At 65.4% G+C, this 115,343-nt stretch carries 89 protein-coding genes and 4 pseudogenes (2 of these 93 cut by a window edge); 25 read left to right on the top strand and 68 right to left on the bottom strand.

Going from position 1 to position 115,343, the window contains the following annotated elements; all coding sequences use genetic code 11:
* Positions 1-186, top strand: the final stretch of a protein-coding gene (locus ACDH77_RS00950; RefSeq protein WP_039417480.1) for a hypothetical protein. It extends 699 nt beyond the left edge of the window; 186 of the gene's 885 nt are visible here — the last part of the coding sequence; its start codon lies off the left edge, out of view; its stop codon occupies positions 184-186.
* A complete protein-coding gene (locus ACDH77_RS00945) occupies positions 183-620 on the top strand; it encodes a VOC family protein (protein WP_372353677.1) in 438 nt (145 codons plus the stop codon). Before ACDH77_RS00950 ends, ACDH77_RS00945 begins: the two co-directional genes overlap by 4 nt.
* Positions 621-1,152: 532 nt before the next feature.
* Here ACDH77_RS00945 and ACDH77_RS00940 read toward each other — a convergent pair.
* The 7 genes from ACDH77_RS00940 to glnA form a co-directional block, all read right to left on the bottom strand.
* On the bottom strand, positions 1,153-1,800 hold the full coding sequence (locus ACDH77_RS00940; protein ID WP_014088999.1) for a superoxide dismutase family protein: 648 nt from the start codon (positions 1,798-1,800) through the stop codon (positions 1,153-1,155).
* 48 nt (positions 1,801-1,848) lie between these two features.
* Complete coding sequence (locus ACDH77_RS00935) at positions 1,849-2,451, bottom strand: superoxide dismutase family protein (protein ID WP_011345922.1); 603 nt, start codon at positions 2,449-2,451, stop codon at positions 1,849-1,851.
* 369 nt (positions 2,452-2,820) lie between these two features.
* The gene (ntrC, locus tag ACDH77_RS00930) at positions 2,821-4,248 is read right to left on the bottom strand and encodes a nitrogen regulation protein NR(I) (protein ID WP_008571547.1); all 1,428 of its coding nucleotides are present in this window, start codon (positions 4,246-4,248) and stop codon (positions 2,821-2,823) included.
* A complete protein-coding gene (locus ACDH77_RS00925; RefSeq protein ID WP_008571546.1) occupies positions 4,241-5,296 on the bottom strand; it encodes a two-component system sensor histidine kinase NtrB in 1,056 nt (351 codons plus the stop codon). The genes ntrC and ACDH77_RS00925 overlap by 8 nt, the downstream gene beginning before the upstream one ends.
* 264 nt (positions 5,297-5,560) lie before the next feature.
* Complete coding sequence (locus tag ACDH77_RS00920; protein ID WP_031420647.1) at positions 5,561-7,003, bottom strand: ammonium transporter; 1,443 nt, start codon at positions 7,001-7,003, stop codon at positions 5,561-5,563.
* A gap of 22 nt (positions 7,004-7,025) precedes the next feature.
* Positions 7,026-7,364 (bottom strand): P-II family nitrogen regulator, encoded by a 339-nt coding sequence (locus ACDH77_RS00915; RefSeq protein ID WP_002808480.1) that lies wholly within the window; start codon positions 7,362-7,364, stop codon positions 7,026-7,028.
* A 273-nt stretch (positions 7,365-7,637) separates the two neighbouring features.
* Positions 7,638-9,047, bottom strand: coding sequence for a type I glutamate--ammonia ligase (glnA, locus tag ACDH77_RS00910; RefSeq protein ID WP_003488480.1), 1,410 nt, complete (start codon positions 9,045-9,047; stop codon positions 7,638-7,640).
* A 221-nt stretch (positions 9,048-9,268) separates the two neighbouring features.
* Between glnA and ACDH77_RS00905 the strand changes: the two genes are divergently transcribed.
* Together ACDH77_RS00905 and ACDH77_RS00900 are read left to right on the top strand one after the other, a co-directional pair.
* Positions 9,269-10,066: an undecaprenyl-diphosphate phosphatase gene (locus ACDH77_RS00905; protein WP_109290530.1), complete on the top strand. Its 798-nt coding sequence runs from the start codon at positions 9,269-9,271 to the stop codon at positions 10,064-10,066.
* Between the two features lie 240 nt (positions 10,067-10,306).
* Positions 10,307-11,122 (top strand): META domain-containing protein, encoded by an 816-nt coding sequence (locus ACDH77_RS00900; protein WP_031420643.1) that lies wholly within the window; start codon positions 10,307-10,309, stop codon positions 11,120-11,122.
* A 55-nt stretch (positions 11,123-11,177) separates the two neighbouring features.
* Here ACDH77_RS00900 and ACDH77_RS00895 read toward each other — a convergent pair whose 3' ends face one another.
* The 13 genes and pseudogenes from ACDH77_RS00895 to ACDH77_RS00835 form a co-directional block, all read right to left on the bottom strand.
* Entirely contained in the window at positions 11,178-12,188 is a 1,011-nt protein-coding gene (locus ACDH77_RS00895) for an NAD(P)-dependent alcohol dehydrogenase (RefSeq protein WP_031420641.1), read from the bottom strand.
* Between the two features lie 79 nt (positions 12,189-12,267).
* Positions 12,268-12,879: a YbhB/YbcL family Raf kinase inhibitor-like protein gene (locus ACDH77_RS00890; RefSeq protein ID WP_372353676.1), complete on the bottom strand. Its 612-nt coding sequence runs from the start codon at positions 12,877-12,879 to the stop codon at positions 12,268-12,270.
* 190 nt (positions 12,880-13,069) lie between these two features.
* A complete protein-coding gene (locus tag ACDH77_RS00885; protein ID WP_031420638.1) occupies positions 13,070-15,142 on the bottom strand; it encodes a tetratricopeptide repeat protein in 2,073 nt (690 codons plus the stop codon).
* A gap of 161 nt (positions 15,143-15,303) precedes the next feature.
* Positions 15,304-15,538, bottom strand: a pseudogene (locus ACDH77_RS00880) (hypothetical protein).
* Entirely contained in the window at positions 15,535-16,524 is a 990-nt protein-coding gene (locus ACDH77_RS00875; protein ID WP_011345914.1) for a YheT family hydrolase, read from the bottom strand. The pseudogene ACDH77_RS00880 and the gene ACDH77_RS00875 overlap by 4 nt, the downstream one beginning before the upstream one ends.
* Before the next feature lie 59 nt (positions 16,525-16,583).
* On the bottom strand, positions 16,584-17,483 hold the full coding sequence (locus tag ACDH77_RS00870; protein WP_007968095.1) for a lysophospholipid acyltransferase family protein: 900 nt from the start codon (positions 17,481-17,483) through the stop codon (positions 16,584-16,586).
* Between the two features lie 21 nt (positions 17,484-17,504).
* The gene (locus tag ACDH77_RS00865) at positions 17,505-17,933 is read right to left on the bottom strand and encodes a hotdog fold thioesterase (protein WP_011345912.1); all 429 of its coding nucleotides are present in this window, start codon (positions 17,931-17,933) and stop codon (positions 17,505-17,507) included.
* Between the two features lie 318 nt (positions 17,934-18,251).
* Complete coding sequence (locus ACDH77_RS00860; protein ID WP_031420634.1) at positions 18,252-20,270, bottom strand: phospholipase D family protein; 2,019 nt, start codon at positions 20,268-20,270, stop codon at positions 18,252-18,254.
* Positions 20,267-20,839 carry a YceI family protein gene (locus ACDH77_RS00855; RefSeq protein WP_008571534.1) on the bottom strand — a complete coding sequence of 191 codons (573 nt, stop codon included), beginning with the start codon at positions 20,837-20,839 and terminating at the stop codon, positions 20,267-20,269. Before ACDH77_RS00855 ends, ACDH77_RS00860 begins: the two co-directional genes overlap by 4 nt.
* Before the next feature lie 3 nt (positions 20,840-20,842).
* On the bottom strand, positions 20,843-21,319 hold the full coding sequence (locus tag ACDH77_RS00850; protein WP_003488452.1) for a SixA phosphatase family protein: 477 nt from the start codon (positions 21,317-21,319) through the stop codon (positions 20,843-20,845).
* A gap of 15 nt (positions 21,320-21,334) precedes the next feature.
* The gene (locus ACDH77_RS00845) at positions 21,335-21,967 is read right to left on the bottom strand and encodes a ParA family protein (protein WP_011345909.1); all 633 of its coding nucleotides are present in this window, start codon (positions 21,965-21,967) and stop codon (positions 21,335-21,337) included.
* Positions 21,968-22,290: 323 nt separating this feature from the next.
* Positions 22,291-23,208 (bottom strand): AEC family transporter, encoded by a 918-nt coding sequence (locus tag ACDH77_RS00840; protein WP_008571532.1) that lies wholly within the window; start codon positions 23,206-23,208, stop codon positions 22,291-22,293.
* Between the two features lie 833 nt (positions 23,209-24,041).
* Entirely contained in the window at positions 24,042-24,677 is a 636-nt protein-coding gene (locus ACDH77_RS00835) for a hypothetical protein (RefSeq protein ID WP_008571529.1), read from the bottom strand.
* A 159-nt stretch (positions 24,678-24,836) separates the two neighbouring features.
* Between ACDH77_RS00835 and ACDH77_RS00830 the strand changes: the two genes are divergently transcribed.
* Positions 24,837-28,580: an indolepyruvate ferredoxin oxidoreductase family protein gene (locus ACDH77_RS00830; protein ID WP_209261135.1), complete on the top strand. Its 3,744-nt coding sequence runs from the start codon at positions 24,837-24,839 to the stop codon at positions 28,578-28,580.
* 97 nt (positions 28,581-28,677) lie between these two features.
* Here ACDH77_RS00830 and ACDH77_RS00825 read toward each other — a convergent pair whose 3' ends face one another.
* From ACDH77_RS00825 to egtB, 3 genes are read right to left on the bottom strand one after another with little or no spacing between them, the layout of a single operon-like run.
* Positions 28,678-28,947 carry a DUF3253 domain-containing protein gene (locus ACDH77_RS00825; RefSeq protein ID WP_031420622.1) on the bottom strand — a complete coding sequence of 90 codons (270 nt, stop codon included), beginning with the start codon at positions 28,945-28,947 and terminating at the stop codon, positions 28,678-28,680.
* Positions 28,948-28,962: 15 nt separating this feature from the next.
* Positions 28,963-29,949 carry an L-histidine N(alpha)-methyltransferase gene (gene egtD / locus ACDH77_RS00820; protein WP_014088986.1) on the bottom strand — a complete coding sequence of 329 codons (987 nt, stop codon included), beginning with the start codon at positions 29,947-29,949 and terminating at the stop codon, positions 28,963-28,965.
* On the bottom strand, positions 29,946-31,229 hold the full coding sequence (gene egtB, locus ACDH77_RS00815; protein ID WP_109290536.1) for an ergothioneine biosynthesis protein EgtB: 1,284 nt from the start codon (positions 31,227-31,229) through the stop codon (positions 29,946-29,948). The genes egtD and egtB overlap by 4 nt, the downstream gene beginning before the upstream one ends.
* Positions 31,230-31,300: 71 nt before the next feature.
* Here egtB and ACDH77_RS00810 point away from each other — a divergent pair, with 71 nt between their 5' ends.
* Positions 31,301-32,482: an aminotransferase class V-fold PLP-dependent enzyme gene (locus tag ACDH77_RS00810; RefSeq protein WP_109290537.1), complete on the top strand. Its 1,182-nt coding sequence runs from the start codon at positions 31,301-31,303 to the stop codon at positions 32,480-32,482.
* Positions 32,483-32,673: 191 nt separating this feature from the next.
* Here the strand turns inward: ACDH77_RS00810 and ACDH77_RS00805 are convergent, their stop codons facing one another.
* From ACDH77_RS00805 to ACDH77_RS00790, 4 genes are read right to left on the bottom strand one after another with little or no spacing between them, the layout of a single operon-like run.
* Positions 32,674-34,146, bottom strand: coding sequence for a glycine betaine ABC transporter substrate-binding protein (locus tag ACDH77_RS00805; protein ID WP_014088983.1), 1,473 nt, complete (start codon positions 34,144-34,146; stop codon positions 32,674-32,676).
* Complete coding sequence (locus ACDH77_RS00800) at positions 34,143-34,880, bottom strand: ATP-binding cassette domain-containing protein (protein ID WP_042774052.1); 738 nt, start codon at positions 34,878-34,880, stop codon at positions 34,143-34,145. The genes ACDH77_RS00805 and ACDH77_RS00800 overlap by 4 nt, the downstream gene beginning before the upstream one ends.
* Positions 34,881-34,928: 48 nt before the next feature.
* Positions 34,929-35,324, bottom strand: a complete 396-nt coding sequence (locus ACDH77_RS00795; protein ID WP_011345899.1) for an EF-hand domain-containing protein — start codon at positions 35,322-35,324, stop codon at positions 34,929-34,931.
* The gene (locus ACDH77_RS00790; protein WP_031420614.1) at positions 35,314-36,546 is read right to left on the bottom strand and encodes an acyl-CoA desaturase; all 1,233 of its coding nucleotides are present in this window, start codon (positions 36,544-36,546) and stop codon (positions 35,314-35,316) included. Before ACDH77_RS00790 ends, ACDH77_RS00795 begins: the two co-directional genes overlap by 11 nt.
* Positions 36,547-36,666: 120 nt before the next feature.
* On the opposite strand from ACDH77_RS00790, the gene ACDH77_RS00785 reads away from it, so the two are divergent.
* Positions 36,667-37,512 carry an ABC transporter ATP-binding protein gene (locus ACDH77_RS00785; protein WP_031420612.1) on the top strand — a complete coding sequence of 282 codons (846 nt, stop codon included), beginning with the start codon at positions 36,667-36,669 and terminating at the stop codon, positions 37,510-37,512.
* A 197-nt stretch (positions 37,513-37,709) separates the two neighbouring features.
* A complete protein-coding gene (locus ACDH77_RS00780; RefSeq protein ID WP_031420610.1) occupies positions 37,710-38,717 on the top strand; it encodes a TIGR00266 family protein in 1,008 nt (335 codons plus the stop codon).
* A 28-nt stretch (positions 38,718-38,745) separates the two neighbouring features.
* Here the strand turns inward: ACDH77_RS00780 and ACDH77_RS00775 are convergent, their stop codons facing one another.
* Positions 38,746-40,119 carry an amidohydrolase gene (locus ACDH77_RS00775; protein WP_014088979.1) on the bottom strand — a complete coding sequence of 458 codons (1,374 nt, stop codon included), beginning with the start codon at positions 40,117-40,119 and terminating at the stop codon, positions 38,746-38,748.
* A gap of 174 nt (positions 40,120-40,293) precedes the next feature.
* On the opposite strand from ACDH77_RS00775, the gene ACDH77_RS00770 reads away from it, so the two are divergent.
* Positions 40,294-41,337 (top strand): patatin-like phospholipase family protein, encoded by a 1,044-nt coding sequence (locus tag ACDH77_RS00770; protein ID WP_071117648.1) that lies wholly within the window; start codon positions 40,294-40,296, stop codon positions 41,335-41,337.
* Between the two features lie 405 nt (positions 41,338-41,742).
* Here the strand turns inward: ACDH77_RS00770 and ACDH77_RS00765 are convergent, their stop codons facing one another.
* Both ACDH77_RS00765 and ACDH77_RS00760 read right to left on the bottom strand, forming a co-directional pair.
* Complete coding sequence (locus tag ACDH77_RS00765) at positions 41,743-43,941, bottom strand: TonB-dependent siderophore receptor (protein ID WP_008575025.1); 2,199 nt, start codon at positions 43,939-43,941, stop codon at positions 41,743-41,745.
* A gap of 292 nt (positions 43,942-44,233) precedes the next feature.
* A complete protein-coding gene (locus tag ACDH77_RS00760) occupies positions 44,234-44,716 on the bottom strand; it encodes an Lrp/AsnC family transcriptional regulator (RefSeq protein WP_003490476.1) in 483 nt (160 codons plus the stop codon).
* A gap of 127 nt (positions 44,717-44,843) precedes the next feature.
* On the opposite strand from ACDH77_RS00760, the gene phhA reads away from it, so the two are divergent.
* Both phhA and ACDH77_RS00750 read left to right on the top strand, forming a co-directional pair.
* Positions 44,844-45,734, top strand: a complete 891-nt coding sequence (gene phhA, locus ACDH77_RS00755; RefSeq protein WP_008575026.1) for a phenylalanine 4-monooxygenase — start codon at positions 44,844-44,846, stop codon at positions 45,732-45,734.
* Positions 45,735-45,871: 137 nt separating this feature from the next.
* On the top strand, positions 45,872-46,516 hold the full coding sequence (locus ACDH77_RS00750) for a DUF4375 domain-containing protein (RefSeq protein ID WP_031420600.1): 645 nt from the start codon (positions 45,872-45,874) through the stop codon (positions 46,514-46,516).
* Between the two features lie 226 nt (positions 46,517-46,742).
* Here the strand turns inward: ACDH77_RS00750 and ACDH77_RS00745 are convergent, their stop codons facing one another.
* From ACDH77_RS00745 to ACDH77_RS00700, 10 genes are all read right to left on the bottom strand, one after another.
* The gene (locus ACDH77_RS00745) at positions 46,743-47,855 is read right to left on the bottom strand and encodes a GDSL-type esterase/lipase family protein (protein WP_372353675.1); all 1,113 of its coding nucleotides are present in this window, start codon (positions 47,853-47,855) and stop codon (positions 46,743-46,745) included.
* Positions 47,856-48,075: 220 nt separating this feature from the next.
* Entirely contained in the window at positions 48,076-48,738 is a 663-nt protein-coding gene (locus tag ACDH77_RS00740; RefSeq protein ID WP_008575029.1) for an RpiB/LacA/LacB family sugar-phosphate isomerase, read from the bottom strand.
* A gap of 233 nt (positions 48,739-48,971) precedes the next feature.
* Positions 48,972-49,727: a 2-dehydro-3-deoxy-D-gluconate 5-dehydrogenase KduD gene (gene kduD / locus ACDH77_RS00735; protein ID WP_008575030.1), complete on the bottom strand. Its 756-nt coding sequence runs from the start codon at positions 49,725-49,727 to the stop codon at positions 48,972-48,974.
* A 182-nt stretch (positions 49,728-49,909) separates the two neighbouring features.
* Positions 49,910-50,764 (bottom strand): 5-dehydro-4-deoxy-D-glucuronate isomerase, encoded by an 855-nt coding sequence (kduI, locus tag ACDH77_RS00730; protein ID WP_372166645.1) that lies wholly within the window; start codon positions 50,762-50,764, stop codon positions 49,910-49,912.
* A 421-nt stretch (positions 50,765-51,185) separates the two neighbouring features.
* The gene (locus ACDH77_RS00725; RefSeq protein ID WP_011345890.1) at positions 51,186-52,244 is read right to left on the bottom strand and encodes a LacI family DNA-binding transcriptional regulator; all 1,059 of its coding nucleotides are present in this window, start codon (positions 52,242-52,244) and stop codon (positions 51,186-51,188) included.
* A gap of 141 nt (positions 52,245-52,385) precedes the next feature.
* The gene (locus tag ACDH77_RS00720) at positions 52,386-53,969 is read right to left on the bottom strand and encodes a family 43 glycosylhydrolase (RefSeq protein ID WP_041469209.1); all 1,584 of its coding nucleotides are present in this window, start codon (positions 53,967-53,969) and stop codon (positions 52,386-52,388) included.
* A 193-nt stretch (positions 53,970-54,162) separates the two neighbouring features.
* Positions 54,163-55,446, bottom strand: coding sequence for a TRAP transporter large permease (locus tag ACDH77_RS00715; RefSeq protein WP_008574485.1), 1,284 nt, complete (start codon positions 55,444-55,446; stop codon positions 54,163-54,165).
* Positions 55,446-55,967 (bottom strand): TRAP transporter small permease, encoded by a 522-nt coding sequence (locus ACDH77_RS00710; protein WP_008574483.1) that lies wholly within the window; start codon positions 55,965-55,967, stop codon positions 55,446-55,448. Before ACDH77_RS00710 ends, ACDH77_RS00715 begins: the two co-directional genes overlap by 1 nt.
* Positions 55,968-55,977: 10 nt before the next feature.
* Positions 55,978-56,976, bottom strand: a complete 999-nt coding sequence (locus ACDH77_RS00705) for a TRAP transporter substrate-binding protein (protein WP_008574481.1) — start codon at positions 56,974-56,976, stop codon at positions 55,978-55,980.
* Between the two features lie 37 nt (positions 56,977-57,013).
* Positions 57,014-57,835 carry a 2-keto-4-pentenoate hydratase gene (locus tag ACDH77_RS00700; protein ID WP_008574478.1) on the bottom strand — a complete coding sequence of 274 codons (822 nt, stop codon included), beginning with the start codon at positions 57,833-57,835 and terminating at the stop codon, positions 57,014-57,016.
* Between the two features lie 138 nt (positions 57,836-57,973).
* Between ACDH77_RS00700 and ACDH77_RS00695 the strand changes: the two genes are divergently transcribed.
* Together ACDH77_RS00695 and ACDH77_RS00690 are read left to right on the top strand one after the other, a co-directional pair.
* Complete coding sequence (locus ACDH77_RS00695) at positions 57,974-59,050, top strand: alpha/beta hydrolase (protein ID WP_031420588.1); 1,077 nt, start codon at positions 57,974-57,976, stop codon at positions 59,048-59,050.
* Entirely contained in the window at positions 59,047-60,669 is a 1,623-nt protein-coding gene (locus tag ACDH77_RS00690) for a carboxylesterase/lipase family protein (RefSeq protein WP_372353674.1), read from the top strand. The genes ACDH77_RS00695 and ACDH77_RS00690 overlap by 4 nt, the downstream gene beginning before the upstream one ends.
* Positions 60,670-60,714: 45 nt before the next feature.
* Here the strand turns inward: ACDH77_RS00690 and ACDH77_RS00685 are convergent, their stop codons facing one another.
* From ACDH77_RS00685 to ACDH77_RS00665, 5 genes are all read right to left on the bottom strand, one after another.
* Positions 60,715-61,863 (bottom strand): aldo/keto reductase, encoded by a 1,149-nt coding sequence (locus ACDH77_RS00685; RefSeq protein WP_031420584.1) that lies wholly within the window; start codon positions 61,861-61,863, stop codon positions 60,715-60,717.
* Between the two features lie 68 nt (positions 61,864-61,931).
* Positions 61,932-62,426, bottom strand: a complete 495-nt coding sequence (locus ACDH77_RS00680) for a metallophosphoesterase family protein (protein WP_031420582.1) — start codon at positions 62,424-62,426, stop codon at positions 61,932-61,934.
* Between the two features lie 192 nt (positions 62,427-62,618).
* Entirely contained in the window at positions 62,619-64,802 is a 2,184-nt protein-coding gene (glgB, locus tag ACDH77_RS00675) for a 1,4-alpha-glucan branching protein GlgB (RefSeq protein WP_046932016.1), read from the bottom strand.
* A gap of 11 nt (positions 64,803-64,813) precedes the next feature.
* Positions 64,814-68,164: a maltose alpha-D-glucosyltransferase gene (gene treS, locus ACDH77_RS00670; protein ID WP_008574468.1), complete on the bottom strand. Its 3,351-nt coding sequence runs from the start codon at positions 68,162-68,164 to the stop codon at positions 64,814-64,816.
* A complete protein-coding gene (locus tag ACDH77_RS00665; protein ID WP_372173214.1) occupies positions 68,161-71,277 on the bottom strand; it encodes a maltotransferase domain-containing protein in 3,117 nt (1,038 codons plus the stop codon). The genes treS and ACDH77_RS00665 overlap by 4 nt, the downstream gene beginning before the upstream one ends.
* An 865-nt stretch (positions 71,278-72,142) precedes the next feature.
* Between ACDH77_RS00665 and ACDH77_RS00660 the strand changes: the two genes are divergently transcribed.
* Together ACDH77_RS00660 and ACDH77_RS00655 are read left to right on the top strand one after the other, a co-directional pair.
* Positions 72,143-72,631: a MarR family winged helix-turn-helix transcriptional regulator gene (locus ACDH77_RS00660; RefSeq protein ID WP_372353673.1), complete on the top strand. Its 489-nt coding sequence runs from the start codon at positions 72,143-72,145 to the stop codon at positions 72,629-72,631.
* A gap of 7 nt (positions 72,632-72,638) precedes the next feature.
* On the top strand, positions 72,639-73,496 hold the full coding sequence (locus tag ACDH77_RS00655; RefSeq protein ID WP_372353877.1) for an SDR family oxidoreductase: 858 nt from the start codon (positions 72,639-72,641) through the stop codon (positions 73,494-73,496).
* Positions 73,497-73,622: 126 nt separating this feature from the next.
* Here ACDH77_RS00655 and ACDH77_RS00650 read toward each other — a convergent pair.
* A protein-coding gene (locus ACDH77_RS00650; protein ID WP_087944180.1) for an IS3-like element ISXca2 family transposase occupies positions 73,623-74,731 on the bottom strand; the annotation gives its coding sequence in 2 pieces (ribosomal slippage) (positions 73,623-74,479 and positions 74,479-74,731; 1,110 coding nt in all).
* Positions 74,732-74,851: 120 nt separating this feature from the next.
* Here ACDH77_RS00650 and ACDH77_RS00645 point away from each other — a divergent pair.
* Both ACDH77_RS00645 and ACDH77_RS00640 read left to right on the top strand, forming a co-directional pair.
* On the top strand, positions 74,852-75,592 hold the full coding sequence (locus tag ACDH77_RS00645; protein WP_372353672.1) for an IS3 family transposase: 741 nt from the start codon (positions 74,852-74,854) through the stop codon (positions 75,590-75,592).
* A 145-nt stretch (positions 75,593-75,737) separates the two neighbouring features.
* On the top strand, positions 75,738-76,268 hold the full coding sequence (locus tag ACDH77_RS00640; RefSeq protein ID WP_372353671.1) for an IS3 family transposase: 531 nt from the start codon (positions 75,738-75,740) through the stop codon (positions 76,266-76,268).
* Positions 76,269-76,387: 119 nt separating this feature from the next.
* Here ACDH77_RS00640 and ACDH77_RS00635 read toward each other — a convergent pair whose 3' ends face one another.
* The 4 genes from ACDH77_RS00635 to ACDH77_RS00620 all read right to left on the bottom strand — a co-directional run bounded on the left by ACDH77_RS00635 (position 76,388) and on the right by ACDH77_RS00620 (position 85,012).
* Positions 76,388-76,963: a Swt1 family HEPN domain-containing protein gene (locus ACDH77_RS00635; RefSeq protein ID WP_031420563.1), complete on the bottom strand. Its 576-nt coding sequence runs from the start codon at positions 76,961-76,963 to the stop codon at positions 76,388-76,390.
* Positions 76,960-77,604, bottom strand: coding sequence for a DUF5343 domain-containing protein (locus ACDH77_RS00630; RefSeq protein ID WP_005921208.1), 645 nt, complete (start codon positions 77,602-77,604; stop codon positions 76,960-76,962). Before ACDH77_RS00630 ends, ACDH77_RS00635 begins: the two co-directional genes overlap by 4 nt.
* 397 nt (positions 77,605-78,001) lie before the next feature.
* The gene (locus ACDH77_RS00625) at positions 78,002-81,868 is read right to left on the bottom strand and encodes a LamG-like jellyroll fold domain-containing protein (protein WP_372353670.1); all 3,867 of its coding nucleotides are present in this window, start codon (positions 81,866-81,868) and stop codon (positions 78,002-78,004) included.
* A 363-nt stretch (positions 81,869-82,231) separates the two neighbouring features.
* Positions 82,232-85,012, bottom strand: coding sequence for a TonB-dependent receptor (locus ACDH77_RS00620; RefSeq protein WP_014088948.1), 2,781 nt, complete (start codon positions 85,010-85,012; stop codon positions 82,232-82,234).
* Between the two features lie 285 nt (positions 85,013-85,297).
* On the opposite strand from ACDH77_RS00620, the gene ACDH77_RS00615 reads away from it, so the two are divergent.
* Positions 85,298-86,320 (top strand): PfkB family carbohydrate kinase, encoded by a 1,023-nt coding sequence (locus ACDH77_RS00615; protein WP_372353669.1) that lies wholly within the window; start codon positions 85,298-85,300, stop codon positions 86,318-86,320.
* 150 nt (positions 86,321-86,470) lie between these two features.
* Here the strand turns inward: ACDH77_RS00615 and ACDH77_RS00610 are convergent, their stop codons facing one another.
* From ACDH77_RS00610 to fabV, 7 genes and pseudogenes are all read right to left on the bottom strand, one after another.
* The gene (locus ACDH77_RS00610) at positions 86,471-87,121 is read right to left on the bottom strand and encodes a hypothetical protein (RefSeq protein ID WP_372353668.1); all 651 of its coding nucleotides are present in this window, start codon (positions 87,119-87,121) and stop codon (positions 86,471-86,473) included.
* Between the two features lie 40 nt (positions 87,122-87,161).
* Positions 87,162-91,178 (bottom strand): hypothetical protein, encoded by a 4,017-nt coding sequence (locus tag ACDH77_RS00605; protein WP_372353667.1) that lies wholly within the window; start codon positions 91,176-91,178, stop codon positions 87,162-87,164.
* A 30-nt stretch (positions 91,179-91,208) separates the two neighbouring features.
* A complete protein-coding gene (locus tag ACDH77_RS00600) occupies positions 91,209-91,850 on the bottom strand; it encodes a DUF1629 domain-containing protein (RefSeq protein ID WP_372353666.1) in 642 nt (213 codons plus the stop codon).
* 117 nt (positions 91,851-91,967) lie between these two features.
* Positions 91,968-93,338 (bottom strand): annotated as a pseudogene (locus ACDH77_RS00595) (hypothetical protein); the annotation flags it as partial.
* A gap of 36 nt (positions 93,339-93,374) precedes the next feature.
* Complete coding sequence (locus ACDH77_RS00590) at positions 93,375-94,013, bottom strand: DUF1629 domain-containing protein (protein ID WP_218553956.1); 639 nt, start codon at positions 94,011-94,013, stop codon at positions 93,375-93,377.
* Positions 94,014-94,123: 110 nt separating this feature from the next.
* Positions 94,124-94,609 (bottom strand): annotated as a pseudogene (locus tag ACDH77_RS00585) (hypothetical protein); the annotation flags it as partial.
* 31 nt (positions 94,610-94,640) lie between these two features.
* On the bottom strand, positions 94,641-95,849 hold the full coding sequence (gene fabV, locus ACDH77_RS00580; RefSeq protein WP_277574183.1) for an enoyl-ACP reductase FabV: 1,209 nt from the start codon (positions 95,847-95,849) through the stop codon (positions 94,641-94,643).
* A 279-nt stretch (positions 95,850-96,128) separates the two neighbouring features.
* On the opposite strand from fabV, the gene ACDH77_RS00575 reads away from it, so the two are divergent.
* Entirely contained in the window at positions 96,129-99,476 is a 3,348-nt protein-coding gene (locus tag ACDH77_RS00575; RefSeq protein ID WP_372353665.1) for a winged helix-turn-helix domain-containing protein, read from the top strand.
* Positions 99,473-99,871 (top strand): hypothetical protein, encoded by a 399-nt coding sequence (locus ACDH77_RS00570; RefSeq protein WP_031420549.1) that lies wholly within the window; start codon positions 99,473-99,475, stop codon positions 99,869-99,871. The genes ACDH77_RS00575 and ACDH77_RS00570 overlap by 4 nt, the downstream gene beginning before the upstream one ends.
* A gap of 121 nt (positions 99,872-99,992) precedes the next feature.
* On the opposite strand, the gene ACDH77_RS00565 is transcribed toward ACDH77_RS00570, so the two are convergent.
* The 4 genes and pseudogenes from ACDH77_RS00565 to ACDH77_RS00550 form a co-directional block, all read right to left on the bottom strand.
* Positions 99,993-100,541, bottom strand: a complete 549-nt coding sequence (locus ACDH77_RS00565; RefSeq protein WP_031420548.1) for a hypothetical protein — start codon at positions 100,539-100,541, stop codon at positions 99,993-99,995.
* A gap of 291 nt (positions 100,542-100,832) precedes the next feature.
* A pseudogene (locus ACDH77_RS00560) lies at positions 100,833-101,228 on the bottom strand (hypothetical protein); the annotation flags it as partial.
* A gap of 586 nt (positions 101,229-101,814) precedes the next feature.
* Positions 101,815-102,447, bottom strand: a complete 633-nt coding sequence (locus tag ACDH77_RS00555; RefSeq protein WP_011345860.1) for a response regulator transcription factor — start codon at positions 102,445-102,447, stop codon at positions 101,815-101,817.
* Positions 102,444-103,643: a sensor histidine kinase gene (locus ACDH77_RS00550; protein ID WP_033478795.1), complete on the bottom strand. Its 1,200-nt coding sequence runs from the start codon at positions 103,641-103,643 to the stop codon at positions 102,444-102,446. The genes ACDH77_RS00555 and ACDH77_RS00550 overlap by 4 nt, the downstream gene beginning before the upstream one ends.
* 60 nt (positions 103,644-103,703) lie before the next feature.
* On the opposite strand from ACDH77_RS00550, the gene ACDH77_RS00545 reads away from it, so the two are divergent.
* From ACDH77_RS00545 to lldD, 4 genes are all read left to right on the top strand, one after another.
* Entirely contained in the window at positions 103,704-104,270 is a 567-nt protein-coding gene (locus ACDH77_RS00545; RefSeq protein WP_218489512.1) for a methyltransferase family protein, read from the top strand.
* Positions 104,271-104,485: 215 nt separating this feature from the next.
* Positions 104,486-104,908 carry a DUF2141 domain-containing protein gene (locus ACDH77_RS00540; protein WP_218497304.1) on the top strand — a complete coding sequence of 141 codons (423 nt, stop codon included), beginning with the start codon at positions 104,486-104,488 and terminating at the stop codon, positions 104,906-104,908.
* Positions 104,909-104,934: 26 nt separating this feature from the next.
* A complete protein-coding gene (locus ACDH77_RS00535; protein ID WP_372171836.1) occupies positions 104,935-106,449 on the top strand; it encodes a carotenoid oxygenase family protein in 1,515 nt (504 codons plus the stop codon).
* Between the two features lie 139 nt (positions 106,450-106,588).
* Positions 106,589-107,755 carry an FMN-dependent L-lactate dehydrogenase LldD gene (gene lldD, locus ACDH77_RS00530; RefSeq protein WP_031420537.1) on the top strand — a complete coding sequence of 389 codons (1,167 nt, stop codon included), beginning with the start codon at positions 106,589-106,591 and terminating at the stop codon, positions 107,753-107,755.
* Between the two features lie 137 nt (positions 107,756-107,892).
* Here the strand turns inward: lldD and ACDH77_RS00525 are convergent, their stop codons facing one another.
* Entirely contained in the window at positions 107,893-108,852 is a 960-nt protein-coding gene (locus ACDH77_RS00525) for a Ku protein (protein WP_031420536.1), read from the bottom strand.
* Complete coding sequence (locus tag ACDH77_RS00520; RefSeq protein WP_042773766.1) at positions 108,852-109,250, bottom strand: hypothetical protein; 399 nt, start codon at positions 109,248-109,250, stop codon at positions 108,852-108,854. The genes ACDH77_RS00525 and ACDH77_RS00520 overlap by 1 nt, the downstream gene beginning before the upstream one ends.
* Positions 109,251-109,400: 150 nt before the next feature.
* On the opposite strand from ACDH77_RS00520, the gene ACDH77_RS00515 reads away from it, so the two are divergent.
* Entirely contained in the window at positions 109,401-109,580 is a 180-nt protein-coding gene (locus ACDH77_RS00515) for a hypothetical protein (RefSeq protein WP_008573948.1), read from the top strand.
* 102 nt (positions 109,581-109,682) lie between these two features.
* Here the strand turns inward: ACDH77_RS00515 and ACDH77_RS00510 are convergent, their stop codons facing one another.
* The 5 genes from ACDH77_RS00510 to ACDH77_RS00490 all read right to left on the bottom strand — a co-directional run.
* Positions 109,683-110,078 carry a DUF779 domain-containing protein gene (locus tag ACDH77_RS00510; protein ID WP_011345853.1) on the bottom strand — a complete coding sequence of 132 codons (396 nt, stop codon included), beginning with the start codon at positions 110,076-110,078 and terminating at the stop codon, positions 109,683-109,685.
* Between the two features lie 176 nt (positions 110,079-110,254).
* A complete protein-coding gene (gene adh, locus ACDH77_RS00505; protein WP_372353664.1) occupies positions 110,255-111,784 on the bottom strand; it encodes an aldehyde dehydrogenase in 1,530 nt (509 codons plus the stop codon).
* Between the two features lie 386 nt (positions 111,785-112,170).
* Positions 112,171-112,689, bottom strand: coding sequence for a hypothetical protein (locus ACDH77_RS00500; protein WP_372353663.1), 519 nt, complete (start codon positions 112,687-112,689; stop codon positions 112,171-112,173).
* A 194-nt stretch (positions 112,690-112,883) separates the two neighbouring features.
* Positions 112,884-113,180 carry a hypothetical protein gene (locus tag ACDH77_RS00495; protein WP_031420532.1) on the bottom strand — a complete coding sequence of 99 codons (297 nt, stop codon included), beginning with the start codon at positions 113,178-113,180 and terminating at the stop codon, positions 112,884-112,886.
* A gap of 110 nt (positions 113,181-113,290) precedes the next feature.
* Positions 113,291-115,343, bottom strand: partial view of a TonB-dependent receptor family protein gene (locus ACDH77_RS00490; protein ID WP_372353662.1) — the 3' portion only. 86 nt of this gene lie beyond the right edge of the window; 2,053 of the gene's 2,139 nt are visible here — the last part of the coding sequence; the start codon falls outside the window, past its right edge — the gene reads right to left on this strand; it ends in the stop codon at positions 113,291-113,293.

Here is a 115,343-nt window from a genome sequence, read left to right as displayed (position 1 = left end):
GATCCCGCAGGCTGGTGCGATTACTACGCGCACGACCGCGAAGATTGCGAACGCCTGCGCGGCGTCTATGAGCACTATCTGGCACGCCAGCGGCAGATGGCCGCCGTGCTGGAAGCGCATGGGCTGCCCGTGCTGTACGTGCATATCGAGCCGGGCCAGGATCCGCGGCAGGCGCTGGCGGCGTGAGCCAGACGCCGGCGGCCTTGCCCCCCGCGCTGCAGGGCGTGCTGGAGACCGGCGTGTATGTTGCGGACCTGGAGCGCGCATGCGCCTTCTACGCGCGCGTGCTGGGGTTGCAACCGATGCACCGCGATACGCGCATGGCCGCCTACGCCATCGCGCCTGGGCAGGTCTTGTTGCTGTTCCTGCAAGGCAGCACCTCGGCGACGGTCACGCTGCCAGGCGGCACGATTCCGCCGCATGACGGCAACGGGCGCCAGCATTTCGCACTGGCGGTCGCAAGCGATGCCCTGACCGGCTGGGAAAATCACCTGCATGCCTGCGGGGTCGCCATCGAAGGCCGTACGCAATGGCCGGGCGGCGGGCAAAGCATTTACTTCCGCGATCCCGATGCGCATTTGCTGGAATTGGCGACACCGGGGTTGTGGGCGAATTATTGAGTGATCGCTGCGCGGTGAGCCGCATTTGCCGTGATCGATCAACACCTGAGGTTGTCGCGCGATTGGCGGGCTGGATGCCACCGGTTCGATCTCCTCGAACAGCGTGCACTGCCCCAAGCGAACTGTTCGCGTGCCCGATTGGGCCTGGCCCGAGCGGCTTTTGACAAGCACCGCGTCTGCCTACGCACAATGACCGCTGGCAAGCGCATCACCGGGTGATCGCAAGGGGCAGTGGAAGACGGCGTTTGCGGCGTTCGTTCGACAATGGCTGCGTTGGATGCGCACGGCTCGCGCTTACGGCATCGGCAAGCTGCCGCATCCAGGCGCATGCACCCATGTGTGCGCCATATCGCGATCGGAGCGAAGGTTGGACGCTGCACCTCGCGCCTACGCAAACGCCGCGGCGCTGTCGCCGCGGCGTTGGTGTGTGAGCTGCAGCGCTGCCTGCATGTCCACCGGCCGGTCGGCCGACATCGCCCGCAACGTCGTCGTATTCAACCGTTGCCGTGCATCGACAACGGTCGCGGAGCGCTTACTTGGTCGCCGCCTGCGCGTTGTCGGTGGTGATCACGCCGCAAGCCAGGCGGCCGCCCGCGTTGCCGGTGGGCTGGGTTTTGTAGTCGTCTGCGTCGGCATGCACGATCACCGCGTGGCCGGCGATATCGAACTGGTCGGCCTTGCCGAGGTTGACGTTGCTGGAGACCGGGCCGTCGATGCTGGCATTACCCTGCGCGTCGGCGGTGATGTTGGGCATGTCGCCACCATGGTGCGGCTCGGTGCTGACGTTGCCATGATCGGACTGGGACGGGTTGAAGTGACCGCCGGCGCTGCTGCCGTCCGGCGCGCTGCAATCGCCCTTTTCGTGGATGTGGAAGCCGTGCTCGGTATTGGGCTTGAGGCCGCTGAGCTGGCCGGTGACGCGGAGCGCACCGTCGACGGTCTTGAACGTCACCGTGCCTTTGACGTCATTGCCCTTGGTCGGCTTGAGCTCGGCGGTTGCGGTGGTGGTGGCCGCCGCCTCGGTGACCATGGAGGCGGCATGTTCGCCACCGTGCGCCGCTTCGGCCGGCGTGCTGGCCTGCGGTGCGGGTGCCGGCTCGGCCGGCGCTGGTTCCTCGCGCTTGCACGCGGTCAGCACCAGGGCGGTGGCCAGAAACAAGGTGGTCGGAACAATGCGCATGGAGTACTCCTGAAGAAAGGCCGCAACTGCAGCCGTTGACGCCCCGACTCAGGGCTGCGAAGGGGGCGTGCCCCATTGGGTGACGCGAATGACGCCGCAGGCCAGGCGCGCACCGGCATTGCCGCTGGGCTGGCTGCGATAGTCGTCGGGGTCGGCATGCACGATCAGCGACTTGCCGACCACGTCGGTCGGGGCGCCATCGCCCAGACTGATGCCGGACAGAATCATGTCCAGATGCACCACGCCTTCGGCGTCTGCACGCAGATTGTCCATGTCGCCCAGATGATGCGCGCCGCCACCGGCACGCCCGTGCGGCGCGCCACCCGGGTTGAAATGCGCGCCTGCGCTGCTGGCATCGGCCGCGCTGCAATCGCCGCGTTCGTGCACATGGAATCCGGACACACCGCCCGGACGCAGGCCGCCGATGGTGCCGGTGAGGCGGATGCCCTGCAGCGCCGGCACCAGCACCACCCGGCCGCTGACCAGGCTGCCCGAGGCCGAAGCCAGCGCGGCCTCGGCTTGCTGCACCGGTCGCGCAGGCACGATCCGCGCCGCTGGCGGCGGAGGCGCCTTGGGCGGCGGTGGCGTGCTGCTGCAGGCGGCCAGCGCCAGCGCGGTGAGGGCAACGATCGTGGGCGACCGGTAACGCATCGAGCAGTTCTCCTGATCAGGCTGGAAACCTATGCGGGCGCATGTTCACGTGTCATGAAATGGGCCTGCTGGCGGCACAGGAGTGTACGGGGTCGGTGTGCCGGGTCGGCCTGTCGGATGGTGTGCGAGGCGCCGGGCACGCTGCGTGACTGCCCGGACGACGGCGTCGGCACGGCAGGGTTGCGGTGGCGTCATCGACAGCGCCGCATGCGGCGGCGTACCACGCATCAATGCTTGCCGCGGGCACTGTCGGGCAGCCTCGGCTCGATCAAGGCATCGTTGGATAGGTGCGCGTGCACTCGCGCTTTCATCGGCACAGGCACCCTCGCCCCAACCCCGTCCCCATCGGCGAGGGGCGTTGGCCCCAGATCAGCGGCGTTTGCGCCCCGGGCCGAGTTTGCGGGTGACCGTGTTGCGGCCCAGTCCCAGGCGGGCAGCAGCTTCGGCGCGACGGCCCTGGGTGAGTTGCAGGGCCGCTTCGAGCAAGGTCCTGTCCAGGCGCTCGCGCGCTTCGGCGTGCAGGCCCTGGGCACCTTCGCTCAGGCGTTGCGCGGCCCAGCTGGAAAGCATGTCGTCCCACTGCCCGTCGCTGCGGCCGCTGCGGTGACGCCGGCCGCCGCGCGCCAATGCGGCGTCCACGTCGACCACGTCGATGATGTCCGAGGTCGCCAGCGCCGCCAAGCGCCAGCACACGTTTTCCAGTTCGCGCACGTTGCCGGGCCAGTCGTACTGGCGCAGGTCTTCCAGCGCGGCCGACGAGAGCCGCTTGGGCAGCATGTCGAGCTTGCGCCCGGCCATGGCCAGGAAATTTTCGGCCAGTTGCGCGATGTCGCCGCGCCGTTCGCGCAGCGGCGGCAATTGCAGGCGCACCACATCCAGGCGGTGCAGCAGATCGGCGCGAAAGCGGCCTTGTTCGACCAGCGCTTCCAGGTCCTGGTGGGTGGCGGCAATCACGCGCACATCGACGCGGATCAATTCGCGCCCACCGACGCGGAAGAATTCGTTCTCTGCCAACACGCGCAGCAGGCGGGTCTGCAGCGGCAACGGCATGTCGCCGATTTCGTCCAGAAACAGCGTGCCGCCATCGGCCTGTTCGAAGCGGCCGATATGCCGTTTGGTCGCCCCGGTAAAGGCGCCGGTTTCGTGGCCGAACAATTCGCTTTCCAGCAATTCGGCCGGGATGGCGGCGGTGTTGAGCGCGACGAAGGGTTTGCGCGCGCGCGGGGATTCGTTGTGCAGCGCGCGCGCGACCAGCTCCTTGCCGGTACCGGTTTCGCCATTGATCAGCACCGACAGCGGCGCCTGCGCCAGGCGCCCGATCGCGCGGAACAAGGCCTGCATCGCGGGCGTGTCGCCGATCAGCGAAGCCGAGCCCTCGGCCAGCCGCGTGGCGACGATTTCTTCGACGCCGGCATCGGCGTCCGGCAGCGCGCGTGCGGCCAGTGCCACCGCGTCGTCCAGGTCGAACGGCTTGGACAGGAACTCGTGCGCGCCGCCGCGGAAGGCGCCGGCGGTGCTGGCAACGTCGGTATAGGCCGACATCACGATCACCGGCAAGTGCGGGTGTTTGGATTTGAGTTTGTCGAGCAGGGTCAGGCCGTCTTCGCCGGGCATGCGCACGTCGGTGAACAGCAAATCCGGCGTGGGCCGCATGGCGAGCGCCTGCAGCGCGGCGGCGGCGCTGTCGAAGCCGTCTACGGCATAGCCGGCATCGCGCAAGGCGGTGGACAGCACGAAACGGACCGACCGGTCGTCGTCGACCACCCAGATATGGGATACGGCGGCGGCCTCAGCCATGCGGTTGCTCCTTGTCGTGATCGCCGGCCAGCTCGGGCAGCAGCAGGGTGAAAACGGTATGGCCCGGACGCGAGCGATAGGTCAGCGTGCCGTGGTGCTCGCGCGAAACCTGCTGGGCCAGCGCCAGGCCCAGACCGCTGCCTTCGGCACGGCCACTGACCAGTGGCAGAAACAGGTGCTCGGCCAGTTCTTCCGGCACGCCGCCGCCGTCGTCGATGATTTCCAGCCGCAGCGACATCGCATGCACGCGGTCGCGGATGCGCTGGCCATGCTCCACGCGGGTGCGCAGCGTCACGCGTGTGGCGCCGGCCTGGAAGGCGTTGCGCACCAGGTTCCACACCGCCTGGGTCAGGCGGTCGCCATCGCCCAGAATGTCGGGAATGCTGGGGTCGTAGTCGCGCTGCACCTGCACCGACCAGCCGCCTTCAGCTTCGGCCAGGCGTAGCACGCGTTCGAGCACGACATGGATGTTGAGGCGGTCGTGCGGGCGCGCCGGGGTGGGCGAGAGCAGCCGTTCGAGCAGGGTGTTGAGGCGCTCGATCTCGGTGCCGATCAGCTCGATCAGCTCGCGCTCGTCTTCGTCGCGCCCGGCCGCGCGGCGCGCCAGCAGCTGCGCGGCGCCCTTGAGCCCGGCCAGCGGGTTACGCAGCTCGTGCGCCAACCCTTTCAGCGCAGCGCTCAAGGCATTGGGCAGGGCGTGGGTGGGATCGAGCGCGGGAAATTCGTCGACCGGGTGGGTTTCCAGCAGCCAGCCGCCATCGTCCAGCCGCGACAGCCAGCCTTCGGCAAAACGCGGCGCATCGTTGGGCAGGCCCAGCGCCAGCCGGTGCAGGCGCAGTACGTCGCGTTCGTCATTGAGCAGGAAGCGCGCCAACGCGTCGCCCTGCACTTCCAGCGCGGCCAATGGCTGTTCGACCAATCGCCGTGCACTGACCCCGAGCCAGCGCGCGAACGCCGGGTTGACGCCCAGCACGCGGCCCTCGCGGTCGGCCCAGGCGACCGGTGTGCCCAGGCTGTCCAGTGATGGCATGGAAGAGGACGTCACCATTGCACCAATTTAGTGCAAACGGCAGCGCCTTGCATCGATGTCGCGCGAAGCGAAGCGTACGGAGACACCATGGAGGCCGGACGGCGGCGGGTCGCACCGATCCAGCGTGCATCCGCGCCGGCAGTCACGGGCGTGGGGCTGGTCATGCAGGCACCTCGGCAGTGGTTCCGCGCCCAACGGGCGGCGGGGGAAAACGGACCCGGCTGGGCGGTCCCGGCCGGGTCAGGGCGCCACCCGCGGCAGCGCGGCCGCGGGTGTGCATGCTCAGGACTCGTACGCAGCTTCACCGTGGGAGGTGATGTCCAGGCCCTCGCGCTCGGCTTCTTCGCTGACGCGCAGGCCGAACACCAGCTTGGCCACCAGGAACCCGACCACCGACACCACGCCGATCCAGCCCACGGTGATGCCTACGCCCAGGGCCTGGATACCGACTTGGTGCACGATGTCGTAATCGCCACCCTTCTGGCCGCCAAGCGAGGCCGCCGAGAACACGCCGGTGAGGATGGCACCGATGATGCCGCCCAGGCCATGCACGCCGAACACGTCCAGGCTGTCGTCGGCGCCCAGCAGGCGCTTCAGGCCGGTGACGCCCCAGACGCACAGCACGCCGGCGGCAAGACCAATGACGATCGCGCCGAACGGACCCACGGTGCCGCAAGCCGGAGTGATGCCGACCAGGCCGGCCACCATGCCCGAGGCCACGCCCAGGGCGGACGACTTGCCCTTGATGATCTTCTCGGTCAGCGACCAGCCCAGGATGGCGGCGGCGGTAGCCAGCAAGGTGTTGAGGAAGGCCAGCGCCGCACCGGCATTGGCTTCCAGGTTGGAACCGGCATTGAAGCCGAACCACCCCACCCACAGCAGCGAGGCGCCGACGAAGGTCAGGGTCACGTTGTGCGGCTTAATCGCCTCACGCCCCAGCCCGGCACGCTTGCCGACGAAGTAGGCGCCGACCAGGCCGGCAACACCGGCATTGATATGCACGACCGTGCCACCGGCGAAATCCAGCGCGCCCAGTCCGAACAGGTACCCGCCGGTGGCCCAGACCATGTGCGCTAGCGGCAGGTAGCCGAAGGTGAACCAGATCACCGAGAACAGCAGCACCGCAGCGAACTTGGCGCGTTCGGCGAAGGCGCCGACGATCAGCGCACCGGTGATGCCGGCAAAGGTCGCCTGGAACGCGACGAACACGTATTCCGGCAGGCTCACGCCCTTGGTGAAGGTCGCCGCCAGGGTTTCGATGGTGACGCCCTTGAGCAGCGCCTTGTCCAGATTGCCGATCCACGCGCCTTCGCCGGAGAACGCCAGGCTATAGCCGTACAGCACCCACAGGACGGTCAGCAGCGAGAACACCACCGCCACCTGGATCAGCACCGACAACACGTTCTTGGCGCGCACCATGCCGCCGTAGAACAGCGCCAGGCCCGGCACCACCATCAGCAGCACCAGCAAGGTGGAGGTCAGCATCCAGGCGACATCGCCCTTTTCCACCACCGGTGCGGCTTCGGCGACGGCGGCCGGCGGGGCGGCCGGCTGCGCCGACGGCAGCGGTTCGGTGGTGACCGGCTCGGTCGGCAACGGGGTGACCTGCGCACCGGACTGCGCCTGCGCGCTGCCCATGCCGCCCACCATCAGCGCGCTGAACAGCATCAGCATGCACACGCTGTAGAACCGGGCTTTCCACCCGGCAAAAAGAGCTGTCTTCATACGAACTCCGGGGCTGGTGGGGTCAGAGCGCATCGGCGCCGATCTCGCCGGTGCGGATGCGCACCACCTGCTCGATCGCGGTCACGAAGATCTTGCCGTCGCCGATCTTGCCGGTGCCGGCGGCGTTCTGGATCGCTTCGACCACCGCGTCCAGACGGTCGTCGGTGACCACCGTTTCGATCTTGATCTTGGGCAGGAAGTCGACGACGTACTCGGCGCCGCGGTACAGCTCGGTGTGGCCTTTCTGGCGCCCGAAGCCCTTGACCTCGGTCACGGTGATGCCCGACACGCCTGCTGCAGACAAGGCCTCGCGGACCTCGTCGAGCTTGAACGGCCGGATGATGGCGGTGATCAATTTCATGCGCATACCCCGAATGGAGGAAAGAACCGGCCGGCATTGCGCCGCCCGGCGGTGTCAGTCACCTGGATGCCACCCCGGCATCCGATCGTTCGCGATTGCGCGGACCCCAGCAGATGCCATGCATCCGCCTCGTGGGAGAGGTCAGGCCCGCGCGCCGCGAACGATGTGCTCTCTCGTTACCCCTGCGATCCACGGCCGGAGCCCTGGATCGATCGAACATGTGCGGCGATGGCGGAGGTGGGAGGGGGGCCTCCGCCATCACCGCGGTGGAACTCAGTTGCCGTAGTACAGCTGGTACTCCAACGGGTGGGTCGCAGCACGGAACTTGGTGACTTCCTGCATCTTCAGCGCGATATAGCCGTCGATGAAGTCGTCGCTCATCACGCCGCCGGCCTTGAGGAACTCGCGGTCCTTGTCCAGCGCTTCCAGGGCCTGGTCCAGGCTGGAGCACACCTGCGGGATCAGCTTCTCTTCTTCCGGCGGCAGGTCGTACAGGTCCTTGTCGCTCGGGGCGCCCGGGTCGATCTGGTTCTTGATGCCGTCCAGGCCGGCCATCATCAGCGCGGTGAAGGTCAGGTAGCCGGACTGCAACGGATCGGGGAAGCGCATTTCGATGCGGCGCGCCTTCGGGTTGGTGACCCACGGAATGCGGCACGAGGCCGAACGGTTACGCGCCGAATAGGCCAGCATCACCGGCGCCTCGAAGCCCGGAACCAGGCGCTTGTAGCTGTTGGTGCCGGAGTTGGCGAAGGCGTTGATCGCGCGGGCATGCTTGAAGATGCCGCCGATGTACCACAGCGCCAGCTGCGACAGGCCGCCGTAGCCGTCGCCGGTGAACAGGTTGACGCCGCCCTTGGCCAGCGACTGGTGCACGTGCATGCCCGAGCCGTTGTCGCCCACGATGGGCTTGGGCATGAAGGTGGCGGTCTTGCCGTTGCGGTAGGCGACGTTCTTGATGATGTACTTCATCGTCAGCAGTTCGTCGGCCTTCTGCACCAGCGAGCTGAACTTGGTGCCGATCTCGCACTGGCCGGCAGTGGCCACTTCGTGGTGGTGCACCTCGGTTTCGATGCCGACCTGTTCCAGCGTCTTGATCATTTCCGCGCGCAGGTCGTGCAGGCTGTCGGTCGGCGGAACCGGGAAGTAGCCGCCCTTCACGCCCGGGCGGTAACCACTGTTGCCGCCGTCGTACTTTTCGCCGGTGTTCCAGGCCGCCTCTTCCGAACCCACCTGGAAGAAGGTGTGGCCCATGTCGTTGGCAAAGCGCACCGAATCGAAGATGAAGAATTCCGGCTCCGGGCCGAAGAACGCCTGGTCTGCGGTGCCGGAGGACTTCAGGTAGGCCTCGGCGCGCTTGGCGATGCCGCGCGGGTCGCGCTCATAGCTCTGCATGGTGGCCGGGTCGAGGATGTCGCAGGTCAGCACGATGGTCGGATCGGCGAAGAACGGATCCAGATACGCGGTGCCCGCGTCCGGCAGCAACACCATGTCCGACTCGTTGATGCCCTTCCAGCCCGCGATCGAACTGCCGTCGAACATCTTGCCTTCTTCAAACAGCGCCGGCTCGATGATATTGACCGGAAAGGTGATGTGCTGCTGTACACCACGCATATCGACGAAGCGCAGGTCGACGAACTCGACCTTGTTGTCCTTGATCAGCTTTTCAACATTTTCCACGGACATCGGAAGAAACCTCAGGCAGGAGTTAAGTGGCTCGTGGGCGGTACTACAGCAGGGACCGTGCCAAGCCTGTGCGCTTCACAAGCCCTTGATTTTGCTTACATCGCTCGCGACTGTACCGCCAGCATCGCACCGTAAAAGTGCAAAGAGCAAACTAGAACGCACCGATATGGTGCATGCCGCAATGCACTATCCTGGCGCTTCCCTCACCCCTGCCCAGTCCGATGTCCGATCTGATTTCCGCCCTGTTGTTGGGCATTCTCGAAGGCCTCACCGAATTCCTGCCGATCTCCAGCACCGGCCACCTGTTGATCGCCGAACAATGGCTCGGACGCCGTTCTGACTTCTTCAATATCGTCATCCAGGCCGGCGCGATCCTGGCGATCTGCCTGGCGCTGCGGCAGCGCCTGTGGAGCCTGGCCACCGGCCTGGGCGAGCGCGCCAACCGCGACTACGTGCTCAAGGTCGGCGTCGCCTTCCTGGTCACCGCGGTGGTCGGGCTGATCGTGCGCAAGGCCGGCTGGCAATTGCCCGAAACGCTCCAACCGGTCGCCTGGGCGTTGCTGATCGGCGGGGTATGGATGCTGGTGGCCGAACACTTCGCCGGCAAGCTGCCCGAGCGCGATATGGTGACCTGGAAGGTGGCCATCGCCGTAGGCCTGGCGCAGGTCGTGGCCGGTGTTTTTCCCGGTACGTCGCGCTCGGCCTCGACGATCTTCATCGCGATGCTGCTGGGCCTGAGCAAGCGCTCGGCAGCGGCGGATTTCGTGTTCATGGTGGGCATTCCGACCATGTTTGCGGCCAGCGGCTACGCGCTGCTGGAGATGTACAAGGAAGGCGGTTTCGGCACCGAAAACTGGACCGACGTGGCGGTGGCCTTCGTGGCGGCGACCATCACCGGCTTTGTGGTGGTGAAGTGGCTGCTGGGCTATATCAAGAAGCACCGTTTCACGGTGTTTGCGGTGTATCGCATGCTGCTGGGCGCCGCCCTGCTGCTGTGGCTGCCGGCGGCGGCGGGCTGACATTCCACCGCCCCGGCCTGCACGTCGTGATGGCTGCGACGTGCAGGCCGGGCGCACACAAACGCGCTGGGCACTGCCGCGTCCGCGCGCTGCCAGCCGATTGCGGGCAACCGCCGCCCCGCCGGATATCGGACGCAGTCGCTTGGTTGGCGGCTCTGATGCGTCCACGTCGTGACGCCGGTCATTGCCCCGGGCGCACGCTGGCGGTATCACTGACGCATCGACCACCGGGAGCTGCGCATGCGTGCCGTGTTCTTCGCCCCTGCATTGCTGGCGGCGGGCGTGACGTCCTGCGGGTCGGGTGCATCGCCGGACCCACCCGGCTCCGGCCACGCTGCTGCGCGGGCACCGGTCACCGCTCCCCCCGACACGGACAATGTCCCGTTGCGCGCTGCCCTGCGTGCGCAGCACTGGCACTTGCAGCAGGCCAGCGATGCGCATGGCACGGCCTTGCGCAGTCTGTTCGTCGACGGCGTGTCGCCAGTGCAACTGGACTTCGACGATCAGCGCATCCAGGTCAGCCAGACCTGCAACGCGCTGGGCGCCAACTACAGCGTGGCCCAGGCGCACGTGCAGATTGGCCGGGTGGTCTCGAGCAAGCGGATGTGCGCCGATGCACGCCGGATGGCGCAGGAACGCGCGGCCAGCGACCTGTTGTCCGGGCGCTTTGCAGTGGTCATGGACAACGCGGCAGCCGTGCCTGGCCTGACCCTGACCCGCAGCGACGGCACCGTGCTGATCTTCGGCGGTACGCCCACCGCGGACACCCGGTATGGTGGGCCGGGGCAGACGCTGTTGATCGAGGTGGCCGCAGAGACCGTGCCCTGCGTTTTGGACCCTGCGCGCCGCTGCCTGGAAGTGCGCGAGCACGAGCCGGGCGCGGCCGCCGCGACAGAGGCCGCCACGTCGTGGCAGCCCTACGATGGCACGATCGAGGGTTTCGACCATGAAGAGGGCATCCGCACGCTGCTGCGCGTGACCCGCTACCCGGCCGTCAGCGCGCCTGACGCCAAACCGGTCTACGTGCTCGACCAGATGATCGAAGCCGGCGGCTAGCGCAGCCGCAGTAGGGGTCCGGCAACGGCATGGCACGCTGCGCCGCCGCCCCGCATCACAACTGGATGAGCACCTTGCCCACGTGTTGCGCCTTGGCGAAATAGTCCAAGGCCTGGGGCGCCTCATCGAACCGGAACGTCTTGCTGTGCAGGGTCTTGATGCGGTGCTGCTCGATCGCCCGCAGCAGGTCCACGAACATCGCCCGGCTGCCGTTGGCGATTCCGCGAATGGTCACGTTCTTGCGGATCAACGCCACGTAATCGGGAATGGGCGAAGACGCCCCGGGGGTGACGCCGATCACCACGATGGTCGCGTTCGCGGCCGCCGCCTTGATCGACTGCCCCAAGGTGTCCTGCCCGCCGGTCTCGATGATGACGTCCGCGCCGCCGCCGGACAGCTGTACGACTGCCTCGGCCCAGTCGGGGTGGGTGCGGTAGTTGACGGTGATGTCGGCGCCCAGGCGGCGTGCGAGCTCGAGCTTGTCGTCGCTGGACGAGGTGATGGCGACGCGGGCCCCGTGCAGCTTGGCCAGCTGGAGCGCGGCCATCGAGACGCCACCGGTTCCCAGACACAGCACCAGGTCGCCGGCCTTGATCCTGGCCACGTCCACCAGGGCGTTCCAGGCGGTCACCGCGGCCGATGCCAGCGCCGCGACATCCTCGTCCTCCAGCGACGCAGGCACCTTGATCAGGGCACTGGCAGGCAGCGACACCTTTTCGGCCAGCCAGCCGTCGTGGGTCACGCCCAGGTCGTGGGCGAACATCTCGGCATCGAACCTGCCCTCCAGCCAGGTGGGAAAGTGCCCGCTGACGACACGGTCGCCTGGCGCGACCTGGCTGACACCAGCACCGACGGAGGTCACGATGCCCACGCCCTCGGCAACCGGAACGCGCGTGGGCGCAAGCTTGCCGCCGTAGGTGCCTTTCAGGATCTGCAGGTCGCGGTTGATCAGGCCGACCAGCCGCGGAGCGACGATGACCTCACCTGGCCCTGCGACTGGCTCAGGCATCTGGACCGCGACCAGGCTGTCAAGGCCGGTTTGATTGCCAATCTGGAATGCTTTCAAGGGGATTACCTGTGCTGCGACGCCGGCCGGACGTGGCTGGCGTCAAGGGATGGGCGATCGACGCCATCGGCGCGATCACTCAGCGCAGCGACGGGTTCAACGTGTAGGTGCCGTGCAACGCCGCTTCGGCCAGCACATGCCCCTGCATCGCCAACAGCACATCGGCGGCGGTAAAGCTGTCGGGCAGGCTGAGTTTGGCCACGTCCAGCGCGAACACGCGGAAGAAATACCGGTGCACGCGCAGGTCGTTGAACGGCGGGTACGGGCCGTCGTAGCCACGGTAGTGGCCGGCCATGTCGGCATTGCCGGCGAACCACTGGGTGTAGGAATTCAGGCCCTGCCGGGCACCGGCCGGGCCGGCTGGCTGCTGCTTGCCCTTGACCACGAAGCCGTCGCTGCAGCTGCCCGCCGCAATCTCATGCACATCGGCGGGGATATCGGCCATGGCCCAATGCACGAAATCGGTGCGTGGCTGCTCGACGGGAATCTGCACGTCGTCACGGCCGACGGTGTCGGGCACGGTCGGCACGTCCGGGTCCAGGCACAGCAGCGCAAACGACTGTGTACCGGCCGGCACCTCGCTCCAGGCCAGGTGCGGATTGCGGTTGGGCGCAAAGCCCTCCGGCGTGCCGGCGGCAAATTCCACCGCGATGGGCTTGCCGTTTTCGATGCTGTTGCTGGTCAGACGCATGGCGGGTCTCCGAGGGAAGCGATACGGATCAGGGTGCCTGGGTCCGCGCCACAGCGGAAGACGTCGCGATGGAACCTTCTGATGCGCTCGGCCGGGTTTACCGCCGCGTACGTACCGCGCCTGCACACGATGCGACGAAGCGACTGCGGCCACGCCCAACTGCCGTAGGCGCGACCGCGTTGATGGCGCCTCAGTCCTGCGGGTAGCCGAAGCGCACCGCGATCAGGGTGAGCAGATCGAACTGCGCGCCGAGCACGCCGCGGTAATCGCGCCAGCGGCCGGAGGCCAACCGTGCCGGGCCACGCGGTTCGACCAGCGGGAAGCTCAGCCCGAACGCCTGCTCCAGGGCCGTCGAAATACCCTGCGGGTCGTTTTCGATCCCGTCCAGCCGGATGATGCGGTGGGGGTACAGGTCGCGCTCGTGCAGCGTGGCCAGCTGTTCCAGCGCGATCAGCAACCAGTCGGTGGCCTGCTGCGGCGATTGCAATGCCAGCGGCGCAGAAGCCCCGGCCGAGAGCCAGTCCAGCAACATGTCGCGCGGGTCGCGCAACGCGATCGCCAGCCGGCCCTCGGGCAGATGCGGGCGCAGCGCGGTCAGCAAGGTGTTGTCCCACCACAGCAACCAGTCGATGACATTGCCATCGTCGATGCCGCGGCGCGGCAGTTGCGCCTTCCAGCCTTCCACCAGCGCCGTCGGTGCCAATTCGCCAGAGGCCAACTGTTCGAGGGTGCGGTAGCTCTGCAGCGCATCCGATGGCGGCGTGGTGCCATAGCGGTCGCCACGCACCAGTGGGGTGGCCGCGCCCATCACCGCGACCAGGCGTTCGACATGCGAGCCGGGCGTGCCCCACACGAACAGCGGGCGCGCGGTGACCGTGTCGGGAATGCTGCCCAGCGCAGGCCACTGCGTCGGCTGCCTGGCTGCCTGCGGCGGCAGCGGCAACCGATGCTGGGCCTGTTCGCGGTGGAACTGCATCCAGGTACCCACGGCGGCATCGGGCTGGCCGGCGCGGTCCTGCACATTGCCCAACCATGGCCGCAGCACGGTCTGCTGCGGTGCAGGCAGCGACTCGATCAACGATTCGACGCAGGCGATCGCCGCCGGCGGGTCGCGTTGCAGCAAGGCTTCGACGATGCGCTGCTCGCCGCTGATGCGGCCCGGCTCCACCGCCACGATCTGGCGCGCCACCATTTCCGCCTCGTCGGCCTGGCCCTGCATGTCGTGCACGCGCATCAGCGCTTCCAGCGCCGGCAGGTGTTCGGGCATGGCCAGCAGCCAGCGCTCGATCACCGCCTGCGCCTGCGGCCCACCGACCGGCTCCACTGCCAGGCGCGCCAGCCACAGGTCGTGCGCCGTGGCCGAGGTGGCCAGTGCCGCATCCAGGGTGTCGCGCGCATCGTCCACCGCGCCCAGCCGCTCCCAGGCGGTGAGCAGCGCGTGCAACGTGCGGCGGTCGGCCGGCCAGTGCGCCAGTGCCAGGCGCAGGTGCGCGGCGGCCTGATCGGGACGACCGGCCTGCAGCTCCATCTCGCCGGCCAGCCGGCGCATGGCCGGCAGATCGCCGCCGGGCTGCTCGAGCACGCCCTGCATCGCCGCCAGTGCATCGTCCAGGCGGCCCTGGCGTTGGGCCAGTTGCGCAATGAAGGCGCGCAGCGCAGTGCCCGGCGGATTGAGCTCGATCACGCGCTCGAAGGCGCGCTCGGCGAACGCAAAATGCTCCTTCTGCAGATACGCAAAACCCAGCGAAAACAGCACGCGGGCATCGTCGGGCAGCTGCTCGGCAGCGCGGGTCAACAGCGCCAGCGCGCGGTCGCTGTGGCCGCGGCGCATTTCCACCACGCCATCGACCGCCAGCAATTGCGGGTGTTCCGGCGCCAGGCGCGCAGCGGTGCGGCTCAGCCGCTCGGCCTCGTCCAGATCGCCGCGTGCCACCGCCAGATGCGCCTGCATCACGTAGGCATTGAACTGGTTGGGATCCAGCGCGGTACTGCGCGACAGCGCGGCATCGGCGGCGGACAGATCGCGCGTGGCCAGCAATGCGCCGGCGCGCAGCAGGTGCAGGTCGGCATCTTCGGGCGTCAGCGTCAGCGCGGTATCGATGCTGTCCAGTGCCAGCACCGGCTGCCCTTGCTGCTGCAGCGCAAGCGCCAGCCAGCGGTGGGCGCCGGCATGATCGGGCGCGTTGGTGACCCACTCGCGGGCCAGCGCCACCGCATCGTCGGCCGCATTGCGGCGCAGGGCTTGAAGGATGGCGTCTTGCATGGCGGTGGCGGGTCCCGGACAAACCGCTATTGTAACGATGCGCGCTGCGGCGGCTTGCATGGGCGACGCACGCTGCTGCCTGGCGCTGTGCCGGCGCCGTGTGCAGGATGGGCGTTATCGGCGGTGCGAACCCACATCGATCGTTCGCGCCGGCCAGAGGTTCAAACGCTTGCCGACGTCCGACGCGGCACGCTCGCGCCGCAGGCCACGCAGAGCGCCCCAAACATCAACTGGCCCAGATGCCAGAGCGCAGCCTGCGCGTGAGCGGAACAGGATCTGCCCGGTCTGCGGCCAGGTGTAGAGGCTGATCGCGCTGAAGTAGACCCTCACGCAACCGACGATCACTGGCAAAGCGGCGATCACTGCATCCACGGACGGATGTCGTCTCAGCGTCATTCGCGCGCGGTGGTCAGCCGCTCGGCCACCCAGCGTTCGGCAAAGCCGTCGCCGCGGGCGTTTTCCAGAAAGCCGCAATGCCCGCCCCAGCGTGCGATTTCCAGCTTTGCATGCGCCGGCAACTGCCAGGCGGCGAAATCGGCGAACGGAATCACCGGGTCGTCTTCGGCCATCAGGATGTCGACCGGCACCTGCAGGTTGGCCAGGCGTTGGCCGGCAATCGAGTAGCTGTCGAAATACGCTTCCAGCGAGCCGTGTCCGGTGTGTTTCACCGCCAGCCAGGCCATCAGCCCGCGCATGTCCAGCGCCAGGGTGGCGTCGTCGTACCCGTGCTGCTCGGGGAACAGCTTGCGCTTGCGCAGCAGCGATTCGCGCCATTTACGGCGGAAGTACCAGTCGTAGAACTGCGGGCCCTTCTCCAGCTGGGTCATGGTGGCGGCCGGGTCCAGCAACGGGCACACCGCCGCCACGCGCGCCAGCGGCAGGCCGGCGGCGGGCGCACGCAGCGCCAGCCGCAGCGCGAAATTCCCGCCCAGCGAATACCCTGCAGCCAGCAACTGCGGCGCAGGAAAACGCCGCCACAGATCGCCTGCGGCATTGACCACTTCTTCGATGCGGTCGGAGTGGAACAGGTCCACATTGAGATGATGGGTACCGCCGTGGTCGCGGAAGTTCAGCCGGAACACCTGGTAGCCCAGACCGAGCAGGCGCGCGGCGGTCAGGCGCATGTAGTTGGAATCGGCGCTGCCCTCCCAACCATGCAGCAACAGCACGGTGCCGCGCGGTGGCGCATCGCCGGGCGGGATGCTCATCCAACCCTGCAGGCGCACACCGTCGCCGCCATCGAGGATATGTTCGCTGGTGACCGCACCGCTGGCGGCCAGCAACTGGCGACTGCGGATGCGCCGCAAGGCGCTGCTGCCCAGCACCGATTGCACGTGCGGATTGCGCAGCCAGCGCGGCGGCAAGTAATCGGAGGCGTTCATGCGCGCATCGCACCGGCGTTGCGGCTGGCCGCAGGGGAGAGGCGCGTGCGCATCGTCGGCTAGGATTCCATCGCTGCGACGATCCGTTGGCGCGAGGTCTCGGCCATGCGACGGCGGCCTTCGATGTCCAGCGCGCGAATCGGCTCGAGAAAATGCACTTCGGCCAGCCGCGACGGTTCGCCCAGAAGGCGCACGATATTGGCGAAGAAACTCTCGCGCTCACCGAAGGCCACCACCGCCTGCGCGTTGCCGCGCAGCCCGTACCGCAGCGCCACCGGCTGTACCGGCACCCCGGCTTCCACCGCCGCCTGGAAGATGCGCGCATGGAACGGGCCCACTTCGGTACCGCCACGGGTACGGCCTTCCGGGAACACCCCCACCGGCTTGCCGCTTTGCAGGCGCAGCAGCATTTCCTGCAGCACCCCGCCCAGCGATTCGGTATTGCCGCGCTGGTGGAAGATGGTCTGGCCCTTGGTTGCCAGCCAGCCCACCAGCGGCCAGCCGGCGATTTCGCGCTTGGCCACAAACCCCATCACGCGCTGGCTGTGCAGGATGGAGATATCCACCCAGCTGACGTGGTTGGCCACGAACAGGGTCGCGCCCGGTAGCGGCGTTCCGAAGCGGCGCAGGCGGAAGCCGAACACGCGCATCAAGGTGCCCTGCCACCAGCGGATCATCCGCTCCTCCAGGGTGTCGTCGTGCCCGATCCGGATCCGCGCCAGCGCCGGCACCACCACGCACAGCATGGTGACCGGCAGGCCGAGACACAGATGCAGCAACAACAGTGGCACCCGGTAGAGGTACCGGAACCAACGCAACGCGCCGCCAGCGTCGCGCGTGGCGTCCAGGGATGACTCGCTCATTCGACGAACGGAACCGGTAACGGGGGAAGGAGGCGCAACCATTGTGACAGCAGCGTGGCCGCCGCGCAGTGCCGGCAGCGGATGACGCTGTTCCATGCATGCCGCTGCCGGGCGAGCTCAGCCATTGCTGCGCGCGACCACCGCCAGGGTCAATCGCGACACACAGACGCGTTTGCCGGCCGGGTTTTCGATGGTGATGTCCCAGACATGCGTGCTACGCCCCACATGTACCGCCCGTGCAGTGCCGGTCACCAGCCCCTGGGTGGCGGCGCGCAGGTGATTGGCATTGATCTCCAGCCCCACGCAGATCTGGGTCGACATATCCACGCACAGGTTGCCGGCGCTGCTGCCCAGCGTTTCGGCCAGCACCACCGAGGCGCCACCGTGCAGCAGGCCGTAGGGCTGCCTGGTGCGCGCATCCACCGGCATGGTGGCGCGCAGCCAATCGTCACCGGCTTCGGTAAAGACGATGCCCAGATGCTCGATCAAGGTATCGCGGCTGGCGGCATTGAGGGCGGCTAAATCGACGGGTTCGCGGAAGGTCATGGGCTGGGAATGGGGAATGGGGAATGGGGAATGGGGAATGGGAAGCGGGAAGCGGGAAGCGGGAAGCGGGAAGCGGGAAGCGGGAAGCGCTAGAGCATCCCGGCGCCTGGGACGCGATGCAACTGGGCAGTGCTGCCGTCACCTGACCGCATTCGTCGGTGGCACCAATGCACTACGCGACCTTCGCCCGTGACAACTGCAGCCGCTTCGGCGATTTCCGGCGTCCAGGGGCCGATCCGCAGCCAACTGCGTGCATCCAACCACAACGCGCTGCGCCGCGGGCACCGGCTGCTGCGACCCGCGCGGCACGCCAGCCGATCAGAGAATCGGTACCAGCCCGGCGCCGAAGGCGGTCAGCATGCGCACCAGCAGCCACTTCGGGCCGACATTGACCTCCGGAAAATCGCCCACCGCCACATAGCACTGGCGGAACTGAGGGTCCTGCCGCTTGAGCGGGAACGGGCAATCCGGGCCGGGCTGGAACTCGTAGTTGGTGGCGTAGCGCCATGGCCAGAAGTCCAGCACCGGCAAGGCTTCGGAGACCTTGCCCACGCTGTAGTTCAACCCGCTCAGCACCGGCGGCTTTTCGCGCGGCGCCACCGTCCAGGCATTTTCCGGGGCGATGTCGCGTTCGATGCTGGCAGCCAACGCCTGCGCAAAGCGCGCATCGTCGATCACCACGGCCGCTTCGGTGTTGTAGTTCTCGCTGCGCGGGTCGAAGTTGTGCGTACCGATCACGCCGATGCGGCGATCCACCACCAACGACTTGGCGTGCAAGCCCATGCGCGCACCGGCGCGGGTCACCGGCAGCGGCTTGTTGACCGCGCGCGTGCCCAGGAACGAGGGCCGCGTTTCGGTACGCAACACGCGCCGATCGACCTCGCTCCCGCCCGGCGCACGGCCGCCGCCACTGCCACGCAGCACGCTGCCGGCGCTCGCGCTGGCGTTGCCTTCCGGGCCGCTGCTGCCGCGCATCGCATTGCCCGCAGCGCTGCCGCCGATCAGGCGATTGTTGCGGCTGTCCTGATTGACCTCGGAAGCGGGGTTGAGCGGGTCCGGCACCAGGTTGGCGTAATCCACCGGGGCGTCGAGCGGAAACGGCTTGAACTCGTACACGTTGAAGCCCAGCTCGCGCATGTTGCGGCGTTTGAACTTGTACGAGAGCGCATACACGATGGGGTTGTCGGTGGCGGCCAGGCTATTGGTCGACACCACGATGCGCGGCGGCTGCGGGTGTTTGCGCAACGTGCGGAAGATCGCCTGCGCCTGGTCGGACAACACCAGGTACGGGGTCTGCAGCAGCACTTCCTGCTGCGCGCCGGCAATCAGGCCATCCAGTTCCGGCGCCGTGGACACCGCCTTGGCCGCATGTTCCCGGCGGTGCTTTTGCGGCAGATCGGCCACGTACAGCACACGTTGCACCGGCATGGCCGGAGTCACGAAGGCGTCGCGCACGAATTGCGGGTCGCGCGCTTCGCGGTCCACCCGTGCCACCCGGTCGGGCCGGCGGAACTCGGCCGGCGGCATCGTCGGCACGCCCTGCTCCAGCAGCAGGCGCCCGACATCGTTCAGACGCTCGGCCGGGACGCTGCGCCGGGCGCGCCAGAACGCATCGAAATTGGCGGCCATGGCGCGCACTTCCGGCCCGGCCAGAATCACGTCACGGTCGCGGAAGTTGTACTCGCTGTCCCAGTCGTAATAGTCGTCCTGGTAATTGCGCCCACCGACCACGCCCAGCACGTCGTCCACCACCAGCAGCTTGTTGTGCATGCGCTGGTTGAAGCGGCGGAAGCAACACAGCACGCTGCCGGCATAGTCGAAGTAATTGAGTTTGACCTTGCCGAAGGTGGGGTTGTAGATGCGCAGCTGCAGGTTTTCATGACTGCTGACCAGCGCACCGAGAATCTGCAGATCGGCGATCGCCGACAACTGATCGATCAGGATGCGCACCTTGACCCCGCGTTGGGCGGCGTCCACCAGTGCGTCCAGCACCATGCGCGCGCTGTCGTCCTTGTCGAAGATGTAGGTCTGCAGATCGATGCTGCGGGTGGCGCTGCGGATCAGGTTGAGCCGGGCCACCAGCGATTCTTCGCCGTGGTCGACGATGGTGGCGTAATGCCGCGGCGCCGCCGGTGTGGAGGCGGTCATCGCCTCCCCGCCCAGCGCGCGCAATGGCGAGGGTTGCGCACAGCGATCGGCCTGGCTGCAATTGACTACAGTGCTGCGCGCCGCGGCAGCGACACCGGCGGCAAGGTTGCGTTCGGTTTGTGACAGGCTGGCGCATCCGGTGCCGAGCAACAACGTTGCCAGCACGCACACCCTCAACAGGTACTTCACGGGCGCCGCGCCTCCTGCAGGCGCCCACGCAGAATGAACGTCACCCTGTCGCCCAGGGCCATCTGCCACGCATTCATTCCGTAACGTCCACGCAGGACCGTCCCTCGACTGATCACGTCGCAATCATAGCCCGGCCGCGTGCATTCGGCCGGCACCACATGCAGCGTTTCCAGATGGGTGATTCCGCGGATGGTCAGGTTGCCGACGATGTCGCCCCCCTGCTTCACCACTTCGTCGACATACGGCAGCGACTCGAATTCGACGACCGGGTACTGCGCAACGTCGAAAAAATCTTCCCCGCGCATCCAGCTGGTGTAGCGGTCCTTGCCGGGGATCTCCACCTGAGTGGCGTCCAGCCGGAAGCGCACCTGCTGACGCCCGTCGGCCAAGGTCACCACGTCACCGCGAAAACGCGGGAAAAACCCCTCGATCTTCATTCCGAAGCGCGTCTTGATCTCGAACCCGAAGCGCGATTGCGCCGGGTCGATGGACTGCACCTTCTGCTGCGCCATGCAGGGGAACACGACCCAGAGCGCGAGCCAGGCGTACCAGCGCAGCGACGATGACACGGATCAGGGCCACCAGAAGGCGGTCAGGCGGGCGATGCCCGGCTCGATGGTGGCGTCCAGCGGCAAGGCCAGCAACGCGATCGAGGCGGTGGGCATGCCGCGGTAATCGCCGGTCTGGCCGCTGTGCATCAGCGCTGCCAGCCGTTCCAGGCCAGGGTTGTGGCCCACCAGCAGCAGGCGCTCGGCCTCGCGATGTTCGTCCACCAGGCTGGCCAGGGTGCCGGGCGTGGCCTCATAGATGCGTTCGTCCAGCCGTTGTTCGATGTAGCCGGTGAGCTCGAGCACCGCCTCCAGGGTTTCGCGGGCGCGGCGGGCCGGGGAGCACAGCACCCGGTCGGGCACCAGCCGCTGCTCGCGCAGCCAACGCCCGGCCGCCTCGGCCTCGGCGATGCCGTGCGGCGACAGCGGGCGATCGAAATCGGCCTGGCCGGTATCGGCCGGTTCGGCGTGGGCATGTCGCAACAAGATCAATTCGCGCATAGGAACTTTCCGGTTCTAGGACTTCTTGAGCCACTTGAACAGCGGCTCCCAGTCCTGTTGATGGTCGCGCACCTGCGCCGAGCGGTAGTCGAACAAGCTGCGTCCCAGCCCGGCCATCACCACATAGGCCTGGGTGTCGCGCAGTTGGGTCACCAGCGGATACGGCCAGTTGCCGATCATGTCGGCGGCCTGTTGCGAGGTCTGGGTCCAGGGACGGGCACGATTGAGCACCAGGCCCACCGGCAGTTTGCGCTGATGCACGCGCGGCACCTTGGCCAGCGTGTTGAGAAAGCCGACCACCGCTTCGATATCCAGCGCCGAGGACAACACCGGTACCACGATGGCATCGACGTGGTCGAGAAATCCGCTCAGGTCGTCGGCCATGGCACCGGCCGGCGCATCGACGATCAGGGCATCGGTGCCGTCCGGCACGGCGCTCTGCCAGCTGCGGCGCTTGGTGGCGTCGATCGGCAAGACCGCACTTTCCAGGCTGGCGCGGCGCTCTGCCCAGCGGGTGGACGAGCCTTGCGGATCGGCATCTGCCAGCACGGTGCGCTGGCCTTGCAACGCCGCATGTGCGGCCAGATTGGTGGCGATCGTGGTCTTGCCGACGCCGCCTTTGGAGGCGGCCACCAGGACTGTCTTCATGCACGCCTCGCTTCCGGGAGCAAGCCGGCAGCGTACACCGCGGCAAGGTGAGGAAGTAGTCGAAACGCGTTAAACGCACTGCTGCGGGACAGGCAACGACAGCGCAGACCTTCAGCCGATGCGCGCAAGGCCTTGCGCCGCAGCTGTGCGTGGCAACGATGGAAGCCTGGCACGGCGCAAGATCGTCCACGCGTATCGCTCAGCCGCGGCGTCGCAATGCAGCATGGCGCCGATGTTGCAGGTGTTGGCGTACCACAGCCCGAACAAGCGCAAGCGTGTGCCTGCGGCGCCAGCGCGCTCTGGCTGCTGCGAGCGTTACGGTTTCACGCCACCAGCCGCGCCAGCAGCCAGGCCCACGCAGGCAGCGTCAGCAACGACAGCAGGATGCTGTAGCCGACCATCGCTGCAGCCAGGCGCGGGGCCAGCCGGTGCGAAATGGCCAGCGCGGCGGCGGTGATCATGGTGGGCATGGCCGATTCGAGCACGTTGGTCTGCAGCATCTGCCCATGCAGGCCCAGCCCCCAGGACAACGGCAAGGCCAGGACCGGCATCAGCAGCAGCTTGAACACCAGGCCCACCGCCAAGGGCTTGAGTTCGTCGGCAGGCAGGCGCAGCTGCAGCGAAAAGCCCACCGACAGCATCACCAGCGGCAACATCGCATCGGCCAGGTTCTTCAGGCCCGAGCCAATCCAGGCCGGCGGTTGCTCGGGCATCAGGGTCAAGGCGAACAGCAGCGCCCACAACGGCGGGAACTGCAGCACGCGCATCGCGATCAGCCGTGCGGTCGGCGGGGTGTCGCCGCTGTACCGGGCCAGCACATACAGCCCGAACGTGGACAGCAACACGAAGGTGCCGAACTGGTCGTAGACCACTGCATACGGCAGCGCGTGATCGCCGATCAGCGCGCGCACCATCGGAAAGCCGATGAAGCTTGAATTGGTAAACACCACACACATCAGCAGCGCGGCGTATTCGGCGCGGCCCAAGCGCAACAGGCGGCTGCAACCCCACAGCAACGGCACGATGATGGCGGTCAGCAGCCATGGCGTGGCAATCACCCCACCGAGCGAAGCATCCAGATGCAGGCGCGGGACATAGGTCAGCACCGACGCCGGCAGGCAGATGTACAGCACGATGCGGTTGAGCACATCGGCGCTGTTGTCCGGCAACACCCGCAGGCGGGCGAACAGCAGGCCCAGCCCCAACATGGCCAGAATCAAGGCAAATGCATCTACCGCCATGCGCGATCGTGTCCGTTGGAAAGCGATGCACAGGATCGCATAGCGCGCGGTGCGCGCATCGGTGGATGCGTTGGCCTGGCTGGGGTGCAAGGTGCACGCCACCCGAGCTCCGGTCACCGCGGAGCTGCCACGACCGCATCGTTTCCCTATGCGGAAGCCAGCGTATCGAACACGCGGCGCCCTCGCCGCTCCGGACAATGCGTTGGTCAAACACGTCCTTGCACCGTGTTCCGCGATGGTGGGCGGACCAGGCCGTGGAGCAAGCTTGCAGCGCCGAGTGCGCGACACGCCGTGAACCCGTCCGTGGAGGCTCGATGGCGGGATCCATGCCGCCAACGGTCCCGCGATCGGCAAGCACAGCGCATCAGACAGTTCGTTGGTGACTCGATTGAAGGAGCGAGGACGCCGCGCCAGCCAGGCGACCTGCTGCTGTCTTAGCTCTGCGCATCGACCATCTCAACTGGTCCTTGCGCCCGCCGTCGCGGGACCTTACGCGGCACGGCTGCCGCGCAAGCGCTTACAAAAACGTACTTGCAGCGTGTCCTGCGATGGTGGGCGGACAAGGACCCCGCAGCCACGCCACAGACCAACGCGTTGCTCTCCCGCATCGACTTCGCAACGTCGGCACGCCAAAGTTTTGAGTCGTGACTGCGATCAGGCGCAGACCTGCTCAGCCTTTCACCGAACTCGCGGAATCAACGTTAGACGTCTTCGTTTCAAGTAGGCGGCAGGCCGACGCGCCAGATGGCGCCTGGCGTATCGGCAAATGGCGGCAACCGGTCGATTCACTGCACAAGCCGCGCTGCAGGAACTCCCGCAGCGCGGCGAAGCGCTTACGGAAACGCTGGCGGGTTGGCCTGCCAGGCCGCAAAGACCTCGGCCAGGCTGGCGCGCTCTGCCTCGCGCCATTCCGGCAACAGGCTGGCGTAGTTGGCGGTACTGCTCCAACGGTCCGGCCAGGTGCGCACGGCTGCGGCATACCACTCGACCGCCTCCTGCTTGCGTCCGGCGCGCCAGAGCGCCAGTGCAGCCGTGGTCGGCAGCCATTCCGGCGTGGCCGGACGGCCATTGGCCAGGTTGGCCCATTGCTGCAGCGCCTTGTCGGGCTGGTCGGCACGCAGCAGGTCCCATCCATAGTTCCAGGTGATGGCCCGGTACTGCTGGCTGCCGTTGGAGACCAGCGCCAGCGCGCCCTGATACAACTCATCGCCCAACTGGGTGCGCCCACCGGCGTAGGCCAGCGCCGCCAACTGCGCGCGCGGGTCGGCCGCGCGGGCGTCACGTTGCACCATCGCCGCCAGCCGGTCGACCACTGCATCGCCCTGGCCCTGTACGGCCACCACGGCCTTGGTGGTACCGCGGTCTTCGTCGAAATAGAACTCCTTGGGCTTGGGCAAGCTCTGCGCCTGCGCCAACGACCACACCCCTCCGAGCAGGGCCAGAGCGGCCCACGCGTATTTCCTTTTCACTGTGTTTTCCCCTGACAGCAAACGACCCCTTCCCGTCCCCATCCTACCCGCAGCGCGTCGGCTGCGCATCCGCACAGGGACGGGCGCGGAAAAGCTGACTGTTACACTTTGCACCGCCGTTTTGGAATCCGTCGGGTGCGTCAGATAGTTTCAGATGACATGCACCGGGGCCCAGCCACCCTTTCCGGGCACGCCATGACCAGTACCGCTGCGCTTTCTTCTCCCGACTCTGCCAACACGCCGGAGCTCGGCCGGGTGGATGCGGACTACACGCTGGACCACAAGTACACGCGCACCGATGGGCGCATCTACCTGTCCGGTGTGCAGGCGCTGGTGCGGCTGCCGCTGCTGCAGCGCCTGCGCGATGACGCTGCCGGGCTGGAGACCGCCGGCTTCATCAGCGGCTACCGCGGCAGCCCGCTGGGCGGGCTGGACCTGGAACTGTGGCGGGCGCGCAAACACCTGGACGCGGCCAAGGTCACCTTCACTCCAGGTCTGAACGAGGACCTTGCCGCCACCATGGTGTGGGGCACCCAGCAAACCAACCTGTTCCCCGGCGCGAACGTGCAGGGCGTCTACGGCATGTGGTACGGCAAAGGGCCGGGCGTGGACCGCAGCGGCGACGTCTTCAAGCACGGCAATGCCGCCGGCACCTCGCCGTTTGGCGGCGTGCTGGCGCTGGCCGCCGACGACCATGCCTGCCGCAGCTCGACCCTGCCGCACGGGTCCGAAGACGAATTCGTCAGCGCGATGATGCCCATCCTCAATCCGGCCGGAGTACAGGACATCCTGGACATGGGCCTGCTTGGCTGGGCGATGAGCCGCTACACCGGGCGCTGGATCGGCTTCAAGACGATTGCCGAAACGGTGGAATCGTCCGCCTCGGTGGACGTGGACCCGTTCGCGCGCACCATCGTGCTGCCGGAGGATTTCGCACTGCCGCCGGGCGGCTTGAGCATCCGCTGGCCGGACCCGCCGGTGGACCAGGAGATGCGCCTGCACCGGTATGCGATCGCCGCCGCGCAAGCCTTTGCGCGCGCAAACCACATCGACAAGGTGGTGCTGGATTCACCAAATGCGCGACTGGGTATCGTCACCACCGGCAAGAGCTACCTGGACGTGCTGCAGGCGCTGGAATACCTGGGCCTGGACGCGCAGGCCTGCGCGCAGATCGGCATCCGCGTTTACAAGGTCGGCATGACCTGGCCGCTGGAGCCGGCAGGGATCAGCGCGTTTGCGCAGGGGCTTGAAGACATCGTGGTGGTGGAAGAGAAAAAGGCCTTCATCGAGCGCCAGATGAAGGAACTGTTCTACAACTGGCCGGCCAGCGCCGGCGCGCGGCCGAGCATTGTCGGCAAGTACGATGAGCAGGGCGCGTGGATCCTGCCGTCCACCGGCGAACTGACGCCGGCCACCATCGCGGCGGTGATCGGCAGGCGCATCCTGCGCCTGCTGCAATCGAGCACGATCAATACCGATTCGATCCAGCAGCGGCTGCGCTGGATGGACGCCAAGGAAGCGGAAATGGCTTTGCCGCGCGCGCAATTCCCGCGCGTGCCGCATTACTGCTCCGGCTGCCCTCACAACACCTCCACCGCCGTGCCGGAAGGCTCGCGCGCGCTGGGCGGTATCGGTTGCCACTACATGGTGACCTGGATGAACCGAGCCACCGACACCTTCACCCACATGGGCGGCGAAGGTGTCACGTGGTCCGGGCAGGCGCCGTTTACCGACACCCCGCACGTGTTCCAGAACCTGGGCGATGGCACGTATTTCCATAGCGGCTCGCTGGCGATCCGGCAGTCGGTCGCCACCGGCGTCAACATCACCTACAAGATTCTCTACAACGATGCGGTGGCGATGACCGGCGGGCAGCCGGTGGACGGCACGCTCACCGTGCCGGACATCGCCCACCAGCTGCGCGCCGAAGGCATCCATGAGATTGCGGTGGTCAGCGACGACATCGGCAAGTGGACGCGGCGGCGCGAGCTGTTTCCGCCTGAGGTCGCGTTTCACGATCGTGGCGAACTGGATGCCGTGCAGCAGCATCTGCGCACCGTCAAGGGCGTGTCGATCCTGATCTTCGACCAGACCTGCGCCACCGAGAAACGCCGCCGTCGCAAGCGCGGCAAGCTGGTCGATCCGCCAAAGCGGGTGATGATCAATTCGCTGGTGTGCGAAGGCTGCGGCGATTGCGGCGAGAAAAGCTTTTGCGTGTCGGTGTTGCCGAAGGAAACCGAATTCGGGCGCAAGCGCCAGATCGACCAGTCCAACTGCAACAAGGATTATTCGTGCGTCGCGGGCTTTTGCCCGAGCTTTGTCACCGTGCATGGCGGTGCCCCGCGCAAGGGCAAGCGGCGCGACGCCAGCACGCTGCTGGACACGCTTCCCTCACCGCCCAAGCGCACCGCGCTGGAACGGCCCTGGAACATCCTGATCACCGGCGTCGGCGGCACCGGCGTGGTGACCATCGGCGCGCTGCTCGGCATGGCCGGGCACCTGGAAGGCAAGGGCGCCACGGTGCTGGACCAGACCGGCCTGGCACAGAAAGGCGGCGCGGTGACCACGCATATCCGCATCGCACGCCAGCCCGCCGACATCCACGCCGTGCGCATCGCCGCCGGCGAAGCAGACCTGGTGCTGGGCTGCGACATGGTGGTGGTCAACGATTATTGGGCGCTCTCCAAGGTGCGCGATGGCCGCACCCAGGTGGTGCTCAACACCTACGAAGCAATGCCGGGCACGTTCACCACGCAACCGGACCTGCAGTTTCCCGCTGCCGAGATCATCGCCGGTGTGCGCACTGCGCTCGGTGGCCAGGAGCCGTTGTTGCTGGATGCCACGCAGCTGGCAACGGCGTTGCTGGGCGACGCCATCGCCAGCAATCTGTTCGTGCTTGGCTACGCGTGGCAGCACGGGTTGGTGCCGCTATCGCATGCGGCGCTGATGCGCGCGATCGAACTCAATGGTGCAGCCGTTGCGATGAATCAGCAGGCGTTCGCCTGGGGGCGCCTGGCGGCGATCGATCTGCCGGCGGTGCAACGCGCTGCGGGTCTGGCCGGTGCCGACGCGCCTGCACATCTGCATGGCGATACACCGCATGCACGCGGACCAGGCAGCTGGGAAGAGCACGATCTCAGCGGCCAGAGCGCACCGCGTGCGCTGGCACAGACCGACGGCAGCACGTTGCATGGCGAGGTCGCTGCACCGGCCGCGCCGCTCGACGACGAGCAGTTGGCGCATTCGCTGGACGAGGCCATCGCGCGTCGCGTCGCGTTCCTGACCGACTACCAGGATGCGGCCTACGCGCAGCGTTATCGCAGCCTGGTCGAGCGCGTACGCACGCACGAGCTGCAGCGCGTGCCCGGCAGCAGCGCACTGACCGAGGCGGTGGCCCGGTACGCCTTCAAGCTGATGGCCTACAAGGACGAGTACGAGGTGGCGCGGCTGTATACGCGTGGCGATTTCCAGCGCCGGTTGCAACAACAGTTCGAGGGCGACTACACGCTGCGCTTCCACCTGGCGCCGCCGTTGCTGGCAAAGAAAGACGCACACGGCAACCTGATCAAACGCGAGTACGGGCCGTGGATGTTCACCGCCTTCAAGCTGCTGGCGCGGTTGAAGTTCCTGCGTGGCGGCAAGTTCGACGTCTTCGGCTACAGCGAAGAACGGCGTGGCGAGCGTCGGCTGATTGCCGATTACAGCGCAACCGTGGACATGCTGCTGGAACGGCTGGATGCCGATAACGTGGGCTTGGCCGCGCAGATCGCCAGCATTCCGGAACACATTCGCGGCTATGGCCACGTCAAGCATGCGCATCTGCAGGAAGCCAGGGCGCGCGAAGCCGCGCTGCTGGCGCAGTGGCGTAATCCCAAGGCGTTGCACGTGGTGCAGGCGGCCTGATGTCACCGAACGATTACATCCTTTTGATGTAGTCGCTCGGCGACATTCGGTTTAATCCCGCTACATACGGCAGCTGGCGCATCCACTCAATGGGGCTTCAGTCGAAATGCGGCCCACGCATCAGTCGAATCGGTCCGCGTGCGGTGGCAGGGTCCACAGTTCGACCCTGCTGGGTGATCCGTACCAGGCCTCTGCCTGCGGCAGCTGCGGCCACCGCACGCACCTGGGGCATCAGGCTTCGCCACACCGCCGCGTCATCGCTCAAGGCACGCGCGACTTCCGAGGGACAGATCGATTGCTCGGGCCGACGTTGCGCAAGCAGGTGCCGGATCAACGCGGCCACCTGCGCATCATCGGGCGACTGCACGCCCGCCCCGCGGGATCACAATGGGCGCAGCAGGCGCAGGCCGAACCAATCCTTGGCATCGTTCCAGCCGTGGGTGACCTTGAGCCCGGCTGCGGCAGCCAGTTCGGCAAAGCGCGCGTCGGTGTATTTGCAGCTGTATTCGACCTGCATCGCTTCGCCTTCGGCAAACGCGATGTCCTTGCCGCCAACCTGCACGCGCTGCGCGCGTTGGCTGATCAGGAAGGTTTCGATGCGGCCGCGCTCACGGACATACACCGCGTGGTGACGGAAACCGTCCAGATCGAAATCGCTCCCGATCTCGCGATTGAGCCGCGCCAGCAGGTTCAAGGTGAACTCGGCGGTGATACCGGCTGCGTCGTTGTAGGCCGCTTCGATCAGCCCGGCGTCCTTGTCCAGATCGATGCCGATCAGGGCGCAACCGTCGCTGCCCATGGTCTGGCGCATCGCGTCCAGCAGTTCGATCGCCGCCGCATCGGCGAAATTGCCGAGCGTGGAGCCGGGGAAGAACACCACGTGCCGCCGCGCCGGGCGCTGCGCATCGGGCAGGCGCAGCGGCTTGGTGAAGTCGGTGCACACCGGCAACATCTGGATCTGCGGAAATTGCTGGGCCAGCCGCGCAGTGCTTTCCAGCAGCGCGGTGCGCGAGATTTCCAGCGGCGTGTAGGCCACCACATCGCGCAGGCCCTGCAGCAGCAATTCGGTCTTGCGGCCGCTGCCGCTGCCGTATTCGACCACATGCACGCCGGCGCCGATCGCCTGTGCGATCGAGCCCATGCTGGCTTCCAGCAAACCCAGCTCGGTCCTGGTGAGGTAATACTCCGGCTGCTGCGTAATGGCTTCGAACAGTTGCGAGCCGCGCGCATCGTAGAAATATTTCGACGGCAGCGTCTTGGGCGTTTGCGACAACCCCGCCAGTGCATCGGCGGTGATGTCGTCCGGCTGCGGGCGCAGGTCGGTCAGCGCGGCGTGCGCGCGTTGCAGGGCATGGGCGGCGGCGTTCAAGGCAGATCCTTGGCAAGGCGCACGCCGGCAAACTGCCAACGCGCATCGGAGGGGAAAAAGTTGCGGTAACTGGCACGCAGATGGCTGGCCGGGCTGGCGCAACTGCCACCACGCAAGACCCATTGCGCATTCATGAATTTGCCGTTGTATTCGCCCAGCGACCCGGGCCACGGGGTAAAGCCTGGATACGGCAGGTACGCACTACCGGTCCACTCCCAGACATCGCCGAACAGCTGCTGGATGCCGGTGTCCACTGCTTCGGCGCCACGCGGATGCAACGCATCGGTGTCGACGAAATTGCCCTGTACCGGCACGCCGGTCGCTGCCTGCTCCCACTCGGCTTCGGTGGGAAGGCGCGCACCGGCCCAGCGCGCGAACGCATCGGCTTCGAACAGGCTCAGGTGACAGACCGGCGCGTGTGGATCGCGCGTGCGCCAGCCGTCCAGCGTGAACTCGCGGCCATCGGCATCCCAATACAAGGGATGTTGCCAACCCTGCGCCTGCACCATCGCCCAGCCATCGCTGAGCCAGGCACCGGCACTGCGGTAGCCGCCGTCATCGATGAATTGCTGGAACTCGGCGTTGGTGACCACACGGCTGGCCAGCGCATGCGCACCGACCAGCACGCGATGGCGTGGCGATTCGTTGTCGTAGGCGAAGCTGTCGGCCTGTGGCCATGCAGCGGCGCCGATCTGGACGATCTGCTCGTCGCGCGCATGCCAGCGCAGCGGGCTGGCAACGGCCGCAGGCGGTGTGGGCAGGTCACGGTAGGCCGGCTGCAACGGGTTGCTCCACAGCGCATGCTTGATATCGGTCAGCAGCAACTCCTGGTGTTGCTGCTCGTGCTGGATGCCGAGCTGCACGACGGTGCAAGCCTGGGCATCGAGCAGGCCCTCGCGCAAGCGCTGCTGCATCTGCCTATCGACCGCAGCACGGTAGTCGCGTACCTGCTGCAACGAGGGGCGCGAAAGCACGCCGCGGCGGGCCCGCGCATGCATCGGCCCCACGCTCTGGTAGTAGCTGTTGAACAGGAAATCCCAGGCCGGGTCGAACACGCGGTACGCCGGATCGGCCTGCAGCACGAAGCGTTCGAAAAACCAGGTGGTGTGGGCCAGATGCCATTTGCTCGGGCTCGCGTCCGGCATGCTCTGCACCATCGCGTCTTCGGCGCTCAAGGGTGCGGCGAGACGGTCGCTCAGCGCGCGGGTCTGCGCGTAGCGTTCCAGCAGCGTCAACTGCTGTTGCTGGAGGTGGCCCAGCAGAGGTGAGAGTGCAGACATCGCCCTATGCTTGGGGAGCGCCCGTGAACGTGCCGTGTGGGCAGCGTGGCAGCCAGCGGTAAGCTGTGGGCATGTCATCGCCATCTCTGTCCAGTACGCTTGCTGGGCCCCTCGCGTGGGCCCAGCGTCAGCAGGCGTTCGCGCTGCCTTCCGGGGTCATCCATCTGGATGCGGCGTCGCGTGGTCCGTTGTTGCGCGCCATGCAGACCGTTGCGCACCAGGCGGTCGATGCAATGGCCACACCATGGCGGTTGCCGTTCGATACCTGGTTACAGCAGATCGAGCAGGTGCGCGGACTTGCGGCCGCGCTATTGGACGGCGATGCCGATGCGGTGGCCATGGTGCCCTCGGCCGCGCACGGCCTGGCCACGGCCGCACGCAATCTGCCCGTGCAAGCCGGCGACGCGGTGCTGGTGCTGGAAGGACAATTTCCGTCCAATCTGTTGATCTGGCAGCGCCGCTGCGCAGAGACCGGCGCGCATCTGGTGGCGGTGCCCACCACCGCTGGCGGCAGCTTGACCGATGCAGTGCTGCAGACCATTGCCGACACGCCTGCGCTGCGGATTGCCAGCTTGCCGCATGCGTACTGGCTGGACGGGCGAATGCTGGATCTGGACCGCATCAGTGCCGCCGTGCAGGCACGCGGCGCTGCCCTGGTGCTGGACCTGAGCCAGAGCCTGGGGGTGTTGCCACCGGATCTGCCGCGCTGGCAACCGGATTTCGTAGTCAGCGTCGGGCACAAATGGTTGCTCGGGCCGATGGGATTGGCGTGGCTGTGGGTCGCACCGCAGTGGCGCACGGACGGGCTGCCGATCGAAGAACACTGGATCGGCCGCGATGCGGGCAGCAGTTGGGAATTTCCGGTGGCCAGCGCGCCGCGGTATCGCAGCGGTGCACGCCGATTCGATGCGGGCGGGGTTGCCGACCCATTGCGGGTCGCAATGGCCACGGTGGCCCTGCAACAACTCACCGCGTGGCAGCCGGCGCGCATCGCAGCGGCGTTGGGCGAGTTGACTGCGCATTGGGACGCCGCCCTGCAGGCGCGCGGCGTGGGCAGCTGGTGCACGCCCGGACATGCGCCGCATCTCACCGCACTGCAGCCGCCGGCAGCGGCATTGGATGCGGTGGCAACGGCGCTCGGCGCGAGTGGCGTGATCTGCACGCGTCGGCATGGACGTCTGCGCATCGCGCCACATTTGAGCGTCACCGACCACGCGTTGTCACAGGTCATTGCAGCGCTGCCGGATGGGTGAGGCGGTGCGCAGGCATCGCGGGCCAGGCATCTGCAGCGGTACTGGTTGCAATACATGTACGCAGGCCAACGCGTCGTCAGGCAGCACCGGCAAGGCTCCATCGCAGGCCAGCGCGCTCTACGAACGACAATTGGCGCAAGGATCAGCGGCAGCGAAGCGGCGCGCTCGGTTTTCAGCGATTGAACGCCGCGTCACTGCCGCTGGCTGATCCGCAACCCACGCGGCGTTACCCATCGCTCGGCGCCTTCGAACACCGCCTGCACCAGCAGCGCAAGCACGGCAGCGGGAATGGCGCCTTCCAAAATCAGGCCGATATCGTCCAGGCGGATGCCGGTGAGAATCGGTTGGCCATAGCCGCCCGCACCGATCAGCGCACCCAGCGTGGCGGTGCCCACATTGATCACCGCCGCGGTCTGGATGCCGGCCACGATCGTGCGGCGGGCCAGCGGCAGTTCCACCCGCCACAGGCGTGTCCACGCGGGCAATCCGATGGCGTGCGCAGTCTGGCGCAGTTCGCGTGGGATCGAGGTCAGCCCTGCATGGGTGTTGCGCACGATCGGCAGCAGGCTATACAAGAACAGCGCGGCAATCGCCGGCTTGGCGCCGATGCCGAACAGCGGAATCATGAAGACGAATACCGCCAACGACGGCAGCGTCTGCAGCACACCGGTCAACGACAACACCACCTGCCCCAGACGTGGACGCCGCGCCGCCAGCACGCCCAACGGCAGCGCAAGCAGCAACGCCAGACCCAAAGAAATACCCACCAACGCCAGATGCTCGCGCGTATGCCGCAGCAGCCGCGTCAAACGCGAGTCCGTTTCAGAGGCCGGCGTGACGCCCAGCCAACGCGCGGCAACCGCCGCTTCGGACTGCCGCTCCAGTTTGACCTGTGCATTGAGCCGTTGCATGGTCGCTTCATCGATGCGTCCTTGCACCCCCCGCAAGGCCTGCAGCATCGCCGGCGAGCGGTGCGCCAGATCCTTGCGATACACAAAAATCGCCTGGTAGTCCGGGAAATAATGGCGGTCGTCGCGTAGCACCTGCAGCTGGTAATACGGAATTTCCGCATCGGTGCTGTACAGATCGGTGACCTCGATGGCGCCGCTCTGCAACGCGCGATAGGCCAGGTCGTGATCCAGCCCGGTCGCGGCCTGCGGCAGCGCGTACGCCGCGCGCACGCCCGGCCAGCCATCGGCGCGCTGCATGAACTCATTGCTCAGACCGATCTTGAGGGTGGGATGTCGTGCAAGATCCGACAACGAGGCGATACCCAATGCCTGCGCACGTTCGCGCTTCATACCGAAGGCATAGGTGTTCTGGAAACCCAGCGAATCGGTCATCGCCAGCCCGCGTGCGTCGAGTGCGGCACGCAGCTCGGCCTGGCTGGCGTTGGGCAGTTGCAGCAGCTCCTGTGCCAGCGTGCCGGTGTATTCGGCATACGCGTCGATCTGCCCGGTCTCCAGCGCCCGCCACAGGATGCGCGTGCCACCGAGTTGTGCGCGGTGCTGCACGTCTACACCATCACGTTTGCCGGCGGCGGTGGCGATTTCGCCAAGAATCACCGCTTCGGTGAAATTCTTCGAACCAATGGTGACCTGCGCGGCCTGCGCGCTAACACTGCAGATCAGCCACACCACGGCGATGAGCGCACGCGCCATCATGCGGCATCGCCAATGCTGCGCTGGGCGGTGAGAAAGCGCTGCACGAACGCATCGGCCGGCTGCTCCAGCAGATCGCGCGCACGGCCTTGCTGCACGATGCGGCCGGCGCGCATCAGCACCAGGTTGTCGGCCAGATAGGCGGCTTCGGCCACGTCATGCGTCACCAGCACCACGGTCTTGCCCAGCTGCGCGAACAGTTCGCGCATCTGCGCCTGCAGGTCGTAGCGCACGATGGGATCGAGCGCGCCGAGTGGTTCGTCCAGCAACAAGGCCGGCGGGTCCAGCATCAATGCACGAATCAGCCCTACCCGCTGGCGTTGACCACCGGAGAGTTCGGCCGGGTAGCGCGCCAGCAACTGCGTTGGCAATTGGCACAGGGCGCACAAGACATCCAGACGCGCCTCGATGCGTTCCCGCGCCCAGCCCAGCGTCTGTGCCAGCAAGGTCACGTTGCTGCGTGCATCCAGATGCGGAAACAAGCCGCCTTCCTGGATGACGTAGCCGATGCGTTGCCGTTGCGCCTGCAGGTTGGCGCGCTGCAACGGGGTGCCGTCGAAAGCGACCGTGCCGCTGTCCGGCCACTCCAGCCCGACCAGCATGCGCAGCACGGTGGATTTGCCGGCGCCGCTCGGGCCGATCAATGCGGTCGTGATGCCGCTGGCAAACGTCAGCGAGACAGCATCGAGTGCGATGGCCTGGCCGTAGCGGCGGCTGACCCGGTCGAGAGTGAACATGCGGCCGAGCTTGCCGAACGCAGCGTCAGCCACGCGCGAAGGTGCGCATCAGCGGGGCGGCGCCAGCAGTTCGCGTGCACTCAGGTAGCCGTCGCCATCGGCATCCTGCCGCGCGAAGCGCGCGATCAAGGTGGCACGATGCGCCGCACGGGTGATCGGCTTGCCGCGACGGCCCGGCAGTTCATCGCCTTGCAGCACGCCATCGTGATCGGTATCGCGTTGATCGAAGGCGTAGCTCATCCAGGCCAGATATTCGTCCAGGCTCACCCGCCCATCGCCATCGGTATCCATGCGCTGCAGATATTGCTGGCTGTCCTGGACCTGGGCCTGCGCGGCAATCGCCGGCACACAGGCACACCACACGACCAGCAAGGCACGCACGATCACGCCACGCGCCCGGTGTACACGCACCACAGCGCGCCTGCCGCCCGGGTTACGCACCACTCAGCGCATACCCCTTGAGCCGCGCCGCATACGCCTGCAACGCGGCATTGCCGCTGGCCTCGGCCTCATGGCACCACTGCTGCAATTGCCGGAGCCGTTCGGACGCATCGTGGCTGCGCGCTTCCAGTACCGCGGTCAGCCGCGCACGGTACTCGACCAGCGTGCGCATGCGCGGACGCTGCGCCACCCATGCCCGCAACTGTGCACGCGCGTCCGGCTTGAGCCAGCGCCCGTCGTCGACCAGGCCCTTGCGCAGGCGACGCGGCAGCAACTCGCGCAGCTTGGCGCCAGTGACGGCCGCCTCTTCGCGCAACGCCGGCTTGAGCACATTGCGCTGGTAGTCGGTCATGGCCTGGAACCGGTGCGAGAGCAGCGCCTTGAGCGTGTCGGCATCGGGCACGGCGATATTGGGGCGGATATCCAGCGACGGCGCCACCCGCAACACCTTGGCAAGGCCCAGTGCCTGCAAGCCGCGAATGGCGACCCAACCGATATCCAGCTCCCAACGCCGCATCGAAAACCGCGCCGAGCTCGGGAAGGCATGATGGTTGTTATGCAATTCTTCGCCACCGATCCACAGCGCCCAGGGCGTGAGGTTGGTGGAGGTGTCGGCCGATTCGAAATTGCGATAGCCCCACCAGTGGCCCAGGCCGTTGACCACACCGGCGGCCCAGAACGGAATCCACGCCATCTGGATTGCCCACAACGCAATTCCCGGCAATCCGAACAACACCGAGTTGATCACCAGCAACGCCATCGGGCCGGCGTTGGCATGCGGCGTGTACAGATGCCGTTCGATCCAGTCGCTGGGCGCGCCCTTGCCGTATTGCTCGATGTCGGCACGCTCGGCACGCGCCTGCCGATACAGCTCCACACCGCGCCAGAAAACCTGGCCGATGCCCTTGGTCTGCGGGCTGTGCGGGTCTTCCTCGGTCTCGACCTTGGCGTGATGCTTGCGATGGATCGCCACCCATTCGCGGGTGATCATCGAGGTGGTCAACCAGGTCCAGAAGCGGAAGAAATGCGCGATGGCCGGATGGAAATCTACACCGCGATGCGCCTGGCTGCGATGCAGGTACAAGGTCACTGCAAAGATGGTGAGCTGGGTGAAGACTAGCAGCACCGCCAGCATGCCCCACACGCCCAGCCCTGCCACGCCGGAAGTCAGAACGTCGATGATCGGATCGGACAACATCGGCATCTCCACAGCAGCGCTCTCCATTTGATGCAGACATGATGGGGGCGATCGCGGCAAACTTCACCCTTCGGATGCGTAGGGTTGCACCTACATTTCTAAAGCGGTTCAGACCCCCCTTCCCCACTTCCGTCTGCTGTCACCCGTATGACTGTTGCCACCGAACATGCTGCCGATTCCACTGTCGTTACTAACGCCGCCCAGCTGATCGAACTCGACCAGGCCAGCGTGATGCGCGGCCAGGTCCGGGTCCTGCATGCGCTGAGCCTGCGCATCGCGCTGGGGCAGCACACCGCGATCCTGGGGCCCAATGGCTGCGGCAAATCGTCCTTCATCAAATTGATCACGCGCGAGTTGTACCCGCTGGCGCGCGCCGACGGCCAGCCCGCAGTGAAGGTGATGGGACAAACGCGCTGGCAGGTGGATCGCCTGCGCTCGCAATTGGGCATCGTCACCGGCGATCTGAGCGTCAATCTGGCCGACATGCCCGGGCTGGATGTGGAAAGCGCGGTGCTCTCCGGATTCTTCGCCAGCTACGTGGTGCCGCCGCATCGCGAGATCAGCGACGACATGCGTGCACGCGCGCGCGAAGCGCTGGCGCTGGCGCGCGCATTGCCGCTGGTGGACCGGCAATTTGCGCAATTGTCGGCCGGCGAAACGCGCCGTGTGCTGATTGCGCGTGCGCTGGTCAATCGCCCGCAGGCGTTGCTGCTGGACGAGCCGTCCACCGGGCTGGATCTGGTGGCACGCCAGCACCTGCTCGAGACGATGCGGCACCTCGCCCGGCAAGGCATCACGCTGGTGCTGGTGACCCATCACATCGAAGAAATCGTGCCGGAGATCGAACGGGTGATCCTGCTGCGCGCCGGCAAGGTGGTGGCCGACGGCACGCGTGAGGCGCTGCTCACCGATGCCAGCCTGTCGGCCGTGTTCGATGGCCCGGTGCGGGTGCAGCGTGATGGCGCGCGCTGTTGGGCAACGGTGGGCGAGTAAGGGCCACCCATCCCGCAGCTCGCGCAGGCCGTGTCCTTGCACGAGCTGCCGGCGATGCTCCGCATCGCGATGGCGAAGCGCTCCGGACGGGCGCACAACCGCGTCACAACCACGCTCTGCAGACATGACCTTGGACACGGGACGCCGCCGCGGCGCTTGCGCTTAGACTCGCCGCACACACAGACAGGAGTCGTCCGATGGCCCAGTGGTATTTCCATAACCCCGGACAGGCCGACCGTATCGGCCCGCTCGACGATGCCAGCGCCCGCGCGCATGCGCAGCGCCAACCCGATGCGCTGGCCTGGCGCGACGGGCTCGATGGCTGGACGCCGGCCCGTCAGCTGGCCGAGCTGCAGGGGGGCGGTAGCGTGCCGCCGCCGTTGACCGGCATGAGCGGGCGCGCAGATGAGATCGACTACCGCATCGTCGGCAACGACATGCAGTTCGTCGAAGTCGAGCTGGACCCCGGCGAAAGCGCCATCGCCGAGGCCGGTGCGCTGATGTACAAGGACGCGGCGGTGCAGATGGACACCGTGTTCGGCGACGGCTCGCATGCCGGTCAAAGTGGCGGCGGGCTGATGGGCAAGCTGCTGTCGGCCGGCAAACGCGTGGTCACCGGCGAAAGCATGTTCACCACCGTGTTCACCCACGCCGGCAGCGGCAAGGCCAAGGTCGCTTTCGCCGCGCCCTACCCGGGCACGGTGCTGGCGCTGCGCCTGTCCGAGCATGGCGGCCAGCTGATCTGCCAGAAGGACAGCTTTTTGGCCGGCGCGCGCGGGGTGTCGCTGGGCATCGCCTTCCAGCGCAAGATCCTCACCGGCCTGTTCGGCGGCGAGGGCTTCATCATGCAGAAGCTCGAAGGCGACGGCTGGGTGTTCGTACATGCCGGCGGCACGGTCGTCGAACGCGAGCTGGGCCCGGGCGAGCGTATCGACGTGGACACCGGCTGCGTGGTGGCCTACCACGCCGGCGTGGACATGGACGTGCGCCGCGTTGCGGGCCTGAAGAGCATGTTCTTCGGCGGCGAAGGCGTGTTCCTGGCCACCCTCACCGGCCCGGGCAAGGTCTGGCTGCAATCGCTGCCGTTCTCGCGCATGGCCGGCCGCATGCTGCAGGCCGCCCCGCAAGCCGGCGGCCAACAGCGCGGCGAAGGCTCGGTGCTGGGCGGCCTGGGGCGGTTGCTGGATGGCGATAACCGCTTCTGACCTACATCCCGGCGCGGCCGCGCCCATCTCAGGAGGGCGGCGGCATCACGTTCATCACCGCCAGTGTCATCGCTTCCACGCCGGTCCGGATGCTTGGCTGCGGCACCGGCGCGAAGTCCGGCGAATGGTTCACCGGAATGCGCTCGCCCGTTTGCCGGGCCTGCTGCAGCCACTGCGGATCGAGTCCACCGATGCCGAAGTAGAACGACGGCACGCCGGCAGCGACGAAGGCCGAATAGTCTTCGCTGGCGGCACTCGGTTCGCGCTGGCGCTCGGCATCGACCCCGAACGCCTGCGCGAAAACCGCCCCGGTACGCTCGGCCAGCGCTGCATCGTTGATCACCGCCCTGGACCCGCGCTCGCCCAGGGCGATCTGCGGTACCGGCGCGCCGGCCATCTGCGCACTGGCCAGCGCGGTACGTCGCACGCCGTCGAGCAGCTTGTCGCGCACCTGAGGGTCGTGGCTGCGGATGGTGCCGCGCAGCTGCGCGCGGTCGGGGATGACGTTGCCGGCCGTGCCGGCGTTGAACGCTCCAATGCTGACCACGCCAAACGCAGCCGGGTCTTTTTCGCGACTGATCACGCTCTGCACATCGACAACGAAGCGCGCCGCGATCAGGATCGGATCGATCGTCGCGGCGGGCATCGCCCCATGCCCGCCCTTGCCTTGGAACACCACCTCCAGCGCATCGGAGTTGGAGGTCACCGCCCCGGCCTTGTAGAACACATGGCCGTAGGCATCCGGACCGACATGCAGGGCAAAGCCGTAGTCCGGCTTGCCGAACCGGGCAAACAGGCCATCGTCAAGCATCGCCTGCGCACCGCGACCCTTTTCCTCCGCTGGTTGGGCGATGAACATCAGCGTGCCGCGCCATTGGGCGCGCAGCTGCACCAAGGTTGCGGCCGTGCCGACCCAGGCCGCCATGTGAATGTCGTGACCGCAGGTATGCGCCACATAGGTATCGCGGTCACTGGACTGCAGATGGACGTCGCTGGCGTACGCCAGCCCCGTGGTTTCCCGCATCGGCAACGCATCCAGTTCAGTGCGCACCATGATCGTGGGGCCGGGGCCATTGTGATACATCGCCACCAGCCCGGTCCGGCCAATACCCGCGCTGACCTGAAACCCCAGCGCGCGCATTTCCTTGGCCAGCCGTTGCGCAGTCGCGGTTTCCTCGAAGCCCAGTTCGGGGTGCTGGTGCACGGTCCGGTATAGCGCCTCCCAACGTGGATAGTCCCGATCCAGAATGCCATCGACCTGCCGCTTGACCGCTACCGCGTCCAGCGCATGACAGGGCAATGCGGCTAGCAGCAGTGACAGCGCCAGTCCACGCAGCGGACACCGCGCAGACGCGTGATCGAAGATGCTGCTGCTGCAGACTGTGCGTTTGGCCGAGTCCATGCCCTACGGTACCAACGCAAGGACGCCCGATACCATCAGGGCAGGCGAGGTGTGCGCGCAGCGCGCAATATCTGCGCATGACGCCCTGCCGCCCGCCGCCAATGCAGACCGGCGGCCAGGGCTGCGGCGTGTATGCTGCGCCGCTGTCCACATCGCGCCCTGTGCACGCTCGCCATGACCGCCTTTCCTAGCAAGTGCCTCCTGTTGTCCCTGTCCCTGTCACTGGCCGGGCTGCTCAGCGCCTGCGGGGGCGAGCCACGCCAGGCGACACCGGCGCCGGTGGTGCAGGCACCTTCGGCCGCAGCCCCCAAGCCCATCAAGATCGGCGTCGCGCTCGGTGGCGGTGCGGCCAAGGGCTTTGCGCATATCGGGGTGATCAAGATGCTCGAGGCCAACGGCTTCGCACCGGTGGTGGTGTCTGGCACCAGCGCCGGCAGCGTGGTGGGCGCGTTGTATGCCAGCGGCATGGATGCGTTCCAAATGCAGGAAAAGGCCGTCGCGCTCGACCAGACCAGCATCCGCGATGTGCGGCTGTTTTCCGGTGGGCTGGTGCAGGGCCAGAAACTGCAGGACTACGTCAACGAACAGCTCGGCGGCAAGCCGATCGAAAAACTGCGCAAGCCGTTCGCGGCGGTCGCCACGCGACTGGAAGATGGCGAACGCACCGTGTTCGTGCGCGGTAATGCCGGCCAGGCGGTGCGCGCGTCCAGCAGCATCCCGGGCGTGTTCGAGCCGGTGACCATCGGTCAATATCACTTCGTCGATGGCGGCGTGGTCAGCCCGGTGCCGGTGGATGCAGCGCGCCAGTTGGGTGCCGAATTTGTGGTGGCGGTGGATATCTCCAGCAAGGCCAGCGGCAAGAATCCGGGTGACCTGCTGGGCACGGTGAACCAGTCGATTTCGATCATGGGCCAGCGCCTGGGCGAGGCCGAACTCAAACGTGCCGACGTGGTCATTCGCCCGAAGGTCAACGAGATCGGCTCGGCCGATTTCAACCAACGTGCTGCGGCGATCCTCGAAGGCGAGCGCGCCGCAATGGCGGTGATGCCGCAGATTCGCGCCAAGATTGCGCAACTGCAGGCCGCGCGCAGCAGCGCAGTCCGGACCGCCGCCGACCAGGCCAAAGCGGCCAAGCAACAGGCGTACGAGCGCTGCCTGGAACAACGCTCGCGTTGGGAAAAATTGCGTGGCAAGGACCAGGCCTGCGTGGCACCGTGATGCGGCTGCGGTGCGAGGCGATCCGCAGTTGATGCCGGTGCCGCGCGAGCTCATGCGGAACTGAGCGGGCGTGGGCGCCTGGTTCGAGACGCGCGCATTTAGACCAGATGCGTGGGGCGACTGCGTTATTGATGCCTTGTGCTGATGTCCTGAGGGTGGCCGGACAAGGTCGCGGCCTGAGCCGCTTCGACGACGGCGTGGCGGTTCTTTCGGGTGCGCTGAGACGTGTCGGATGGGCGCGCGGCCGGGGCCGCTCCGACCGGGGCGGGGGTCTTTGGGTGTATCGGCGACGTCGGCACGGCCGGCACCGCGCTTGTAGGAGCGGCCCTGGCCGCGAGGCCTTATCGGTAGCAACGCCTGGACTTGATGGGCAATGTCTCAAGCCCAGACGTCATCGGCAATGCCTCAATACCGCCAACGCAGCGACACGCTGACAAAGCGCGGTTCGCCGTAGTTCTGATAATCCAGATTCGCCCAATAGGTCTTGTCGAACGCATTGCGCACCGCCAGCGTGGCGGTCCATTGGTCGCTGATGCGGTAGTTGGCGTTGAAATGCACCAGCGCGTACGGGTTCTGCACCACCGTGACCGGGGTGGTGGCGCCAGTGCCGTCGCCGGTGGGGCGCGCGATATTGAAGCCGCGCACCGCGCTCTGCCAGCTCACGCCGCCGCCGATGCTCAAGCGGTCCCACGTCCCCGGCAGGCGCCACTGGGTGGAGAGCTGCAGATAATCTTCGGGCAGGTTGGCGTAGATCGCATCGGTCGGCGCGCGGGTGACCTTGACGTGGGTATAGCCAGCGTTGATGGTCCAGCCGGGCAGCACTTCGCCATTGAAGTCCACTTCCCATCCGCGGCTCTTGGTGCCGTCCACGCCGATGTACGCAGAGCTGCCATCCGGCAGCGAGGCTTCCGGCTGGGTCATGTCGCGCACCGCGTAGTTGTCCTGCTTGGCCTCGAACACGGCAGCAGTGGCCATCGCATGACCATCGAACAACTGCGCCTTGATGCCGGCTTCCAGGTTGGAGCCTTCCACCGGTGCGAGCAGGTTGTTGTCCTTGTCGCGGTAGTTCTGCGGATTGAAGATTTCGGTGTAGCTGGCGTACACCGACACATCCGGCACGATGTCGTAGACCAGACCCACGTACGGGGTGACTTCGTCGCTGACGTCATAACGGCCGCTGGTGCCGGTGTAGCTGCCGCTGGCATTGAACGCCTGGGTGCGGGTCTCCCACGAACTCAGTCGCGCGCCGGCAATCAACGACAGCGGGTCGGCCAGCCGCAAGCGCGTGGAGGCATACACGCCGCGCTGGGTGGTGCGTGCCTGGCGACGCGCACCGGTGCGCGTATAGGTCACTTCCGAAGCGTCGCCATTCCAATGGCGGATGTTGGGAATGAAATAGCAACGTTCGCTGCCGCAGGTGGCCCAGTCGTCGGGATAGGTCTGCGCCAGGGTATAGGTGGTCGATTGCAGGTCCTGCCAGCTGCCGCCGATCACCACATCGTGCTGGCGGCCGAACAGGGCGAATCCGCCGGACAGATACACGTCCACGCTATCGCGCGTGTCCTGCGTTTCGCCAGCGTTGGCGCGCAGAAACACGCCGCTGCCATCGGCGGCCGGGTAACCGGTGCCGTAGACGCGCAGGCTCTGCACGGCGCCCTTGGTGTGGGCGGCGTTGACGCGCAGTAACCAGTCCTGCCCGAAGCGTTGTTCCAGGTTGGCAAACGCGGTGCTGGTTTCGCGCTGCCAGCGGGTCCATTCCGGCGCCATGTTGGTCGAGCGCGACAGGTTGGCGAAGGAGCCGTCGGCCGCGAAGAACGGCACCGTGCCCCAGGTCGAGCCGACGGGGGTGTTGTCCTGGCGCTGATAGCCGACGGTGAGCGTGGTGCTGTCGGTCAGATCGCCTTCCAGCACTGCCATGCCCGACATCTTGTTGTCGTGGTACCGGTCGTAGTAGTAATCGCGGTCTTGCCAGGCCGCGACCACTCGGCTGCGCCAGCGCCCGTCTTCGGTCAGCGGCGCATTGACGTCGGCCTGCATGCGGCGGAAATCCCAGGTGCCGGCACTGACTGCAAACGAGGCATCGAAGTCCTTGCCCGGGCGCTTGCGCAGCAGGTTGACCGTGGCCGAGGGAATGCCGGCGCCGGTGAGCAGGCCGTTGGCGCCGCGGATCACCTCGATGCGGTCGTAGAAGACCGTGTCGTATTCCTGGTTGGTCGCACCGCTGTAGGTGGGCAGGCCATCGACCTGGAAGTCGGTGATCTGGAAACCGCGCGCGAAATACAGCGGGCGCTGGGTGTCGTAGAAGGACACGTTGACGCCGGTGACGTTGCGCATCACATCGTCGATGCTGAACAGCGATTGCTCTTCCAGGCGCTGCAGCCCGATCACGCTCACCGATTGCGGCGTTTCCTGCAAGGTCAGCGGCAGGCGTGTGGTGGTGGCCGGCTGCGCGCGGCTCACCGTGCCGTTGACGCTGACCTGGTCGAGCGTCGTGGCGTTGGTCGCGTCGGCGGATTCGGCGGCATGGGCGGCGGGAGCCAAGGTCGACAGCGCGCACAGCAGCGCGGCAGGCAACAAGCCAAGGGGAGCGATGGCAGCAGACATGGGGCGTTCTCGTCGATCGCTGCGGACGCAGCGCGTCACGCAACAGGGAAAGGCACAGGCACACGCGGGCGTCCACTCGAACCGGCTGGCTGACCCTGCATGGGCTGGCGATGCGACACGAACGACATGGCCGGACGCGGCCAGGATGTGAGGTAAATGTAAATCGTTATCGTTTATGTGGCAAGCAGCACGTTTCTTGCGTCCGCCTGGAAACCGGCGCAACGCCGGTGCGTCTTGCCGGCTGCGGCATGCGAGCGCGCCCTACCCTACCGGCACGCGGCTGGTTTGCACCTCAGGCCAGATGCGACAGCGGCAGACCTTCCGGCGCCTTCACCGTGCGCAGCACGAAGCTGGAATTCACATCCGACACGCCGGTGGCATTGAGCAGGCGATCGAGCAGAAACCGCGAGAAGTGTTCCAGGTCGCGGACCTGTACCTGCAGCAGGTAATCCATGTCGCCGGTCAGCGCCCAGCACGCCACCACCTCGTCCCAGCCGCGCACGCCCTCGGCGAAATGTTCGATGTCGGCCTGCCCGTGCTGCTCCAGCTGCACGCGCACGAACGCCTGCAAGCCCAGTCCCAGCGCGCGCGCGTCCAGGCGCGCGCCATAGCCGGCGATGATGCCGGCCGCCTCCAGCCGCTGGGTGCGGCGCAGGCACGCCGACGCCGACAGATTGACCTGCACGGCCAGCTCCGCATTACTGCTGCGCCCCTGCGTCTGCAGCAGGGCGAGCAGACGCAAATCGGTGCGGTCCAGGGCGATGGGTTGATCCATATGTTGCGCAGCAGCAGACGATGACGCACGAATCTTGCGCCAATCCGCTTGCACCGCGCAAGATTCGCAATCCCGTTGCGCGCACATCCGGCTAAGGTGACGGCTGATCACCGGGAAGAGCCGCTGCATGAATACCGCCCCGCAACGCGTCGAAAACCAGCTCACCGACAAAGGCTATGTGCCGGTCTACACCACCGCGGTGGTGGAGCAGCCGTGGGACAGCTACAGCGCCGACGACCACGCCACCTGGGGCACCTTGTATCGGCGCCAGCGCGAGCTGCTGGTGGGCCGCGCCTGCGACGAGTTCCTGCAGGCGCAGGACGCGATGGGCATGGGCGAAACGCACATCCCGCGCTTCGATGCGCTCAATCGCGTGCTGCAGGCGGCCACCGGCTGGACCCTGGTCGGCGTGCAGGGCCTGCTGCCGGAACTGGACTTTTTCGAACATCTGGCCAACAAACGCTTTCCGGTGACGTGGTGGATCCGCCGGCCCGATCAGATCGATTACATCGCCGAACCCGATCTGTTCCATGACCTGTTCGGCCACGTGCCGTTGTTGATGAACCCGCTGTTTGCCGACTTCATGCAGGCCTATGGCCGCGGCGGGGTCAAGGCGCACGGCATCGGCCCGGACGCGCTGCAGAACCTCACCCGGCTGTACTGGTACACGGTGGAATTCGGTCTGATCGACACGCCACAGGGCCTGCGCATCTACGGTGCCGGCATCGTGTCGTCCAAGGGCGAATCGCTGTATTCGCTGGAATCGCCGGCACCCAACCGCATCGGGTTCGACCTGCAACGCATCATGCGCACGCGCTACCGCATCGACAGCTTCCAGAAGACCTATTTCGTCATCGACAGCTTTGCGCAGCTGATGGAGGCCACCGCGCCGGACTTCACCCCGATCTATGCCGAGCTTGCGCAGCAACCGCAGGTGCCGGCGGGTGACGTGCTGCCGGGCGATCGGGTGATCCAACGCGGCAGCGGCGAGGGTTGGAGCCGCGACGGCGACGTGTGAGGCTGCTGCCGAGGTCACGCCGACCAACCGCTGCGCGGCGGCGCGGCGCGGTCACGATGCCGCGATGTGACCTGCATCGACTCGACACCACCGCCGACGCGCACTAAGGTCAAACCTCCCTACATCGCCTTCGCTCAATGGACCTGACGCATCTGCGCATCCGGCGCTTGGAGCTGGACGACACCCGCCTGCTGTTCACCCTGGCCAACGGCATCCGCATCGACGAGCCCATCCAGGCGCATCGGCTCCTGCTCAAGGCATCGCCGCCGCAACGCACGCAATGGCAGATCACCGAGGACGGCTTCGGGGTGAACTGGCCCGCGGTGGCGCCTCCCACCGCGGAGGGCCTGCTCAACATGCCCGAGTTGCTGTGGCGCCGCCGCGCTGCCCGCGCCCAGGCCAAGCTCGCCCAGTTGCGCGGGCGCATGGATGCGCTGTCGCCGGGCGAACGCGAACTGATCGCGCTGGCGCGGCTGGATGCGGACATGAACGAGAGCGGCTACGCCCGCTATTTCGACCGCTGGGATGCGGCGACCCGCAGCGATGCTTTGCGGGGGCTGGCCGCCATGGGCGCGGCGCAAGCGCGTCAAGCCATCGAGGGCCTGGGCGCGGTGTTCGAGCGCCTGGAAGAAGATCCGAATCTGCTCAGCATCGAAGACATTCTCGATGCCATGAGCGACACCGACCGCCAACGCGTGGACGGGTGGGAAGAGGTCTACTACCGCCGCTCGGCCGAACTGGCGCGCCTGGGGCTGACGCACTACGGGGTGGATAAGGCCTGACGGTGCTGGAAAGCTTGCATCGCTGGATGTCGGCCGCGACCACCCCTGACATGGTTTGTGCGCCGGCGTGATCGGCTGTCTGCCGTCGCTGGCTCCTGCCGCTGATCCGCTGCAGCCATCTGCACGTGGAAGCAGGCGACTCGCACGCTGGCCGTGCCTGATAACAACTCAGCCCATTTGAAAAACGCGGCGCTTCGTTGCAGCTGCGCTGTCTGGGGCGCGAGGGCTACTTGGATGCGGTGTACGCCAGCAACAGCACCAGCGGTTCTTCGCCGGTTTGCTGCAAGGCGTGCGTGCTGCCCGGCCGCGTCAACAACGCATCGCCAGCGGCGACATCGTATTGCTTTCCGTCCAGCGCATATAAACCGCGCCCACTGACGATGTAATAAATCTCATCCTTGTCGTGCAGATGCAGGCCGATGCCGGCGCCCTTGTGCAGCACGCGTTTGCGCAGCACGAATTTCAGCGCCGGTGCATCTGCGAAGAACGGATACGCCGTGGTCGGGCCGGCGCCGCCATGCGGGCCGGGCTGTTCGCGGGCGAGATCGCGCTCGTGCACCACCAGCGAGGGATGCGCCTGCGCGGCGCGTTGCGCGCTGGTGTCGGGCGCAGCACCGCAATCGGCGTCGCGCTGCAGCTGCGCCTTGAGCGCCGGCTGCAGCTGCAACCAACCGTGCACCACCAGGCAGGCGATGGCGGTCGCGCCGGCGCGGCTGAAGTGGGTACCGTCGGCCTTGCCCTGTTCGGGCACGAACAGGAAATACGGTTTGGCCGCCTGCTCGCCGAGTGCGCGAATCCAGTCGCTGGAACTGGCGTTGAGATCGATCAAGCCAACGTGTTCCTGCGCGGCGAGTTGCTGCATCGCCAAGGTGTAGCGACCGTGGGTGTCGAGCAACGCGCCGAAGTCGTACAACAGCCGGGCGGCCGGCGTAATCAGGATGGGCGTCGCGCCTTTGTCGCGCGCAGTGGCGACATAGCGGCGCAGGAACTGCACGTAGTCGGTCGTGGGGTCGGTATAGCGCGTGGGGTCTTCGCGTTTGGCGTCGTTGTGGCCGAACTGGATCAGCAAGACATCGCCGCGTTGCAATTCTTTTGCGATGGCATCCAGCCGCCCTTCGGCGATGAAACTGCGCGTGCTGCGGCCGCCCTTGGCGTGATTGCGCACCTGCCATTGCGCCGGGTCGAACCAGTCCTGCAGCAGTTGGCCCCAACCGGCTTGCGGCGCGCGCTCGGCGCCGTATTCGGCGGCGGTGGAATCGCCGGCGATGAAGATGCGGTGGGGTTCGGCGCGGGCGCTATTTGCGCAGAGCAGCAGCAATGCGAACAGCAGCAGACGCATGATGGGCTCCGGGAACAATGCTAAGGACGCGACGCTGTTTCCTTCTCCCATCGGGAGAAGGTGCCCGAAGGGCGGATGAGGGTGCGGCGGCAAGGAAATGTTGGACGGCCGTCCTGTCTTCTCAAGCCTTTCAAGCCTCCCCGTTCAGGCCAGCTGTCTTCGCCTTACCCTCACCCCAACCCCTCTCCCGGCGGGAGAGGGGCTAAAACGCACTGACTAATTACGCAGCTGCAGCAGCAGCTTCGGTCTTGCCCAGCAGGCCGGCAACGAAGTTGCGGATTTCAGCATCCTGGGCGTTGTCGAAGAAGCACTGCTGGAAGCGCTCGCCGCCGATGGCCTGCTTGATCAGTTCCGGGTCGATGGCGCGCAGGCCGTCCAGGTACGACTTGGCGGTGGCCTGCTTGAGCTGGGTCAGGATGCCGGCGTTGGCCTGCTGCGATTCGCGACGCTCGGCCGGGTAACCCATGCCACGCTCGCCGCTGAAGGCCTTTTCGAAGATGTAGCGCACGTTGATTTCCGCGCCCCAGCCGTAGCCCTTGGCAAACGCCAGCGACAGCGCGTTGCCGTTGTTGACCTGGGCAAACAGGTAGGCGTCGGTCGGCTCGATGCAGTAGCCGCAAAACACGCCCGGATGGGCGTTGAGCGACATCATCGCGCCCTGGCCGGTGCCGCAACCGGCAACCACGAAGTCCACCGCCTTGGAGTTCAGCAGCAAGCTGGCGACGATGCCCAGGTGGATGTAGGTCAGGCGGTGGTCGTTGTCGCCGTCCATGCCGACGTTGAACACGCTGTGGCCCTGCTCGCTGGCGACCTCGTTGAGCTGCTGCAGGATCACCGGGTTCTTGGCGGCCTGGCTAAACTCATTCATGAGTGCGATTTTCATGGGGATGCTCCGATTGGTTTGGGGAAGTTGTGTCGACTGTGGAGTCGGTTGGTGTGCGCGCCTGGGTGCGGTCTTGATTCGCTTTTCAGGTGCGTTGTCGGTGAGCGATCAGGTTCTGAAGAACGTGTCGGAGCTGCGGGACGCGTCTGGTCATGTGCGTGCACCCCGACCCTCATCCGCCCTTCGGGCACCTTCTCCCACTGGGAGAAGGAGAGCCGTACAGAGGCGAGCGCTTAGCGCGCCAGCCAACCACCGTCGACCGGAATGATGGCGCCGTTGACGTAGTCCGACGCGCTGCTGGCCAGGAACACCGCGGTGCCGCCCAGGTCGGCCGGCACGCCCCAGCGCGCGGCCGGAATGCGGTCCAGGATGGCCTTGTTGCGGTCTTCGTCGGCACGCAGCTGCGCGGTGTTGTCGGTGGCCATATAGCCCGGTGCGATGGCATTGGTGGTCACGCCCTTGCTGGCCCATTCGTTGGCAAGCAGGCGGGTGATGCCGGCGATGCCGGACTTGCTGGCAGTGTAGGACGGCACGCGGATACCGCCCTGGAACGACAGCATCGAGGCGATGTTGATGATCTTGCCGCGGCCTTGCGCGATGAAGTGACGGCCTGCGGCCTGCGCCATGAAGAAGGCCGATTTCAGGTTGACGTTGAGCACGTCGTCCCAGTCCTGCTCGCTGAAATCCACCGCATCGGTGCGACGGATCAGGCCGGCGTTGTTGACCAGAATATCCAGCCCGCCGAGGCCGGCGATGGTCTCCTCGATGATGCGCTGCACCGGCTCGATGCTGATCAGGTTGGCTTCGATGGCGATGAAGCGGCGGCCCAACGCCTTGACCTTGGCTTCGGTCTCGGTGGGCGCCTGGATGCCGGCGGCAGCGATGTCGGCACCTGCCTCGGCCAAGGCCAATGCGATGCCCTGGCCCAGGCCGGTATTGGCACCGGTGACCAGTGCGACCTTGCCTTCGAGACTGAACGGATTGCTCATTACCTTATCGCTCCTGCTGGATGTGCCGTGGTGTGATGAGTAAGCCGCGCAGCGCGCGGCCGGGTTGTACGAACTGCTGCAACGCCGGCGCCCAACTGGGTCGCGCCAGCGTTGTTGGCGCTCGCCTCGCACAAGGCGGCGTCATGTCTGGCCTGGTGGGTGCCGGCGCGTCGACGCAGGCCTTACTTGAGCTGGCAGATGTCCAGCACGTGCATGTCGGTGTAATCCAGGTTTTCGCCGCCCATTGCCCAGATGAAGGCGTAATTGCTGGTGCCGGCGCCCATGTGGATGGACCACGGCGGCGACACCACCGCTTCGTTGTTCTGGATCACGATGTGGCGCTGCGCATCGGGTTCGCCCATGAAGTGGTAGACGCGGTCGTTGGCGCCCAGGTCGAAATAGAAATACACCTCGCTGCGGCGGTCGTGCAGATGCGGCGGCATGGTGTTCCAGACGCTGCCGGGCTTGAGCACGGTCAGGCCGAGCAACAGCTGCGAGGACTGGCAGGTGGCCGGCACGATGTACTGGTAGATGGTGCGCTCGTTGCTGGTTTCCAGCGCACCGCGCTCCAGTGCCACCGCATCCTTGATCGAGAGCTGCTTGGTCTCAAAGCGCGCATGCGCCGGCGTGGAGGCGAGATAGAACCTGGCCGGGTTGGCCGCGTCTTCGGAAGCAAAACTGACATCGGTGCTGCCCATCGCCACGTACAGGCCGTCCTTGGGCCCCAGCGTGTAGGCGGTGCCGTCCACGGTCACCGTGCCGGTGCCTGCGCCGACATTGAGAACGCCCAGCTCGCGACGCTCCAGGAACGGATGCCCCGCGGCCGAGGCGGGCTCGGTCTGCCTGGGCAGTTCCAGCGTCTTGCCCAACGGCGCGGCGCCACCGAGCACGAAGCGCTCGTAGTGGGTGTACTTGAGCGTCACCGCGTCATCCACGAACAGCCCATCGAGCAGATACAGCTCGCGCAGCGCGTCGTTGCTGGCGCCCTTGATGGCGTCGGGATGGGTGGCGTAGTGCGTTTTGCAGTACAGGGACATGGCACTTCTCCGAGGCAAGCGAGGGGGAACGTGGGCTTGCACGGGGCTAGTCTACCGACTCTGGTTAACCGGTGTCATTGCGCAGTGCACGAAAGACGGTGTCGGTGGACGCACGGACTACCAACTCCCTTCTCCCATCGGGAGAAGGTGCCCCGCAGGGGCGGATGAGGGTACGAGGCTGCGCGCTGTGTTGAAGAGCACAGCTTGCTTTGTGGGTGGTGGCCTATTGCCTTCCGGCGCAAGCCTGAGCTTTCTAAATTGGCTGCCTGCCGCCTTACCCTCACCCCAACCCCCGCTCCGCGCCCCGGCCCGCGCCAGCGGCGCGGGCGCTCCAAGGCACGCGCGGCGATGCCGCGCAAGCTGTGCCTTCTCGCCCCGGCGGGAGAGGGGCTTTGTTCCTCTTCCGCCATGACCAAGTAGCTCAATCTTCCGGCGGCTGGCAGGAGTCGCGCACGATCAGGTGCGGCCGCACGCTGGCGGTGGGCAGCTGCGGCGCGTTGTCGGGCTGGATCAGCATCGCCGCGGCGGTGCGGCCGGTGTCGCGGGTGTGGCGGCGCACCGAGGTCAACGGCGGCCACAGCCGCGAGGCCAGCGAGCTGTCGTCGTAGCCGATCACCGAGAGCTGGCGCGGGATACTGATGCCGGCGCGCAGGGCGACCTTGTAGATACCGGCGGCCATTTCGTCGTTACCGGTGAAGATGGCGGTGGGGCGCTTCTTGCCCAGCAGCAGCTTTTCGGCCGCCGCCACGCCCGATTCGAAGGTGTAACCGGCTTCGACGATGCGCTCGGGCGGCAGTTCGATGCCGCGCCGGGTCAGCGCGTCGGCAAAGCCGGAGGTGCGTTCGATCGAGGAGCGGTAGGCGCTGGGGCCGGTGACCAGGGCGATGTCGCGGTGGCCCAGCGAAAGCAGGTAATCGGCCGCCTCCGCTGCCCCGTCGCGGTCGTGGGTGATCACCGTCTGCGAGGTGGTGTCCAGCGCGATCGAGGCGATGCGGGTGTAGCGGCAACCGATCTCGGCCAGCATGTCGGCCAGCGCCTGGTCTTCGGAGGCGCGTGGCACCAGGATCACGCCGTGCAGCTTCTGCGCCTGCGCAAAGCGGCGCACGCCTTCGATATAGCCGGGACTGCGGCTGTCGCAGGGGTGCACCACCAGTTCGAAGCTGGAACCGCGCAGCGCGTCCAGCGCGCCGTACTGCATGTCCACGATGTATTGCGCGGTGGGGTTGTCGTAGACCATGCCGATCAGGAACGAACGGCGGAACGCCAGCCCGCGCGCGAGCGGATCCGGCGCATAGCCGACCTCGCGCATCAGCGCCTCGACCTTCTCGCGCGTGTCCTGCCGCACCAGCGGCGAATTGTTGATGATCCGCGAGACGGTCTTCTTGGACACGCCCGACATCCGCGCGATGTCGTTGATCGTTGCGACCCGACCCTTCGGCAGGCCAGGCATTCCCTCTTCAGGCATCTTGCGGGCGGGCATAGCGGTCAACCAGTAAAGTTGATTGGATTCTACCGGCCCGACGGCCGGCAGACCTGAGCGAAGCCTGCCGCTGCACCGGGTCCGCCGTGACGGGCCCGCCACAGCAGGCAGCGCCACGACATGCCCGCCGATGCAGAACGGTCAGTCCAGGGCGCGGTAGCGGAAATTGCGAAATTCCACCTGGCCGGGGCCTGCGGCATACAGCGCCGGCTTCAGGGCCAGGAACTTGCCGGCCACGTTGTGGTGGTAACCGGACACTTCCATCTGCACCGGGTACTTGGTCCAGGCCTTGCCATCGGTGCTGCTGTGAATGGTGACGATGTGGCGGTTGTTGGTGACGCGCAGCCATAGCGTGCCGCCGTTGGTGCTGGGCGCCAGCGTGGCCGGGCGTTCCTCGCCGTAGCGATGCATGACGAACTGTTGCCCATTGCTGCCGACGCCGGCATAGAGCTTGTCGCTGTAGAACAGCAACGCCCCGCCCTGTCCGCCCGGTGACACGGTCATCTGCACTTCGAACTGGTAGGCCGGGTCGGTGGCGATCACCGTCAGCGGCGAAGCGTCGCGCGGCGCGCTGCCCTTGCCCTGCAGCCGCAACACGCCATTGCCCACCTGCAGGCGCTTGGCCTCGTCGGCGGCCGGATTGAAGAACGCCCACTGCGGGCCGAGCGTGCTGGCGCGGAAATCGTCCGACAACGCCAACCCGTGCGGCAGGGCCTGCCCACTGGGCTTTTTCAGCGGCGTGCCCAGGTCCCCACCCTTGGCGACGAACCAGCCATCGGGCGTCCATTCGATCGGGTCCAGCAGCGCCTGCCGGCCTAGCGTCCAGTAGCCGTTTTCGTAGCCGTGGTAGAGCATCCACCAGCGCTTGTCGGTGCCCTCCACCAGGGTGGCGTGGCCGCGCGACCACCACGGCTCCTGCGCGCTCCTGGTGCGGGTGATCGGGTTGTTGGGCGCGTTCTGCCAGGGGCCGTGGATCGAGCGCGAACGCGCAGTGATCACCATGTGCCCGGTCGGCGGGCCGGCGGTTCCGCCCACGGCGGTGGTCATGTAGTACCAGCCGTTGTGGCGGGTGATCTTGGGGCCTTCCTGGGCGTAGCCTTCCACGTCCCAGCTTTCCGGATATTTCCAGCCGTCGTAGACGTGCTTGGGGGTGCCGACCACCTTCAGGCCGTCATCGGACAGCTGCACGTAATCGCCGCCGCTCAGGAACAGGTAACGCTTGCCGTCCTCGCCCACTGCATGGCCGGGGTCGATGTATTTGCCCAGGCCGATGTCGATCGGCGCGCTCCACGGGCCTTTGATGTCGTCGGCCCAGACCACAAAATTGCTGCGCTCGCCCTGGTCGCCGCGCCGCGCCGGGAAGTAGATGTAGTAGCGCTTGCCGTGCTTGATCAGGTCCGGTGCCCAGATCGCGCCCACGTTCTGGGTGATGGCGTGGCCCAGCGGCTGCCAGTTGACCAGATCGCGCGAGTGCCAGATCGGCAGGCCCGGGTAGGCATCGAACGAAGACAGCGTGAGGTAGTAATCATCGCCATCCTTGAGCACCGACGGGTCGGGATGGTCGCCGGCCAGCACCGGATTGAGAAAGCTGCCATCGCCCTGGTCGGCGATGCGCTGGTGCTCGATACCGCGCTTCCAGTCCGCCGCAGCGCTCAGGCCGGCGCACAGCAGCAAGCCGCCGGCCATCAGCCAACGCCATCGGGATGAAATGGGACGCACACGCATGCTCTCTCCTAGTCCCGGATGCCGGGCTTTACCACGATGGCGCGCAATGCCACCGGTTAACCAGATGCGACAGAGCCTCCCGCCGGCAGCGACGCCTGACGCGCCTGCGTGTGGATGGCAGGCGCTCGTTACCACGCGAACAAGCCGTACCGACCGCCCGTTTGCCGTTACGCAATCACGCAATCGCCCCAGCTCAGGCGCGCAGGGCGCGCGGCAGCCACAGCGACAACTCAGGGAAAAAGGCAACGATCAACAGCACGCACAACGCCGCCAGCCAGAACGGCCAGATGGTGCGCATGCTTTGCGCGATGGTGATCTGCCCGATGGAAGTACCGATGAACAACACCGAGCCGATCGGCGGCGTGATCAGGCCGATACCGCCGGCCAGCACCATCACCAGGCCGAAGTGGATCGGGTCGATGCCGTAGGCCTTCACCACCGGCAGGAAGATCGGCGTGCAGATCAGGATCTTCGGCGCCAGGTCCATGAACATGCCCAGCAACAGCAGCATCACCACGATCATCAACAGCACCATGTTCTTGCTGTCGGCAATGGCCTGCAGGAACTTCACCGCTGCCGCAGGCACCTGCAAATAGGCCAGCAACCAGCCGAACACCGCAGCGGTGGCGATCACGAACAGGATCACGCCGGTGGTGCGCGCCGCATGCGTCACCGCCGCGAAGAACTCGGCCCAACGCAATTGGCGATACAGCAATGCGGTGACGATCAATGCGTACACCACGGCAATGGCGGCGCTTTCCACCGCGGTGAAGATGCCGGCGCGAATCCCGATGAAGATCAATCCGACCAACCCCAGGCCGGGCAGCGCACCGATCAGGCGCAGGGCCACCGCACGCCAACCGGGAAAGGCTTCGGTGCCGTAGCCGCGATGACGCGCCACTGCATAGCCGGTCACCATCATCGCGGCGGTCATCAACAACGCCGGAAAGATGCCGGCCGCGAACAGATCGGCAATCGACAAGCCGCCGCCGGCTGCGGCCGAGAACAGGATCAGGTTATGCGAAGGCGGCACCAGCAAGGCCACCAGCGCAGCGGTCATGCTCACGTTCACCGCGTAATCGCGGTCGTAACCGCGTTTGATCATCTGCGGAATCATGGTGCCGCCCACCGCCGAGACATCGGCAATCGCCGAGCCGGAGACGCCGCCGAAGAACAGCGACGACAGCACGCTGACCTGGCCCAGACCGCCGCGCACACGCCCGACCAACGACGAGGCCAAGGCGATCAGGCGTTCGGAAATGCCACCGCGCAACATCAACTCGCCGGCGAAGATAAACAGCGGGATCGCAATCAACGACGCCGAGCCGCTACCGGCAGAAATCTGCTGCACCAGCACTACCGTGGGCAGGTCCAGATACAGCAGCGTGGCCAGTGCCGCCGCGCCCAGGGCGTAGGCCACCGGCACGCCGATCAACAGCAGCACCACGAAGGTGCCCAACAACATGGCGATGCCCATCAGCGCACTCCTCCAGCATGGACCGGGCGCAGCACACGCCACAACTTGAACACGGCAAACAGCACCATCAGCGCACCGCCGATCGACAGCGGCAGGTAGTTGATGCTCTGCGGCATCTGCGCACCGGCCATCTTGATATCCAGCCCGTCCAACAGCAGCGCCGCGCTCCACCACGCCAGCACCGCGCCAATGGACATGATCATCAGCGGGCGGATCACTTCGAACATCTTGCGCACCAGCGGCGGCACGTGTTCGCCCAGCAGGTAGAAGCCGAAGTGGCGGTTGGTATGCACGCCGGCCGCCGCGCCCAGGCTCAGGGCGGTGCTCAGCAGCAACAGGGTTACCGGCTCGGTCCAGCTGGGCGAGTCGTTGAGCACGTAGCGGGTAAACACCTGCCAGCCCTGCACGACCACCAGGCCCAGCAGCGCCAAGGAGGCCACGCCCACGGCGATATCGGAAACGCGGTCCAGCGCGCGCTGCAACGGCGCGACCGGGACGGCAACAGTCTCGGGTTCGGTCATCGGGTCACCTCTATGCGAAATCGCGGATGCGGCGGTACAGCGCTTCGATCTCCGGCTGCTTGCGGTATTCGGCCAGCAGCGGGGCAGCGGCGGCGCGGAACGCCGGCATGTCGACCTGGTTGAGCTTCACGCCGTAGTCGATCACCTGCTTGCGCGCCACCGTCTCGGAGGCATCCCACAAGTTGCGCATCACCGGCACCGAGGCACGCGCCAGTTCCACCACCAGGCCGCGGTCGGCCGCGCTCAGCGATTGGAAACTCTGGCGCGACATCACCAGGATGTCCGGCGCGTAGGAGTGTTCGCTCTGCGACCAGTAATGCGCGGCTTCGAAATGCCGGCTGGACTGGAAGCTGCGCATGTTGTTTTCCGCACCGTCGATCATGTGCGTTTCCATCGCCGAGAACGTCTCGCCCAGCGACATCGGCGTGGGGTTGGCGCCCAGCATGCGCATCAGCTTGAGGAAGATGTCCGACGACGCCACCCGTAATTTCAGGCCCTTGAGATCTTCCGGGCGGTGCAGCGGATGCTTGGTGTTGTAGAAGCAACGCGCGCCCGAATCGTAGATGGCAAGACCGACCAGATCGCGCTGCTCGAAGCTGCGCAGCACGCTGTCGCCGACATGCCCGTCGATGGCCCGGCGCAGATGCGGTACCGAATCGAACACATACGGCAGGCATAGCGCCTGCGTGAGCGGGAAGGTGTTGTTCAACGCGCCCGAATACACACGGGTGATGTCGATGGCGCCAAAGCGCGCCATGTCGATCGCCTCCGACTCGCGGCCCAGTTGGCCGGAGTGGTACTGGCGCAGCTTGAGCCGGCCATGGGTGCGTTCTTCCAGCTGCTTGCCGAACCAGCGCACCGCTTCCACGGTGGGGTAATCGCCGACGTGCACATCGGTGGCGGTGAGCAACTGCCCGCCGGGAATCGGCGTGGTGGCGCCGGCACCCAACCAGGGGGCGGCAGCCGCGGCGCCGAGCCCGGCACCAAGAAAATGTCTGCGTGTGATCATTGGCGCCCTCCCAAGCGTCTGGTCACGGGGGCCGCCGTCAACTGGCGGACACAGCCGTACAGGAAATATCGCCGATGCCGGCGAAGCGAATCAGGGCACGCTGCCCCACTTCGATGTCGTGGATACCGGTGGCATTGCCGGTGGCAATCAGATCACCGCGCTTGAGCGGACGCCCGCGCTGTGCCGAACGGCTGAGCGCAAATGCGTAGGCCGCGCGCAGGCCGCCGGGCAAGGTGGTGGCGCCGCCGGTGCCGACCACCTGGTCGTCGATCAGCGTCTGCGCAGTGAGCGCAGCCTCGTCGCGCGCCAGCCAATCGGTCACTTCCGGGCCCAGAATCAGGCCGTTGTTGTTGCCGAAGTCCGAAATCACCACCCGCGGGCCCAACTGGTTGATGGTGGCCAGCGGGCTGCTGGCGATTTCCACCCCGATGAACAAGGTGGCCGGCACCTGCGCGGCCTGCTCCGGGGTAAAGTGGGTCTGCTCGGCCGGGGCATCGGCGCCGAGCACGAGCACATATTCGGCTTCCACCGCGCCGAAGCCGCCGACAAAGATCGGGAACTCGGTTGTTCCACCGGTAGCATTCCAGACCTTCTGCGAGAAGATCGGGCCAAGCAGGCGCTCGTCGCCGGATGCATCGCGGCGCTCGGCGGCGATATACCCCACCTTCCAGCCCACGACATGGTCGTGCCATTGGCTGATGGCGATGTCCTGCACCTGGTAGGCGGTGACCAGATCGTCGGGGATTTGCCCCGGAAAGTCAGGCAGCGATGCCCCTGCACGGCGTGCTTCCACAAAGCGCTGGGCGATGGCGGACAGCGTGGATGTGGACGGTGGCGGAGTGGCGGCGTCGTTGCTCAAGGGTGTCTCCCCGATAGGTGTCTTGTTGCACTGCCAATCGACAGCGGCACGGTGTGCTGTATATGGTAAACCGGTGTCATTGGCAATGTGCACTGCGGCATTGTGGTCGCGGTGACGAAGTGGCCCTGGGAGGGGTGAATGGAACAGACACGCCAAACGCGGGCTTTGACCGCGCTTTCGCGCGCCACGCGGCATGGCCTGGCGCTCGTTGTGCTGGGCGTGCTGCTGGCGCGCCCCGCGCCGGCGGCCGAGCGACCGAGCGCCGACACTGCCGCCGAACAGGCCAGCCGGATCGCGCTGTGGCCAACGCCGCTGGCACCGGGGGATACGGCGCTGCCGCAACCGCAGCGCATCGTCGAGCGCAGCAGCGACCCGGCGCAGCCGGATCGCTACATCCAGCAGGTCAGTAGGCCGTACCTGGTGGTCTACCGGCCCAAACAGCCCAATGGCACCGCCCTGCTGGTTGCGCCTGGCGGCGGCTATCAACGCATCGTGCTGGACAACGAGGGCAGCGCGCTGGTGCCCGGTTTCGTCGACACCGCCGGCATCACCCTGTTCGTGCTGCGCTACCGGCTGCCGGGCGAAGGCCACCCGAACGGCGCCGACGTGCCGCTGGCCGATGCGCAACGTGCCTTGCGGCTGATCCGCGCCAATGCGGCGCGCTATGGCATCGAGGCGCAGCGCGTGGGCGTGATGGGCTTTTCGGCCGGCGGCCATGTCGCCGCCAGCCTGGGCACGCGTTACGCCGCGCAGGTGTATCCGCCCATCGACGCGGCCGATGCACTGAGCGCACGACCGGACTTCCAGTTGCTGATCTACCCGGTGATCGATATGGATAGCGCCAACGCGCACAAAGGCTCACGCGAACGCCTGATCGGCAGCGCCCCGAGCCAGGCGCGGGTGCAGGCCTATTCGCCGCAGCTGCACGTGGACGCGCACACGCCACCCACTTTTTTGCTGCATGCGCAGGACGACAACGTGGTGCCGGTGCGCAACAGCCTGCTGATGCACGCTGCGCTGCTGCGCGCCGGGGTGCCCAGCGAGCTGCACGTATTCCCGCAGGGAGGCCATGGTTTCGGTGCCGCCAGCGGCAGCGGTCTTACCGTGTCCGCATGGCCGCAGCTGGCGCAAGCCTGGATCGCGCATGTCACCAAGCTGCGGCCACCTGTAGCCAAGCCTGCACCACCTTCACCGGCGAAGGAGATGGCGCGATGACAACCCAAGCCACCCCCGACACGCGACGCCGCACGCTGCTGCGTGGTGGCCTGCTCGCGACTGCGGCAGCAACGCTTCCCGGCTTCGCTGCCGCGGCCGTACTTGCGCCGCCACGCGACGATGGCGCGCCGCTGGCACGCGTGCGTGGCGGCGCGCTGCGCGGCTACCGCGACCAGGGCGTCTGCGTGTTCAAGGGCATTCCGTATGGCGGCGACACTGCCCCGCGGCGCTTCCAGGCGCCGCTGCCGGAAACGCCGTGGCACCACGTGCGCGATGCCAGCGGATTCGGTGCAGCGGCGCCGCAGCTCAAGGCCAACGAGCCCACCAGTGAGGACTGCCTGTTCCTCAATGTGTGGACACCTGGCCTGCGCGATGGCGGCAAGCGGCCGGTGTTGTTCTATATCCACGGCGGCGGCTACACCACCGGCTCCGGCAGCGACCCGCTCTACGACGGCGTGCGCCTGTGCAAGCGCGGCGATGTGGTGGTGGTCACCGTCAATCACCGGCTCAATCTGTTTGGCTACCTGTCGCTGGCGCAGCTGGGCGATGCCGGTTTTGCCGACTCCGGCAATGCCGGGCAGCTGGACCTGATCCAGGCCCTGCAATGGGTGCGCCAGCATGCGGCCGAATTCGGCGGCGACGCCAACAATGTCACGGTGTTTGGGCAATCGGGCGGTGGCGCCAAGATCGCCACGCTGATGGCGATGCCGGCCGCGCGCGGGCTCTTTCATCGCGCCTGGACCATGAGCGGGCAACAGGTCACCGTGGCCGGGCCGCGTGCGGCCACCCAGCGCGCGCAACTGTTGCTCGATGCGTTAAAGATTGCGCCAGGCGAGATCGCGCGCATGCGCACGCCACCTGTGGCCCAGCTGCTGGCCGCCGCACGTGTGCGCGACCCTTCGCGGGTGGAAAACACCGCGCTGTATTTCGGCCCGGTGCTGGACGCGCGCAACGTGCCGGTGCATCCGTTCTGGCCAACTGCGCCGGTGCAGTCGGCCCGCATCCCGATGGTGATCGGCAATACGCGCGATGAAACACGCGGCTTTCTCGGTAACGATGCGAAGAATTTCGCGCTGAGCTGGGACGAGCTGCCGGCCAGGCTGGAGGCGCAGCAATACGTGGACCTGTTGCCGCAGGTGGTCATTGCCGAATATCGGCGGCTCTATCCGCAGTACACGCCGTCGCAGGTGTTCTTCGCAGCCACCACCGCCGGCCGCTCGTGGCGCGGCGCTGTCGAAGAAGCCGAGGCGCGTGCCCGTCAGGGCGCGCCCACCTGGGTCTATCAACTGGATTGGGGTTCGCCGCTGGATGGCGGCAAGTTCGGCGCCTTCCATACCCTGGATATTCCGCTGGTGTTCGACAACGTGCGCCAGCCGGGCTCGCGCACCGGCGATGGTGCCGATGCGCAGCGCATGGCCGAGCAAATGAGCGAAGCGCTGATTGCGTTTGCCCGGCATGGCGAACCCAACCGCCGCGGTGCGCCGCACTGGCGGCCCTACTCCTTGAAACGGCGCGAAACGCTGGTGTTCGATACGCCGAGCCGGTTGGAACTGGATCCACGTGGTGGCGAGCGCGTGTTGTATCAACAAGCGCCGTTCATTCAACGCGGGACGTTTTAATTGCCATGCAGCGCAAACACCATGCGCTGCGCGCGGGCCCGGCCCTCAACGCGCCGCGGGCACCGGCGCGTCTGCCTCCATCACGCCTTCGCGCTTGAGCGCTTCCCACAGTGCCGGCGGAATCGCCACCTGCATCGAGGTTGCATTGGCGCGGGCCTGCTCGGCCGTGCGCGCACCGGGAATCACCGCCGACACCACCTGCGGAGCTGCAGCAAATTGCAGCGCAACGGTGCGTAGATCCACGCCATGCCGGTCGCAGATGGCCAGCGCTTTCTGCCGCTTGGCAGGCGCCCATGGCGGAATGGTGCCGTCGTAGAGATACCGCTCGCGCCCGGCCAGATAGCCAGCCAACAATGGCGCACCGACCACCACCGAGGCCCCATGCTTTGCGATCTTCGGGAAGGTGTCATGCAAGGCCTGCGCATGGTCGAGCAGCGAGTACTGGCAGGCGAGCAGGAAGATGTCGGGGTCGGCTTCTTCGATTGCGCGCAAGGCCGGCTCAGGACGATTGACGCCAAAGCCCCAGGCCTTGATCAAGCCCTCCTTGCGCATCTTGGTCAGCTCCGGCATCGCGCCCTTCACCGCCTCGGCGAACCGCTGCTCCCATGGCATGCCCAGGTCTTTTTCGTTCTCCGGCGAGAGATCGTGGATATACGCGATGTCGATCTGCGACACCCCCAGACGCTGCAGGCTGTCTTCGATCGAGCGCCGCACACCGGACGCGCTGTAGTCATAGCGATAGTCGAACGGCGAAGGTTGCTGCCACATCGTCTTGGGCGGCGTGTCGGTCGCGGTGAGCAGGCGCCCGACCTTGGTCGACACCACGTAATCGTCGGCCGGATGGTTGTGCAGATGATGGCCGGTACGTCGCTCCGACAAGCCCAGCCCGTACCAAGGCGAGGTATCGAAATACCGCACGCCCGATTCCCATACCGCTGCCAGCGTTTGCTCGCTCTGGGCGTCGGTGGCAGGCGCAAAGCCATTGCCGATGGCCACGCCACCGAAGCCGAGACGACTGCGAGGCCGGTAGCGTGCGCCCTGGACGCGCGGATTGGTCGGCAATGCGCCCGCATCGGTTTTCCCGCGCGTGGGCATCACGCTGCCGGGCGCCGACGATTGCGCCATCAACGGTGCAGCGGCCAATGCCGCAGTACCGGCCGCGGCAGCAGAAAGGAATTGGCGACGTGTATTCATGGGGAATCCCTTGCAACAACGTGGCCCACGAGCATGGCCCCGCCGGTGTGCATGCCAAGTCAGCGGACTCAGCCAAGGGCCAATGGCTGCACGTGCGCGCGCAGCGCGCCATCGCCCAGCCAGAGCATGGCCACGCTGATCGGCAGACTGAAGCGACGCGGCCCGGCGCTGCCCGGATTGAGGTACAGCACCCCATCGTGCATGTGCACCGACGGCTTGTGCGAATGGCCGCTGATGACCACATCCGCCTGCACCTGCGGTGCCAGCGTCTTCAGATCGTGCAGCACGTGGATACGCACACCAGCGATGTGCAGATCCAGCGTCTGCGGTAAGCCGTTCGCCCACGGCTTGTCGTCGATATTGCCTGCGATGGCATGCAGCGGTGCCAGTGCCCGCAACGCCTCAAGCACCTGCGGCTTGCCCACATCGCCGGCGTGGATGATCTGCGAGCAGCCCTTAAGCGCGGCAAGCGCTTCGGGCCGAAGCAGGCCATGCGTATCGGAGATCACGCCGATGCGCGTGCCGGTGCCCGTCTCGCCATCACCGTGTTTGCGCGTGATCATCGGGATGACCTGCTGCTGGATGACTTGCTGCGCAAGCGTCCGCCTGCACAGACCCATGCCATCACAGTCGAGTGGGAGCGCAGCAATGCAAGCGATGCCAGCACATGGCCCACCCTGTCGATGAAAGCTGGATGCATGACGCAGCTGCCGCCTACCACCAGGCCAGGTGCCCGGTGGTAGGCGCAGGAAGCATCAGCCATACGGCGTCAGCACGATGGCGCCCAGCGGTGGCAACAGCAGCGGCAGCGATTGCGCGTGCCCATGCATGGATTGCTGCTCGGCCGTCACGCTGCCGCCATTGCCCAGGTTGCTGCCGCCGTAGATGCCGGCGTCGCTGTTGAACACCTCGCGCCACTGGCCGCCTTGTGGCACGCCGATGCGATAGCCGTGCTGCACGACCGGAGTGAAGTTGATCACCACCAGCACCGGTGCGTCGCCACGTTTGCCCTTGCGCAGGAACGCCACCACGCTATTGCCGGCATCGTCGCCCACCACCCAGGCGAATCCGGACGGATCGTCGTCGTGCGCATGCAGCGCCGGGTATTGCACATACAGCCGGTTCAAATCGCGCACCAACGTCTGCACACCACGATGGCGAGGGTCGTCGAGCAAATGCCACGGAAGGCCGGCGTCGTGGTTCCACTCGGTCGGTTGACCGAATTCGCAGCCCATGAACAGCAACTTGCGCCCCGGGTGGGTGAACATGAAACCCAGGTAAGCACGCAGATTCGCGAAGCGCTGCCAATCGTCGCCCGGCATGCGGCCCAGCAACGAACCCTTGCCGTGCACCACTTCGTCGTGCGAGATCGGCAGCACGAAGCGCTCCGAATACGCATAGACCATGCTGAAAGTCAGCTCACCGTGGTGGTAGCGGCGATAGATCGGATCCAGCCCGGCGTAATGCAGGGTGTCGTGCATCCAGCCCATGTTCCACTTGTAGTGAAAGCCCAGGCCGCCGTGCGCCACGTCGGCGGTGACACCGGGAAACGCAGTGGATTCCTCGGCAATCATCACCGCGCCCGGCGTGTGCTCGCGCACCACCTCGTTGAGCCGGCGCAGGAACGCGATGGTCTCGTAGTTCTCGCGCCCGCCGTGGATGTTGGGTATCCACTCGCCGGCGTTGCGGCTGTAATCGCGATACAGCATCGAGGCCACCGCATCCACGCGCAGGCCATCGACGTGATAGCGCTGCAGAAATTCCATCGCACTGGCAATCAGGAACCCGGATACCTCGCGGCGGCCGTGGTTGTAGATCAGCGTATTCCAGTCGCGGTGGAAGCCTTCGCGTGGGTCGGCATGCTCGTACAGCGCGGTGCCGTCGAAATGCGCCAGTCCGTGCGCATCGGTGGGAAAGTGCGCCGGCACCCAATCGACGATCACGCCGATGCCTTCGCGGTGGCAGCGGTCGACAAAGCGCGCAAATCCATCGGGTGTTCCGAAGCGCGCGGTCGGCGCGAACAGACCCAATGGCTGGTAGCCCCAGGAGCCGCCGAACGGATGCTCGCTCACCGGCATCAACTCGACATGGGTAAAGCCCATATCGGCCACGTACGGAATCAGGCGATCGGCCAGCCCGTCCCAATCCAGATCCAGCCCTGCTTCGCGCAACCACGAGCCGGCGTGGATCTCGTAGATGCTCATCGGCGCGTCGTGGGCCTGGCGGCGCGCACGCGTGGCCATCCAGCCGTCGTCGCTCCACTGATGCGGCGTGGGATCGGCCACGATGGACGCAGTGCCCGGCGCAAGCTCCGCGCGGCGTGCCACCGGGTCGGCCTTGGCCGGCAGTTCGTGCCCGTGCGGACCGCGCAGCTGGTACTTGTAATGCGCGCCGGGGCCGACGTCGGGCACGAACAACTCCCACACGCCGGCCTGGTGACGCAGCCGCATCGGATGCCGGCGCGCGTCCCAGCTGTTGAAGTCGCCCACCACCGCCACGCGCGAGGCATTCGGTGCCCAGACGGCAAAGCGCGTGCCGCGCACGCCGTCCACTTCGACCACGTTGGCGCCCAACGCGTCGGCCAATTGCAAGTGGTGGCCTTCGCTGATCAGGTGCAGGTCGAAGTCACTGAGCTGCGGGCCGAACGCGTACGGGTCGGCGGTCTCCTGCTCGCCACCGGGCCAGCCGATGCGCAGGCGATACCCACCGTGCGCCGGCAACTCGCCGGCGAACAGGCCCGGCTCCGGGCCGGCGTCCAGCGCCACCACCTGCCCATCGTCGAGCACCGCGCTGACCCGGTCGGCGCCGGGTAGATAGGTGCGCAACAAGCGCCCGTTGTCGGACGGGTGTGCGCCCAATACCGCGAACGCGTCGCCATGGCGCGCCTCTGCCAGGGCGCGTACCGCGCCGGGATCCCATCGATTGCTCACTGCTGTCATTACTCCACTCATCATGTGTCTCCTGCACCGGCGCGTGCGCGTTGCAGGATGCGTCGCAAGCCTTCGATCGGCACCATCAACCAGCCAGGGCGATTGGCCGCTTCATAACGCACTTCGTAGCAAGCCTTCTCCACCAGGAACAACAAGGTGGCTGCATTGAACGCCGCCGGCGCAATCCACGGATGGGCGCTGGCGTCGAGCACGGCATGGTAAGCGTCCAGGAAGGCTTGTGTGGAGCGGCGGCGGAATTGCACCAGAAATTCGTCCAGGTGCGTGTCCACGCCAACACCCGCGCGGGCGGCGGTGCCTTCCTCGCCACGTGCCGACACTTCGCTGGCGTAATCGAGCGAGCGCAGGAAGCCAGCCACGTCGCGCAGCGGGCTGGCCTTGGCGCGGCGTTCGGCCAGCGGCTTGGCCGGCTCGCCTTCGAAGTCGATCAGCACCACATCGTCGAAGGCCACCAGGATCTGGCCCAGGTGGAAATCGCCATGAACGCGCGTGAGCAAGGAATCGGCCAGCACGCTCGGCGCCCTGGCGAGCAAGGCATCCAGCTGCGGGCGCTCGGCGAGCACCGCCTCCAGCGCCTCGCGTTCGGCGCTGTCTTCGCTGCCGGCCAGGCGTGCGTTGACGGTGTCCCACATCTCTTCGACCTGGCGTCCCACGCCGGCCACCACATCGTTGGCGGTGGGCAGGTCGATGCGTTGCGGCGCGAAGTCGGCATCGTCGGTGGCGCGCGACAGCGCTTCGTGCAACTCGGCCAGGCGCTTGCCCACCACGGCGGCGAAGGCATCGTAGCCGGCGACCGCTTCGGCGCGCGCCTCGTCGGTCTGCGCGGTGGCGTATTCGTCGAAGCTGCGCGCCAGATGGTCCAGCGTCCAGCGCCAGGCATCGCCCTGGTTGCGGATGAAGCCCTGCAACAACGCGATGGTGGTGACGGTGCCCTGCGCGTCGATGCGGCTGACGCTGCCCAGCAGTGGCGCGGCATTGGCATAGCCCATCTCGGTCAAGCGGCGGCCGATCTCGATCTCCGGGTTCGCGCCTACGGCCACATGCCGCAGCAGCTTGAACACGGCCTTGTCGGCGACCACCAGCGAGCTGTTGCTCTGTTCGGCCGACAACCAGCGGATCTCCGGATCTTGCGGGATATCCAGCGTTGCCAGTGCCGGGGTGGCTTCGAAACAGACCTGCCCCTGTTGCGAGGCATCGTCGCCGTCGCAGAAGTCCAGCGCTGCATTGCTGCGCAGCGCATCGATCACACCGCGCACCATGGGCTTGAGCGCAAACGCATCGGTGAGATAGCCCACCTCGCGGCCCTGGCGCACGCGCGCCAGCGCCAGCTGCTCGGCCAATGTGCTCGGCTGCTCGCGCTCCCACACGATGCCCACCGGCAGCATGTAGCGCTCGTGGCGGCCGTCTTCCAGCTCTACCTCCAGTTCCAGCAGCGTCATCGGCTCATCGCCCGGCAACGGCGTGCGGCGCGCGATGCGCACGCTGCGCAGCGCCTGGTCCTTGGCCGAGAACCAGCGTCGCGCCGATAGCCACGCCGGCAGGATTTCGCCTTCCAGGGTGGGCAGATGCGGCAGCAGTGCGGCGCTTTCGTCGGCATCGCTGCGCAGCACCAGCGTGCGGTAATCCGGCAGCGGCACCGGGCTGGGGACATGCCAATCGGGCAATGTGCCTTCGCTGACCAGCTGGAAGGCGTAGAAGCCGAACGGCGGCACCGTCAGCAGATAGGTCAACCGGCCGATCGGCGGGAAGCTGCCGCCACCGATGATGTCCACCGGCACCCGGCCTTCGAACTCGGACAGATCCAGCTCCACCGCCTGCAACGTATGCGAGAGGTTGGCCACGCACAACACGGTTTCATCCTGATAGCAGCGCAGGTACGCCAGCATGCGGCGGTTGCCCGGGTACAGGAAGCGCAAGCTGCCGCGGCCGAAGGCCTGGTAGCGCTTGCGCACGCTGAGCACGCGGCGGGTCCAGGTCAGCAGCGAATGCTGGTCGCGCATCTGCGCTTCCACATTCACCGCCTGGAAGCCATACAGCGGGTCCATCACCGGCGGCAGCACCAGCTGCGCCGGGTCGGCGCGCGAGAAGCCGCCGTTGCGGTCGATCGACCACTGCATCGGCGTGCGCACGCCGTCGCGATCGCCCAGGTGGATGTTGTCGCCCATGCCGATCTCGTCGCCGTAATACAGCACCGGCGTGCCGGGCATGGTCAGCAGCAACGAGGTCATCAATTCGATGCGGCGGCGGTCGCGCTCCAGCAGTGGCGCCAGGCGGCGGCGAATCCCCAGGTTGATGCGGGCGCGGCGGTCGGCGGCATAGGTCTGCCACAGATAATCGCGCTCCGAATCGGTCACCATTTCCAGCGTCAACTCATCGTGGTTGCGCAGGAAGATCGCCCACTGGCAGCTTTCCGGAATCTCCGGGGTCTGGCGCATGATGTCGGTGATGGGGAAGCGGTCTTCGCGCGCGATGGCCATGTACATGCGCGGCATCAGCGGGAAGTGGAACGCCATATGGCATTCGTCGGCATTCTGGCCGAAATACTGCTGGGTATCTTCCGGCCACATGTTGGCTTCTGCCAGCAGCATGCGGTCCGGGTATTCCGCGTCCAGGGTGGCGCGGATCTTGCGCAGGATCGCGTGGGTTTCGGGCAGGTTTTCGTTGGAGGTGCCCGGGCGCTCGATCAGGTACGGCACCGCATCCAGACGCAGGCCATCCACGCCGCGATCCAGCCAGAAACGCATCACTTCCAGCACCGCTTCCAGCACCGCCGGATTGTCGAAGTTCAGATCCGGCTGGTGCGAGTAGAAGCGATGCCAGAAGTATTGCCCGGCCACCGGATCCCAGGTCCAGTTGGATTTCTCGGTATCGCAGAAGATGATCCGCGTACCTTCGTATTCCTGGTCGGTGTCCGACCATACGTAGAAGTCGCGCTCTGGCGAGCCAGCGGGCGCATGACGCGCGCGCTGGAACCAGGGGTGCTGGTCGGAGGTGTGGTTGATCACCAGCTCGGTGACGATACGGATGCCGCGCGCATGCGCCTGCGCCACCAGCTGCTCGAAATCCTCGATGCTGCCGTAGTCCGGATGCACCGCCATGTATTCGGCGATATCGTAACCATCGTCGCGGCGCGGGCTGGGATAGAACGGCAGCAGCCAGATGGTGTCTACGCCGAGTTCGGCGATGTAGTCCAGCTTGGAAATCAGCCCCGGAAAATCGCCGATGCCGTCGTCGTTGGAGTCGAAGAACGACTTGACATGCACCTGGTAGATGATCGCGTCCTTGTACCAACGCTGGTCGGCAACCACGGCCGACTGCTCTGCGTCGGCTTGTAACGATGCCACTGCATTCATGCGACCTCTCCTGCGCGGATGCGCCATAACGCGAACGGTCGCGTTGCCTCTAGACGGATGTGTTGGTATTTGCCGTGCCACGCGAAACGATGGCCATCCCACAGATCGTCCACGGCGACGCTGGCGTGATCGGGCAGGCCCAGTTCCCACAACGGAATCTCGATATCGGCGTCCTGCCCGGCGTGCGGATCCAGATTGATCGCCACCAGCACCATGCTGCGGCTGCGCGACAGGTAGCCGGCATCCAGGAATTTGCCGTAGTACAGCACCTGGTCGTTATGCGCCTGGTAGAAGCGCGTGCCCAGGTGCGACTGCAGTTCCGGATGCATGCGGCGCAGCTGGTTGAAGCGGGTGATCTCCTCGATGATGTCGCCGGGCGCACGTTCGGGCCAGGCGCGCAGCTGGAATTTTTCCGAGTCCAGATACTCTTCCTTGCCCGGCGCCAGCGGGGTGGCTTCGCAGAGTTCGAAGCCCTGGTACATGCCCCATAAGCCTGAGAGCGTGGTGGCCAGCGCGGCGCGGATCAGATGGCCGTTGCGCCCACTGGTCTGCAGGAACAGCGGATTGATATCCGGCGTATTGACGAAGAAATGCGGGCGGAAGCATTCGCGCGGCACGCCCTCGTTCAACTCTTCCACATAGGCCTGCAGCTCGTGCTTGTGGTTGCGCCAGGTGAAGTAGGTGTAGGACTGCGAGAAACCGCATTTGGCCAGGCGGTACATCATCTTTGGCCGCGTGAAGGCTTCGGAGAGAAACACCACATCCGGGCGCCGGCCGCGCACATCGGCAATCAGCCATTCCCAGAACGGGAACGGCTTGGTGTGCGGGTTGTCGACACGGAACAGCGTGACGCCTTCGTTGACCCAGAACAGCACCGCGTCGCGCAGCGTATTCCACAGGTCCGGCACCGCGCCGCTGGCGTAGAAATCGACGTTGACGATGTCCTGGTATTTCTTGGGCGGGTTCTCCGCGTACGGAATCGAGCCATCGGCGCGCCAGGTGAACCAGTCCTTGTGCTCCTTCAACCACGGGTGATCCGGCGCGCACTGGATGGCAAAATCCAGCGCCACTTCCAAGCCCTGCGCACGCGCGGCCTGGATCAGACGGCGAAAGCCTTCCAGTCCACCGAGTTCGGCGTGAACTTCGGTATGCCCACCATCGGTCGCACCGATCGCATATGGGCTGCCGGGTTCGCCTTCCACCGCCGTCACCGAGTTATTGCGGCCCTTGCGGTTGTTCAGGCCGATTGGATGGATCGGCGGCATGTACAGCACGTCGAAGTTCATCGCACGGATGTGCGGCAAGCGCTTGATGACGTCATCGAAGGTGCCATGCCGGCTCGCATCGCCACTTTGCGAACGCGGGAACAGTTCGTACCAACTGGCGAAGTGCGCCGCGCGGCGCTCGGATTCCACCCGGAAGGTGACCGGATATTCCGAGCGGAATGGCTTGTCGTCGGCCAGCGCCATCGCCTGCGCGGTGTCCGGCTCCAGCACGATGGCCAGCTGCTGCAGGGGTTCGCTCTGCGCACCGATGCGGGTGAGCACTGCCTGCAGGCGCTCGGCCAGTGCACCGTCGCTGCGCGCCTGTGCGGCCTGCACTGCCGCAATCGCCTCCTGCACATCAACCGGCAGCACCGTACTGGCAGCACGTTTCTTTTCCAGATCCGCATGCAAGGTGGCGAAGACGTCGCGCCAGGCTTCCACGCGAAATTCGTAGGTGCCGATGCGTTCCAACGGAAACTCGGCCCGCCAGCGGTCATTGCCCAACGCACGCATTGGCGCGCTGGCCCAGGTCTTGGCGTCGGCCGGACGCCACAGCACCGCCACCGCGATGCGGTCATGCCCATCGCAGAACGCGTCGGCCTCCACGCAAATGCGGTCGCCCACCGTGCGCTTGACCGGAAAACGGCCGTTATCCACCGACGGCGTCACCGACTCGATGCACACGCGTGGCCAGGTACCGGCCGTCTGCGCACGCGGGCGCATGCGCGGCACAGCCAGCACATGACGCGCCGGCACGCTGCGATACACGCGCACTTCGCCCGGCTCCAGCGCCTCCAGCGTGGCCCCGGACAAGGTGCGGCCATCTTCGGCCACCAAGGCCTCGGCGTCGCCGAGCAGGCGCAACAGGTCTGAGGCCGGCACCGGCACCACATGCCGGGTGTCGCCGTTGATCAGTAACAAGGAGGGCAAGCCGCCCAGCGGCTCGATCGCCACCGCGGTGAGCCCGGTCGCCTCACGCAGCAGCGGGCGCAACCGCATGCCTGCATTGCTGGTTGGCAGGCCGTCGGTGATGCGGATCGACGATGGCAATGCCGCCAGGTGCGCATCGTCCAGCAGCCATGCCCCGCCCAACGCCAGCGCCAGTTGCCAATGCTGCTCGGGCGCCGCGGCGCGCTTGCCATCGGGCGCGTCCAGCACGGCAACGACCTGCGCGGCCAACGCACGCAGTGCGCTGTCTTCGTCGAAGAACCAGCTGCCGCGGCCATCCCACCAGGCAAGCGACGAAAACGCCACATCGAACCCGGCACCGGCCAGCTGCTGCAAGGCCTCCAACCCCAGACCCGGCGTCCACGCCGCAAACACCACCTCCGGCGCCTGCGCGTGCACGCGCGCGATCAACTCGCGCCAGCGCTGTACTGGCACCTGCTGCGGCTGCAGCAGCCGGAAGCCACCCACGCCCTGGCCCACCCACTCCAGCAGGCGCGCACTCCACCATTCCACCAGCGCCGCACCTTCCTGTGCGTAGGCAAAGCGGGCTTCGGCCACTTCCGGCGTCGCACGCGGCTGACGCGGGTCCGGAACCGCGGTGCTGCGCGCGCGGAACCACTGTGGGTTATCGCGCACCACCGCACTGGCACCGCCCACTTCGTCCAGGCGCACATCGATCAACAGCTTTACCCCCGCACGGCGCGCCGCCTGCACCGACTCGTGCAGGCGCTGCATTTGCGTCGGGGCACCGGCCGCCGGCTCGATCAAACGGCCTTCGGCATCGCGCTCGAAGGGCGCGGCCATCACCACGTAATCGCAGCCAGCCTCGCGTGCCGCCACGCAGCGCTGCTCCAGCCCGGTCGGGTCCTTCAGTGCGTCATTGAGAACACAGATGCGCATGGCGCCCCCTCAGCGAACAACGGCGCGCAGGGGCGCCATTACGAGTGAAGCCAGCGCCTGCTTGCCGTTTGGCAGTGATGCGAGCCTTTGCTCACTGCACGCCGCACCATCACCTACACGTACCGAACCTTGCCGTACTGACACATGCCGGCACGCTGCCCGACCGACCCTGCCACCCGTGACTGCACTCATGCGCGACTCCGCAACGATTCTTGACCCATGCAGTCAAGCACCCCCACTGCGAATTTCATGTGTCGGTGGAATTGACGAAAATCAAACAAGCGCGGCTGTGGTGTGTCAGTGGAGCGCCTACCATTACCGTGGCGATCGCGTGCGCTTCTTGGTGACAGGGGCCACGTAAGGAAGCCTGACCCACGCACTGCAGGCCAACATCTCGACCAACTGAGGAGTACATCAGCTGGGTCGCTGCCACCAAGACAAGCGCGTCTCTCAACGCTGTTCGTCTCGCTGGCCAATGGCATCGGATCGAGCAAGTACCTTCAGGATCAGACCTTGCGCATCAGTGGGCCTGACGTCCATGTGACATAACGCTTGAGCGCTACCACGAGAACGGCATGCTCTGCTGCATTCACGCTACGTGTTCGTCCAATGACAATGGACCGCTAAAACCATTCCATTGATTATTTTTCAATTGATTTGCAGGCAAGTCTCTCTGCATTCGACACCAAGCATGCTCGGCCGGTCTGCGTCGATTGCATAGATGCGCTCGCAAGACGAAGTACCCGAGCGGCCCGCTTTTCATTCGTAGCGAGCCATGTCTCGTAACCAGACCTTACGCTACACAATCACACGCAGCTCACTTTTCAATTGACAACATGTTGTCGACTTGAGAAAGAGCCTTCGTATGCAGACCGACAACGAGCATGTCCGCGAGTTGGCGCTAGCAGTGTTCGCGGCCAATGGCCGCTTGGTCAGCGCTGGCAACGAGCTGGTTGCCCACCTGGGGCTCACCAGTGCGTGGTGGCAGGTGCTAGCCGCGCTGCGTTACGCACCAGCGCCGCTGCCCGCTGCTTCCATTGCACGCAACATGGGCCTCACCCGGCAGGCAGTGCAGCGCATCGTGGATGTACTTGCCGAGCAGGGGCTGGTCGAGTTCCAGCCGAATCCCCATCACCTACGCGCCAAGCTCGTTGTCCTTACCCGCGCAGGCATCAAGGCCGTCAACGGCGCTGAAAACGCCGTTGCCCCCGTCGATCAAGCAATCGCGGACAAGATCGGCATCGATCGCATCCGCGATGCCGTCCGCACGCTTGAGCAGATGAGCGCTGTCATCTCGGAGTATCTGGGTGAAGTGCCCAGCGCTTCCAGTTCCATCGTCAAACTGCAGGAGTAATGCAATCATGATTCTGGTATCAGGTGCCACGGGTGGTATCGGCGGCGAACTGTGTAGGCAGTTACAGCAAGCGGGCACGCCATTCCGCGCGATGTGCCGCAAGCAGGAGCAGGTGGACAACCTGCAGCAGAAGGGCATGGATGCCGTACTGGGCGACTTCGACACACCCGAGACGCTGCAAGGCGCAATGCAGGGCTGCCACACGCTGTTTCTCATCACCCCGCCCACTCCCGAGCAAGTCGCTCAGGAGACGGCCGCCATCGATGCAGCCAAGCGCGCCGGCATCGGTCGGATCGTGAAAGTGTCGGCATCCGATTGCAACGTGCGTTCGCCGGTGCCGTGGGCGAAATCGCATGCCCTGATCGACCACCACCTGCGCGCCTCAGGCATCGCGTGGACCATCCTCAAGCCTACCGCGTATATGCAGAATTTCCTGTGGTTCAAGGATCCGATCGCCAAGGGCGTGTTCCCGATGGCAGCCGGCCGGGGCAGCGTGTCGTGGATCGACACCCGCGACATCGCACGCGTGGCGGCCACGGTACTGACCGAAGAAGGGCACGCAGGTGCAACCTATTTCCTCACTGGTCCCGAGACGCTCGACATGCAGGCAGCAACCTCGCGCCTATCGAAAATCATCGGGCGCAAGGTGCGTTATCTCGACCTGCCAACGCCGGTGTTTCGCGTCTTGATGCGTGCGACCGGCAACTCGCCGTGGATGGCCAAGGGCCTGACCGTGCAATTCGCAGATGTGGTGGCAGGCCATCATGACATCGATCCCACGTTCGAGATCGAGCGGCTCACCGGGAAGCGGCCGCATACATTCGATGACTTTGTTCGCGATCATCGGCAGGCGTTTGTGGGCTAGTCCCCCTGGCAACTGGGTTGAGCTGACTACGTAGCAGGCCAACCCTGTTCTTACCGCCGGCAGCTGGAACACTGAGAGACGGGCTCTTCATTGAACCGTATCGCCGATTTGTCGACTCCCCGCAATTCAATGCCAGCTAAAACTAGAGGTCTGCGGTTGATGTTGATCACGGAACTCAGCGGGCGTTAGTCCGCCCAGGCTGTCGTGCGGGATCTGTTGGTTGTAGTCGGCAAGCCAGTGTTCGGTCTGTTCGCGGACCTCGCTCAGCGTGCGGAAGAGATGCATGTCCAGCACGCCGCGCCTGTAGCTGCCGTTGAAGCGTTCGATAAAACCGTTCTGCATCGGACGCCCCGGTTCAATGAAGTCCAAGGCGATGCCCTTACGCTCGGCCCACTCGGACAAGGCCAGCGCGACAAATTCCGGCCCGTTGTCCAAACGTAGCTTGTTCGGATAGCCGCGCCAAGCTGCGATGCGTTCCAACGTGCGGATGACGCGGGCGGCCGGAAGATTCAGGTCCACTTCGATCGCCAAGGCTTCCCGACTGAAATCGTCGATGACATTGAACGTGCGAAAACGCCGACCGTCCCATAACGCATCGGACATGAAGTCGATCGACCATCCAGCATTGGGTCGATCACCGCAGGCCAGCGGCTGTGGATGACGCGTCGGTACCCGGCGCCTGCTGCGACGACGTTGATTGAGCTTCATCAGGCAATACACGCGCCAGACCCTCTTGTGGTTCCACACATGTCCGCGACGGCGGATGATTTGAAAAAGTTTTCCAAATCCACGCTCAGGAAAACGCTCGGCCAACTCGGACAACAGCGCGATAACCTCATCATCCCGATCGGGACGACGCTGATAGCGCATCGTCGAGCGCGCCACGCCAACCACCGAACAGGCCCGGCGCTCGCTCCAGCCATGCTGCTCGATGAGCCAGGCCAGAAGCGGGCGCTTGTGCGCCGGGTCTACAGTTTTTTTGCGATGACATCCTTCAATGCATGGTTTTCCATCGCCAGCTCGGCGTACATGCGTTTGAGCTTGTTGTGCTCGGTCTCCAGGTCGCGAAGGCGCTGCACATCAGCGGCCTCCATGCCGCCGTACTTGGATTTCCAGACGTAGTACGTCGCATCGGAAATCCCTAGCTCACGACACACATCCTTGACTTGGCGGCCACCCTCGACCTGCTTCAGCGTGGCGACGATCTGGCTATCGGTGAACTTGCTCTTGCGCATTGGTGGTCTCCTTGATGGCTAGTGTGCCCGGAGACCTCTAGTTATGGCTGGATCAAGTTTACGGGGAGTCGACATCCGAGCGGCTACTACGCGTGGCGCGGACGTCGTCCTGGAACGCGTGTGCAAGAGAACGCGCGGCTATTGGAGCGGATCAAAGACATGCACCTGCAGACGTATCAAGCCTATGGTGCCCTGCGCATGTGGCAAGCCCTGCGCCAGCAAGGTGAAACCTGTGGCCGGCATCGGGTAGAGCGACTGCGTCGAGCGCACGGCATCCGCAGCAAGCGCCGTCAGCGCTATCTGCGCACGCGTAGCACCTACCAACGCGCCATCGTGGCGCCGAACCGCTTGGCATGGCCCTTCGTCAGCCCTGGACGTGATCGGGTCTGGGTCGCCGATATCACCTTCGTGCCCACCCGCGGCGGTTGGCTGTACCTGCCAGCGATACTGGACATGCACAGCCGTCACCTTGCGGGCTGGGCGATGGGCGCTCGTGCCGACCAAGCCCTGGCCAGTGCGGCGTTGGAGATGGCACTACAACGCCGTCGACCATCAAAGGGCACCATCCATCACAGCGATCAGGGCTCGCAGTACACCAGCGGCGCGTATCAGCGGCAGTTGCAGGCGGCGGGCTTGGTGGCAAGCATGAGCCGCAAAGGCATGCCGTACGACAACGCAGTGATGGAAAGCTTCTTCAGTTCGCTCAAGCAGGAGCTGACGCACCACGAGCAGTTTGTAAGCCTCGACGAGGCACGCGCAAAGCTATTCACATACATCGAGGTGTTCTACAACCGCCAGCGCCTGCACAGTGCTTTGGGCTATCGCTCGCCGGTCGAGTTTGAAAGGACGGATGTTCCTTAATTAAACGGTCCGAGAAATCGGGGATGGTCCAGGTTGACTTTATATGTGAACCTGACCCCGTTACTCTGCCCCGTTACTCTTTACGATCCGCACCAAACGGCGGCAACGCTATCTGCGCACGCGCAGCACATACCAGCGAGTAGCGGTGGCGCCTAACCGGCTGGCATGGCCGTTTGACAGTCCGGGGCCAGATCGGGTGTGGGTGGCGGACATCACCTTCGTGCCGACCCGGATGGGCTGGTTGTACCTGGCGGCGGTGCTGGACATGCATAGCCGGCAGATCGCGGGCTGGGCGATGGGCCAGCGGGCCGATCAGGCATTGGCCAGCGCTGCACTGGCCATGGCGCTCCAACGCCGGCGGCCAGTGAAGGACGCAATCCACCATAGCGACCAGGGCACGCAATACAACAGCGGTGCGTATCAGCGGCAATTGCAGGAAGCCGGGCTAGTCGCGAGCATGAGTCGCAAGGGCATGCCTTACGACAATGCAGTGATGGAAAGCTTCTTCAGTTCGCTCAAGCAGGAACTGACGCACCACGAGCGCTTCGCCAGTCTCGACGAAGCGCGCGGGAAGGTGTTCGAGTACATCGAAGTGTTCTATAACCGGCAGCGGTTGCACAGTGCGCTGGGCTACCGCTCGCCTGCCGAGTTCGAGAAGATGGTTGTTGTTCCCTAATTAACCTGTCCGAGAAATCGGGGGTAGCTCAACCTGGGCCCATTATCTTTTACGTCTTTCATTATGCCTAACGCCCAAATTAATTCGCGCCGCGAAGCGGCTTCGATCTTAATTAAATACTAGCCCGCCTGCCGGATCCAATCACGGATGTTCATGCCGATACGTTCTACGTCCTCCTTGGCAAGCGACCCCCCGTGCATCACTATGTTTCGGCTTTTTTCAAGTGCTGTGAGTGTGGCCTTAGCCCATTCCATGTTGCCGAGCAGGTCATCAAACACTTCCCAGTTCGTAACTATAATCGAAGAAAGGTCACTGAAGTCGCAGTAGTTTATCTCTTGCACGCCTCTCGCCCCGTGCCAGCGATGCTTTGCATCCTCCTCCATCCTAGTTTTCGAAGTTCTTCGAATTCGCTCAGGAACCTTGGTCCACCAAGCTTCACCGTTCTCCTCCGCCATAGCTTTCGTTACCAATAGACGAACGGCGTTCTCGAATGCATGAATTGCAGCGTAAACAACCGACATTCGCTGCGCCTCGTTCAAGAGGTCAGGGTCAAGGAAATCATAAGAAAGAGTCCGCTGCACACTTCGTGCTTCCTCCTGGCCGAAGTGGCCGCGGCGCTGGCGCCCATTCCTGTCTAAAGCTTCCTCAGTGAGAACCGCTCTATAGACAAATGAGTAAAGGTCCAAGTGGCTCATCCAAGATGCTCGCGCATTGACTTGAATATTGCATCAAACACCGCCTGATCCCGTGTTTCAGGCAGCACGATGTTGATGTGGTACTGCAAACCCGACACTTGAATTTTGCCTACCGACTGCCGTTGCTCCTGATCCTTCTTTTCAGCTTGGGCAGCGGGCTTTGGAGTCACCTGCTGCTCTCCATCGATTTGGGATTCTTTTTTAAGTGGCGCTGGGGCAGTAAAGTCACCATAGTCACATAACGCTTTAAACGTCTTTGCAATATTAGATATCACAAGCTCTGTCTTCTTGCCAGCGAAAAGCGTGCGCAGCTTATTCTTCGCATCCTCAACGGAGAACGCGTTGGCTTTGGTATTTATTGCAAAAAGTTCTGAGTAGCCATCCCGAATTCCATCCGCCACAATCTTCTTCGACTGGCTTTTATCTAAAAATTCGAAGTATCGAGCCTGCGGCGCACCATCGCGATTCAGAAACCCCAAATCTTTAAGAATGCCAATAAACAACCGGTCATTGGTCGAGGTGAATCCAAGATTCTCAAGAAATTTTAGTGAAAAGCGCTCCGGGGGCTGTGCATCCAGCATTGCATCGAAGTACGCAGGTATAGCGCTAGGCTTCAATGTGTAGCTTTCTGGTAGGGCCATCAGGGATCTCCGTATCGTGATTGCGGGCTAACTTCTAATGGGTCGTCAAGGCGCGACATGACCTGATTCTCGCTGACTCCCTGATCGTGGTAAATCGCCACGGGCTTGAAGTTCACTACTTTTCAGCTATGTCCCTCTGACACCACGTGTTCCGCCGCATCCCCAGCGCAGCCACAGTCAGTGCCACGATGCTCCATGCCTTGCTCAACATTGTTTCTTCCCCCTGAAGAAATGTGTGGCTTTGCGGCTGCATTAATATTTCACACCTTGATCCTCGCCGAGTTTTTGGATTGCGTCAATGCGCTTACGCGACTGATCGCTGGCTTTATCGGCTTTGCCCTCATCCGCCCTTCGGGCACCTTCTCCCGCGTGCGGGAGAAGGGCTTGGTGTGTTGGGTTATTGGCTATTTTCTGCGGTTGCCGGCTTGGCTGGGGTGGGTAGAGCGAGACTATTGTTGAGGCCGGTAATCTCTGGGGCGTTGCCTTCGGTCATCACACGCAGGTGCGCGGATTTTAGATTCGCGGCGTTGGTTAGCGGCAGGCGTACCTGGGTGGTGATTGGCTGCAGGTCGCGTGGTGCGGCAAGCGCCGGGAACGCGGCTCTTGCCAACTCCTTCCCACGCCCATCCTCCAACACCACAAACCCCGCCGGTGCATCGGCGTGGCCAAGGCTATGCACGGTCACTTCAATGGCATCTGCGGTTACGCGCACGTCGCCATGGCCGATGCCCAGGTCTGGGCGCAGTTCGACCGGGGTGGTGGCTGCGATGCGTTCGAGCTGCAGGATGGTGGTGCGGCCTGCGGGGAAGTCGATGTCGATGGCCGCACTTTTCTCGAAGGCCACCTCGCGCGTGGTGCCGGTGCCGTCGATCTTGCCGTCGCCGTCGCTGTCCACGCCTTGGGTGATGCGCCATTGGCCCGGGGCGACGTTCCAGCCGGTCATGCTGGCGCGCTGAGTTTTATTGGAGGTGTTATAGGCGATGACAGTGAAGCGGTCTTGCTTTGGTGCGGGGATGGCGATGGCCACTTGGGTGGCGGCTTCTGGATCGGCGAAGCGCCAGCTGACGGTGTGGCCGGGGTAGGTTTGGTTGCGCTTGAGGGCCACGCCGCCAAGGCGTGCGCGTTGCAGGTTGACCGTGGGGGATTCCACGCGGTCGCTCCACCAGTGGCCTTCGGTGTTCATGTAGAAGTTCTGCAGTTTCTCTCTTGCCTCGCTGCGGTAAATGGCGGCGAGATAATCCAGGTTGCCGGTTTGCTCCCAGGCCACATGGTGCGGGAAGTCCGGGGCGCTGCCGTCGTCTTTGTTTGCGGCGTCGATCAACTTGCTGGCCCAGTCATTGCGCTTGCCCATGACGTCGAGAAAGTTTTCGTTGAGCAGCGATAAACCGTTCGGGCCGCTGTTGGCGACGCGGTAGTTAATGGGTTTGAGATAGCGATCTTCGCCGGTGAAGCGGTAGGCGGCCCAGAAAGTGTGCAGCGTGTCGGCGCCGCCGCTGCCTTCGAACAGCTCGCCGCCGCGGGTCTTGCCGGTTTGCCAGTTGATCTCGTTGGGCAGGGCCCAGTTGCCCTTGGCGTTGGTGTAGGCGTGGGCGAGATAGCCGTCGGCCAGGCCGGTGACGATGCGGCGGCTGTTGGGGTCGGCGTTATAGCCGCCCATCAGGATGGCCGGGTGCACGATGGGGAAGGAGTACGGTTTTTGCCATTGCCAGTTGGGTTCGCGGTAGACCTTGCGGCCGCCGAACCAGTTGCTGGCAAACAACAGGTGGCCCTGCGGGTTGACCTGGATGATGCTGTCGAAGGCTTTGACGGTTTGCATCAGGCGCTCGACGGTGCGCGGGTCGCCCCAGTTGAGGTACAGCAGGGCGCTGTTGAGGTTGATGCCCTCCTCGTACGAGTGCAGCTCGTCGGTTTCGATGGTGGACAGGCCGTTGGTGAACATGCCGTTGCGGTAGTTGGCATCGGACAGCGCCAGCATGGAGGCGTTGAGCATGTCCGGGTCCACACCCATCAGCGCGACGCCGGGCCATTGCTGCACCAGGTCCGAGTCGTCGGAGATGCCGCCGCCGAAATCGCCGTAGGCCACCTGGCGCTGCTCGATCCACCAGCGGATGTAGCGGCGGGTGGCGCTGAGGTCCTGCAGCTGCCAGAACGCCCAGGCGGGCACGCCCTTGGGCACGGCCGGCATCTCGACCGGCAATTCGCTCTGGTTGGCGTAGCTGATGTCGTTCCAGTACTGGCGGCCGAGGGCATGGTCCGGGTCGACGCGCAAGAGATCGGTGATGTCGGCATCCAGCCGTTTGTAGAGCAGCTGGCGCTTGGAGGTGGTGTGTTCTTCGACCAAAAAGCCCCAGTTGTCCTTGACCTGGTTGAAGCGGTCGGCAACGTGCTCTTTGATGGCCTCGGCGCGCGGTTTGAACACCAACTGCAGCTGGGTGCCGTCGAGCGCGTTGGCGTCGAAGCCGGGTGCGGCGGCGGCGATGCTGAGCATGAGGCTGTCGTTGCTGAGGATTCTGTCGCGCAGATCCAGCCATAGCGTGCGCGCTTGACCAGGGACGACTGCGACCGAGACATCGATCATGTCGCGCGCGGGCCAGATGGGGTCCTTGATGCGGATGTTGAGCGGGATGCTGCCGTTGTGGGTGGCTGGCAGGTTCAGCGCCGGCAAGGTGATGGCGATGCCGTCCAGGCCGTCGTGCATGTTTTCCCAGCCGTAGGACCAGCTGCGCATCAGCGGCTGATCCGGCGGCGGGTCGCCCAGGCTGGAGGGCACCAGGATGTGCACGATGGGGTGCTGATTCGTTACTGCGGTCTTGTCGCTGGGGCGCTTGCGTGCCGGCGCCTTGGTGGGCAACGCGATGACGGTCTGGCGCTCGCCCGGCGGGTAGCGGCCGGCGATGACACCGCGCAGTTCGGCGAGGTTGTCGTAGTCGGGCTGGATGTCGCTGCGCACGGTGTAGCTGAGTTGCGCGCTGCCTTTGGGCACCTCGCCCGGCTGTACGTTGTAGGCCCAGATTTCCTGGATGGGCGTTTCTTGCGCGGTGTTGGCAAAGCGCAGGGTGCCGCCGCGGTGTTCTTCGAACTGATCCAGGCTGCGCACCACGCCTTGTTGACGTGCGAACAGGGGTTGCGGCTGTGCATTAGGTGCAGCGTAGGTGGCCTGGCCGTAGGCGGCGCCGCGTAGTTCGATACGGTTGAAGGGTTCGTCCGGCAGGGAAAGGTCGAGCGCTTTTCCGCCTTCGACATAGGTGTTCCAGTCGGGCAGCTGGAAGTAGTCGTTGCGTCCCGGCAGCCGCGAGCGGTTGTAGACGCCGGGCCAGGTGGTTTCGGCGATGCCGTCGGTGGCCTTCCACATCCATTGTTTGAGGTCGCGCGCGTCGGTGAATTCCACCTTGCGGATGCGCGTGACCGGTGCGGTCAATGCGGGCGGTGCATGGCCGTTGTCCCAGCCGTAGCGATGCAGGAAGGCGGCGTATTGCGCGTCCGCAGCGATGGCGGGTGCGGTGGTGGGTTCCTGCAGGCGCGCGAGTGCGGCCGCGCCGCCGGCGTCGAGCATGCGGTCGTAGATGCGGATCTCGTCGAAGTCGCTGCCGCGCAGGAAGTTATAGCGGCTCTGCACCTGGTGCGGCGACATCACGCGGCCGGCGAGGCCGAACTGGTCGAGCGCGGCGTCGTAATCGAGCGAACCGCCATTGGCGCAAGGCGCGCCGCAGTCTGCGCGTGCGGCTTCCTTGCCATCGACATATAGGCGCACGCCGCGGGTTTCGTCCCAGGCAAACGCAATGTGGGTCCAGTCGCTGGCGGCCGGATTCCTGTCGAGCTTGAACGAGACGCGGGTGCGCGCGAGATTGGCATCGGTGACGAAGGCATCGAAGCCGTGGCCGTTCCAGTCGATGCGCAGCCAGGCCATGTCCCAGCTGGTGTGATCGGCGTAGCCGACGCGGAAGATCACGAACGGCGCTTCGCCGACCGGGTAACGCGAACGCCAGAAGAAGCTGAGGGTGCCGCGCTGGGTGTAGAGGTTGCCGGGCGCATTCCACGACAGCACGCCGTCGTCGGCCCACTCGATGGCGTTGCCGCGTTTGCCGGTGGGCACCAGCGCGATCTTGTCGCGGAAATTGGGCACGCCATCGCCACGGGCGACATCGGCTTGCAGGCTCTGGTCGGCCGAGACGCGGAACAACAATTCCGGTGCATCGGCGGCGGCCGCACGCATCGGCAGCGCAATCAACAACAGCACACTCGTCCACCACTTCTGCACGCTCACTGCCTGACTCCTCAAAAAGCATCGCCGCACGGGGTCACCGCGCGGCGAATATTCGAAACTGCATGGGGATGACAGCCCCACGCCGGCACGGGTCTGCCACATGTCTTGCCCGGCGCCGCGATGGCCTGCATAGACTACGCGGTGCCAGCCTGCGCGTGCATCGCACCTTGGTCGCCACTGGACGCACGCCGATGACCAGGGCGGTGCGTTGTGCGCGGCGTGGGCGGGTTGCAATCACCACTGCATTGCGTGCAGCGGTATGCGGCCAGCGGTGCGTCGTACAGATGCGTTGCACCGTCGATCTCGCGCCCGCTACGCGATGTACGTAGCGGACGGAGATCTCTTGGCGCGACTTGGCTGCACTTAGAACTTGTAGCGCAGGCCCAGCAAGTACTGGCGGCCGGTTTCGGTGTACTGCAGCGGCAACTCGCCGGTCTGCGGCGACCACACCCATTCGTCGGACGCTTCGTTGGTGAGGTTGATGCCCTCCAGGCTCAACTCAAGCTGCTTGCTGATCTTGTAGCGCAGCGAGGCGTCGATCATGGTGGTGCCGGTCATGCCGTGCACGCCATCCACGTTGAACCCCGCTTCCGTGCCGGGGGCCTGGGTCAGGTAATCGTCGCGATTGGTGGCCGAGATGCGGCCGGCGAAGGACTCGCCCTCGTAGAACAAGGTTGCATTCCACGACGAGCGCGACAGCCCGGTCAGGTCGTTCTTCATCACCGGTGCGCCGGTGCTGGACAGGTACTGGATCTGCGAATCCACCCAGGTGTAGTTCAGTTGCACGCCCAGGTTGGCCCACTTGCCCGGCAGGAACGTAAATGGCTGGACATAGTTCGCTTCCACGCCCTTCAACTCGCCACCGGGCGTGTTCAACGGAATGCTGAAGGTGAAGTCGTCGTTGATGCTGGCGCCGGTGCCATCCAGCAAGGAGGCCGGCAGGCCACTGCTGGAATAGGGGCGCACTTCGCGTGCGGTCTGGATGAAGCTTTCGATGTCCTTGTAGAACACGCCGACGCCCAGCATCGCGCCTTCGTTGAAGTACCACTCCAGGCCAAGATCGACATTGGTGGCTTCGATCGGATCCAGATCCGGGTTGCCGCCTGACACGGTGCGTGCGCCGCCGGCCACGGCCACGGTCACACCGGGCGTGAGGCTGCCCAGGCCGGGACGCGACATCACCTTGGCCGCGCCCAGACGCAGCAGCAGGTCGGGCGCGAGCTCGGCCACCAGGTTGAACGAGGGCAGCGTGTTGTTGTACTTGCGGCCCACCGTGGTCAGCGCCGGCGCGTTGTTGATCAACGCATAGCCGGTGGACTCCTGCTCGGTGCGCACATAGCGCACGCCGAAATTCCCCGACAGCGGGATGGAGCCCAGGTCGGTGGAGAACTCGCCCATCAACCAGACGCCGCGGTCTTTTTCTTCGACGCTGCGGGTGTTGTTGGCACGCGGCGCCACGGCGTAGGTGCCGGTGTTGCTGTAGATGCCGAGCTGGTTGGCCACGGCATCCAGATTGGGAACGACCCAGTTGGACGGGCTGCCGTTGATGCCCTTCAGGCCTGCCTGCTCGGTCAGGTCCGTCGGCACGATGCGGGTGCCATTGGCAAAGGTCGGCACCGACACTTCGCTGGCGCGACGCAGCTCAACCGTGCTGAAGGTGTAGTCCTTGGCCAGCACGCCACCCTTGAGGCGGAAGCCGGGGCTGATGTTCCAGTTGAAGTCGATCTGCGCCGTATCGAAATCGTTGTCGACCGTCTGCGGACGCAGGCGGATTTCGGCCAGCTCCCACCCGGCAGGATTGGTCGGGTCGATGCCGTAGTTCAGCACCGGCGCGCGGTTGTTGCCGCGATAGTCGTAGCTGTACCCGTCGACGTCGTACTTGTCCATGATGATGGTGGTCTGCACCGGGTTCTCGTGCGCCGAGCGCGAGGTACCGACACGGCCGGACACGGAGAAGGCATCGCTGAAGCGGTGCTCCAGATCCAGGCTGACCTGCTTGAACTCGGTGTTCCACTCGTCGTGGCGGTTTTCCGAGCGGATATCGACGTTGTCGAATTCGCCGTACACCAGCGCGTTGTTGCGGATCTCGCCATTGCGCACGATGGTGGCCGGCTTGCCGTCGCGGTCGGCGCGGCGCGGCGTGCCGCTGTCGCGACCGCGGCTGAAGGAGATGGCCTCGATGTAATGCTCATCGCGCGTGGCGTCGATCTTGGAGTACAGCGCGTCCAGCGAGATGGTGGTGCGGTCGGTGGGCTTCCACTGCAACGACCCGGTCACGCCCAGGCGCTGCTGGTCGTGTTCCATCTGCACATAACGCGGGAAGCGCGGGTGGTACACGTCGGCCGAGCGTGCGGCCGCAAATGGCGATGCCGCACTGAAGTTGCCGTTGCTCGTCCCGTTGGCCCAGCGGCCGGTGTTGGAGCCTTCTTCCAGTACCTGTCGCTCGGTGTAGGCCACTGACAGCAAGGCGCCGAAGGTGTTGTCGGCCCAGGTATTGGCGATCAACGCAGCCACACGCGGGTTGGCCTTCTCGGCCATGGCGTTGTAGGCCGCCTGGCCACTGGCGGCAAACGTAAAGCCGCTGTAGTCGAACGGGCGCGCGGTGCGCAGGTCGACGGTGGCCCCCAGCGAGCCCTCTTCCACATCGGCCGAGGCCGTCTTGCGTGCGATCAGCTGCGAGAACAGGTCCGAGGCGAAGACGTTGAAATCGAAGCCACGGCCGCGGTTGGTGCCGCCGCTCTGGTCGCCGGCGCCCACGGTGGTGAGCGCTTCCATGCCGTTGATGCGCACGCGGGTGAATTCCGGGCCCAGGCCACGCACCGTGATGGCGCGGCCTTCGCCAGCGTCGCGGGTGATCACCACGCCAGGAATGCGCTGCAGCGACTCGGCCAGGTTGAGGTCGGGGAACTTGCCGATGTCCTCGGCCACGATGGCATCGACCACGCCGGCTTCGCCGCGCTTGATGTCCAGGGCCTTCTCGACGCTGGCGCGGTAACCGGTCACCGTGACAGTGTCCAGGTCGACGGCGGGCTCGGCGGGCGATTGGGCGGCGTCTTGTGCGGCAGCCTGGCCGCTCAGCGCCAGGCCGATCGACAGCGCAAGCAAGGTAACCGGTGTCTTCCGGCTGGTGGTCCGAAATTGCATGTCCTCCCCTCCCAAGGGTCCATGAACAATGTGAAATAGCGGGTTGAGAGCGGCAATGACACCGCTGGTCAAAACGACGTTACCAGCTGAATCGTCCCGTAACATCTTGCAGCGCAGCAGAAAACGCCACCAAATTTCCGAAAAACGGGTGCAAGCGGTCACTTCACGTCGCATCATGGCCGTAGCAGCCGGCATTTCGTGCCGGCTAGAATGACACCGATGGTCATCTCAGTGTGCGCCGGCGCCCCCGCCCGTCACGCACCACCCAGCCGAGGTAATTGCCGCATGAGCCGTGCCCGTATCCTGTGTTTTGGTGAGTTGTTGCTGCGCCTGGGGGCGCCTGGTCATGCGCTGCTGCTGCAGCAGCCTCGGCTGGATGTGCACTGCGGCGGTGCGGAGGCCAACGTCGGCGTTTCGCTGGCGCATTTCGGCCACGAGGTGGCGATGGTCAGCACGGTGGCGGACAACCCGTTGGGCGCCGCGGTGCTGGGCGAACTGCGCCGGCATGAGGTGGATACCCGCCATGTGCGGCGCGTGGACGGCCGCATGGGCCTGTATTTCTTGACCACCGGGGCGATCCATCGCCCCAGCGAAGTGATCTACGACCGCGCCGACTCGGCCTTTGCGCTGGCACCGGCCGACGCCTACGACTGGCCGCGTCTGCTGGAAGGCGCGCAGTGGCTGCATCTGTCCGGGGTGAGCCCGGCATTGGGCGCGGAGGTGGCGCAGGCCACGCTGGCGGCGGCACGTGCCGCGCGTGCGGCCGGGGTGAAGGTGTCGTTCGATGGCAACTACCGGCCCAAGCTGTGGCAACGCTGGCAGGGCGATGCGCGCGGCATCCTGCATCAGCTGTTTGCCTGCGCGGATGTGGTGTTTGCCGACTACCGCGACATCGGCGTGGTGCTGGGCGGCGAGTTTGCGCAGGACACGCTGGAAGCGCGCGTGGAAGCGGCCGCGCAGCAAGCCTTCGCTGCCTTCCCGCAGCTGCAGTTGATGGCGTGCACGCAGCGCGTGGCGCACAACGTGGACCACCACAGCCTGGGCGCGATGCTGGTGCCGCGCGATGGCGCGGTGGCACGCGCGCCCAGCGAGGAACTCACCCCCATCATCGACCGCATCGGCGGTGGCGATGCGTTTGCGGCCGGCGTGCTGCACGGCCTGATCGAAGGCTGGTCGTTGGAGGACACGGCGCGCTTCGGCCTGGCCGCCGGTTGCCTGAAGCATTCGATTCCCGGCGATTTCAATCCGCTGTCGGTGGCCGATGTGCAGGCCTGCGTGGGCGATGCGCGGTTTGATGTGAAGCGGTGAATCGGGAGTGGGGAATTGGGAATCGTAAGAGCACTGGCGTTTGTGTCCTGGCGGTTGCGATCGGGTATGCCGCACCCAGCACCGCCCGCATAGCCATTTCGTTGATTGCTCCAAGGGTGCTCGACATGCGTCTGAACGCCTTTGGTGTGATCACCGCATAGCAGCTGCAGTGCGCAGGTTAATCGCTCTGTATTGCCGCTGTTTGCCGTAACGCGGCCCATTCTTCTCGAAGGTGGCGCAGAGCCGGTCTTCGCCACATGGAGCTAGGTCGGCACGGGACACGCGATCCAGGTAGTCGATGGACGCTCGAAGCTGTGCGAGTTCGGTTCGCTTTTCGGTGATCATGCCAACCGAGTAGGCCACCGCACCCAGGCCCAACACGCCGGCCACGAGCATCGTGGCGGATGCAATGCCCATGCGTCGCGTGATCTTTGTTTCCAAGGACTGCTGGGCCTGCGCGTAACGTCGAGTGGCTTGCTGCAATGTCTCATCCGCAGTGGCCATCTCTTTGTTGAACCGCTTGGCGGCCGGCTCCAATGTCTGCGTCAACGCTTGATTGGTCAGCTGCGTCAACCGCGGCAACGCATTCTCCAGCACCCGATTGACCTTGGCATCGGCGCTGCTGGCCGCGTGTTGGACTACCTGAAGTTGCTCGGCGACCACCTCGCGCAGCCGTTGTTCGCGCTGCTGCATGGATGCCACCAACGTCGTCAGCACTTTGACCGTTTCCTGCAGCGAGGCGTTCGACGCGTTCAACATCGCCATCATTTCCGCCATTGCGGCGGCGTCTTGCCTGTCCATGGGGTCTCCTGAGCTCGGCTGGTCACGGAAGCGATTTTGACTAACCGCCACCCCCTCCACCACCACCACCGCCTCCTCCCCCGCCGCCACCGCCGCCACCGCCGTCTCCACCCCCACCGCCGTCTCCTTGGGGACCGCTCTGCATCGGCCCCTTGGCGAACTCCGGCAAGGTCATCACCATCACCGGCCCGCGGCTGGTGTTGATTTCCGCTGAGACATCCATCCCCAGCGCCTGGCGTGTGGTGGCGAGCTCCTGGGCCTCCTGCTGGGCCTGCGCCTCCAGGAACTCGTTGCCTCTTTTGATGAGCGCCTGCGTCGCTGCGCTGTTGGCCACCCGGTTCAGCGCTTGCTCGATCGCCAACTCGTTCTTGCTGTCGAGCGCGTAGAGGACCTCGTCTACGTCCGGGTCGCCCGTGATGGATTTGCGCTCAGCTTTCGGCGACTCGTTTGGTGCATCTCCTACCCCTGGCTCGGTGGAACGCTGAGCTAGAAGCGGAAAGGACTCGGCTTGCTCAGCCGCTTCACTGGGCGAGCGGCCACTTGGTTGGTGCGCGCTGAACGCATCAATGCCGCCACCCTCCTGGTCTAGCGCCCTCTTTTGAGCGAAGGGATAAGGTTCTCCGCGCTCGCGATACTTCCTCCATTCCTGGTGGAAGCGTTCGTCTTCCCGATCCGCCGCCTCAATCTCCTGTTGCAGTTGACGCAGCGAGCGCATGGTCTCTTCCAGGAAGATTGCACCACCCGGGTCTGCGGCGCTGCGGTCATGTGTCGGGGTCGATTGAGTGCGTTGGCTTTCCGCGTCTGCTGCCCCCACGGAGGAACGACTCACCGCACTGGCTTCCAGGAACTGCTCGTGTGCTTGGGCGAGGTGTGCTGCTGGCAGCAAAGCCGCTTCCTGATAGGAATGCGGCGCGTCTGAAGGACGGGGCTGATCTGCCCCCGCATCTCGTTCAGAAGTGGAATACCGCGCGGACTGCGATGCAATCATCGGTTCTTCTGACGCAGGCGTTGTTGCGGATATGACGCGAACCGGCTCCACCTCCCGCTCACGTGCCACGTCTTGCTCACGGACCGACGCTGGCTCCATCTCTGCTTGCTGCGTTTGCACCTGGGGATGCAGTGCTGGCGGCACCGCATCGGCCTCCGCGTTTTGTGAGGGCTGGCTGCCGAATTCCTGGCCACCAGAGGGAGGCACTTGGAGGTGCGCAGCGTCGTGACTCTCCAACGCATGCCTTTCCAGCGCGCGTGACGGTTCTTGTGCTTGATGCGGCTGCGCGTCGCCTGGATCAGGTGCCTGCATCCGTGAGTCAGGTGTGGTGTGAGCCGGGTGTTCGCCTGCCCATTGGTTATGCGCTTCTAGCTGCTGGTAGGCGTCTGCCTGCTGCAACTCGGGCTGCGGCGTTTGCTGAGCCAGCGCCGCAGTCGGAGCGTGCGGCTGAGGATCGGCTTGTTGCGAGGCGTGCTGGCTGGGGTCTTGCTGCTGCGCTTGCTGAGCTTGACGTTCCTGGACTTCAACCCGCGTGGCTTCTTGAGCCTGGCGCTCTTGCTGCTCCCGCTGCTGGTTGTCTTGGGCTTGGCGCTCCTGCGCCTGACGTTCCTGGACATCCCTTTCCTCACGCTCCTGCAGCTCGCGTTGCTGGCTGGTCTGTGCCTGCCTCTCTTGTAGTTGGCGTTCTTGCTGTTCGCGCTGCTGCTCGACTTGGCGTTGGCCTTCCAACACCGCGTGGGCCTGGAGCACTTGCTCGCTCTGCGGCCGATCTTCGCGCTCCGGCTGTGCCTGCTGGAGGTGCTCGCGCACCTGCGCGGCGTGCTGCTCTTGCGCAAGACGATCTTGCTGTTCGCGTTCTTGCCGCGCCTGCGCCGCGACAGAGGCTTGCATGCGCGCCTGGATATCCAGCACCTGCTGCGGATTGGACGACTCGGAGGCCGAGGTGTCCGCCTCTGCCGTTCCCTCAGGCACGCGCCCTAGGCTTGGCGACTGTAGCCGATTGCCTTGCGCCTCGCTCAACGCCTGCCGGATGTCCTCGCTGCTGGTCACGGCCACCACACGAGTGATTCCATCGCTGCCGCGCTGTAGGTGCGCGATGGGACTGTCATAGCCGTATTGACCGGACTCATTGCGTTGTAGCTGCTGCATGGTCGGCCCGGTGATGCCATTGGCGTCCCTAGTCCGCTGCGCGGCCAGCGCCACTGCCTGCTGAGTCTGAGGGTTCACGTTCAAATCGACGCCTGCGGCCCGGTAACGGTGCAGCAGCTCGTTGTGCTCTATCTGCGCAGCCGTAGGGGCGGGAAGCGCCTGGATCGCTGCCAGGGTCTCCTGGGCACGCTCCACCGACGGCTGGCGCACCTGGTTCGTCAACTCCAGTTCCACCGCCAGGTTTCCAGTAGCCACCCCATCCTTCCCAGCCCACTGTCCAGCGTCGTTTCGCTGGTAGACCTGCCCGTCGTGTCCCTGCACCTGACCTTGCTTGGCGAGGACACTTTCCACGGCTGCCGGCACTTCCACTCCATAGGCATGGGCCCGTTGCGCGGCATGGTTTTCCAGATAAGCGGCGGCGATGGCTTCGCGTCCGGTGGCGATGTTGCTTTCGATGCGACTGAGGGCTTCTTGGTTGAGCTGTTGCGCGCGCTCCGGGGAGGCGGTTTGGTGCTCGTAGCTGCCCTGGTCGTTGGCACCGGACACGGAGGTTTTGACTTGGCGCTCCCATGCCTGGCTCTCGGGATTGCGGTGCCAGTTCTGGTTGTCTAGTCCAATCTGGTCGCTGGCCCGTGCAGGGAGGTTAAACGGGTCCTGGGGCGGCGGGGCTTTGCCCAGCGCCAACTCCACTGCCTTGGCGTTGGCAAGCGCGCCCAGTTCTTGCGATTTCTCGTAGCTGGCGACCACGGGCTGCTCGCCGCTCGTGCGCCGGCCATCCGGAGCGAGGTCGATGGCCGCTTCGCGCTGCCAATTGCGACCGTTGAACTGCCACTCCACGCCAGCCTTGTCGGTCTGGTGGTAGATGGCGCGGTTGTCCAGCAGATCGGCGCCTTTGTCGAACGCCTTGCTCATCAACAACGCATCGCCCACCACCAATGCCGCAGGCACAAAGCCGCTTCCTCCCACGGCTGCTGCCGTGGACGCTCCACCTGCCCAACCGCCGACGTTACGTGCCAGTGCATGTGTAACCTCAGACTGCGCGGCCGTGGCATTGCCTTGTTCCAGCAGCTCGGCCGATCGGCGGGCGGTTTGCACTGCATCAGCACCTGTCGCCAACAAGCCGCCCGAACGCACCAAAGTGCTGGCCGACGCGTTACCCAGCAATACTTCCATGGACGCAGCGCCGTTTTGACCGCGAGGAACGCGCAAAGGTCTGGCGGCTTCCTCGCCCAAGGTGTTCTCAACTACCGCCACGCCAGTCGGTGATACGGTCAAGCGTCCGCCGTGATAAGCCTCGGAGATGGCTACGGATAGCCCGTGGCGTTGAAGATCAATGTTGCCGCCTCGGGTCAACGGTCGCCCTGAGCTTTGAAAGTGGTTGAGTGTGGAGACGATGCGACCTTCGTTGTGCGTGACCAAGTGCCACTGTCTGTTTATGGCGCTAGCCTGACCATGTGCATCCACCTGACTGGCATTCTTGATTGCGTAGCCGTTGGGATCGTCGAAGAATGTCTTTGTTTGCGTTCGCGCCTGATCAGTAGTTTGCCCAATCCCGGTGTTGGTACGCAGGTCACCATTGATGAGCCCAACTTGCATGGTGTCAGACATTCGCTGCACTTTGACCGCGATGCGATCCAGGGCCTCCGGATCGCCTGCCAGTGCCGCTTGTCCATCTTTGCTGAGTTCCAAACGTTCAAGGCGTGCTTGTAGGCCATAACGGTAATCGCCAAGAGGACCTCCACTATGAGGCGAGACCCCCAAGGAATCAGCTAAGGCCTTGTCGTTGGGCATGTTGATCAAATTGGACGAAGCATCCATGTCGAAGCGACCGGTATCCCTAAGCGCTTTCAGCAGCCGGCTATACCCCATCGTTTGTCGCTCGATGGTGTGGTGTCCTTGAAACAGGGGCTTGCTCGGCATGGTTCAGTCATTCCGTGCTGACGTGCTGCGTCAAAGATCGGATGCATCAATGAAGGAAATGCCGCTCAGTTCTGGATCTTCTGGCACTCCAGCGCGGTGAACCGCGGCCTTGAACACTTGGTCGCAGACAACGAACAAGCTATATGGCGTCAAAAATACATGCGCGCCCCCAAGTACCTCACGCTTGAACGCTAAGCTAGCCCCCCCTCCAGTCGCGTAATACTTTCCATTCACGAAGTCATCGTCGATTTCGATTTTGAGTATCGAGTTATCTTCATCCACAGCGTCTAGGACGCGCACGACATCACAGAGGAAATACCTTGAGCCTTGTGCACCGTTGCCCAACCGAACGTCGCATTCGGCGAAAGCGAACGCTTCGTTATCCACCGAAACCATGGCCTCGCGCAGTCGTTCCGAGACGAGCCAGTAGCCGCTGAACCCTCCCTCCAGATCACGTGGCTCTGGGCCCTGGGAAGGATCGAGAACAAGCTTTGGCTTTTCGCGCAGATGAGGGAATCCACCGCCTGGGGGACGCAAGATTAGGCGCGGCGGCGTTATTAGCTTCTGGACGTTTTCAAAGACCGCTCCCCTAAAGGGCCTATTGCTTTCCAAGTCGGGGCCAAACACAAAGAATTCGCCTGCATTGGGTTGATTGGCTGTTTTCGTTTCCATGCGTCGCGTCCCGTTCTTGAATCATGTCACCAGAGTCATTGCGAAAAATCCTAGCGTCGCCAGCGTATATCTTGGCAGACACTGCAACGGTAGCGCCTTATCCGCTAATTTGCATTGTTTGACTTGGCGCTCCCATGCCTGGCTCTCGGGATTGCGGTGCCAGTTCTGGTTGTCCAATCCCACTTGGTCGCTGGCCCGTGCAGGGATGTTGAACGGGTCCTGGGGCTGCGGCGCTTTGCCCAGCGCCAGCTCCACTGCCTTGGCGTTGGCCAGCGCGCCCAGTTCCTGTGATTTCTCATAGCTCGCCACCACGGGCTGCTCGCCCGACGTGCGCCGGCCATCCTGGGCAAGTTCGATGGCCGCTTCGCGCTGCCAGTCGCGGCCGTTGAACTGCCACTCCACGCCCGCCTTGTCGGTCAGGTGGTAGATGGCGCGGTTGTCCAGCAAGTCGGCGCCTTTGTCGAACGCCTTACTCATCAACAACGCATCGCCAACCACTAGGGCAGCAGGTATAAAGCCGCTGCCACCAATCGCGGCGGCGGTGGACGCGCCACCGGCCCAGCCGCCGACGTTGCGCGCTAATGCATGGGTGACTTCGGACTGCGCGGCCGTTGCATTGCCTTGTTCCAGCAACTCGGCCGAGCGGCGCGCGGTTAGCACTGCGTCTGCACCTGTCGCCAACAAGCCACCCGAGCGCACCAAGGTACTGGCCGACGCATTGCCCAGCAGCACTTCCATGGACGCGGCACCGCTTTGACCGCGAGGAATTCGCAGAGGTCTGGCGGCTTCTTCGCCCAAGGTGTTCTCAACAACAGCACCCCCCCCCGGCGATATGGTCAAGCGTCCACCGTGGTAAGCGTTTGAAATAGCCTGAGACAAACTATGCCGCTGGAGTTCGACTGCACCACCGCGGGTCAGAGGATTGGGGACGCTCTGGATATGTTGGAGTGTGCCCACCACACGGCCTTCGGTATGTGTCACCGCCGCCCAGCCGTTATCCACCGCCGCATAGCCCTTCAGGCTCTGGAGTTGCGCAACATGGGCCTGTCCATAACCGACTTCGTTGCGAAAGAAATTCTGGACGTTTGGGCGAATATCGTCGGCGCGAAGGCCAAGTGGCGCATTAGTGTGCAAATCGCCATTAATGAGACCCACACGAACCGTGTCGCGGAGGGTCTCTACGCGTGCTGCAATCCGATCCAGGGCTTCTGGGTCGCCGCTCCGTGCGTCAATGTAGTCGGTGCTTCGTTGCAAACGCCGCAAGTTTTGCTGGAGCCCGATCTGGTAATCCGAGATAGGACCACCGCTATGCGGTGTGATGCCCAGTGTTTGTGCGAATGCAGGATCGGCTGGCAGGAATATCCGGTTTTCCGGGGCATGAATATTGAATTCCCCCTTTTCTGCCAGCATCTCCAAAAGTGGGCTTCGTTCAAGCGTCCTTTGCTCGATGGCATGGTGGTCTTGAAAAACAGGTCCGTTGCGAGGCATGAAGCAGGCTCCTTACTTCTCAGCGTTACCGCGCTGCTAGATGTCCGAGGCGTCGATAAACCACAGGCCGTCGGCATCGGTGTCGGTAGCAATACCTGCGGCAGCAGCCGCATCCTTGAAGAACCGATCGCAGAAGACCGTGTCGTTATAAGGGGTCTTGAAAACATGTGCGGCACCTAGCCGGTCATGCTTAAACGTGACGCTTGTGCCACCAGTCAAATCGTAAAACTTACCGTTGATGAACTCTTCGCCAGTCTCGATGGAGAGTATGGAAGTCGATTCGTCCAATGCGTCAATCTCTTGGACCACGTCACAGAGATAGTAGCGCGGCCCCTCCGCTCCATCGGCGAGGCGGTAGTCTACTTCCGCAAAAGCAAAGGCTTTGGGATCGACCGAGAGCATGACTCGATGAAGCCTCTCAGACACAAGCCAGTAGCCACTAAAACCAGCTTCCAAATCCCGCGGGGGAACACCTTTGCTTGGACTGTAGATCAATTGAGGCTTCTCCCGTAGCTCAGGAAAGCCCCCCCCTTCTGGCAAAAGAATCAAGCGCGGCGGCGTCAGCAATCTATCTAAGTTCACAAAGACGACGCCATGCCCGGGACCGTTGATCGTGCCCGCTTCGAGGATAAAGAACTCACCCCCTTTGGGCTGATTGGCTGTCGTCGTTTCCATTGATGGTATCCGTCATTAGATTTATGTCGCTAGGATCATTGCGTCAGAGTCTAGCGCCGCAGTCGCACTTCCGGGCACACAGTGCAACGGTAGTACTATGTCCGTTGTCTTGCATTTCTGACCTGGCACCCCCGGGTCTGACGCTCGGGATTGCGCCGCCAATTCTGGTTGTCTAGTCCTAGTTGGTCGCTGGCCCGTGCAGGGATGTTGAACGGGTCCTGCGGTGGAGGAACTCTGCCCAGCGCCAACTCCACGGCCTTGGCGTTGGCAAGCGCGCCCAGTTCCTGCGATTTCTCGTAGCTGGCGACCACGGGCTGCTCGCCGCTCGTGCGCCGGCCATCCGGAGCGAGGTCGATGGCCGCTTTGCGCTGCCAGTTGCGACCGTTGAACTGCCACTCCACCCCGGCCTTGTCGGTCTGGTGATAGATGGCGCGGTTGTCCAGCAAATCGGCGCCCTTGTCGAACGCCTTGCTCATCAACAGCGCGTCGCCGACCACCAAGGCCGCAGGCACGAAACCGCTGCCGCCCAATGCTGTCGCAGTAGACACGCCGCAGGCCCCCCAGTCGCCAACGTGGCGGGCCACTGCATTACGCAGAGTCGCGATTCCGAGTTGCGACTCTGGGTAATCACCCCAACTCGATGCAATCGAAGGTGACGTCCGTCGCCACATCGGCGTCGTAATCCACGTCGGTGCGCTCGAAGCCGAACAGCTTGAGGAATTCGTGCTTGTAACCGGCGTAGTCGGTGAGCTCGAACAGGTTCTCGGTAGTGACCTGCGGCCACAATGCCTTGCAGGCGTCCTGCACGTCGTCGCGCAATTCCCAGTCGTCCAGGCGCAGGCGGTTTGCGTCGTCCACCTGCGCCGGCTGGCCGTCTTCGCGGTACAGGCGCTCGCGGAACAGGCGGTCGAGCTGCTCGATGGTGCCTTCGTGCAAGCCCTTTTCTTTCATGATCTTGTAGACCATGGAGATGTACAGCGGCATCACCGGAATGGCCGCGCTGGCCTGGGTGACCACCGACTTGAGCACCGCCACATTGGCGCCGCCACCGCGCTTGGCCAGGCGTGCATTCAAGCGCTGCGCGGTGTGGTCCAGATCGACCTTGGCCTTGCCGAGTGCGCCATGCCAGTAGATCGGCCAGGTGATTTCGGTGCCGATATAGCTGAAGGCCACGCTGCGCGCGCCATCGGCGAGCACACCGGCGCCTTCCAGCGCGTCGATCCACAATTCCCAATCCTGCCCGCCCATCACGGTGACGGTATCTTCGATCTCCTGCGCGCTGGCCGGCTCGATCGAGGCCTGGATGATGGTGTCCTTGTTGGTGTCGATGGCGGTGGCGGTGTAGGTCTGCCCGATCGGCTTGAGCGCCGAGCGCTTCACTTCGCCGCTGCCCGGCAGCTTGCGCACCGGGGAGGCCAGCGAATACACCACCAGGTCGACCTGGCCGCCCATCTCGGTCTTGATCAGCTCGATCACCTGCGCGCGTGCGGCATCGGAAAACGCATCGCCATTGATCGACTTGCTATACAGCCCGGCCGCCTTGGCATGCTTGTCGAATGCGGCCGAGTTGTACCAGCCGGCCGTGCCGGCCTTGCTGGCGGTGCCGGGCTTTTCGAAGAACACGCCCAGCGTGTCCGCACCGAACCCGAAGGCAGCGGTGATGCGCGAGGCCAGGCCGTAGCCGCTGGACGCGCCGATCACCAGCACTTTCCTGGGGCCGTCAGTGCGCACGCCACGCGCACGCGTTGCGGCAATCTGCTCGAGCACATTGCGCTCGCAGCCAAGCGGATGCGTGGTGGTGCAGATGAAGCCGCGCACTTTGGGATGGATGATCAACGTGGACTCCTGGTCAGCAAGATGCTGGCGGCATCTTAGTGCGTGTGGCGCGCGCGAAACAGCCTGATGCGTAACACACGCCGCTGTATGGAAGCACGTGAGGGCCACCGCGGGGCAGCCTGACGCCAGCACCTGCGCGCGCGCCGCAACGAACAGCGACCGCAATCGACTTACCCGGCAGCGGGCTGTGCTACGTTTCGGCCCTGCCGTGCCGTGCCTGGCCGCGCCTGAGGGCGATTGTCGAGGCCCCTTCCAGTTGTGCGACCGGTTATTTGAGCGATGTCTCTTCGAAGCGAGCGCGTCACGCAGCTGGGCTCCGTTCCGCGGTTCCGTCTTGGGCCATTGCTGGTCGAGCCCGAGCGGCTGACGCTGATCGACGACGGCCAGACCATCACGCTGGAACCGCGCATGATGGAAGTGCTGATCGCGCTGGCCGAGCGCGCCGGCGAGGTCATCAGCGCCGAACAGTTGTTGATCGAGGTCTGGCACGGCAGCTTCTACGGCGATAACCCGGTGCACAAGACCATCGCCCAGCTGCGCCGCAAGCTGGGCGACGACAGCCGCCAGCCGCGCTTTATCGAAACCATCCGCAAGCGTGGCTACCGGCTGCTGCCGAAGGTGGTGTTTCCCGACGATTACCGCGGTGCGGTGATCGGTCCGCAGGCGTGGGGGCACGGCAACCCGTACATGGGGCTGCAGGCATTCGACCCGGCACATGCAGACGTGTTCTTCGGCCGCAGCCATGCGATTGCGCAGGTGCTGGGCGCGTTGCGCGCGCAATTGCACAGCCAGCGTGGCCTGGTGCTGGTGAGCGGCGCCAGCGGCTGCGGCAAGACCTCGTTGCTGCGCGCCGGCGTGGTGCCGTTGCTGTGCCAGCCCGGCGGCCTGGATGGGCTGGAGGCCACCGCGGTGGCGTACTGCAACCTGGCGCAATGCCGCGGCGGCGATGTGCTGGATACGCTCGCACGCGCATTAAGCGAGTGGGCACCAGGCGGGCGCACGGTGTTGTCGCCGGCGCAGACGGCACGCCTGCCCGAATGGCTGCAGCAACCTGCGCCGCTGCATGCGGCCATCGACGAGGCGATGCGCCAAACCGGCCCGGCGCGCGAGAACGTGCACACCCGGCGCCATCTGCTGCTGGTCATCGACCATGCCGAAGCGATGGTGGCCACGCCCGGCATCACGGCCGCCGATCGCGCTGCACTGGCGGCCGCCTTGCACGCGCTGTGCGCCAGCGCGCACGTGGCCGTGCTGATGCTCACCCGCAGCGATTTTTATCCGCGCCTGATCGATGCGCTGCCGGACATCGTCGAGCTCAAACGCGGCGATGGGCACGTGGATCTGCTGCCGCCACGCGATGGCGAGATTGGCCAGATCATCCGCGTGCCGGCAGCGATGGCCGGGCTGCGCTTCGAAGAAGACCACAGCGGCGCCGGCCGCCTGGACGATGTGCTGCGCGATGCCACCACGCGCCAGCCCGATGCGTTGCCGTTGCTGCAACATCTGCTGCATGCCCTGCATGCGCAGCGCAGCGACGACGGCTTGCTGACATTTGCCGCGTATCGCGCCCTGGGCGGCCTGGAAGGCGCGCTGGCGCATCATGCCGAGCAGACGTTTCGCGCATTGCCCTCCAATGCGCAGGCCGCGTTGGGCGAAGTGCTGACGCTGCTGAGCGTGATCCACCCCGACAGCGATGCCGTCACCGCACGGCGTGCGCTGTGGTCGGCATTGCCGGCGAGTGGCACAGCGCGCGTGCTGGTGGATGCGTTCGTGCATGCGCGCCTGTTCGTCAGCGAGCTGGTGGCCGGCGAACCGGGCTTTGCGGTCGCGCACGAAGCCTTGTTGCGACAGTGGCCGCGTGCGGCCGAGTGGATCCATGAAAACCGCCGCCTGCTGCAGGCGCGCAAGCGGCTGCAACTGGCGGCACAACGCTGGGCCGCCGAAGGCCGGCGCAGCGATCACTTGCTCAACAGCGGCCGCCCGCTGAGCGAAGCACGCGAGGCTGCGCGACGCATGCCGCAGGATCTGGACGCCCTGGATCATGCCTTCCTGCGCGCCTGCGAACGCTCGCAACGCCAGCGCCGCAGCGTATACGCCGCCGCCGCCGCACTGCTGGCGGTGCTGGCCAGCGCCTCGCTGCTGCTCGGCTGGCAGGCGCGCCAGGCCCAGCAAGTGGCCGAACAACGCCGCGATCAAGCGCAGCAACTGGTGGGCTACATGCTGGGCGATCTGGCCGAGCAGTTGCGCACCGTGGGCAACCTCAAACTGCTCGATAGCGTCGGCAGCCGTGCGCTGCGGTATTTGGAGGATCTGCCCGAGTCGGGCATGGCAACCGGTGATCTGATCAACCACGCACGTGCGCTGCGTACCACCGGCGAAGTGCTGATGAATCAGGGCAAGCTGGAAGAGGCGCAGGCCGCATTCACGCGTGCCGCGTCCACTGCCGAGCAGGCTCGTACCCAGGCGCCGGACGCAGTGGAGGCGCATGCGGAAATAGGTCAGACGGCGTATTGGCTGGGCAACATGGCCTATCGCAGCAAACAGTTTCCGTTGGCGCGCACCCATTGGTCGCAGTATCTGGCCGCCAGCGAATGGTTGGTGCGCACCGCGCCGGATGATCCACACTGGCAACTGGAGTTGTCGTACGCGCTCAACAATCTTGGCACGCTGGCGCGTAGCGAAGGGCAGGCCAACACGGCGATCGGCTTGTTCGCCCGCTCGATCGCGCTCAAACGCCAAGTATTGGCGCGTACCCCAGACAACGCGTCCGTGCGCTATGAGCTTGTCGACAGCCTTTCCTGGCTGAGTCTGGCGCAGGAAACCCAGGGCCTGCTGGCACCGGCCGAACAGGGCTATCGCGAACAGATCGAAACACTGCGCCTGCTAGTGCAGCACGATCCCGATGCCAACGCCTGGCGACGGCGCATGGCCACCTCGTTGGTGCGCACCTCCAATCTGGCGCTGGCACGCGGTCACCTGGCGCAGGCGCAAGCCGACGCGCAAGCCAGCGTGGGGATGCTGGAACCACTGGTCGCGCAACAGCCGGACAACCGCACCTGGCGCCGCGATCTGGCGCATGCCTATGCGCAGGCCGGCTGGGTGGCCGCGCTGGACGGGCACGCCGCTGCTGCCACACGCCAACTCACCCAGGCGCGGCAAACGCTGGCAGGCGTGCTGGCGCACCAGCCGCTGCCGGAATGGGAATGGCTGGACGCTATCATCGCACTGCGCTTGAATCGGGTGCAGGGACTGCACGGCGACCGTCAGACGGCCAGTCTGGCGGCGATCGTGGCGCGGCTGGATGCCTTGCATCAGGCCAAACCGGCCGACCTGATCGGCGTGTCGGCGCTGGCGACTGCATTGGTCTGGTATGGCGAACAGCTGGACGCCAGCGGCGATCACGTCGGTGCACGCGCCGCCTGGCAACGTGCCGTGGCAGTGCTCGGCGCCGATATCGGCAATAGTCGCGACAAGACCTTGCTCGACCCCTGGATTCGCGCACAGATTCATCTGGGTCGGCGCGCTGCCGTGACGCAACAGCTCGGATGGCTGTATCAAGCGGGCTACCGCCACCCGGGATTCGTTTCCCTCTATGCCCCGCTCTTCAAGGAATCACCAACGTCATGACCGATCCCAAGATCATCCCCATCACACTGACCGTGGCGCACGTTGAGTTCGGCGGCAATACCGGCAGGGGCGCCTACTTCTACAGCTTCTCGCCGGACCTGCTCATCTGTGGCAAAGGCGAACAGGGCGTGACCCTGCGCTACGCGTTCTGCAAATCGGTGCCCCACCGCTTCAAGATCATCAGCCTGCTGAATTCCGATTCGACGGGGCAGATCGGCCCGGCGGAAATTGCCTCCGACGGCAGTTGGGTGCAGGTGGTCAATGCCAATAAAGACCGGACACTGATCTTTTTCAGCGTGGTGGTGAAAGATACCCACACCGGCAAGCATTTCAGCTGCGACCCCCAGGTCGGCAACGATCCGGAAATTTCGCCGACCGAATTCGGGCGTCACTGATCCTTGGGTCCATCTCCGTCCGACGGTTCGCCGCCGGACGGGAGCCGCCGCGCGATCGAGCGATGGCTCAGTTGCACACAATAAGAGACCCGACCGCCGCGGAGCGCCTGCATGCAGGTGCTCAGTTGGTGTCCCGAACGTAGGTATCGATTGCCTTGGGCGTCAGGGCAATCACGCGACCTGCAGGAAAACTGGATATCACATAGTTGTCTGGCGCATCGCTTTTGAAAGGCACGTCGAACGTGGACGCTAGAGTGCGCGCCCACCCTTCCGGGTAGGTGCTGCCGCTGACATGGACAACACTCATCGAAGGCCAATGCACTTGGCGTTTTGTCTGCGGATCCGTCAGGTCGGCCTGGCCGATCAGCACCCGACGCGATTGGAGAGGACGTGTTTTGGCACGTGCTGCCGGCTGCAGCTTGAAGCTATAGGTTCCGCTTTCAGGGTAATGCAGCTCGATGATCGATGCCGGCGAGGCAACGGTGACTTGAAATTCTTTCTCGTACCCGGCTTTGGTTGACCTGGCGCCCTCAAGCAGGCGCCACTGGTGATCGGCAATCGGACGCGCCGATACGATGACCGCGCCCCCTTGTTCCAGTATCGGCGCGTCGAGGGTCACGATCAGTCGCGACGATAACCTCGGCTGCTTTGCACAGCCGGTGGCGGCCATGAGCAAACATGCGATAGCCAAAACGGCGCAGCCAATCCGATACCTGCCCATCGTGTCACTTCCTCAACGCTGCACACCAGCATGGCCGCTCCTTGCGGCCTTGCGTCTTTATACGTTCCTTCGTATCGACCGTGTTGCTGCGCGTCTAGCGCGTGTCGCCCGATCCTGCAGGATGACGGCGTGCTGCTGCCAGCCCGCGGCATCGATCTGGCGCCGCATGCACTGCGTGGCGCCTGCTCCTTGCCGCCGCTGCGGGCGTGGTGCATCCCAGGTAACCCTAGGAGCGTGGCTAGATGTCGCCAACCTGCGCAGACGCTCGTCGGGCTCGGTTCCGTTGCTGAAAGCCGGCTTGATCTGGCCACGGCTCGACCACGTGCCGGCCGTGCCCGTGCCGATGCCCGCGCATTCAGGGTCATCGGTTTGGCCGACCTGGCGTGGGCGACTCGCCAGACCTTGCCGGCAACCTTCTCCATCGAAGCGCCTGATCAGTCGATCGCAGGCATGGGCAGCAGTTCCCTGCACTGCCGACGCGCATCCCACGACGACCCGCATGTCGCGTTCGGCGACCGTTTGGATCGGCAGGGCTGCGCGGGGCCAACTGACCGGCAATTCGGCCTGGGTCGACGCCCCCCAGGCGCTGGTGAACAGCACGACGATCAACACGAACCACGACCGGACCAGGCGCATGACGGACTCCGCAGCAGACCGGAGCGCGGCGCGTCCCCGGGCGGCGTCGCTGGCCGCCGGATCACCCTTCATGCGCGGCCCCGCGCCAGACCTGACGGCAACCTTACGGTTGCCGGCCGACGCTGACGGTTGCCCATAAACACTTATGGAACAGTCACATAGAAGTGCAGGCCTGAACGAGCTCGGCACTCGGGACAGCGTGTCTGGGGGGGCGAAACGGCAGCAAGTGGTATTGGCCGTACCCTCACCCCAACCCCTCTCCCGAGGGGAGAGGGGCTTGCTTCGTATCGGGCAGCGAGCAGACTTCGGTCCCCTCTCCGTTCGGAGAAGGTGGCGCGTCGTTGCAGATGGCGATGCGCGCTGGATGCAAGGCGGGATCGGCCGGTGAGGCCGACTGCAAGTTAAGGCCACGGCTGAGCTTGTCCGAGGTGGCTGTCTTCCGCCGTACCCTCACCCCAACCCCTCTCCCGGAGGGAGAGGGGCTTAGGTTCTCTTTAGCTCTAGGGCTTTCCGATCCGGTCCCCACCTGCCCGCTTTTCCGAATCCCAAATCCCGATTCCCATTCCCCATTCCCGATTCCCCGCCCTCAAATCACCCGCAACGTGATCGCCTTCAACACCGCCCGGGTGCGGTCGCGGGTGCCCAGCTTTTCCAGGATGGTGGAGACGTAGTTCTTCACCGTGCCTTCGGCCAGGAACAGGGTGCGGGCGATTTCCTTGTTCGAATAGCCGCCGGCCAGCAGGCGCAGGATCGCCACCTCGCGTTCGTTGAAGGTCTCCCGCGGGGCCTGCTGGTCGCGGAACTGGTAGCGGGCGCGCACCGGGTCGGTGCTGACCGGCTGCAGCAGGGTGTCGCCTGCGGCAACGCGCTCGATCGCCTCGCGCAGGTCTTCCGGGGCGGCGTCCTTGAGCAGGAAGCCCTGCGCGCCGGCCTCGCTGGCGCGTAGTAGCAGGTCGCTGTCGTCGAAGGTGGTGAGCAGCAGCACGGGGGTGCGGTCGCCGCGGGCGCGCAGCTGCTCCAGTGCCTGGATGCCGTCCAGGCCGGGCATGCGGATGTCGCTGAGCACCACGTCCACCGTATGGATGGTCAGCGCATCCAGCAGGCCCTGGCCGTCGTCGGCCTCGCACACCACCTCCACGCCCTGCTGCTGCAACAACGCGCGCAGACCGGCGCGCACCAGGATCTGGTCGTCGGCCAGGGCAATACGACGTGAACTCATACCGGTAGTCTCGCAATCAGGTGCATGCCGCCTGTGGGTGTGCGGCCAAGGTCCAGCTGGCCATGCAATGCGGCCAGGCGTTCGCGCATGCCGGTAATGCCGTTGCCTTCGCGGATGCGCTCGGCGCGGCGGCCATCGTCGCAGATGTCCACGTGCAACTGTGCGCCTACGCAATGCAGGTGCACGGCCACTTCATCGGCGTCGGCATGCCGCACGGCATTGGTCAGCGCTTCCTGCACCAGCCGCAGCAGCAGCTCGGCCACGCGCGCATCGGTGACACGCACGTCGGCATCGATCTGCAGGCGCAGCGTCGGGCGCGGGAACGGGGCGGCCAGCGCGCGCAAGGCGGTCTGCAGGTCCAGGCCCTGGTCGTCGCGCAGCGATTGCACCACGTTGCGGATGTCCGACAGCAGTTCAGCCGATAACTGCTCCACCACCGCCACCTCGTTGCGCTGCGCCAGGGCCGGGTCGGCGCTGAGCAGGCGCAGGTTGATGCGCATGGCGGTGAGCTTGTGCCCGGCCACATCGTGCAACTCGCGCGCCAGCCGCAAACGCTCGGCATCGCGCGCACTGTCGGCCAGCAGCGCGCGGGTGGCCAGCAGATCGGCGTTGACGTAGGCCAAGGTGTCGCGCGCCCGCTCGGCACTGCGGGCGTAATGCGCGGTGAGTGCGGCAAAGGCCTGGAAGCCGGCATAGATGCTCACGATCAACAAGGCCCGATCGAAGCCGGCGTGCACTAGCACCGCGTACATGCCCGCGTTCAACACCAGCGCCAGCAGCAGCACGCGCAACGGCGGCCAGGTCATGCCCGCCTGCGCCACCAGCATCACCAGCAGGACCGGCGCGGTGCCGGCATGCGGCTCCATCCAGACCAGCAGCAAAGCCAACGCCGCTTGCAGCAGAGTGGCCACCGTGCGCAATGCATGCGTTTGCGGCAACACGGTGTGCACCACGAACAATGCGGTAAAGCCGGCCAGCGCGCCCCAGCGCCAGGCACCGTAGGCAGACGCATCGGGCATGAACGACAGCGCGACCGCGGCAATGGTGAACGCAGCGGCCAGGCGCAGGGGGTGCAACAGGTGGCGGAAGGAAGAGTTCATGCGGCGATGCTGACCGCCATGCAGGCGCTCGGCAATGGTGCGCAGGCAGAAGGTGACTTCTGGCAGGTGGGATCGATGACCTGCGGCCCCTGGTATGGGTGCAGTGCGCGCGCAGACTGGCCTCATCCACTCACCGCGTTGCCAAGGAGTCACACCATGTCCGCTTCCAGTCTGTTCATCGCGCTCAATCTGGTCTGGGGTGGCTATGAGCTGCTGCTCAGCCGCCGTCGCCGCGCCGGCGATGGTGGCGCGCACGATCAAGGCACCCTGAAATACCTGTGGCGCGTGTTGTCTGCGGCGGTGGCCGTTGCAGTGATGCTGGCCTACAGCGGCCTGGCGCACTGGCCGCAGGGTTGGGCGGGGGCGCTGCAGTGGGCCGGCTGCGCCTTGATCGGCAGCGGGCTGGCGTTGCGCGTGTGGGCCATCCAGGTGCTGGCGCGCTGGTTCACGGTGGACGTGACCATCCAGCCCGATCACCAGTTGGTGCGTCGCGGTCCGTATCGCTGGCTGCGGCACCCGTCGTACACCGGCGCGTTGCTGGCGTTTTACGGGCTGGCGCTGGGCATGGGCAATGCGTTGTCGGTGATGGCGATCGTGGTGCCGGTGACCTGGGTCTTCCTGCACCGCATTCGCATCGAAGAGGCCGCGTTGCAGCGCGCCTTCCCGGTGGCTTACCCGGCGTATGCGAAGCAGAGCCGGCGCCTGCTGCCGCTGGTGTGGTGACGGCGCAGACAGCAGCGGCGTCGCATGGATGCCAGGCAGTGCTTCGTCTGCTTGCACCCAGGTTCGGCCCACACGACATGCAACCTGGCGTGCTGCTGCAAGTATGGGCGACCCCTCACGGTCCGATCTGCGACGGCCGCCAGTGCAGCAAGGTGGATACGCTGCGTACGATCGGTCTCACCGCGTCGCATCCCTATCGTTGCCAGGAGAGTTGCATGCTCGCCCGTCCCTATCCCGTTGTTGCGCTCGCATGGCTGCTCGGCAGCGCCGGCGTGCACGCCGCCGACCTGAACGTGGACGTCAGCGGCTTGCGTTCGCAACAAGGCAAGCTGCGCGTCGCGGTGATCGCCTCGGCCGCACAACTGGACAGTGCACAGCCGCCGGTGCAGGCGCAGACGCTGCCGATCACCAGCAGCACACCGCACATCCAGTTCAAGAATCTTCCGCCCGGCCGTTATGCCGTGATGATCAATCACGACGAAAACGCCAACGGCAAGCTGGACACCAACCTGATCGGCATGCCGGTGGAAGGATACGGCTTCAGCAACAACCCCACCGGCATGCGCAAGCCTGGCTTGGACGAGATCGTCTTCGACCTGCCGGCCAGCGGGAAGCGCATCAGCGTGCAAATGCGCTGACACCGGCACGCGATAGGAGCGCTGCCATGCACCGTCGTCGCTTTCTGCAATCCCTGTTGGCCGCCGGCGGCAGCGCTGCGCTCGGCAGCTGGATGTTACGCAGTCTGCCTGCACACGCCGCAGAAGCGGCAGCGTTTCATACACAGTTGCAGCGCACATCGTGGCTGCTGGGCTGGCGCAGCGTGACCAGCCCCACCTTCGGGCCGACCACCACGGCAGTGCAGGGCAAGCTTCCCGAAGGACTGGCAGGCAGCCTGTATCGCAATGGCCCGGCCTGGACCGAGCGCGCCGGGTTCCGCTACGAACACTGGTTCGATGGCGATGGCATGGTGCATCGCTGGCAGCTGGGCGGCACCCAGGTGCAGCACGTCGGGCGCATGGTGGCGACGCATAAATTCACCCAGGAACAGCAGGCCGGACGTTTTCTGTATCGCGCCGCTGGCACCTCCGTGCCCGACATGCAGCCGGTCCGCAATAACGACGACGTCAACACCGCCAATACCTCGGTGGCGATGCTCAATGGCCGGTTGTTCGCATTATGGGAAGCGGGATCGGCGATCGAGCTGGATCCGGATGCGTTGCGCACGCTCGGCCCGGTGACCTGGCGCGACGATCTGGCTGCGATGCCGTTTTCCGCACACCCATTGATCGACCGCGACGGCAGCGCATGGAACTTCGGCTCAATCAATGCGGCAGGCGCCAGCGGCGTGGTGCTCTGGCACCTGGGCGCAGATGCCACGTTGCGTCACGTGCAGCTGCTGCACACCGACGCCCCCGGCTATATGCACAGCTTTGCCATGACAGATCGGCATTTGATTCTGGTCATGGCGCCGTACCGCCGGCTGGACGGCGAGGGCGCGTTCTTCGAAAGACTGCGCTTTACGCCCGAAGCGCCATCGCGGATTGCGGTGGTGCCCAAGGATGCGTTGGACCAACCACGCTGGTTTGAAGCCGACTTTGCGGTGGCATACCACTTTGCCGACGCCTATGCGCATCGCGACCGCATCGTGGTGCGCGCCATCGTGTACGACGATCCGGAGCAGGCGCGCTCGCCAATGCGTGCGGCCATGCACGGCGACCCGGCGGCCGCACCATCACAGGTGCAACTGCGCAGCCTGCATCTGGACCTGAGCAACGGCCGCGCGCACTGGCAGCCGCATCCGGTGGATAACCTGGAATTGCCGTTGTACGACCGCCGCACCCCGACCACCACCGGCGCACGCCTGTATGCGCCATGCATCGATGGGCCCAACAACTCGCCGTTCCTCAATGCCGTGGCCGGCTATGACCTGGAACGCGACCGCCGCCAGGTGCATCGCTACGGGCCGGACGTGCTGGCCGAGGAACATGTGTTCGTCCCCAGGCCCGGCAGCGACCGCCCAGACGATGGCTGGCTGGTCGGCACCGTGCTGGACACCCGCCGCGGCCGCACCGGGCTGATGGTGCTGGACGCACGACATATCGATGCCGGGCCGGTGGCCCAGGCATGGCTTCCGTACGCGCTACCGCTAGGGTTTCACGGGCATTTTGCGCCCGCCTAAGCGGGCGCACTGCAACGGGCATGGCACTGTCTCGAGCCGCATCCAGACCTAGAGTGCCGACTCGCTGCCCCGGTGCCGTGCCGTCTTGGATGGATCGTCTTACACTCGGCCGCTCCCCGCCGCTGCCGTCCCGTCTTCGATGATCATTTCCGCCGCTTCCGACTACCGCGCCGCTGCGCAAGCACGCCTGCCGCCCTTCCTGTTCCATTACATCGATGGCGGCGCGTATGCCGAGCACACCTTGCGGCGCAATGTCTCGGACCTGGCCGATGTAGCGCTGCGCCAGCGGGTGCTGCGCAATATGTCGGATCTGCGCCTGAGCACCGAGCTGTTCGGCGAAACGCTGGCGATGCCGGTGGCATTGGCGCCGGTCGGCCTCACCGGCATGTATGCACGCCGCGGCGAAGTGCAGGCCGCGCGTGCGGCGGCCGCGCGCGGCATTCCCTTCACCCTGTCCACGGTGTCGGTGTGCCCGATCGAAGAAGTGGCGCCGGCCATCGAACGGCCGATGTGGTTCCAGCTCTATGTGCTCAAGGACCGTGGCTTCATGCGCAATGCGCTGGAACGGGCCAAGGCCGCGGGCGTGACCACGCTGGTGTTCACCGTGGACATGCCCACGCCGGGCGCGCGCTACCGCGATGCGCACTCGGGCATGAGCGGGCCCAATGCCTCGCTGCGGCGCATGCTGCAGGCAGTGACGCACCCCCGCTGGGCGTGGGACGTGGGCTTGCTCGGCAGGCCGCACGATCTGGGCAACATCTCCGCCTACCGCGGCAGCCCCACCGGCCTGCAGGATTACATCGGCTGGCTGGGCGCCAACTTCGACCCGTCCATTGCCTGGAAAGACCTGGAATGGATCCGCGAATTCTGGACCGGGCCGATGGTGATCAAGGGCATCCTGGACCCGGAGGACGCGCGCGATGCGGTGCGCTTCGGCGCCGACGGCATCGTGGTCTCCAACCACGGCGGCCGTCAGCTCGACGGCGTGCTGTCCAGCGCACGCGCGCTGCCGGCCATTGCCGATGCGGTAAAGGGCGAACTGAAGATTCTGGCCGATTCGGGCATCCGCAGCGGGCTGGATGTGGTGCGCATGCTCGCGCTCGGTGCCGATGCGGTATTGCTGGGCCGCGCGTTCGTCTACGCGCTGGCGGCCGCCGGGCAGGCCGGCGTGGAAAACCTGCTGACCCTGATCGAAAAGGAAATGCGCGTGGCGATGACGCTGACCGGCACGCATTCCATCGCCGAGATCAGCGCCGACGCGTTGAGCCGGGTGACGCGCGAGCGGGCCGATGCGATCTCGCCTTGACGCCGCAAGACCGTCGCGCGTGATCGAGCGCTGTGAGCGGCCCGCCAGGCAGCGGACCAAGAGTGCCTCACCATTCGCGGCCAAGCGCGCGCCGACAGGCGGGCATGCCGCCCATACCGTCCGTGCTGCGACCCCGCCTACCCCGCCTTGCGCCTGGGCGCGGCCGTCTTGGCGGCAGTCTTCTTGGCCGCCTTGCCTGCGGTCTTCCTGGCAGCTTTCTTCGCCGCTTTCTTGGTCGCCGTTTTCTTTGCAGGTGCGCTTGCCGTTTCGGCCGTGCTGGATTTCTTGGCTGGCGTGCGCGTATTGGCCTGCAGGCTCTTCTGCAGCAACGACATGAAGTCCACCACGTTGGTGGTGGCGTCTTCGTGCTGAGGGGGTTCCACGTCCACGGTGGTCGTGCCGCCCTTTTCCTGGATGCGCTTGCGCAAGATCTTTTCCAGCTTGCCGCGGAATTCGTCGTGGTAATCCTCCGGCTGCCAGGTGCCGGACATCGACTCGATCAGCTGCTTTGCCATCTCCTGTTCCTTGGGCGTGATGCGGTACTCGCCCACCGCACCGGCCGGCAGCTTGAAGTCCTGCGGGTCCACCACCTCCTGCTGATAACGCAGCAACAACAGGATCAATGCATCGCCCTGCGGCATCACCGCCGCCAGATACTCGCGGGTGCGGATCACCACCTTGGCAATGCCTACCTTGCCGGTGTCGCGCAAGGTTTCGCGCAACAGCACGTACCCCTTTTCGGCCTTCTTGCCCGGCACCAGGATGTAGGGCTTTTCGAAATAGCGTGGGTCGATGTCGGCTGCATCGACAAAGGTTTCCACCTCGACCGTTTCATGGCTTTCCGGCGCCGCAGAGCGGATATCCTGTTCTTCGACGATGACGTAGCTGCCCTTGTCGTATTCGAATGCCTTGACGATCTCCTTCCACGGCACCTCATCGCCGGTGTCGGCATTGACGCGTTCGAAGCGGATCGGTTTTTTGTCGCGCGAATCCAGCATCCGGAAATGCAGATCCACCTTGCGCTCGCCCGACATCAACGACACCGGCACGTTGAGCAAGCCGAAGGAAAGGGTGCCGGTCCAGATCGGTCGTGCCATCAGTGCGCTGCTCCATGAATTGCGGCTTCGGGAATGTGGTCCAGGGCCAGCCAGGCATCTTCGACAATGTCGCGCACATGCGGCCAGTCCAGTCGCGAGGCTCCACGCATGCTGTCCCACTGCGCAGCCAGGGCCTGCTCGCAATCGATATCGGCCCCGCGCGGCCAATCGGCAGCGTGGGTGATCCGCGCAAACGCATAGGCCGGCGATAAATCGCGCCAGGTGGGCCCGCCACGCCGGCGGCGGCGCTGGTAGTCGGCCAGGCTGTAGCAATGGAAATCCTGCGCCACGCCAGCCGTATCCGGCATGCATGACTTGCGCGGCGCGCGCCTGGGCGGAGCGGGCTCGACATGGGCACTGAACAGGCGACGGTCGGGACGGCGATCCTGGGGGCGCATGGGCGGCTCCACGGTGCGGCATGGGGGCTGACATCAGTAACGCCGCTGCCGTGAGCCATGCGTGAGAAATTCGCTTGCATTGCGCGATTTGCGTGCCCTTCACCGCAGGCGCGGTGAACTGCTCGCCCATCTTGCTGTCAGGAGTCCACCATGTCCCGCGACCCGTTACGCGACCAACCCACCCAGCCGGGCGAACAACACGGCAAGCGCGACGCCGAACACTATGAAGACCGCGGCGCCGGCGATGCGCCCGGGCGCCTGATTCCTGCCGATGACCAGACGCCGGCCAAGAAGCCGGGAAGCGCGCCATCGACGGGGACCGATGACTGAAGAGGTGTTCCTGGCGGGTCTCTGGCTGAAAGCGTGGGTTGAAAGACAAACCAACCTGCACCAGGCCGATCCGTGATCACGGGGCAAATCTCACCGCGTGGCTCACGCCCGGCCGGCCTGCTGCAACCGTGCGAATTCATCATCATCAAACAGCCGCGACCGCACCAGGAAGCGCACACCTTCCCCATTTTCCAGCGAAAACATGCCACCGCGCCCCGGCACCACATCGATGATGAGCTGGGTGTGCTTCCAGTATTCAAATTGCGGCGCGCTGATGTAGAACGGCGCGCCGCCAATCTCGCCCAGCAAGACGTCGCGGTCGCCGACGATGAATTCGCCGACCGCAAAACACATTGGCGAAGACCCATCGCAGCAGCCGCCGGATTGGTGGAACAACACATCGCCATGCTGGGCACGCAGCTTGTCGATCAGCTGCAGTGCCGCCAGCGTGGCCGTTACCTGGGCCGGCAGCTCAGTGCGCGTGGTGCTGTCTTGCATCGGCTAACTCCTGCGGCCGCTCCGGCCGCCTTGTCGAGCACCATACCCTGCCGCTATGTGCGGGCGTGCATGCACGCGGACACCGTGTGCATGCCTTTGCATCGATGGTGCAGCAGAACAAGCCCGGCTGGCTTTCGTGTGCGCAAACATCGAGGCGGTCAGCCACGCAGCTGCCGTTAGAAAAGCCCCAGCGCCTTCGGCGAATAGCTCACCAACAGGTTCTTGGTCTGTTGATAGTGGTCGAGCATCATCTTGTGGTTTTCGCGGCCGATGCCCGACTGCTTGTACCCGCCAAATGCAGCATGCGCCGGGTAGGCGTGATAGCAGTTGGTCCACACGCGGCCAGCCTGGATCGCGCGGCCCATCCGATACAGGCGCGAAGCGTCGCGACTCCAGAGGCCGGCACCCAGGCCGTATAGCGTGTCGTTGGCGATCGCCAGCGCGTCGGCTTCGTCCTTGAAGGTGGTGACCGAGACCACCGGGCCGAAGATCTCCTCCTGGAACACGCGCATCTTGTTGTGCCCCTTGAACACCGTGGGCTTGACGTAAAAGCCCCCGGCCAGGTCGCCCTCGAGCGTGTTGCGCTCGCCGCCGATCAGCACTTGCGCACCTTCCTGCTTGCCGATATCGATGTAGGAGAGAATTTTTTCCAGCTGCTCACTGGACGCCTGCGCACCGACCATGGTGTTGGGATCGAGCGGATTGCCCTGCTTGATCGCCGCCACGCGCGCAAGCGCCTTTTCCATGAAGCTGTCGTAGATGGATTCCTGGATCAGCGCGCGCGACGGGCAGGTACACACTTCGCCTTGATTGAAGGCGAACAGCACGAAGCCTTCCACCGCCTTGTCGAGAAAATCGTCGTCTTCGGCCATCACATCGGCGAAGAAGATGTTGGGCGATTTGCCACCCAGCTCCAGCGTCACCGGAATCAGGTTCTGGCTGGCGTACTGCATGATCAGCCGGCCGGTGGTGGTTTCGCCGGTGAATGCAATCTTGGCGATGCGCGGGTTGCTGGCCAGCGGCTTGCCGGCCTCCAGGCCGAAGCCGTTGACCACGTTCAACACGCCAGGCGGCAGCAGGTCGCCGATGAGTTCCATCAACACCAAAATCGAAGCCGGCGTCTGCTCTGCCGGCTTCATCACCACGCAGTTGCCGGCGGCAAGCGCCGGCGCGAGTTTCCAGCACGCCATCAGCAGCGGGAAATTCCACGGAATGATCTGCCCCACCACGCCCAACGGTTCGTGGAAGTGATACGCGATGGTGTCGCTGTCGATCTCGGAAATACCGCCTTCCTGCGCGCGGATGGCACCGGCGAAATAGCGGAAGTGGTCCACGCACAATGGCACGTCGGCATTGAGCGTTTCGCGCACCGGCTTGCCGTTGTCCCAGGTCTCGGCGTACGCGAGCAGTTCGAGATTCTGTTCGATGCGGTCGGCGATCTTGAGCAGTACGTTAGAGCGCTCGGTGGTGGAGGTCTTGCCCCACGCGTCCTTGGCCGCGTGCGCAGCATCCAGCGCCGCTTCGATATCCGGAGCGGTGGAGCGCGCGATCGAGGTAAAGACCTTGCCGTTGATCGGCGTGGTGTTGTCGAAATACTGACCACCCTTCGGCGCGACCCACTTGCCGCCGATGAAGTTGTCGTAGCGCGGTTTGAAGATCGACTGCGGATCGGTGTTGAGCGGCTTGGTGGCAGGTTGCGCGTTCATCGTGATCTCCTGGCAAGTGGTCTGATGCGAACGTGTATACCCGCGCAAGTGCTAGCGCAATGTCATGTGCGATGCTGTTGCGCTGCGTCATCGTGGAACCGGAATTGACCCTGCCATTCCCGCGAAAAATACGCTGCAGCGCGTCATCGGCCTGACGTCGATGGCACTGCAGCAGAATGGCGTATGCCGCGCCGTTTCGTCTGGCCGCCGGCTTGCGGCATCTGTCGCAACGCAGGTTCGCCAGTGAGGCACTGACACACTGAACATCGGCGAGGAGAGCAAGGCGTGTAGCGCACGCGGCAAGCACGTCGAGTCAATCAACGCAACGCGGGCGGTGACACGACTGCCAGGCTTGTGCATTCACCGAGCTGACGCTGCCAACCGCGCTAAGGTTTGCCAGTTACCGTCACACCGTGCTCTGCTGCCGTGCCGATGGCCATGGATTGCTCCGGTGGCACTTGGCAGTCGGTTGCCGTTTGTAGCCGGTAAGAGCGCAGCTGCCATGCGGCACTCCGACCGGACTGCTCCCAGAAATAGACCCAGCGATGGCGTTGGCCGGCAGTACAGGCGTCGATCGTGATTTCGTCGCGCGGCTGGCCGCGTGCGGGCAGCGGCGCGGCGTTGCTGATGTCATCGGCGCGCGTATTCAACGGACGATCGAAGATGGCGGTGCTGATGCGCACCGCGCCCAGCGCTGCGGCATCGGCCGGCGGCGGCGTTTGCCTGGGCTGCGTCCCCAGCCTGGATTGCTGCTGCAACCACGCGTGGATTTGTGCAATGGCCGGGGTGCCGGCCGGATAGTCGCGCACGATGCGCATATCCACGTGGTCTGCCCACGCGGCGTGGCAGACCAGCAGGCCGGCCGCCATCGCCGCCACCATGACCGTTCGCTTGCAGATCATCATCGTTGCGCTCCATGCCGTGAATGCGCGGCAGAGGCTAGCATGCCGATCTGACGGTGCCTGGCTCGGCGCCGACTTGCTCGGACTCGCGCAGGAGGCTGTCTACCAGAGCGCAACGCGCTGCGAGCACGTACAGGCAGCAGCGCAACCTTCAGTCTCGCCATCGGCTAGTCCCATCGGCACCGCGCAATAGCGCACTAGCCGGCCGCGGTACTTCCTCTCGCACGCCATTGCCGCACTGCCGCAAGCACGCGCTTGCCGTCGGTCGCGCTGCTGTCGCGTGCAGCGTAGTCGTGTGGCCTGGCTTGAACGTGGGCCGCCAACGTTGCGCAGGCGGCATGCTGGCCTGCCAGCACGGCGGCACGCTCGGTGGCGTCCAACAGCAGCAGGATCGAAAAGCCGGCGGCCGAGATCGCGCAGTTGATATCCAGCCAAGAGCGATCACCCTCGGAGAGAAGAAACCAGTCGGCAGGGGCGTGGTCGATGACGATCATGCTGGTGCGGTATGGCGTAGGGATTGGTCTGATCGGGACAGGCTCGTCGCGCCCGGGGGCGCTCCTACAAGGCCACGGTGCATAGTGGCGTGCGGTGCGTGGAATGTTTCTCAGCCGCCAAAATCCCACTGCAATCCCACCGTGTAGGTGCGGTCCGGGCCGGGCTCGTAGTAGCGGCCGTTGCCATCGTTGACGATGACCGAGCCCACGTACTGCCGGTCCAGCACATTGTCGATACGTGCGAAGGCGCGCAATGCGCCCTGCGCGGTGGTCCAGCGCCGGGAGGCTTCCAGGTTCACCAAGGCGTAGCCGGGTGCACGTTCGGTGGCCAGGTCGTTGACCACGGTGGCGCCGGAGGCCACCGATTCGGCAGCCAACTGCCATTGCGCCGGCTGCCATTGCCAGCGCGCAAACAGTTGCTGGCGCGGCACGCCCGGCAGGCGCGAACCACTGGCCACCAGTGCGGTGGGCGTGGCGCAGCCGCTGCTGGCACAGGTGAGGTAGCCGTCGCGCACGGTGGCATCGACGAAGGTATAGGCCAGCTGCAGCTGCTGGGCGGCACCGATCGGCTGTTGCCAGCTGAGCTCCGCGCCCTGGCGCCGGGTGGCGCCGATGTTGCGATAGGTGCTGCGCCCGTTGGTATTGCTGGCCACCGCCAGCTCGTCGTCGGTGTCGGCGCGGAAGACCGCAAATTCCAGCGCCGCGCCGCTTTGCGCGCGCCACTTGCTGCCCACTTCGTAGTTGCGGCTGGTGGCCGCGCCCAGGTCCAGCGCCAGGCCGGCGCCGCCATCGCTGCGGTAACCCAGTTCGTTGAAGGTGGGCGTTTCGAAACCGCGCCCGACCGACGCGTAAAACCGCAGATCCTCGTCGGCGCGGAACACGATGCCGGCCACCGGCGTGGTCGCCGAATAAGCGCGCTTGCCGCTGTCGTCGGGATTGCGGCCCACGATGTAGTGGTCGTCCGATTCGAAGCGCACGTCGCTATGGCGCACGCCCAGCAGCGCCGACCAGCGCTCGCTCCACTGCCACCACAGCTGCGCGAACTGGTCCACGTTCTGGACCTCATCGCGCTGGTTGCGGCGCAATGCGCCCTTGATGCCGAGTGTGTCGCCGACGAAATTCTCGTAACCGGTGCGGTGCTGGCGCTGGCGGTCGACATTGGTGCCCACTGTCAGCTGCAGCGGCCGGCCCAGCGCTTCGCCCTGCCAGGCCCAGCGCGCATCGGCACCTTCGTAATTGCTGTCCAGATCGATCACCCCGCCCGAATGCAGCGGGTTGCGCTGCACCGCCACCGGAATGGCCAGGAACTGCTCCACGCTGCGCTGGCCGCCATAGGCCATCAGGCGCAGCGTCTGGTTATCCAATTGCTGGGTGAAAATGGCGCCTGCCTGCGACTGGCGCACCGACTTGCGGGTATCGAACTGGGTGGCCACCGACGTGGCCTGTGCCGGGTCGGCAGTGAACTGGGCGCGGGTCAGACCGAGCGGGTCCTGGGCATCGGGTGCGTCCAGATAGTTGAGCACCAGGTCCAGCCGGCGGCCCTCGGCCAGATCGAAGCCGAGCTTGGCATTGACCGAGTCGCGCCTGGCGCGGCTATGCGCACGGAAGCCATCGGTGTCGAAACGATTGGCCGCCACGTTGTAGTGCACCGCACCCTGCTGGCCGAGCAATTGCGCACCGACGTTGACGGTGGCGTTGCTGCCATAGGTGGCGCGCAGACGCCACGGGTCGTCCGGCTGGCCATCGGCGCTCCACAGCTGCAGCACGCCGCCGGAAGAGTTGCCGTACAGCGCCGAAAACGGCCCGCGCAGCACTTCCACCCGTTGCGCGCCCAGCACGTTGAAGTGCGACAGCTGGCCCTGGCCGTCGGGCATGCTGGCCGGGATGCCGTCCACCAACAGCCGCACGCCGCGCACGCCGAAGGTGGAGCGCGCGCCGAAGCCGCGGATTGACAGCTGGGTGTCCTGCGCGTAGTTCTGGCGGTCGCGCGCCACCAGGCCGGGGATGCCGTCCAGCAGCTCGGACACCTGCGCGCCACGGCGGTTGTCGTCATCGGCCGCCACCACGGTGAACGAGGCCGGCAGGTCGAAGTCGTCCACCCCGCGCACGCGCGCTGCGTCCACCTGCACGGCGGGCAGGCGCTGGATCGGCGTGGAGGCGGGC

This window comes from Xanthomonas axonopodis pv. maculifoliigardeniae (genome assembly GCF_041519315.1).
GTDB classification, from domain to species: domain Bacteria; phylum Pseudomonadota; class Gammaproteobacteria; order Xanthomonadales; family Xanthomonadaceae; genus Xanthomonas; species Xanthomonas euvesicatoria.
This window is presented reverse-complemented; position numbering and strand designations above follow the sequence as displayed.

Excerpts from the sequence above, each read along its gene's own strand:
- ACDH77_RS00940 (WP_014088999.1), bottom strand. The coding sequence starts at position 1,800 with ATGCGCATTGTTCCGACCACCTTGTTTCTGGCCACCGCCCTGGTGCTG.
- ACDH77_RS00935 (WP_011345922.1), bottom strand. The coding sequence starts at position 2,451 with ATGCGTTACCGGTCGCCCACGATCGTTGCCCTCACCGCGCTGGCGCTG.
- ntrC (WP_008571547.1), bottom strand. The coding sequence starts at position 4,248 with ATGGCTGAGGCCGCCGCCGTATCCCATATCTGGGTGGTCGACGACGAC.
- ACDH77_RS00925 (WP_008571546.1), bottom strand. The coding sequence starts at position 5,296 with ATGGTGACGTCCTCTTCCATGCCATCACTGGACAGCCTGGGCACACCG.
- ACDH77_RS00920 (WP_031420647.1), bottom strand. The coding sequence starts at position 7,003 with ATGAAGACAGCTCTTTTTGCCGGGTGGAAAGCCCGGTTCTACAGCGTG.
- ACDH77_RS00915 (WP_002808480.1), bottom strand. The coding sequence starts at position 7,364 with ATGAAATTGATCACCGCCATCATCCGGCCGTTCAAGCTCGACGAGGTC.
- glnA (WP_003488480.1), bottom strand. The coding sequence starts at position 9,047 with ATGTCCGTGGAAAATGTTGAAAAGCTGATCAAGGACAACAAGGTCGAG.
- ACDH77_RS00905 (WP_109290530.1), top strand. The coding sequence starts at position 9,269 with ATGTCCGATCTGATTTCCGCCCTGTTGTTGGGCATTCTCGAAGGCCTC.
- ACDH77_RS00900 (WP_031420643.1), top strand. The coding sequence starts at position 10,307 with ATGCGTGCCGTGTTCTTCGCCCCTGCATTGCTGGCGGCGGGCGTGACG.
- ACDH77_RS00890 (WP_372353676.1), bottom strand. The coding sequence starts at position 12,879 with ATGCGTCTGACCAGCAACAGCATCGAAAACGGCAAGCCCATCGCGGTG.
- ACDH77_RS00885 (WP_031420638.1), bottom strand. The coding sequence starts at position 15,142 with ATGCAAGACGCCATCCTTCAAGCCCTGCGCCGCAATGCGGCCGACGAT.
- ACDH77_RS00875 (WP_011345914.1), bottom strand. The coding sequence starts at position 16,524 with ATGAACGCCTCCGATTACTTGCCGCCGCGCTGGCTGCGCAATCCGCAC.
- ACDH77_RS00870 (WP_007968095.1), bottom strand. The coding sequence starts at position 17,483 with ATGGAACAGCGTCATCCGCTGCCGGCACTGCGCGGCGGCCACGCTGCT.
- ACDH77_RS00865 (WP_011345912.1), bottom strand. The coding sequence starts at position 17,933 with ATGACCTTCCGCGAACCCGTCGATTTAGCCGCCCTCAATGCCGCCAGC.
- ACDH77_RS00850 (WP_003488452.1), bottom strand. The coding sequence starts at position 21,319 with ATGCGCGAATTGATCTTGTTGCGACATGCCCACGCCGAACCGGCCGAT.
- ACDH77_RS00845 (WP_011345909.1), bottom strand. The coding sequence starts at position 21,967 with ATGAAGACAGTCCTGGTGGCCGCCTCCAAAGGCGGCGTCGGCAAGACC.
- ACDH77_RS00840 (WP_008571532.1), bottom strand. The coding sequence starts at position 23,208 with ATGGCGGTAGATGCATTTGCCTTGATTCTGGCCATGTTGGGGCTGGGC.
- ACDH77_RS00830 (WP_209261135.1), top strand. The coding sequence starts at position 24,837 with ATGCACCGGGGCCCAGCCACCCTTTCCGGGCACGCCATGACCAGTACC.
- egtB (WP_109290536.1), bottom strand. The coding sequence starts at position 31,229 with ATGTCTGCACTCTCACCTCTGCTGGGCCACCTCCAGCAACAGCAGTTG.
- ACDH77_RS00810 (WP_109290537.1), top strand. The coding sequence starts at position 31,301 with ATGTCATCGCCATCTCTGTCCAGTACGCTTGCTGGGCCCCTCGCGTGG.
- ACDH77_RS00805 (WP_014088983.1), bottom strand. The coding sequence starts at position 34,146 with ATGATGGCGCGTGCGCTCATCGCCGTGGTGTGGCTGATCTGCAGTGTT.
- ACDH77_RS00800 (WP_042774052.1), bottom strand. The coding sequence starts at position 34,880 with ATGTTCACTCTCGACCGGGTCAGCCGCCGCTACGGCCAGGCCATCGCA.
- ACDH77_RS00790 (WP_031420614.1), bottom strand. The coding sequence starts at position 36,546 with ATGGAGAGCGCTGCTGTGGAGATGCCGATGTTGTCCGATCCGATCATC.
- ACDH77_RS00785 (WP_031420612.1), top strand. The coding sequence starts at position 36,667 with ATGACTGTTGCCACCGAACATGCTGCCGATTCCACTGTCGTTACTAAC.
- ACDH77_RS00780 (WP_031420610.1), top strand. The coding sequence starts at position 37,710 with ATGGCCCAGTGGTATTTCCATAACCCCGGACAGGCCGACCGTATCGGC.
- ACDH77_RS00775 (WP_014088979.1), bottom strand. The coding sequence starts at position 40,119 with ATGGACTCGGCCAAACGCACAGTCTGCAGCAGCAGCATCTTCGATCAC.
- ACDH77_RS00770 (WP_071117648.1), top strand. The coding sequence starts at position 40,294 with ATGACCGCCTTTCCTAGCAAGTGCCTCCTGTTGTCCCTGTCCCTGTCA.
- ACDH77_RS00765 (WP_008575025.1), bottom strand. The coding sequence starts at position 43,941 with ATGTCTGCTGCCATCGCTCCCCTTGGCTTGTTGCCTGCCGCGCTGCTG.
- ACDH77_RS00760 (WP_003490476.1), bottom strand. The coding sequence starts at position 44,716 with ATGGATCAACCCATCGCCCTGGACCGCACCGATTTGCGTCTGCTCGCC.
- phhA (WP_008575026.1), top strand. The coding sequence starts at position 44,844 with ATGAATACCGCCCCGCAACGCGTCGAAAACCAGCTCACCGACAAAGGC.
- ACDH77_RS00750 (WP_031420600.1), top strand. The coding sequence starts at position 45,872 with ATGGACCTGACGCATCTGCGCATCCGGCGCTTGGAGCTGGACGACACC.
- ACDH77_RS00745 (WP_372353675.1), bottom strand. The coding sequence starts at position 47,855 with ATGCGTCTGCTGCTGTTCGCATTGCTGCTGCTCTGCGCAAATAGCGCC.
- ACDH77_RS00740 (WP_008575029.1), bottom strand. The coding sequence starts at position 48,738 with ATGAAAATCGCACTCATGAATGAGTTTAGCCAGGCCGCCAAGAACCCG.
- kduD (WP_008575030.1), bottom strand. The coding sequence starts at position 49,727 with ATGAGCAATCCGTTCAGTCTCGAAGGCAAGGTCGCACTGGTCACCGGT.
- kduI (WP_372166645.1), bottom strand. The coding sequence starts at position 50,764 with ATGTCCCTGTACTGCAAAACGCACTACGCCACCCATCCCGACGCCATC.
- ACDH77_RS00725 (WP_011345890.1), bottom strand. The coding sequence starts at position 52,244 with ATGCCCGCCCGCAAGATGCCTGAAGAGGGAATGCCTGGCCTGCCGAAG.
- ACDH77_RS00720 (WP_041469209.1), bottom strand. The coding sequence starts at position 53,969 with ATGCGTGTGCGTCCCATTTCATCCCGATGGCGTTGGCTGATGGCCGGC.
- ACDH77_RS00715 (WP_008574485.1), bottom strand. The coding sequence starts at position 55,446 with ATGGGCATCGCCATGTTGTTGGGCACCTTCGTGGTGCTGCTGTTGATC.
- ACDH77_RS00710 (WP_008574483.1), bottom strand. The coding sequence starts at position 55,967 with ATGACCGAACCCGAGACTGTTGCCGTCCCGGTCGCGCCGTTGCAGCGC.
- ACDH77_RS00705 (WP_008574481.1), bottom strand. The coding sequence starts at position 56,976 with ATGATCACACGCAGACATTTTCTTGGTGCCGGGCTCGGCGCCGCGGCT.
- ACDH77_RS00695 (WP_031420588.1), top strand. The coding sequence starts at position 57,974 with ATGGAACAGACACGCCAAACGCGGGCTTTGACCGCGCTTTCGCGCGCC.
- ACDH77_RS00690 (WP_372353674.1), top strand. The coding sequence starts at position 59,047 with ATGACAACCCAAGCCACCCCCGACACGCGACGCCGCACGCTGCTGCGT.
- ACDH77_RS00685 (WP_031420584.1), bottom strand. The coding sequence starts at position 61,863 with ATGAATACACGTCGCCAATTCCTTTCTGCTGCCGCGGCCGGTACTGCG.
- ACDH77_RS00680 (WP_031420582.1), bottom strand. The coding sequence starts at position 62,426 with ATGATCACGCGCAAACACGGTGATGGCGAGACGGGCACCGGCACGCGC.
- glgB (WP_046932016.1), bottom strand. The coding sequence starts at position 64,802 with ATGACAGCAGTGAGCAATCGATGGGATCCCGGCGCGGTACGCGCCCTG.
- treS (WP_008574468.1), bottom strand. The coding sequence starts at position 68,164 with ATGAATGCAGTGGCATCGTTACAAGCCGACGCAGAGCAGTCGGCCGTG.
- ACDH77_RS00665 (WP_372173214.1), bottom strand. The coding sequence starts at position 71,277 with ATGCGCATCTGTGTTCTCAATGACGCACTGAAGGACCCGACCGGGCTG.
- ACDH77_RS00660 (WP_372353673.1), top strand. The coding sequence starts at position 72,143 with ATGCAGACCGACAACGAGCATGTCCGCGAGTTGGCGCTAGCAGTGTTC.
- ACDH77_RS00655 (WP_372353877.1), top strand. The coding sequence starts at position 72,639 with ATGATTCTGGTATCAGGTGCCACGGGTGGTATCGGCGGCGAACTGTGT.
- ACDH77_RS00635 (WP_031420563.1), bottom strand. The coding sequence starts at position 76,963 with ATGAGCCACTTGGACCTTTACTCATTTGTCTATAGAGCGGTTCTCACT.
- ACDH77_RS00630 (WP_005921208.1), bottom strand. The coding sequence starts at position 77,604 with ATGGCCCTACCAGAAAGCTACACATTGAAGCCTAGCGCTATACCTGCG.
- ACDH77_RS00620 (WP_014088948.1), bottom strand. The coding sequence starts at position 85,012 with ATGCAATTTCGGACCACCAGCCGGAAGACACCGGTTACCTTGCTTGCG.
- ACDH77_RS00615 (WP_372353669.1), top strand. The coding sequence starts at position 85,298 with ATGAGCCGTGCCCGTATCCTGTGTTTTGGTGAGTTGTTGCTGCGCCTG.
- ACDH77_RS00610 (WP_372353668.1), bottom strand. The coding sequence starts at position 87,121 with ATGGACAGGCAAGACGCCGCCGCAATGGCGGAAATGATGGCGATGTTG.
- ACDH77_RS00605 (WP_372353667.1), bottom strand. The coding sequence starts at position 91,178 with ATGCCGAGCAAGCCCCTGTTTCAAGGACACCACACCATCGAGCGACAA.
- ACDH77_RS00600 (WP_372353666.1), bottom strand. The coding sequence starts at position 91,850 with ATGGAAACGAAAACAGCCAATCAACCCAATGCAGGCGAATTCTTTGTG.
- ACDH77_RS00590 (WP_218553956.1), bottom strand. The coding sequence starts at position 94,013 with ATGGAAACGACGACAGCCAATCAGCCCAAAGGGGGTGAGTTCTTTATC.
- ACDH77_RS00575 (WP_372353665.1), top strand. The coding sequence starts at position 96,129 with ATGTCTCTTCGAAGCGAGCGCGTCACGCAGCTGGGCTCCGTTCCGCGG.
- ACDH77_RS00570 (WP_031420549.1), top strand. The coding sequence starts at position 99,473 with ATGACCGATCCCAAGATCATCCCCATCACACTGACCGTGGCGCACGTT.
- ACDH77_RS00565 (WP_031420548.1), bottom strand. The coding sequence starts at position 100,541 with ATGGCCGCCACCGGCTGTGCAAAGCAGCCGAGGTTATCGTCGCGACTG.
- ACDH77_RS00555 (WP_011345860.1), bottom strand. The coding sequence starts at position 102,447 with ATGAGTTCACGTCGTATTGCCCTGGCCGACGACCAGATCCTGGTGCGC.
- ACDH77_RS00545 (WP_218489512.1), top strand. The coding sequence starts at position 103,704 with ATGTCCGCTTCCAGTCTGTTCATCGCGCTCAATCTGGTCTGGGGTGGC.
- ACDH77_RS00540 (WP_218497304.1), top strand. The coding sequence starts at position 104,486 with ATGCTCGCCCGTCCCTATCCCGTTGTTGCGCTCGCATGGCTGCTCGGC.
- ACDH77_RS00535 (WP_372171836.1), top strand. The coding sequence starts at position 104,935 with ATGCACCGTCGTCGCTTTCTGCAATCCCTGTTGGCCGCCGGCGGCAGC.
- lldD (WP_031420537.1), top strand. The coding sequence starts at position 106,589 with ATGATCATTTCCGCCGCTTCCGACTACCGCGCCGCTGCGCAAGCACGC.
- ACDH77_RS00525 (WP_031420536.1), bottom strand. The coding sequence starts at position 108,852 with ATGGCACGACCGATCTGGACCGGCACCCTTTCCTTCGGCTTGCTCAAC.
- ACDH77_RS00520 (WP_042773766.1), bottom strand. The coding sequence starts at position 109,250 with ATGCGCCCCCAGGATCGCCGTCCCGACCGTCGCCTGTTCAGTGCCCAT.
- ACDH77_RS00515 (WP_008573948.1), top strand. The coding sequence starts at position 109,401 with ATGTCCCGCGACCCGTTACGCGACCAACCCACCCAGCCGGGCGAACAA.
- ACDH77_RS00510 (WP_011345853.1), bottom strand. The coding sequence starts at position 110,078 with ATGCAAGACAGCACCACGCGCACTGAGCTGCCGGCCCAGGTAACGGCC.
- adh (WP_372353664.1), bottom strand. The coding sequence starts at position 111,784 with ATGAACGCGCAACCTGCCACCAAGCCGCTCAACACCGATCCGCAGTCG.
- ACDH77_RS00500 (WP_372353663.1), bottom strand. The coding sequence starts at position 112,689 with ATGATGATCTGCAAGCGAACGGTCATGGTGGCGGCGATGGCGGCCGGC.
- ACDH77_RS00495 (WP_031420532.1), bottom strand. The coding sequence starts at position 113,180 with ATGATCGTCATCGACCACGCCCCTGCCGACTGGTTTCTTCTCTCCGAG.